Annotated in this window: 108 protein-coding genes (1 of these 108 running past the window's edge); 30 read left to right on the top strand and 78 right to left on the bottom strand. The window is 41.3% G+C overall.

Annotated elements, in window-relative coordinates; genetic code table 11:
• On the bottom strand, positions 1 to 359 hold the 5' end (the start) of the coding sequence (locus tag DVB69_RS14995) for a glycosyltransferase family 2 protein (RefSeq protein WP_116019922.1). 613 nt of this gene lie to the left of the window's left edge; 359 of the gene's 972 nt are visible here — the first part of the coding sequence; it begins with the start codon at positions 357 to 359; its stop codon lies off the left edge, out of view.
• A gap of 259 nt (positions 360 to 618) precedes the next feature.
• Between DVB69_RS14995 and yfkAB the strand changes: the two genes are divergently transcribed.
• On the top strand, positions 619 to 1,731 hold the full coding sequence (gene yfkAB / locus DVB69_RS14990) for a radical SAM/CxCxxxxC motif protein YfkAB (protein WP_116019921.1): 1,113 nt from the start codon (positions 619 to 621) through the stop codon (positions 1,729 to 1,731).
• A gap of 35 nt (positions 1,732 to 1,766) precedes the next feature.
• A complete protein-coding gene (gene guaD / locus DVB69_RS14985) occupies positions 1,767 to 3,128 on the top strand; it encodes a guanine deaminase (protein ID WP_116019920.1) in 1,362 nt (453 codons plus the stop codon).
• 100 nt (positions 3,129 to 3,228) lie between these two features.
• Here guaD and DVB69_RS14980 read toward each other — a convergent pair whose 3' ends face one another.
• Positions 3,229 to 5,181 carry a Na+/H+ antiporter gene (locus tag DVB69_RS14980; RefSeq protein WP_116019919.1) on the bottom strand — a complete coding sequence of 651 codons (1,953 nt, stop codon included), beginning with the start codon at positions 5,179 to 5,181 and terminating at the stop codon, positions 3,229 to 3,231.
• 69 nt (positions 5,182 to 5,250) lie between these two features.
• Positions 5,251 to 5,883: a TetR/AcrR family transcriptional regulator gene (locus DVB69_RS14975; RefSeq protein ID WP_116019918.1), complete on the bottom strand. Its 633-nt coding sequence runs from the start codon at positions 5,881 to 5,883 to the stop codon at positions 5,251 to 5,253.
• 166 nt (positions 5,884 to 6,049) lie between these two features.
• Here DVB69_RS14975 and DVB69_RS14970 point away from each other — a divergent pair, with 166 nt between their 5' ends.
• On the top strand, positions 6,050 to 7,225 hold the full coding sequence (locus DVB69_RS14970) for a YhgE/Pip domain-containing protein (protein WP_116020004.1): 1,176 nt from the start codon (positions 6,050 to 6,052) through the stop codon (positions 7,223 to 7,225).
• Between the two features lie 74 nt (positions 7,226 to 7,299).
• Positions 7,300 to 7,794, top strand: a complete 495-nt coding sequence (locus tag DVB69_RS14965) for a DinB family protein (protein ID WP_116019917.1) — start codon at positions 7,300 to 7,302, stop codon at positions 7,792 to 7,794.
• A 72-nt stretch (positions 7,795 to 7,866) separates the two neighbouring features.
• On the opposite strand, the gene DVB69_RS14960 is transcribed toward DVB69_RS14965, so the two are convergent.
• The 3 genes from DVB69_RS14960 to DVB69_RS14950 are packed head-to-tail and all read right to left on the bottom strand — an operon-like array spanning position 7,867 to position 11,060.
• Positions 7,867 to 8,991 carry a DHHW family protein gene (locus tag DVB69_RS14960; RefSeq protein ID WP_116019916.1) on the bottom strand — a complete coding sequence of 375 codons (1,125 nt, stop codon included), beginning with the start codon at positions 8,989 to 8,991 and terminating at the stop codon, positions 7,867 to 7,869.
• A gap of 39 nt (positions 8,992 to 9,030) precedes the next feature.
• Positions 9,031 to 10,455, bottom strand: a complete 1,425-nt coding sequence (locus DVB69_RS14955) for an MBOAT family O-acyltransferase (RefSeq protein WP_116019915.1) — start codon at positions 10,453 to 10,455, stop codon at positions 9,031 to 9,033.
• Between the two features lie 59 nt (positions 10,456 to 10,514).
• Positions 10,515 to 11,060 carry a DUF4358 domain-containing protein gene (locus tag DVB69_RS14950; protein WP_116019914.1) on the bottom strand — a complete coding sequence of 182 codons (546 nt, stop codon included), beginning with the start codon at positions 11,058 to 11,060 and terminating at the stop codon, positions 10,515 to 10,517.
• Between the two features lie 232 nt (positions 11,061 to 11,292).
• On the opposite strand from DVB69_RS14950, the gene DVB69_RS14945 reads away from it, so the two are divergent.
• Entirely contained in the window at positions 11,293 to 11,823 is a 531-nt protein-coding gene (locus DVB69_RS14945; protein WP_116019913.1) for a cupin domain-containing protein, read from the top strand.
• Between the two features lie 35 nt (positions 11,824 to 11,858).
• On the opposite strand, the gene DVB69_RS14940 is transcribed toward DVB69_RS14945, so the two are convergent.
• From DVB69_RS14940 to DVB69_RS14910, 7 genes are all read right to left on the bottom strand, one after another.
• Complete coding sequence (locus DVB69_RS14940) at positions 11,859 to 12,698, bottom strand: MurR/RpiR family transcriptional regulator (protein WP_116019912.1); 840 nt, start codon at positions 12,696 to 12,698, stop codon at positions 11,859 to 11,861.
• A gap of 20 nt (positions 12,699 to 12,718) precedes the next feature.
• Positions 12,719 to 13,630, bottom strand: a complete 912-nt coding sequence (locus DVB69_RS14935; protein WP_233505424.1) for an ROK family protein — start codon at positions 13,628 to 13,630, stop codon at positions 12,719 to 12,721.
• Positions 13,631 to 13,723: 93 nt separating this feature from the next.
• Entirely contained in the window at positions 13,724 to 15,226 is a 1,503-nt protein-coding gene (locus DVB69_RS14930) for a sodium:solute symporter family protein (protein WP_116019911.1), read from the bottom strand.
• Between the two features lie 81 nt (positions 15,227 to 15,307).
• Entirely contained in the window at positions 15,308 to 16,180 is an 873-nt protein-coding gene (locus tag DVB69_RS14925; RefSeq protein ID WP_116019910.1) for an N-acetylneuraminate lyase, read from the bottom strand.
• 41 nt (positions 16,181 to 16,221) lie between these two features.
• Positions 16,222 to 16,908: an N-acetylmannosamine-6-phosphate 2-epimerase gene (locus DVB69_RS14920; RefSeq protein ID WP_116019909.1), complete on the bottom strand. Its 687-nt coding sequence runs from the start codon at positions 16,906 to 16,908 to the stop codon at positions 16,222 to 16,224.
• 239 nt (positions 16,909 to 17,147) lie between these two features.
• Complete coding sequence (locus tag DVB69_RS14915) at positions 17,148 to 17,510, bottom strand: hypothetical protein (RefSeq protein WP_116019908.1); 363 nt, start codon at positions 17,508 to 17,510, stop codon at positions 17,148 to 17,150.
• Between the two features lie 292 nt (positions 17,511 to 17,802).
• Positions 17,803 to 18,168, bottom strand: a complete 366-nt coding sequence (locus DVB69_RS14910) for a winged helix-turn-helix transcriptional regulator (protein ID WP_116019907.1) — start codon at positions 18,166 to 18,168, stop codon at positions 17,803 to 17,805.
• Between the two features lie 186 nt (positions 18,169 to 18,354).
• Between DVB69_RS14910 and DVB69_RS14905 the strand changes: the two genes are divergently transcribed.
• On the top strand, positions 18,355 to 19,344 hold the full coding sequence (locus tag DVB69_RS14905; RefSeq protein ID WP_116019906.1) for a Gfo/Idh/MocA family protein: 990 nt from the start codon (positions 18,355 to 18,357) through the stop codon (positions 19,342 to 19,344).
• 59 nt (positions 19,345 to 19,403) lie between these two features.
• Here the strand turns inward: DVB69_RS14905 and DVB69_RS14900 are convergent, their stop codons facing one another.
• The 4 genes from DVB69_RS14900 to hxlA all read right to left on the bottom strand — a co-directional run bounded on the left by DVB69_RS14900 (position 19,404) and on the right by hxlA (position 22,217).
• Positions 19,404 to 20,207 (bottom strand): Cof-type HAD-IIB family hydrolase, encoded by an 804-nt coding sequence (locus DVB69_RS14900; RefSeq protein WP_116019905.1) that lies wholly within the window; start codon positions 20,205 to 20,207, stop codon positions 19,404 to 19,406.
• Between the two features lie 46 nt (positions 20,208 to 20,253).
• Entirely contained in the window at positions 20,254 to 20,871 is a 618-nt protein-coding gene (locus DVB69_RS14895) for a cyclase family protein (RefSeq protein ID WP_116020002.1), read from the bottom strand.
• A 148-nt stretch (positions 20,872 to 21,019) separates the two neighbouring features.
• On the bottom strand, positions 21,020 to 21,574 hold the full coding sequence (gene hxlB / locus DVB69_RS14890) for a 6-phospho-3-hexuloisomerase (RefSeq protein ID WP_116019904.1): 555 nt from the start codon (positions 21,572 to 21,574) through the stop codon (positions 21,020 to 21,022).
• Between the two features lies 1 nt (position 21,575).
• Positions 21,576 to 22,217 carry a 3-hexulose-6-phosphate synthase gene (gene hxlA, locus DVB69_RS14885; protein WP_116019903.1) on the bottom strand — a complete coding sequence of 214 codons (642 nt, stop codon included), beginning with the start codon at positions 22,215 to 22,217 and terminating at the stop codon, positions 21,576 to 21,578.
• A gap of 388 nt (positions 22,218 to 22,605) precedes the next feature.
• On the opposite strand from hxlA, the gene zwf reads away from it, so the two are divergent.
• Genes zwf through gndA form a run of 3 tightly spaced genes read left to right on the top strand, consistent with a single transcriptional unit; the run spans position 22,606 to position 26,929 of the window.
• A complete protein-coding gene (gene zwf, locus DVB69_RS14880) occupies positions 22,606 to 24,108 on the top strand; it encodes a glucose-6-phosphate dehydrogenase (protein ID WP_199562878.1) in 1,503 nt (500 codons plus the stop codon).
• 35 nt (positions 24,109 to 24,143) lie between these two features.
• Positions 24,144 to 25,493 (top strand): glucose-6-phosphate isomerase, encoded by a 1,350-nt coding sequence (locus DVB69_RS14875; RefSeq protein WP_116019902.1) that lies wholly within the window; start codon positions 24,144 to 24,146, stop codon positions 25,491 to 25,493.
• A gap of 20 nt (positions 25,494 to 25,513) precedes the next feature.
• Positions 25,514 to 26,929, top strand: coding sequence for an NADP-dependent phosphogluconate dehydrogenase (gene gndA, locus DVB69_RS14870; RefSeq protein ID WP_116019901.1), 1,416 nt, complete (start codon positions 25,514 to 25,516; stop codon positions 26,927 to 26,929).
• Between the two features lie 74 nt (positions 26,930 to 27,003).
• Here gndA and DVB69_RS14865 read toward each other — a convergent pair whose 3' ends face one another.
• From DVB69_RS14865 to DVB69_RS14825, 9 genes are all read right to left on the bottom strand, one after another.
• The gene (locus DVB69_RS14865) at positions 27,004 to 28,365 is read right to left on the bottom strand and encodes a dihydrolipoyl dehydrogenase family protein (RefSeq protein WP_116019900.1); all 1,362 of its coding nucleotides are present in this window, start codon (positions 28,363 to 28,365) and stop codon (positions 27,004 to 27,006) included.
• Positions 28,366 to 28,628: 263 nt separating this feature from the next.
• On the bottom strand, positions 28,629 to 30,017 hold the full coding sequence (locus DVB69_RS14860; protein WP_116020000.1) for a DHA2 family efflux MFS transporter permease subunit: 1,389 nt from the start codon (positions 30,015 to 30,017) through the stop codon (positions 28,629 to 28,631).
• 5 nt (positions 30,018 to 30,022) lie between these two features.
• Positions 30,023 to 30,583 (bottom strand): TetR/AcrR family transcriptional regulator, encoded by a 561-nt coding sequence (locus tag DVB69_RS14855; protein WP_116019899.1) that lies wholly within the window; start codon positions 30,581 to 30,583, stop codon positions 30,023 to 30,025.
• A 389-nt stretch (positions 30,584 to 30,972) separates the two neighbouring features.
• Complete coding sequence (locus DVB69_RS14845; protein ID WP_116019898.1) at positions 30,973 to 31,872, bottom strand: PhzF family phenazine biosynthesis isomerase; 900 nt, start codon at positions 31,870 to 31,872, stop codon at positions 30,973 to 30,975.
• A 41-nt stretch (positions 31,873 to 31,913) separates the two neighbouring features.
• Entirely contained in the window at positions 31,914 to 32,051 is a 138-nt protein-coding gene (locus DVB69_RS17610) for a hypothetical protein (protein WP_158541106.1), read from the bottom strand.
• A gap of 202 nt (positions 32,052 to 32,253) precedes the next feature.
• The gene (locus DVB69_RS14840; protein WP_116019897.1) at positions 32,254 to 33,114 is read right to left on the bottom strand and encodes a hypothetical protein; all 861 of its coding nucleotides are present in this window, start codon (positions 33,112 to 33,114) and stop codon (positions 32,254 to 32,256) included.
• A 133-nt stretch (positions 33,115 to 33,247) separates the two neighbouring features.
• A complete protein-coding gene (locus DVB69_RS14835; RefSeq protein WP_116019896.1) occupies positions 33,248 to 33,988 on the bottom strand; it encodes a class I SAM-dependent methyltransferase in 741 nt (246 codons plus the stop codon).
• Between the two features lie 141 nt (positions 33,989 to 34,129).
• Positions 34,130 to 34,924, bottom strand: coding sequence for a YqhG family protein (locus DVB69_RS14830; RefSeq protein WP_116019895.1), 795 nt, complete (start codon positions 34,922 to 34,924; stop codon positions 34,130 to 34,132).
• A gap of 25 nt (positions 34,925 to 34,949) precedes the next feature.
• Positions 34,950 to 36,470: a DEAD/DEAH box helicase gene (locus DVB69_RS14825; RefSeq protein ID WP_116019894.1), complete on the bottom strand. Its 1,521-nt coding sequence runs from the start codon at positions 36,468 to 36,470 to the stop codon at positions 34,950 to 34,952.
• 196 nt (positions 36,471 to 36,666) lie between these two features.
• Between DVB69_RS14825 and DVB69_RS14820 the strand changes: the two genes are divergently transcribed.
• A complete protein-coding gene (locus tag DVB69_RS14820) occupies positions 36,667 to 38,184 on the top strand; it encodes an MDR family MFS transporter (RefSeq protein ID WP_116019893.1) in 1,518 nt (505 codons plus the stop codon).
• 51 nt (positions 38,185 to 38,235) lie between these two features.
• Here the strand turns inward: DVB69_RS14820 and DVB69_RS14815 are convergent, their stop codons facing one another.
• The 8 genes from DVB69_RS14815 to DVB69_RS14780 all read right to left on the bottom strand — a co-directional run bounded on the left by DVB69_RS14815 (position 38,236) and on the right by DVB69_RS14780 (position 46,181).
• A complete protein-coding gene (locus DVB69_RS14815) occupies positions 38,236 to 39,072 on the bottom strand; it encodes a DUF817 domain-containing protein (protein ID WP_116019892.1) in 837 nt (278 codons plus the stop codon).
• Positions 39,065 to 39,289 (bottom strand): helix-turn-helix domain-containing protein, encoded by a 225-nt coding sequence (locus tag DVB69_RS14810; RefSeq protein WP_116019891.1) that lies wholly within the window; start codon positions 39,287 to 39,289, stop codon positions 39,065 to 39,067. Before DVB69_RS14810 ends, DVB69_RS14815 begins: the two co-directional genes overlap by 8 nt.
• Before the next feature lie 10 nt (positions 39,290 to 39,299).
• The gene (locus tag DVB69_RS14805; protein WP_116019890.1) at positions 39,300 to 39,779 is read right to left on the bottom strand and encodes a DUF2975 domain-containing protein; all 480 of its coding nucleotides are present in this window, start codon (positions 39,777 to 39,779) and stop codon (positions 39,300 to 39,302) included.
• Between the two features lie 226 nt (positions 39,780 to 40,005).
• Positions 40,006 to 41,499 carry a glycerol kinase GlpK gene (gene glpK / locus DVB69_RS14800; RefSeq protein ID WP_116019889.1) on the bottom strand — a complete coding sequence of 498 codons (1,494 nt, stop codon included), beginning with the start codon at positions 41,497 to 41,499 and terminating at the stop codon, positions 40,006 to 40,008.
• 26 nt (positions 41,500 to 41,525) lie between these two features.
• The gene (locus DVB69_RS14795) at positions 41,526 to 42,371 is read right to left on the bottom strand and encodes an MIP/aquaporin family protein (RefSeq protein WP_116019888.1); all 846 of its coding nucleotides are present in this window, start codon (positions 42,369 to 42,371) and stop codon (positions 41,526 to 41,528) included.
• 166 nt (positions 42,372 to 42,537) lie between these two features.
• Complete coding sequence (locus DVB69_RS14790) at positions 42,538 to 43,119, bottom strand: glycerol-3-phosphate responsive antiterminator (RefSeq protein WP_116019887.1); 582 nt, start codon at positions 43,117 to 43,119, stop codon at positions 42,538 to 42,540.
• Between the two features lie 43 nt (positions 43,120 to 43,162).
• Positions 43,163 to 44,806 (bottom strand): glycerol-3-phosphate dehydrogenase/oxidase, encoded by a 1,644-nt coding sequence (locus tag DVB69_RS14785; protein ID WP_116019886.1) that lies wholly within the window; start codon positions 44,804 to 44,806, stop codon positions 43,163 to 43,165.
• A 190-nt stretch (positions 44,807 to 44,996) separates the two neighbouring features.
• Positions 44,997 to 46,181 (bottom strand): MFS transporter, encoded by a 1,185-nt coding sequence (locus DVB69_RS14780; RefSeq protein WP_116019885.1) that lies wholly within the window; start codon positions 46,179 to 46,181, stop codon positions 44,997 to 44,999.
• A 266-nt stretch (positions 46,182 to 46,447) separates the two neighbouring features.
• On the opposite strand from DVB69_RS14780, the gene DVB69_RS14775 reads away from it, so the two are divergent.
• Positions 46,448 to 47,089: a metal-dependent hydrolase gene (locus tag DVB69_RS14775; protein ID WP_116019884.1), complete on the top strand. Its 642-nt coding sequence runs from the start codon at positions 46,448 to 46,450 to the stop codon at positions 47,087 to 47,089.
• A gap of 56 nt (positions 47,090 to 47,145) precedes the next feature.
• Here DVB69_RS14775 and DVB69_RS14770 read toward each other — a convergent pair whose 3' ends face one another.
• The 9 genes from DVB69_RS14770 to DVB69_RS14730 form a co-directional block, all read right to left on the bottom strand.
• Positions 47,146 to 47,643 (bottom strand): hypothetical protein, encoded by a 498-nt coding sequence (locus tag DVB69_RS14770; protein WP_116019883.1) that lies wholly within the window; start codon positions 47,641 to 47,643, stop codon positions 47,146 to 47,148.
• A complete protein-coding gene (locus tag DVB69_RS14765; protein ID WP_116019882.1) occupies positions 47,633 to 47,848 on the bottom strand; it encodes a helix-turn-helix transcriptional regulator in 216 nt (71 codons plus the stop codon). The genes DVB69_RS14770 and DVB69_RS14765 overlap by 11 nt, the downstream gene beginning before the upstream one ends.
• Positions 47,849 to 47,983: 135 nt before the next feature.
• Entirely contained in the window at positions 47,984 to 48,334 is a 351-nt protein-coding gene (locus DVB69_RS14760) for a DoxX family protein (RefSeq protein ID WP_116019881.1), read from the bottom strand.
• A 465-nt stretch (positions 48,335 to 48,799) separates the two neighbouring features.
• Complete coding sequence (locus DVB69_RS14755; protein WP_116019880.1) at positions 48,800 to 49,288, bottom strand: hypothetical protein; 489 nt, start codon at positions 49,286 to 49,288, stop codon at positions 48,800 to 48,802.
• A gap of 37 nt (positions 49,289 to 49,325) precedes the next feature.
• Positions 49,326 to 49,892 carry an aspartyl-tRNA synthetase gene (locus DVB69_RS14750; RefSeq protein ID WP_116019879.1) on the bottom strand — a complete coding sequence of 189 codons (567 nt, stop codon included), beginning with the start codon at positions 49,890 to 49,892 and terminating at the stop codon, positions 49,326 to 49,328.
• 141 nt (positions 49,893 to 50,033) lie between these two features.
• Positions 50,034 to 50,987: a phosphotransferase enzyme family protein gene (locus DVB69_RS14745; protein WP_116019878.1), complete on the bottom strand. Its 954-nt coding sequence runs from the start codon at positions 50,985 to 50,987 to the stop codon at positions 50,034 to 50,036.
• Positions 50,988 to 51,212: 225 nt separating this feature from the next.
• Entirely contained in the window at positions 51,213 to 51,608 is a 396-nt protein-coding gene (locus DVB69_RS14740; RefSeq protein WP_116019877.1) for an SET domain-containing protein, read from the bottom strand.
• Positions 51,609 to 51,708: 100 nt separating this feature from the next.
• Complete coding sequence (locus DVB69_RS14735) at positions 51,709 to 52,344, bottom strand: hypothetical protein (RefSeq protein ID WP_116019876.1); 636 nt, start codon at positions 52,342 to 52,344, stop codon at positions 51,709 to 51,711.
• Between the two features lie 84 nt (positions 52,345 to 52,428).
• A complete protein-coding gene (locus tag DVB69_RS14730) occupies positions 52,429 to 53,157 on the bottom strand; it encodes a DsbA family oxidoreductase (RefSeq protein ID WP_116019875.1) in 729 nt (242 codons plus the stop codon).
• A 207-nt stretch (positions 53,158 to 53,364) separates the two neighbouring features.
• Here DVB69_RS14730 and DVB69_RS14725 point away from each other — a divergent pair, with 207 nt between their 5' ends.
• On the top strand, positions 53,365 to 54,018 hold the full coding sequence (locus DVB69_RS14725; protein ID WP_116019874.1) for an SDR family oxidoreductase: 654 nt from the start codon (positions 53,365 to 53,367) through the stop codon (positions 54,016 to 54,018).
• 137 nt (positions 54,019 to 54,155) lie between these two features.
• Here DVB69_RS14725 and DVB69_RS14720 read toward each other — a convergent pair whose 3' ends face one another.
• Positions 54,156 to 55,208 carry a hypothetical protein gene (locus DVB69_RS14720; RefSeq protein WP_147300781.1) on the bottom strand — a complete coding sequence of 351 codons (1,053 nt, stop codon included), beginning with the start codon at positions 55,206 to 55,208 and terminating at the stop codon, positions 54,156 to 54,158.
• 196 nt (positions 55,209 to 55,404) lie between these two features.
• On the opposite strand from DVB69_RS14720, the gene DVB69_RS14715 reads away from it, so the two are divergent.
• Positions 55,405 to 55,695, top strand: a complete 291-nt coding sequence (locus tag DVB69_RS14715) for a hypothetical protein (RefSeq protein WP_116019872.1) — start codon at positions 55,405 to 55,407, stop codon at positions 55,693 to 55,695.
• A gap of 196 nt (positions 55,696 to 55,891) precedes the next feature.
• Here DVB69_RS14715 and DVB69_RS14710 read toward each other — a convergent pair whose 3' ends face one another.
• The 5 genes from DVB69_RS14710 to DVB69_RS14690 all read right to left on the bottom strand — a co-directional run bounded on the left by DVB69_RS14710 (position 55,892) and on the right by DVB69_RS14690 (position 60,461).
• Entirely contained in the window at positions 55,892 to 56,509 is a 618-nt protein-coding gene (locus DVB69_RS14710; RefSeq protein ID WP_116019871.1) for a nitroreductase family protein, read from the bottom strand.
• Between the two features lie 105 nt (positions 56,510 to 56,614).
• Positions 56,615 to 56,980, bottom strand: coding sequence for a hypothetical protein (locus DVB69_RS14705; RefSeq protein WP_116019870.1), 366 nt, complete (start codon positions 56,978 to 56,980; stop codon positions 56,615 to 56,617).
• Positions 56,981 to 57,266: 286 nt separating this feature from the next.
• The gene (locus tag DVB69_RS14700) at positions 57,267 to 57,629 is read right to left on the bottom strand and encodes a hypothetical protein (RefSeq protein ID WP_116019869.1); all 363 of its coding nucleotides are present in this window, start codon (positions 57,627 to 57,629) and stop codon (positions 57,267 to 57,269) included.
• 247 nt (positions 57,630 to 57,876) lie between these two features.
• Positions 57,877 to 59,631: a GMC family oxidoreductase gene (locus tag DVB69_RS14695; protein ID WP_116019868.1), complete on the bottom strand. Its 1,755-nt coding sequence runs from the start codon at positions 59,629 to 59,631 to the stop codon at positions 57,877 to 57,879.
• Positions 59,632 to 59,657: 26 nt separating this feature from the next.
• A complete protein-coding gene (locus DVB69_RS14690; RefSeq protein ID WP_233505422.1) occupies positions 59,658 to 60,461 on the bottom strand; it encodes a gluconate 2-dehydrogenase subunit 3 family protein in 804 nt (267 codons plus the stop codon).
• A 279-nt stretch (positions 60,462 to 60,740) separates the two neighbouring features.
• Between DVB69_RS14690 and DVB69_RS14685 the strand changes: the two genes are divergently transcribed.
• Together DVB69_RS14685 and DVB69_RS14680 are read left to right on the top strand one after the other, a co-directional pair.
• Positions 60,741 to 61,409 carry a YoaK family protein gene (locus DVB69_RS14685; RefSeq protein ID WP_116019867.1) on the top strand — a complete coding sequence of 223 codons (669 nt, stop codon included), beginning with the start codon at positions 60,741 to 60,743 and terminating at the stop codon, positions 61,407 to 61,409.
• Between the two features lie 166 nt (positions 61,410 to 61,575).
• The gene (locus tag DVB69_RS14680; protein WP_116019866.1) at positions 61,576 to 62,460 is read left to right on the top strand and encodes a fructose bisphosphate aldolase; all 885 of its coding nucleotides are present in this window, start codon (positions 61,576 to 61,578) and stop codon (positions 62,458 to 62,460) included.
• Positions 62,461 to 62,692: 232 nt separating this feature from the next.
• Here DVB69_RS14680 and DVB69_RS14675 read toward each other — a convergent pair whose 3' ends face one another.
• The 4 genes from DVB69_RS14675 to DVB69_RS14655 form a co-directional block, all read right to left on the bottom strand.
• Positions 62,693 to 63,106, bottom strand: a complete 414-nt coding sequence (locus DVB69_RS14675) for a universal stress protein (protein WP_116019865.1) — start codon at positions 63,104 to 63,106, stop codon at positions 62,693 to 62,695.
• A 149-nt stretch (positions 63,107 to 63,255) separates the two neighbouring features.
• Positions 63,256 to 64,236, bottom strand: a complete 981-nt coding sequence (locus DVB69_RS14670) for an NAD-dependent epimerase/dehydratase family protein (RefSeq protein ID WP_116019864.1) — start codon at positions 64,234 to 64,236, stop codon at positions 63,256 to 63,258.
• 539 nt (positions 64,237 to 64,775) lie between these two features.
• A complete protein-coding gene (locus tag DVB69_RS14660; protein WP_116019862.1) occupies positions 64,776 to 65,714 on the bottom strand; it encodes a methyl-accepting chemotaxis protein in 939 nt (312 codons plus the stop codon).
• 156 nt (positions 65,715 to 65,870) lie between these two features.
• Positions 65,871 to 67,025: a Gfo/Idh/MocA family protein gene (locus DVB69_RS14655; RefSeq protein WP_116019861.1), complete on the bottom strand. Its 1,155-nt coding sequence runs from the start codon at positions 67,023 to 67,025 to the stop codon at positions 65,871 to 65,873.
• A gap of 249 nt (positions 67,026 to 67,274) precedes the next feature.
• On the opposite strand from DVB69_RS14655, the gene DVB69_RS14650 reads away from it, so the two are divergent.
• From DVB69_RS14650 to DVB69_RS14625, 5 genes are all read left to right on the top strand, one after another.
• Positions 67,275 to 68,678, top strand: a complete 1,404-nt coding sequence (locus DVB69_RS14650) for a spore germination protein (RefSeq protein ID WP_255415331.1) — start codon at positions 67,275 to 67,277, stop codon at positions 68,676 to 68,678.
• Positions 68,679 to 68,687: 9 nt separating this feature from the next.
• Positions 68,688 to 69,767, top strand: a complete 1,080-nt coding sequence (locus tag DVB69_RS14645; protein WP_370452998.1) for a GerAB/ArcD/ProY family transporter — start codon at positions 68,688 to 68,690, stop codon at positions 69,765 to 69,767.
• Positions 69,764 to 70,870, top strand: a complete 1,107-nt coding sequence (locus DVB69_RS14640) for a Ger(x)C family spore germination protein (protein WP_116019858.1) — start codon at positions 69,764 to 69,766, stop codon at positions 70,868 to 70,870. Before DVB69_RS14645 ends, DVB69_RS14640 begins: the two co-directional genes overlap by 4 nt.
• Before the next feature lie 474 nt (positions 70,871 to 71,344).
• Positions 71,345 to 72,514 carry an MGDG synthase family glycosyltransferase gene (locus DVB69_RS14630; protein WP_158541104.1) on the top strand — a complete coding sequence of 390 codons (1,170 nt, stop codon included), beginning with the start codon at positions 71,345 to 71,347 and terminating at the stop codon, positions 72,512 to 72,514.
• Between the two features lie 32 nt (positions 72,515 to 72,546).
• Positions 72,547 to 73,263: a polysaccharide deacetylase family protein gene (locus DVB69_RS14625; protein WP_233505420.1), complete on the top strand. Its 717-nt coding sequence runs from the start codon at positions 72,547 to 72,549 to the stop codon at positions 73,261 to 73,263.
• Between the two features lie 94 nt (positions 73,264 to 73,357).
• Here the strand turns inward: DVB69_RS14625 and mprF are convergent, their stop codons facing one another.
• Positions 73,358 to 75,877 carry a bifunctional lysylphosphatidylglycerol flippase/synthetase MprF gene (mprF, locus tag DVB69_RS14620; protein WP_233505419.1) on the bottom strand — a complete coding sequence of 840 codons (2,520 nt, stop codon included), beginning with the start codon at positions 75,875 to 75,877 and terminating at the stop codon, positions 73,358 to 73,360.
• A 353-nt stretch (positions 75,878 to 76,230) separates the two neighbouring features.
• The gene (locus DVB69_RS14615; RefSeq protein WP_116019855.1) at positions 76,231 to 77,289 is read right to left on the bottom strand and encodes a hypothetical protein; all 1,059 of its coding nucleotides are present in this window, start codon (positions 77,287 to 77,289) and stop codon (positions 76,231 to 76,233) included.
• Between the two features lie 280 nt (positions 77,290 to 77,569).
• Here DVB69_RS14615 and DVB69_RS14610 point away from each other — a divergent pair, with 280 nt between their 5' ends.
• Complete coding sequence (locus DVB69_RS14610; RefSeq protein WP_116019854.1) at positions 77,570 to 78,985, top strand: MDR family MFS transporter; 1,416 nt, start codon at positions 77,570 to 77,572, stop codon at positions 78,983 to 78,985.
• 53 nt (positions 78,986 to 79,038) lie between these two features.
• On the opposite strand, the gene DVB69_RS14605 is transcribed toward DVB69_RS14610, so the two are convergent.
• The 6 genes from DVB69_RS14605 to DVB69_RS14580 all read right to left on the bottom strand — a co-directional run bounded on the left by DVB69_RS14605 (position 79,039) and on the right by DVB69_RS14580 (position 83,992).
• Positions 79,039 to 79,626, bottom strand: coding sequence for a GNAT family N-acetyltransferase (locus DVB69_RS14605; RefSeq protein WP_116019853.1), 588 nt, complete (start codon positions 79,624 to 79,626; stop codon positions 79,039 to 79,041).
• Between the two features lie 2 nt (positions 79,627 to 79,628).
• Positions 79,629 to 80,528 carry a mechanosensitive ion channel domain-containing protein gene (locus DVB69_RS14600; protein WP_116019852.1) on the bottom strand — a complete coding sequence of 300 codons (900 nt, stop codon included), beginning with the start codon at positions 80,526 to 80,528 and terminating at the stop codon, positions 79,629 to 79,631.
• 222 nt (positions 80,529 to 80,750) lie between these two features.
• On the bottom strand, positions 80,751 to 81,053 hold the full coding sequence (locus tag DVB69_RS14595) for a PTS sugar transporter subunit IIB (RefSeq protein ID WP_116019851.1): 303 nt from the start codon (positions 81,051 to 81,053) through the stop codon (positions 80,751 to 80,753).
• On the bottom strand, positions 81,050 to 81,388 hold the full coding sequence (locus DVB69_RS14590; protein WP_116019850.1) for a PTS lactose/cellobiose transporter subunit IIA: 339 nt from the start codon (positions 81,386 to 81,388) through the stop codon (positions 81,050 to 81,052). The genes DVB69_RS14595 and DVB69_RS14590 overlap by 4 nt, the downstream gene beginning before the upstream one ends.
• Complete coding sequence (locus DVB69_RS14585; protein ID WP_199562877.1) at positions 81,375 to 82,679, bottom strand: PTS sugar transporter subunit IIC; 1,305 nt, start codon at positions 82,677 to 82,679, stop codon at positions 81,375 to 81,377. Before DVB69_RS14585 ends, DVB69_RS14590 begins: the two co-directional genes overlap by 14 nt.
• Positions 82,676 to 83,992 carry a 6-phospho-beta-glucosidase gene (locus DVB69_RS14580; protein ID WP_116019849.1) on the bottom strand — a complete coding sequence of 439 codons (1,317 nt, stop codon included), beginning with the start codon at positions 83,990 to 83,992 and terminating at the stop codon, positions 82,676 to 82,678. The genes DVB69_RS14585 and DVB69_RS14580 overlap by 4 nt, the downstream gene beginning before the upstream one ends.
• 285 nt (positions 83,993 to 84,277) lie before the next feature.
• Between DVB69_RS14580 and DVB69_RS14575 the strand changes: the two genes are divergently transcribed.
• Positions 84,278 to 85,012 (top strand): GntR family transcriptional regulator, encoded by a 735-nt coding sequence (locus DVB69_RS14575; RefSeq protein ID WP_116019848.1) that lies wholly within the window; start codon positions 84,278 to 84,280, stop codon positions 85,010 to 85,012.
• 19 nt (positions 85,013 to 85,031) lie between these two features.
• Positions 85,032 to 85,733, top strand: a complete 702-nt coding sequence (gene chbG / locus DVB69_RS14570; protein WP_116019847.1) for a chitin disaccharide deacetylase — start codon at positions 85,032 to 85,034, stop codon at positions 85,731 to 85,733.
• Positions 85,734 to 86,065: 332 nt separating this feature from the next.
• Here chbG and DVB69_RS14565 read toward each other — a convergent pair whose 3' ends face one another.
• Complete coding sequence (locus tag DVB69_RS14565) at positions 86,066 to 86,929, bottom strand: DMT family transporter (RefSeq protein ID WP_116019846.1); 864 nt, start codon at positions 86,927 to 86,929, stop codon at positions 86,066 to 86,068.
• Positions 86,930 to 87,246: 317 nt separating this feature from the next.
• Here DVB69_RS14565 and DVB69_RS14560 point away from each other — a divergent pair, with 317 nt between their 5' ends.
• A complete protein-coding gene (locus DVB69_RS14560) occupies positions 87,247 to 87,819 on the top strand; it encodes a phospholipase D-like domain-containing protein (RefSeq protein ID WP_116019845.1) in 573 nt (190 codons plus the stop codon).
• A 65-nt stretch (positions 87,820 to 87,884) separates the two neighbouring features.
• Here DVB69_RS14560 and DVB69_RS14555 read toward each other — a convergent pair whose 3' ends face one another.
• The gene (locus DVB69_RS14555) at positions 87,885 to 88,868 is read right to left on the bottom strand and encodes a tRNA dihydrouridine synthase (RefSeq protein WP_116019995.1); all 984 of its coding nucleotides are present in this window, start codon (positions 88,866 to 88,868) and stop codon (positions 87,885 to 87,887) included.
• Positions 88,869 to 89,886: 1,018 nt separating this feature from the next.
• Between DVB69_RS14555 and DVB69_RS17995 the strand changes: the two genes are divergently transcribed.
• Positions 89,887 to 93,630, top strand: coding sequence for a collagen-like protein (locus tag DVB69_RS17995; RefSeq protein ID WP_147300780.1), 3,744 nt, complete (start codon positions 89,887 to 89,889; stop codon positions 93,628 to 93,630).
• Between the two features lie 199 nt (positions 93,631 to 93,829).
• Here DVB69_RS17995 and DVB69_RS14540 read toward each other — a convergent pair whose 3' ends face one another.
• The 14 genes from DVB69_RS14540 to DVB69_RS14475 form a co-directional block, all read right to left on the bottom strand.
• Positions 93,830 to 95,335, bottom strand: a complete 1,506-nt coding sequence (locus DVB69_RS14540; RefSeq protein ID WP_116019843.1) for a glycosyltransferase family 2 protein — start codon at positions 95,333 to 95,335, stop codon at positions 93,830 to 93,832.
• A complete protein-coding gene (locus DVB69_RS14535; protein WP_116019842.1) occupies positions 95,328 to 96,419 on the bottom strand; it encodes a glycosyltransferase family 2 protein in 1,092 nt (363 codons plus the stop codon). Before DVB69_RS14535 ends, DVB69_RS14540 begins: the two co-directional genes overlap by 8 nt.
• A gap of 304 nt (positions 96,420 to 96,723) precedes the next feature.
• The gene (locus DVB69_RS14530) at positions 96,724 to 97,251 is read right to left on the bottom strand and encodes a YceI family protein (protein ID WP_116019841.1); all 528 of its coding nucleotides are present in this window, start codon (positions 97,249 to 97,251) and stop codon (positions 96,724 to 96,726) included.
• A gap of 39 nt (positions 97,252 to 97,290) precedes the next feature.
• The gene (locus DVB69_RS14525; protein ID WP_116019840.1) at positions 97,291 to 97,902 is read right to left on the bottom strand and encodes an alpha/beta hydrolase; all 612 of its coding nucleotides are present in this window, start codon (positions 97,900 to 97,902) and stop codon (positions 97,291 to 97,293) included.
• A gap of 14 nt (positions 97,903 to 97,916) precedes the next feature.
• Positions 97,917 to 98,900, bottom strand: a complete 984-nt coding sequence (locus DVB69_RS14520) for a ring-cleaving dioxygenase (protein ID WP_116019839.1) — start codon at positions 98,898 to 98,900, stop codon at positions 97,917 to 97,919.
• A gap of 464 nt (positions 98,901 to 99,364) precedes the next feature.
• A complete protein-coding gene (locus tag DVB69_RS14515; RefSeq protein WP_158541103.1) occupies positions 99,365 to 100,081 on the bottom strand; it encodes a toast rack family protein in 717 nt (238 codons plus the stop codon).
• Positions 100,082 to 100,370: 289 nt separating this feature from the next.
• Positions 100,371 to 100,940, bottom strand: coding sequence for an SF0329 family protein (locus DVB69_RS14510; RefSeq protein WP_116019837.1), 570 nt, complete (start codon positions 100,938 to 100,940; stop codon positions 100,371 to 100,373).
• A gap of 370 nt (positions 100,941 to 101,310) precedes the next feature.
• Positions 101,311 to 102,231: an iron-hydroxamate ABC transporter substrate-binding protein gene (locus DVB69_RS14505; RefSeq protein WP_116019836.1), complete on the bottom strand. Its 921-nt coding sequence runs from the start codon at positions 102,229 to 102,231 to the stop codon at positions 101,311 to 101,313.
• A gap of 398 nt (positions 102,232 to 102,629) precedes the next feature.
• Positions 102,630 to 103,490 carry an alpha/beta fold hydrolase gene (locus tag DVB69_RS14500; RefSeq protein ID WP_116019835.1) on the bottom strand — a complete coding sequence of 287 codons (861 nt, stop codon included), beginning with the start codon at positions 103,488 to 103,490 and terminating at the stop codon, positions 102,630 to 102,632.
• 178 nt (positions 103,491 to 103,668) lie between these two features.
• A complete protein-coding gene (locus DVB69_RS14495) occupies positions 103,669 to 104,649 on the bottom strand; it encodes a sensor domain-containing diguanylate cyclase (RefSeq protein WP_116019834.1) in 981 nt (326 codons plus the stop codon).
• Positions 104,650 to 104,670: 21 nt separating this feature from the next.
• On the bottom strand, positions 104,671 to 105,468 hold the full coding sequence (locus DVB69_RS14490; protein ID WP_116019833.1) for an alpha/beta fold hydrolase: 798 nt from the start codon (positions 105,466 to 105,468) through the stop codon (positions 104,671 to 104,673).
• A 244-nt stretch (positions 105,469 to 105,712) separates the two neighbouring features.
• Complete coding sequence (locus DVB69_RS14485) at positions 105,713 to 106,570, bottom strand: helix-turn-helix domain-containing protein (protein WP_116019832.1); 858 nt, start codon at positions 106,568 to 106,570, stop codon at positions 105,713 to 105,715.
• Positions 106,571 to 107,017: 447 nt separating this feature from the next.
• Positions 107,018 to 109,402, bottom strand: coding sequence for a S8 family peptidase (locus DVB69_RS14480; protein WP_116019831.1), 2,385 nt, complete (start codon positions 109,400 to 109,402; stop codon positions 107,018 to 107,020).
• A gap of 344 nt (positions 109,403 to 109,746) precedes the next feature.
• Positions 109,747 to 110,592: a pyridoxamine kinase gene (locus tag DVB69_RS14475; protein WP_116019830.1), complete on the bottom strand. Its 846-nt coding sequence runs from the start codon at positions 110,590 to 110,592 to the stop codon at positions 109,747 to 109,749.
• Between the two features lie 202 nt (positions 110,593 to 110,794).
• Between DVB69_RS14475 and DVB69_RS14470 the strand changes: the two genes are divergently transcribed.
• Both DVB69_RS14470 and DVB69_RS14465 read left to right on the top strand, forming a co-directional pair.
• On the top strand, positions 110,795 to 111,346 hold the full coding sequence (locus tag DVB69_RS14470) for an ECF transporter S component (RefSeq protein ID WP_116019829.1): 552 nt from the start codon (positions 110,795 to 110,797) through the stop codon (positions 111,344 to 111,346).
• Positions 111,347 to 111,779: 433 nt separating this feature from the next.
• Complete coding sequence (locus DVB69_RS14465) at positions 111,780 to 112,397, top strand: recombinase family protein (protein WP_116019828.1); 618 nt, start codon at positions 111,780 to 111,782, stop codon at positions 112,395 to 112,397.
• A 129-nt stretch (positions 112,398 to 112,526) separates the two neighbouring features.
• Here the strand turns inward: DVB69_RS14465 and DVB69_RS14460 are convergent, their stop codons facing one another.
• Entirely contained in the window at positions 112,527 to 113,426 is a 900-nt protein-coding gene (locus tag DVB69_RS14460; RefSeq protein WP_116019827.1) for a tyrosine-type recombinase/integrase, read from the bottom strand.
• Positions 113,427 to 113,732: 306 nt separating this feature from the next.
• Between DVB69_RS14460 and DVB69_RS14455 the strand changes: the two genes are divergently transcribed.
• From DVB69_RS14455 to DVB69_RS14445, 3 genes are all read left to right on the top strand, one after another.
• The gene (locus DVB69_RS14455; protein ID WP_116019826.1) at positions 113,733 to 114,137 is read left to right on the top strand and encodes a hypothetical protein; all 405 of its coding nucleotides are present in this window, start codon (positions 113,733 to 113,735) and stop codon (positions 114,135 to 114,137) included.
• A 168-nt stretch (positions 114,138 to 114,305) separates the two neighbouring features.
• Positions 114,306 to 114,569, top strand: a complete 264-nt coding sequence (locus DVB69_RS14450) for a DUF3986 family protein (protein WP_158541102.1) — start codon at positions 114,306 to 114,308, stop codon at positions 114,567 to 114,569.
• Between the two features lie 174 nt (positions 114,570 to 114,743).
• Entirely contained in the window at positions 114,744 to 115,166 is a 423-nt protein-coding gene (locus tag DVB69_RS14445) for a hypothetical protein (RefSeq protein ID WP_116019824.1), read from the top strand.
• Positions 115,167 to 115,343: the final 177 nt, after the last annotated feature.

Genomic DNA, 115,343 nt, shown 5'->3' with positions numbered 1-115,343 from the left:
ATGACCTGGTCATATCCCTCTTCATATCCACGAATTAATTGGGGTATCAATTCTGCAGGATGCTGCAAATCGGCATCCATCAAAATCACGGCATCCCCTTTTGCATACTCAAGACCTGCCAAAATAGCAGCCTCTTTCCCGAAGTTTCGGGTAAAAGACACGTATTCAACTTCTGGATAATCGATAAGTGCCCCACGAATTTCATCCATCGTTTTATCGTTGCTTCCATCATCGACAAATAACACTTCATAAGACAATCCACTGAACGCCATTATGCCATTCAATGCTTTCATCATAGTAAAAATATTGCCTTCTTCGTTATATGAAGGGATGACGAATGAAATGAACACATGTTTCATTCTGTGCACCTGCTTTCTAATTTTGTGCTAACGGCTTTCCTTCTAATACCCGTTTTCTATTGAAATATCACTTTTTCCAATAGAATGTGTGTTCATAATTTTCCAATAGTAAAAAAGATGGATACACCTCATAGAATTTCCTCCTTACCGCCCGCTCCTTGAATTTTCAACAAGTTCTGGCAATTGTCTCCTTTATTGCAACGACTCCACATTCAGCGCATACTTAGTTACGTACATTTAGAAGACAGGAGTTTAACCTATGATTTCAACTAAAAACATGATCTCCCAAGATCCTTGGGAAGCTTATTTAGACGTGGATACCCACGGACATCAAGTACTTTCGAGCATTGAATTCACCACGACTTACTTATGCAATATGCGTTGTGAACACTGTGCAGTCGGCTATATGCTGCAGCCAAAGGATCCTGACGCACTTCCGATAGAGTTGCTTATCCAGCGATTAGAGGAAATTCCTCATTTGCGTACAATCAGCTTAACAGGAGGGGAGCCGATGTTTTCCAAACGGTCGGTTGAACGATACGTCCTGCCCCTCCTTAAATACGCACATGAACGTGGCGTTCGCACACAGATGAATTCCAATTTGACGATGCCTCTCGAGCGTTATAAAATGATCGCACCCTTCCTCGATGTTCTTCACATTTCCCATAACTGGGGTACTGTTGAAGATTTCGCTGAAGGCGGGTTCGCGAATATGGAACGCGTTCCTTCGTTTGAACGACGTGCAGAGCAATTTCAACGGATGATTGAAAACAGCCGTGCACTGGCAGACTTAGGCGTGATGGTCTCTGCAGAAACGATGTTAAATCGCAGAACACTTCCTCACTTACAAAAAATCCATGAACAAGTAGTACATGAAATGAAGTGCGCACGACACGAAATCCATCCGATGTACCCGAGTGATTTTGCTTCAACACTTGAAGTCCTCTCTTTGGATGAAACTCGCACGGCGATAAAAGAGATTCTTCAATTCCGTGATCCTTCCACTTGGATGCTGTTTGGAACGCTGCCTTTCTATTCTTGCAGCCCCTCAATAGATGATCAGGAATTATTGGCTCAACTTCGGTCAAGCTCTAACGTGTCTGTTCGAAACGATCCCGATGGACGATCCCGCTTGAACGTTAATATCTTCACTGGTGATGTCATTGTGACTGATTTCGGCGATGTGCCACCACTTGGAAATATTCAAGATGGCAATCTCCCTGATATGTATGAAGCATGGCAACAGCACCCACTAGCGAAATCCGTTAGCTGCCATTGTCCAGCTGTTCGTTGTCTTGGTCCAAACTTACTCGTGAAGAATGCGTATTATAATGATATCGACTTTACAAATAGGGAAGCCGTCCTGGTATAATTGTCTCTATTAGATAAAAAGGGGATGTAACGTTTATGTATTCAAAAGTTTTCTTAGCTACCGCATTTTCAAGCAAGTCACAAAAAGAGGTAGAAGTTTTGAAAGACTGCCTATTTTGCATTGACGAACATGGCATAATCAGCCGTATTTTACGCCCTGACCATGGCGATTACGACAAAGTACTCAATGAATATGTACATACGCATTCTTTCCAAAAAATTGATGATGGGTCCTATTTACTTCCAGGATTTATCGACTTGCATATACATGCCTCTCAATGGGCACAAGCTGGAACAGCACTGGATATTCCCCTTCATGATTGGTTAAGTACGTATACATTCCCTTCTGAAGCGAAATTTGCAGACCTCGACTATGCGAAATTAGTTTATGAAGATGTAGTGAACACGCTTCTAGCTAACGGCACTACTACTGCCCTTTACTTTGCTACGGTTCACAAAGAAGCCAGTGTCTTACTTGCCGACATTTGTGCAAAGAAAGGACAACGCGGCCTAGTTGGAAAAGTGGTTATGGATTTAGCTGAAGAGTGTCCTGACTTTTATCGAGACGCAGACACTCAGACTGCTTTGCAAGATACTGAGGAATTCATCCTCGAAGTAAAGAAAATTGCCGAAACGGCGAAGCAAGGCGTCTATCCAGTTGTCACACCGAGATTCATCCCGACATGTACAGATAAAGTTCTTGAAGGTCTTGGTGCGCTTGCAGCTAAGTATGATACACATATCCAGTCACATTGCAGTGAAAGTGATTGGGCCCATCAGCATGTGCAGCAACGTTTTGGAAAGAACGATGCACAAGCGCTTAACGACTTCGGATTGTTGCAGGACAAGTCTGTCATGGCCCATAGTAATTTCCTATCAGATGATGATGCAAAGTTGTTCGCTGAAACCGGTAGTGCGATTGCTCACTGCCCAGTATCTAATGCCTACTTTGCGAACAGTGTAATTCCCATTGCAAAATTTGCTAGTATGGGCGTCGATATTGGCCTAGGATCAGATATTTCTGGTGGGTTTTCACCAAGTCTGTATGATAATTCACGTCAAGCAGTTATGTCTTCACGCATGTTAGAAGATGGTGTCAATCCGGACGTGTCTGCAGAAGAACGCGGAGTAAAAGATTCGCGCATAACGATTGCAGAAGCATTCCACTTAGTTACTGCTGGTGGTGGCGCAAGTTTAAGTTTGCCAATTGGGCGGCTGGAAGAAGGGTATACATGGGATGTTCAGCGTATTGACACGACAATTCCAACTGCTAAGCTTCCATTGTTCGATCCTAACGAGCCGTTACTCGATATTTTCCAAAAGATGATGTATTTAGTTCGTCCTGAAAATATTCGTGACGTTTGGGTCCAGGGTGAATTGGTTCATTCTCGTAAGTGAAGGAACTGCCAGTTGTTTGACCCTAGTTAGTTTAATTACAAAAGGGCTGTCCGCAAGTCAGTAAATACTGACTTGCAGGCAGCCCTTTTTTCCTCAATGTTCAGTCCTGTAGTTGAATGCTACTTTCAATCGCTAACAGGTTTTCTCGATAGCGTCTCATCTCACTTCTGGATATATCTCCTTTTTCAAATGCCGTCTGAATGTAACTTCGTTCAGTATGAAGGGCAAAGTCGATCCACTCATGCAAATGATGAGCTGCTTCTCTTGGTAAACCATAGCCACCCATTCTTTCATAATTCAACAGGAAGGCTTCGATTAGCTCTGCTGAGAATTGACCATCTTCAAGTGATTTCAATTTCTCAGTTATGAATTGACCATTGCTTTGCAAAAGAATCATCCGCTGTTCTTTGCGTTGATCTGATGTGAGCGGTGTCAAATGCATTCCTTGAAGATGTCTTTTCAAAAGCCGGCTGTAAAACGCGTTCACTCTGTACTTTTTTTCTTTCGTAATTTTATAAAGTCTTTTGTTCAACCTTCTTAGAACCGGGAATGCAAGTTGGATACGGATACGATCCCGCTTTACTAACTCCCGTGTATTCTCCAGCTGCCAATCCATAATCAGTTGGCGTAGTTTTCGCTCACTATTGTTCATTTCCTTTAAATTACTGAGAGAAAAAATTCGATCGTTGTACATCCTAATCACTTTGCCGATTGCACTCTTGTTCTCGCTAGTTCGATTTTTCCTTAACTCCTTTTTCACCTGGCGAAGCATCACAATTTCCCACTCAGGGTCATGTTGATATAAAGTTCCTTCGACCTTCGGTGCAAAAAAGTGTAACGTGAAGTTAGCCAGCAACAGGGTTAATAATATGACACCCGCAGCGATGAACAGCAACAAATCACGTCCCGCGAACGGGGTACCATCACTTAAAAATAAAGGAAGAGACAACACACTGACTAATGTAATGGTTCCCCTTACTCCAGAAACTGTATAAAGAAAAGTATCCTTAATTCTTCTTTTGCTCACAAGTTCCGACGTTTTCTGGAAGTTATTGAATAGGACAATCCACAAGAACCGCAATCCGAGCAGTACTGTTGTAATGGCCAAAATATAGCCAAGCAGCGTGATAATATTATGTTGTTGGTCATTTAATATCGCTTGCAAGATATTCGGAATCTGTGTCCCGAGTAATACAAAAACAATTCCGTTCAAACTAAATGTGATAACTGACCAAGTGTTCTTGGACAGTAAATTCAGCTGTGCAATTTCGACGTTCAACTTCTTATAGCTGAGTGAGTGGACAATACCACCACTTACCACTGCTAATATCCCATTGACTCCCACTTTTTCTGCAATAACAAAAATTAGAAATGGCAAGAGGACCTCCATGAGAATAAACGATGTGCTATTTTCAATCCCGAGTTCGCGAATTCGTCTCATCAGCGCGATTTTCAAAAAACTCAACACGGCGCCAAGTAAAATCCCGCCTATTGAAATGACTATAAAAGTGGTACTCGCATGGAACAGTGAAAATGTTCCTGTCATGAGAGCAGCTACTGCAAATTGAAAGGATACAAGACCTGATGCATCATTAATCAGAGATTCACCTTCAAGTGTATGCATAATCTTGTGGGGAACTTTCACTTTTTCTGCTAGTGCACTGACTGCAACTGCGTCTGTAGGCGCAAGTGCAGCGGCGAGAGCAAACGCAGCCGCTAATGGGATGGATGGCAGCAACAGATGAATGAATGCGCCTAGCAAACCGACAGTCACAAACACAAGACCTAGAGAGAGAGACAAAATTGATTTACGCTCTCGCCAAATTGCTTTTTTATCTACATTCACACCATCATTGAACAAGATCGGGGCAATGAATAGAAGCAGGAACAGTTCTGGACTTAACTCCAGAGAGTGATTGGTTAACGGAATGGCTAGTACAATCCCTAAAACGATCTGGATGAGCGGAATTGCAATCGTTGGTAAAAACCGATTGAGTATATTGGAAAGGAAAACTGCGCTCAACATGAGCAATATGACTTCAAAGATCACCATTTCTTCACCTTCTTCATGTGTACACTATTTTGGACTTTGTTATCAGACTTATCCCAAATAGCTTGTTACTTATTTTTTCTCTTCGATAATTTCTTTCAATCCTGCTACATAAGCAGGTCCGAAATTTGAGATATTAGACAATAAAAGTGCCATTTCTTGTGGAGTTCTATCCATTCCACGTCCAAGCCATTGTTGTATAACTCCTAGGTGGGCTGAACTGACGTATGAGACCAGATAATCCATAGGAACAAGCATCTTTTCGGGTTGTGTATATCTAAGGAACTTCTCTAGCATCTTTTTTTTAATTACTTCTTTTACACGTACCTGGAACGCGCTATTTCCATTTGGTCCGAGCAATACCCGGATAAACTCATAATTCTCTTCCATGTATTCAAATAGCTGAATGATAAAAGGAAATGGTTCATCCAAATTAACCTGATCATATTGATTGAGTGACAAGTTCCCCCACACTTCATCCGCAATTTTTTCCATGTCTTCAAAAAGTTCATCCTCACTTTTTTCAAGAAGATCATATTTATCCAAATAATGCAGGTAGAACGTTCCTCTATTAATATCCGCCCTTTCCGTCAAATCACGGACTGTCATCGCTTCAAACCCTTTTTCCTCCATCAACTGTGCGAAAGTCTCTTTAATTTTTTGTCGTGTCCGGAGAATTCGCCGATCTATCTTTTTCTCAACCATTTCACTCACTCCTTTTAAAGAAGTTCTTGAACAGTTTCTCTCTTACTGTTCATTAATGAACATACTGTTTAAAGATGACGATTGCATGCTTCCTACAACTGATTATACTATACACAGAGATGAATACACAACACAGTGTTCATTAAAAGGAGGAGTTACCATGAATGTGTTCAAACATAAACTAGTTTTCATTTCCCCAATTATCATCTTAGCGGTGATTACGCTCTTTTCGCTAACGATGATTCCATCTGTCAGTCCATCTCCAAAAGAATTGCCCATCGCACTGGTCAATGAAGACACGGGTGTCTCATTACCCGATCAGTCCCAAGTTAATATGGGGAAACAGATGATAGAAAGGGTCCAATCACAGTCGGTTCCAGGTAAAGTTGCACCTGTCAAATGGATCTCTGTTGACAGTTTAGCCAAGGCTCAGAAAGGGATGAAAGACAAGGATTATTACGCTGCATTTGTCATCCCTAAATCCTTCAGTGAAAACCAGCTATCTTTGCAGACCCCCAAACCCATGTCACCTGAGATACAACTGTACATTAACCAAGGGATGAACTCCCTGGCTGCCAATGCAGCGGGACAAATACTCGATGGCATCGTTGAGGGAGTTAACGAAGGTGTTCGGACTCAACTGTTGAGTTCGCTTAGTGCCGGTGACGCAAAACTAACTGTAGAACAAGCAGCAATGATTGTGGAGCCCATCCATAAAAAAGTGGTCAACGTAAATCAGATTGGAACAAAGAGTGCAAATGGAAACGCTCCAGTTTCATTATTCCAACCCGTGTGGATGGCTAGTATCGGCGGAGCCGTTCTCGTCTTCTTTGCTCTACAAAAGAGTTTCTTAACCGGAAGAAAACAAAAGTCAGCAGGGATCTCTGCCGCGATAGGAATCGGTGCAATTATGGCATTGCTTGCAGGGTTCTGGACCACTTGGTTTGCAAACTCCGTCATTGGACTTGCGATTCCAAATTTCTCAGATACGGCCTTGTTCATCTCACTCGCCTATTTCACGTATTTCCTACTGATTTCTGCAGTACTTTCCTGGCTAGGCATGAAAGGTATTCCGATCTTTGTTCTGACCTTATTTTTTGGTTTGCCGCTACTGGCGATGCCAAAAGAGTTTATGTCTTCTTTCTATCAAGATTGGGTCAATCCTTGGCTTCCTATGCGTCCAATGATTGACGGTCTAAGGGACTTGTTATTTTTCGGCAAAGGATTCGAGTGGAGCCATTCAGTTGAAGCATTAACATTTATCGCAATAGGCAGTCTCCTTGTGCTTTGTGGCTCCATATTAAAAAAAGATCGTCGTCTACCAGAACAACCAATTGGCTGATGTAGTAGTCTGAATGTTTCACACCCACTCTAGAATGGTATAATAAGGTACTGACGTAATTAAGGAGTGAGTCGATGAAAGTCAATGACGAAGCACGCGCTAAATTACTACAAGAAGTGAACTATTTAACTGACGAAGAACTCAATTGGAAGCCTTCAGAGGATAGATGGTCAGTCCGTCAAGTACTTGAACACTTATACTTAATGGAGGGCGGTATCGTCCAAACCATTCAGAACCAACTTACAAAAGGGGAACAACATGAAACAGCTACTAAACCAATTGAACGGGCTGTAGATCGGTCTACAAAAGTAGAAGTGCCTGATTTTGCAAGGCCAGGAAATACATTTTGTACACTTGACGAATTAAAAGAAAAACTCACAGCGTCCCATAAAGTACTCGAACAAATTGAATCTACGGTTCCTAAAGGGCAACTAGAAGCTAAGTCTTATCCCCACCCTGTGTTTGGTGACATGAGCTTAGCACAATACATCCCATTCGTCGGGTACCATGAGCTGCGACATATCGAACAGATTCAAGAAGTAAAAGAATCTATGAAAGCAACAAAATAAGCACCTCGTTGTGAAATAAATGAGAGAAAGGCCGAGACGCTGTTAACGACGTCTCGGCCTTTCTTTGCACTTTTATTGACGTAGCCAAATCAGATTCTGGTCTTCTGCAAAATTAGCGATGTTATAGACAACTAATACGTCCTGAATCCCTTTCTCTTTAACGATCTGCGCCATGCTCCGATGATCATAGCGCAAATCAACCATATAGATTTCTTCAAAATGATTTACTAGAAAAGGAACTAACGCATGAGCATATGAGTCTTTGATGATCATTAGTTTCCGCCCATTTTTCACATTGGAATGGATCGTCACAGCACGATGATTGCCACCTAAAAACAACGAATACTGATCACGCTTTTCAAGAAACTCCCATGCATACAGTGAATCCCTTTCCGATTCACCATCGTCTATATCGACGTCATAGGATACATGGAAATTCGGCTCGAACACGTCGATTTTATCTGCAGCAATTGAGGGGTCATTTGCCTTTGCATCATACGTACCCCTGAAGGTTTCAGATACAGTCCGAATGGTAAACTCATCTGTTGGGAGTGACGTCATCCCCATCTTTTCCATTGTCGCGCGGTAAGCTACATACGCCCCATGTGTCGTCCAGTGATGGTCCGTATGGAAATAGATCGGCTGTTCTTTTGCTGCTTTTAATGCAGCGGTTGCCTCTATCCAGCCGATGTCCCCTTTCACTTGTTCTTCAACGCGTTGAATAGCATCTGTTTCACTAGCTGTTTGAGCGAACTTTGGCAACTTTTCAGGATACATTTCGATAGAGGTCGTGGCGAGTAACCCATACACTGAAACGCCTTTTGTCTTCTCTAGAAACTTTGAGATACTCTCACTATTGGCATCGAGTTGCTCTGAAGGTGAGACAAACTTCTCGAACAAATAGCCATCGTCCCCAAAGTACACGCCATTGTTATCCTTTTTCAACATCGTTTTTTGAGCAGATGCTTTGATGCTCGTCCAAAAACGTTTATGAACAAACTGATCACTCAAGTAAGTTTCTACATCTTTTGTAAACGCTCCTGTTCTGATCCTGTCCAGAGACACTTTTGGAAATTGCATGAGTGGGCGGTTTTCTGCCTGTGAAAACGATTGGTCTTCTGTAAGCAGGTTCATACAGGCAATGGAACTAATAAAAATGATGAATACGACAATCATTATGGTATTCAATCGTTTCAAAGTTCTTCCCCTCCTGTCTTGCTCAAATTTCAGACTGTCTTAAAAACGGAAGTAAAGAAATGGATTAAACGAATCGTCGACTAAGTAGGCGGTCGATAGCGTTAGAATCGACATGAAAAAGATCACTTGTAAAGCTGTTTGGATCCATTCATTTTGAATGATTTCACTGCGTTTAACACACCGCTTCCACAGTAGAGTAAACAGCGGTGTTGATAAAAGTCCTGCACCCAGCAACAAAATACCATTCGTATAAAGATCATATAGAAATGCTGTATTGTAGAGTGGGCGTCCTCCCAAGCCTAGCATCACTTGGGCATAGCGAAATCCTTCTTTTATATCTTCAAAGACGAATAACACCCAACTGAACAAGATGGCGATGAGTAAATAAGCATGCTGGACAAAACGCGGGAGTTTTTCCAGCCAATTGAGCAGACCTGCGCGTTCGAGTCCGATCAATACTCCAAAATACAATCCCCACAACACATAATTCCAACTAGCACCATGCCATAATCCCGTCAATCCCCAGACAATGAACAAATTACGATAGAGGACAAACTGCCCTTTCCGACTTCCACCAAGTGGAATGTAGACGTAATCTCTGAACCAGGAACCGAGAGTAATATGCCAACGCCGCCAAAACTCAGAAGCATTCTTTGCGATGTATGGGTAATTGAAATTTCTAGGGAAGTTGAAGCCAAACATTTTCCCTAGACCGATCGCCATGTCCGAATAGCCACTGAAGTCAAAGTAGATTTGGAATGCAAACGCAATAATTCCAAGCCATGCAGCGAATACGGTAAGGTCTGCAACACCCTGACTTTCCACACTCGTCCACAGTTGACCTATCGTATTGGCGACCAATACCTTCTTACCGAGTCCGATGATGAATATCCGAACCCCATCTGCAAATTGACTGAGCTGGAATGACCTATTCATCAATTCTTTCTCGATTATTTCATAACGTACAATAGGTCCTGCAATCAGTTGCGGGAATAAGGAGACATAGAGTGCAAATGTAACGAACCTTTTTTGTGGCCGTACTTTCCCTCGATACACATCAATTGCGTAAGACATTGTTTGAAATGTATAAAACGAAATACCGATGGGGAGTGGTAAATCCAGTGGTTCAATGCCTGTTCCAATGATGGAGTTAATACTTCCAATTAGAAAGTCAGCATACTTAAAAAATGATAAAACAGCTAGATTCATAACGAGTGAGGACACGAGTCCCAGTTTTGCATAAAGCGGCCGCTGTTCTCTAAACCGTCCGATAATGCGTCCATGTATGTAATCTGTTAGTGCAGAAAAAATCATTAATGCTATGTAAATAGGTTCTCCCCATGCGTAAAAAAAGAGACTGACGCCAAGCAGTGTGAAGTTTTTGATGGACCGGGGACTGATGTAATAGAGTATGAGTGCTAAAGGCAAAAAGAAAAAAAGAAATGTTAAGCTGCTAAAAACCATGCGCGGTCCCCCTCACCCGTCCAATTAGAAAAAGGCACACACTGTGCCTTTTACGTTTGTCAGAAGCTATCGTTGAATGCTTTCTCGATTGTTTCTGGATTTGTATACGTCACATACAATAGGTACTTCCCTTTTGTGACAATTTTATTGTTCTTCACTTTTTCATATTGCTCGGGTAAGTATTGCTTCCATGTTTGAACTTGTCCAGCCAGTTCATTTTCAAGTGAAGTCTTCAATTCATCGACCTGGTCTTCATCTTTCGCTTCCAGTAAGATGATCTCATCTGCATTGACGCTCATAAGTGCAGCTATGACTGTCCCATGTGCGAGTAAATTTGGATTCAGTTTCATTTTTTCAATCCAAATATCCGCCACCGAGTTTTCATCTTCTGTATCTTTCAAATCCGCTTCTTGAAGGGTTTGACTCAAATCATCGACACCTTCCGCTTTCAACTCTGCCGAAACTTGGTCCTTAATGTTCGAAATGATTTCTGTGAAAGTCACTTCAGATACCTCGTCCTGATTCGGTTCGTCCGAAGACTGATTGCCGCAAGCCGCCATCACGACTGCCATGAACACTACTAAAATTCCTGCTAATTTTTTCATAAAATCCCCTCAATCCACTCAATAATTGTTTCTATTAGGAGTAGTCGGATGACCTTCTTAAAAGTTCCATTATTATTTCTAAAAAATGAACGTTGCGAAAAAGTCGCTCCCCTAAACTTTTCGTATGAAGGATCCCATCAGATTCCTAGGGAACGTTCAATAAGCAGGACGCATACCCTATATTGAGCCTATGGACTTAGGTAGTCATCTTTAGATGGAAAGGGTGGAATGAATGGCTTTAGAGAATAAAAATAATGGTGCTGGCGTTCACTATTTTGCAGACGTGAACAACAACCCGTTTTTTGTGAAAGACAATAAGAATTACATTAACATCGTAAGCAGCAAGCAATTGAATTCACTTCAAGACGTCTCAGTGTTAGATATATTCCTAAGTAAAGACAGTATCATCGAACCTCACTATCACCCGAATGGATCTGAACTTACGTACTGTATATCCGGCTCCGCTACCATTTCCATGATGAACATTGACACAAAGGAATTCCAACATTATCGTACGACCCCAGGACAGGTGGTCAATGTTCCACAAGGTTGGTGGCACTATATACTGGCAAACGAAGATAATACCCACTTCCAGGGAATATTCAACGTTGGAGTGCCCGAAGTAGTTTTTGGATCAGATTTGTTAACTCGAACGCCAGCCGATGTATTCCCGTACGCTTACGGCATAGACCAAAACCTCTGGAAATCCGTCATATCCAATGTTGTGCCAACGACCGTAATAGGTCCTTCTTCAAAGAAATAATGTAGTGTGTCAGAGTAAACCTCTTCAACTAGTTATCAATAAAGCTTTGTCGAGATATTTGTGGAAATTTCGGTCTGAATCTCTTCCGCTTTCTCTACATCCTTCACAGCTAATCCTGTACAAAGTACATCGATCAAAAACAACTGTGCGATTTTCGATACTAATGACCCGCTATCCAGCGGGTTTTCTTTCGCTGATCCGAGTAGAATATGATCTGCATATTGGCTTAGTGGAGATTTCAAGTAGTTCGTCAATACGATAATCGTGGCACCTTTCTCTTTTGCAATTTTAACAGAATCGACAATATCCTTTGTACCACCAGATATACTAATTGCGATGACCACACTATTTTCGTTCAAAGAAGAAGCGAGCATCACTTGAAAATGCGGATCTATGACAGCTGTTGCTTGACGACCAATTCGCATTAACCGGCTTTGCATATCGAGTCCTGCAATTCCTGAAGACCCCACTCCAAAGATGACAATATTGTCTTTTTGTTTCATCACTTCGATAGTCCGTTGCAGTTCCTTTTCATCCACAAGTGCTGCGGAATCTTCAACAGTTTTCACCATATTACTGCGGATTTTATCCAAATAGGTACCGTGCTCTGGCACCGTAGCATCAGCCGCTAACTCTTGTGCATAAGAATACTTGAAATCTTGGAACCCTTTATATCCTAACTTTCTGAAAAAACGAAGTACTGTCGCTTCTGCTACACCGCTCGCCTCACACAATTCTGTGAGGGATAAGTAGATTACCTGCGTCACATTTGCTGTTAAATACGTATAGATCTTATGCTCTGATTTGGTAAACTGTGGCTTATACTGCTCCATGATCACCGAAGGTTTCATCCCTTTTAGTGCTCCTGTTTGCATACAAATCGCCCTCCCATCTCTTAGTCATTGTGAACAGGATTGTTGTTCAAGAAATGTCGTACCGCCCCTAACAGATTTGCGTCATTTCCTTTTTCCGCTAGAGTTAAGACTAAACTCTCTTTGTGATGGGGCATGAGTTTTGCCACTAGAGATGTCTGAATCGCTTCTTGCAAAAATGAACCTTGTTCAGAAATACCCCCACCAATCACGATCGCAGATGGATTCAAAATTTGTACAAGCGATCCAAGTCCAGTCGTCAAATCATCAATCCAGATAGTGAAAATTGAATTCGCTACCTGATCTCCTTCACGCACTAAATCAAAAAAGGCGGGTAGTTCTAGTTCCCCAAACTTATCACTTACTAGCAACGCTAATGCCGCACTAGACGCATATCGTTCATAGCAACCCGCTTGTGAACACGTACATACCTTTCCCCCAGGGTATAAAATCATATGACCGATTTCACCCCCGGAAAAAGTAGCTCCTCTATATAAACTTCCATTCATGAACAACGCACCACCGATGCCAGTTCCAAGGGCCACCGTCAAAAAGTCTGACATATGACGGGCAGCTCCTAGCCACTGTTCTCCCAATGCCGTACAGTTCACATCATTTTCTATTGAAGCAGGTAGTTTCAGTCGTTCCGTCACTTGTTCACACACATTCATCCCTGTGTAGCCAGGAATTGTATCGGTAGCATAGACAATTGTCCCCTTGACAGCATCTACATGTCCTGCTGAACTAATTGCTATTCCTTGTAAATTCTCTACTGCTTGCATCTCCTGACAAATCATTAAGATTTTGTTCATAAGATGCAAGCCGCCTTTCAATGCTTCTGTCGGATACGACTTTCGATTCGACAGCGTTCCATATTCATCTGAAATTGCTGTTTTTATCGATGTACCGCCAATATCGATTGCTCCCATATACATAGCGATTCCCCTTCCTATCTGTTCCATTTACTATATCATTTCAAAAGGAAGAGGACAGCACCTAACATACGGCGCTGTCCTCTCTTTGCTTCCTTATAGACCTTTTGGCTGGTCGTAATACGTAAGTTGTGCTGAAGAATCCTCCGCCTTACTCTTTCCTTTGAACAGCAAGCTGAACAAATACCCGAATACGAGAGAAGAAACAAGGTTAATGAGTGAATACGCCCAAAGTGTCGTATCTGTGAAATACGAAACGTAGATAGCGATAAGGGACGTTACGATGAAACCTGCAATTGCGCCCTTTGTATTCGCACGTTTCGTCAACACGCCAAGTGTGAATGTACCACCGATAATACCGAGTACAAGACCCATCAGACCGTTAAACCATTCATATGCAGAAGTTACGTTAGAGTATGCGAGAACGATTGCAAAGATGATGGATAATACACCTACGATGATGCTTACGAACTTCGCGATTTTCGTTCCTTTTTCATCGGTCATATCCGGACGTAGAACCTTTTGGATATCCAACGTCCAACTGGTCGCAACACTGTTCAATCCTGTAGAGAGTGTCGATTGACCTGCGGCAAAGAGTCCAGCGATGAGTAATCCCGAGATTCCTGCCGGTAATTCAGTAACGATGAAATTCGCAAAGATGAGATCTTTTGCCCCGTCAGGCATGTCACCGCCAGCTTGCTTATAAAACACATACAGCGACGTTCCTATAAAGAAGAACAACGTTGCGGTACCAAAAGAGAGGACACCGTTCATGATAGTCATTTTGTTCATCTGCTTCAAATCCGTCGTAGTCAAATAGCGCTGCACCATGTCTTGACTCGAAATGTATGAGAACAATGTAGATAATCCAGCACCAAGGAAGATGATGAACAAACTATCATTGAAGATATTCGGGTCAAAGATTACTGCTTCACTAAAGAATTTGTTGTCTTGGACACCAACCTTAATAATCTCAGGGAAGCCGCCTTTAACAGAAACGATAAGTACGATGAGAGCGAAAACCCCGCCCCCTATTAAGACAATCCCTTGGATGAAATCTGTCCACAGTACGGATTTTATTCCACCAATTGATGAGTAGATGGTTGCAATGACACCCATGAATAGAATGATCACTACAGTATGTATCCCTGTAACTGCTGATAACGCGAGCGCTGGCAAATACATGATGATCGACATACGTCCGACTTGGTAAATGATGAAAAGAGAACTTCCCATAATCCGTAAGCCTTTGCCAAATCGCATTTCTAAATATTCATATGCTGTATCGATGTTGAGATTCCGATATACCGGCAAGAAGAAGTGAATGGCCACCGGAACGGCAATGAACAAACCAATTTGACCTGCCCAAAGCTGCCAGTTTCCAAGATACGAATTCCCCGCTAGTGACAAGAAAGATATCGGAGAGAGTAACGTTGCGAAAAGACTAACAGATGTAACCCACCACGGGATGCTACCGTCACCTTTAAAGAACTCTTTCCCCTTCATTTCCTTCTTGGCTACGGCTATTCCGATATAAAGAATTAAGAGCAGGTACGCAACCAATATCACATAGTCTATTACAGCAAACTTTCCATCCATCCCTTTTCCCCCTAACAACTCTTTGTCTATAGGTAAGCGCTTACTTATTCAATAGAAGACTTTCGAAAAAGTCTTCTTTCATCAGTTGCTCAAAAACGTGTGTGCGAGTTCTTGCGCTACTTTCACTTTGTCTGCTGAAAGCTGTTTCATCGGTTTGCGACAAACTCCAGCTTCCACGCCTTGTGTTTTCAACATTTCCTTGATTGTCTGATAAAGACCGTTTGCTAGAATGCCTGAAATGAGATCGTTCGTCACTTTTTGGATTTCACGCGCTTCGGTAATTTTGCCCTCTTGAGCGAGTTCAAAAATAGAACGTGCACGTGCACCGTTGACGTTAAACGTACTGCCAATTGCACCATCGACATTTAACACCGCTGCAGATAACAACATTTCGTCAAATCCTGAATAGATGAGTTTCTCAGGGTACGCATGTCGTAAACGCTCCAGTAAATAGAAGTCGGGCGCTGTGAATTTAACACCGATAATCTTCTCGTTTTCGAACAACTCACCAAATTGCTCCAGACTCATGTTGACACCTGTTAGAGCAGGGATCGAATAGATGATCATCGTATTGTCGACACTGTTAATAATCGTATTGTAGTAGTCTTTAATCTCTTCGAAATCAAATTTATAGTAGAACGGTGTGACGGCAGATAAAGAATCGTAGCCAAGATCTGTTGCGAACTTAGCAAGCTCAACAGCTTCATCAATGTTAAGGGCACCGACTTGTGCAATCAGCTTCACTTGGTCTCCAGCTTCGTCTTTAACAATTTCAAAGATCCGCTTTTTGTTTTCAGTAGAAATTAGGAAATTCTCCCCTGTGCTTCCGTTGACGTATAATCCGTCTACTTTAGAGACATCGATGTTATGACGTACTAACTGGCGTAACCCTTTTTCGTGAATGTTTCCCTGCTCGTCAAATGCACACATTAGTGCTGTAAAAATACCTTTCATGCTAATCCGCTCCTCTTTTTGTGATGATTTTTGTAAGTCTCTTATTTTCTATGAATCGCTGTTGCAAATTTTTCTGTGATATTCATAGGTCGTGTAATGGCGCTTCCTACGACAACTGCATGTGCACCTAGTTCAATTGCTAACTTTGCTTTTTCAGGAGTATCAAAATTTCCTTCCGCAATGACTGGCACGTTCACTTTCTCAACCAGTTGCTTCACCAGCTCTAACGGTTTCACATCTTTTGAATAAGGTGTGTACCCAGCTAATGTCGGGGCAACAATGTCCGCCCCTGCTTCTACAGCAAGCAACCCTTCTTCTAGCGTCGACACATCCGCCATAAAGAGTTGTTCAGGAAACGCCTCTTTTGCTTGACTGAGAAGTTCTTCAAATGTTCGGTTTCCCGGTCTCATTCGATTTGTCCCGTCCAGTGCGATAATTTCAACACCTTCTACTGCCAGCGCAGATATTTCTGCGAATGTCGGGGTAATGAAAACCGCCTCGTCTGGATAGTCCTTCTTAATGATCCCGATAATAGGGAGATTTACTTCTTGTTTAATCGCCTGGATATCTACTACTGAATTTGCACGGATGCCAACCGCTCCGCCCATTTTTGCGGCGAGCGCCATTTTACTCATGATGAAGGAGCTGTGTAGCGGCTCATCCTCCAATGCCTGGCAAGAGACAATGAGGGAATGTTGTAAGGTGTTTAGTAAATCTTGTCTGTTCATGAATAGTCTCCTTACTGTTTGACGTTGAACGAGAATTTGACTACTATCTTTTTTCATCGCTAAATAGAAAGCGTTTTCAATATAGTGGCACTATATCATTTATGAAAGTTAACTGTCAAATATTCTTATTTTGTGATTAATAATCCGTCATTTCGATAGAGTTGTGATTGTTAGACAGTTATTCTTGAACAAAAAAAAGCAATGACTCGACATGGAGTCATTGCAAGGATTATTTTCTATTATTTCTTACATGAAATAAGAATACCAATTATTCCAGTAACGATCACACCAAAAGTAGCTAACTTCCGATAATTGGTTGCTGATTTGAATTTGACGTGATCCGGTGTGATTTCATACACACCAACAGGTTTGATAGAGAAAAATCCTCCACCACCTTCTCCTCCGCCAGTTTCTCCTCCACCACCAATTGCATACTTCAACTTAGCGACTGGAATTACTTTGGTCAAACCGACTTCAACTGGTTCACCATAAATAAGCGAGACATCTTTTTGATTACCAAACTTTTTGAAAACCGCTTTTATCGCCGTTTCTTCAAAAGGCATCCCCAATTCATCATGGCTGTCCTTTTCGTGATCATTCATCTGAACTCCCCCACATTTCTATGCAGAATTTTAGTACTTACAGTACATCTTACTATCTGTTACGAATGAACATGCCCTTTTGTTTCATTACATCTTTGTTTTAACACGTATTCTTTCACTACAAATTGAACTCCTCGTTTTCAATATGTAATTTCTCTTATTTGTACATAAAAAGGTCCTCACTTGCAGTTTGTCTGCAGAGTGAGGGGGAGTGAACAGGGGAATTCATGAAAACGCACGGAATGGGCTTGGTTGTGCCGGATCTAGCGACACTCAGATAAGATCCCCAAAATTAGTTTCCGTTCTGTTCTTCTTCGTCATGGTTTTGTAAATTAGTTGCAACATAGGTTTTACCCCATTCATACATCGCATCTAAAATCGGCATGAGCGTTCTTCCTTGTTCAGTTAGGGAGTACTCCACTTTTGGCGGAACGACTGGATAGACTTCACGATGGACGATTAAATGGTCTTCAAGTTCGCGTAATTGGTTAACGAGCATCCGTTGCGTAATTCCAGGCATTAAGTTCTTCAATTCACCAAAACGTTTTGTTCCTTCTTTTCCTAAATGCCAGAGAGCTAGCATCTTCCACTTTCCACCAATAATCGATAGCGTTAGTTCCTTTTCACAATTAAAATCTTTCTCACCTAATTTCGGCATATTACCCCTCCTGAACCTAATGATCATCAATGGTATACTTTAAGGCACTATGTATACATTAATGTCGTAGTTTGATTTTATACTTGTACCTATTATAATGGAACTATTCCTATTCGCAACTGTAACAGTTCATCAAAGGAACCGTTATAATTACGAAGTTTTATTATTATATACAGAGGTGAAATGATGATTAGAATCGGTTTAGTCGGAACAAATTGGATTACGGAAAGATTATTAGACGGTGCAGCTCATGTCGAGGCACTCGAAGTTGCCGCGGTTTACTCAAGAACAAGTGAACGCGCAGAAGAGTTTGCAAGTAAACATGGGATTCCCCTTCAGTTTACGGATCTCAAGGAAATGGCGAGTAGCGATAAAATTGACGCGGTGTACATTGCTACACCAAACTCCTTTCACGCAGAACAAGCAATCCTTTTCTTGCAACATGGAAAGCATGTATTATGTGAAAAACCGGTCGCGGCTAATGCGAAAGAAGTTCACCGCATGATTGAAACTGCGAAGCAGCACAATGTCCTCCTAATGGAAGCTATGAAATCTACTCTCCTTCCGAATTTCAAGGTGATACAAGAGAATCTCCATAAACTAGGGACGATAAGGAAGTATTTCGCAAGCTTTTGCCAATATTCATCTCGCTACGATCAATATAAAGAAGGTATTGTCCTGAATGCTTTTAAGCCTGAGTTTGCGAATGGTGCACTGATGGATCTCGGCGTCTATTGCTTGTATCCGTTGATTTCCCTATTTGGGGAACCTCTCGAAGTAAAAGCAACGGGTTCACTACTTGAATCCGGCGTGGATAGTTCGGGTAGTGTTACGTTGAAATACGAAGGAAAAGATGCAGTTTTGATGTATTCTAAAGTCTCTAACTCTGGACTACCATGGGAAATCCAAGGTGAGAATGGTGTCATGTTAATCACAAAAGTTTCTGCACCGGAACACGTGGAAATTCATTACAATGATGGAACGGTTGAATCGCTTACCGTCGAGATGCCTTACCCATCGATGTATTATGAAATGCAAGAGTTTGTAGACCTAATTGAACAAGGTAAAACCGAATCAGACGTCAATACGTATTTCAATTCATATACGACCATGAAAGTGGCGGACGCTATCCGAAAAGATATCGGATTGGAATTCCCAAATGATCATTTGCGCTAACTAAAGGATAAGGCTCGGACGATAGAAACACTTCGTCCGAGCCTTATTTTGTCTAACAGTCATGTTAGGGGATCGAGTATAAACTTGTTGAGTACATGGAGCACACCTTCATCATTATTCGTTTCAGTAATATAATCCGCAATGCTCTTTAACGCATCTACGCCATTTCCCATCACTACACCTAATCCTGCCGACGTGATGAGTTCTACATCATTATGATTATCACCGATTCCAATGATTTCAGACTGCTGGATTCCAAATTGTTCCGCCAAATATAGCAAAGCAGTCCCTTTATTGGCTTCAGGGTTTGTGACCTCCAAGTAGTGAGGCTTCGATTTGGCAATATGTGCATCTGAACCGAACTCCCCATGCAACTCGATTTGCAAGCGATCTAAATACTTCGGCTCGCCAATGAATAACACTTTTGTGAATCCCTTGTCCGCAAGGCCGCTCAAATCGTCGACAACGGTATAGGGGACGTTACTTTCTCTAGCATACCCCTGAATCTTGTCATTGTCTTCAGCTACGTAAACGACATCGTCTTGATACACCTGAACATGTACATGGTGCTCCTGGGCAAACTCAATAAGTCGTTTCGAGATCACATGAGAGACTGATCGTTCAAACCAAATCTTCTTCTCTTCTACATCTTTGATGACTGCCCCTTGGTACGTAATAAGCGGGACATTCAAGCGCAGTTGTTCGGCGAACTTTTTTGCTGATGGAAACATGCGACCCGTTGCAAGTGTTACGATGACCCCACTCTCAATCACCTGTTGGATGGCAGTGATTGTATCAGGAGTAATCTCCAACTCATCCGTCAATAGTGTCCCGTCAAGGTCGATTGCTACCAATTTATACATGAACTTTCTCCTTTATCGTTAACGAATCGCTCGTATTCCTTGGGTTTTATTGAAGTCCTTCAAACAATAATACCCTTGCTGGGGATGCATCCGTTCCGACTAACTTCAGTGGAGCGGCAACCATGAAGTAGTCGCCTTGCTCCACTTCTTTCAAACGAAGTCCTTCGATAATAATAATGTCATTCGCAAATAACGTTTTGTGCGTTGGGTGTCCTTCTTGGCTTCTTTCCACACCAAGTGCATCTATGCCTATTCCCCGAATACCGATTTGAGCTAGGTACTCTGCACCGTCTGCAGCAAGAAAAACGAAGTCAAAGTCAAACTCTTTTTCAAAGGAATTTTTAGTCTTCAATAAAACAAAGTCGTTCTTCTGAAGGTTGAATCCTTCTAAGTCTGTTTTAGAAACTCCAGACTCAACAGTTGTTACATCGATTACTTTACATTGTCCGACAAGGTTCGTAAGTGGAAGTGTTTCAAAGGTATCACCTTCTACAACCATATGAAGAGGAGCGTCAATGTGTGTGCCTGTGTGTACATCTAATTCCAAGCGCGTTTCAGTTACATAGCCATTTGTCACCCGTTTCAATTCAGGCTGCTTTTCTGGCTTGTTTTTATAGACTGTCATTCCTTCATAGATCGAACTCGTTACATCATACATTTTCATCATTCATGACCACCATTCTGTATTAGGTTCTATCGCAACTATACCGTCATCCTTGCACATTCGCCATTACCCTGTCTACAGGCAGGACCTTTTCGGATAAAAACAGCCTGAGTCACCATAATAATTGGGCTCAGGCTGTTCAACAATTCTATTCTAAATTTGCATGACGTCCGTACATGATATTTGAGTGTGAGCCACTTTTCTCCATCACACTCAAAATGAGAGCATCGTAAAACAAGAGTAGCGCCTGTTCAAACAAGGAGCCCATAGGTTGAATGGATTTCCCACTTGCACTATCTGCCTTCGCTTGAGCAGGGATTACGATTGTATGATCTGCCAACTTCCCGATTGTTGAGGTCGGATTCGTTGTAACAGCTGCAATTGTCGCACCGATGCTTTTCGCTTTCTCTGTCATCGCAACTAAACTCCCTGTTTCACCTGATCCAGAACCTACAAGGAAGAGATCCTCCTCCTCCAAGTTAGGCGTCACGGTTTCACCTACAACGTATGCGTCAAGGCCGATATGCATCATACGCATCACGAATGCCTTAGCCATAAAACCAGAGCGTCCTCCACCAGCTACGAATATCTTTTTCGCACGAAGAATGGCGTCCACTAATTTTTCAGAGTCCTCAACATTCACAAGTGAAAGCGTGCGTTTCAGTTCTTCCAGTATTTCCTGTGTGTAGGCAGTTGCGTTCATATTACACTAACGCGCCTTGCTGGATCATCTGTTTGATTTGTTGAGCTGCTGCTTTTTTATCTTCTTTGCTAGTGATTCCGCCACCTACAATGATAAGATCCGGTTGAGCTTTGATCACTTCCGGAAGTGTTTCGATCTTAATACCACCAGCAATTGCTGTTTTTGCATTTTTAACAACGCTCTTAATCGTACGGAGGTCTGCGAATGAATCTTTTCCTTCAGCTTGGAGATCATATCCTGTGTGCACACAAATGTAATCCGCACCTAGCTGATCAAGCTCGGCAGCACGCGTTTTAATATCTTTTACAGCAATCATGTCCACTAAGATCTTCTTGCCAAGCTTTTTAGCTTCTTCGACAGCGCCACGAATGGATGAGTCTTCTGCTTGAGCAAGAATAGTAACGATATCTGCTCCTCCAGCAGACGCGTTCCCTACTTCATATCCTGCAGCATCCATAATCTTTACATCTGCGAGAACTTCCAACTTAGGAAATGCCGCTTTTACTTCTCTTACAGCAGCGAGTCCTTCTTTGTTAATGACTGGAGTTCCAATTTCGACGATGTCGATAAATTCTTCTACTTCTTTCACCACTTCAATTGCTCCCGGGATGTCGACTAGATCTAATGCTAATTGTAATTTCATATAGGTACTCTCCTTTTATATGTTTTTCTGTGCACACTCAGTGTAAATCCAGAGTTGTCTTTTGAGAAGTACGCACTTTAAAATCACATACTGACAAGGAGTATACCGTCAGATTGTTTTTTCCAAATGGATTACTGTTGGAGTGTATGTAATAACCAAGTTTCTACGCACTTTACGCAAATAGCACAATGCTATCTCATAATTGACGTCATCAACTTTGAAACGCTTTCATTTTTTAAGTTAGTTCGCCAATTGTTTAAAGTATACTTTTTTTCACTATATGTTTTAAAACTGCGTACTTACATTTCTCTCTCGGTACTCTTATACTAGGTACTGTTGGAGTTTTAAATAACAGGAATCATTATTCAGCCCATTGGAGGGGAAACCTATGCAATTCAATAATTTCTCTTCACAAACAGAGGAGCACAGCAAACGAAATGCGCAAGGAATGACTGTTGTTTTGTTTGGTGCTACAGGTGATTTGGCCAAACGAAAGTTATTCCCTGCATTATATAACTTGTATGTAGAGAACAAAATGCCAGAAGCTTTTTCAGTTATTGGACTCGGTCGTACCCCTTATACCAATGATGTATTTCAAAAAAAGGTGGAGCAATCCCTTCGGACATATTCTAGAGGCAACGTGCAAGATGAAGGACTACAACAGTTTTTATCCTCCTTCCGTTATTGCACATTTGACGCTACAGAAATAGGGTCATATGAAAAGTTGAACGAACTCATTGAACAACGTGAACGCGAATTGACTATCCCTGAAAATCGCCTATTCTACTTGTCCGTTGCTCCTAGTCTCATCGATGTTATTACGTCTAATCTTAATACCAGTGGGGTCAGTCAAACATCTGGATGGAAGCGACTTATTGTAGAAAAACCTTTCGGAAGTGATTTGGCATCTGCCCGCGAGTTGAACGAAAAGTTACGAATAGCGTTTAATGAAGATGAAATTTATAGAATCGATCACTACCTCGGTAAGCCAATGGTTCAAAATCTGGAAACGCTGATTCTCGTGAATCCTGTATTGGATTCGTTATTCAATCACAAACTAATTGCTAATGTACAAATTACTGCTAGCGAAACGGTTGGTGTTGAAACTCGTGCTGCCTATTATGACAAGGCGGGTGCAATTCGAGATATGGTGCAAAATCATATGTTGCAACTCGTTATGATGACAGCACTTCATCTACCTAAAAAAGCACATCCTGAAGAAATTCGTTCAAAAAAAGCGCAAATCATCGAGGCATTACGTCCGATTCAAGATGAAAGCTTACAAACCGATTTGATACGTGCTCAATATGCTGAAGGAGATATTTTTGGTATCGACGTGCCTGCCTATCGAGAAGAACCGGGTGTGCCTCATTCGTCCATGAATGACACGTATATCGCAGCCCGTTTATTTATCGACAACGAATTTTGGGAAGGGATTCCATTCTACATTCGAACCGGTAAACGCTTGGATAAAAAGTCGACTCGTATTGTCTTTGAATTCAAGGAACGGCCGTCAGAATTGGAAAACTACCGTCCTGAAGGACTTGCCCCGAATCTGTTAATTCTTGAAATCAGTCCAAATGAAAGTATTTCGTTACAGGTGAATATGAAGGATCCTTCTACAAATAAATATAAACCTTCTACGATAACATTCACCACCAACTCAACCAACCAACCAGAGGCTTATGAACTTTTGCTACATGACGCAGTGCTCGGCAATGCTACGTTCTTTGCCAATTGGAAAGAAGTCGAATTGTCTTGGCAATGGATTCAGCCTCTACTCGAAGCATTCGAAGACAATCGTTTGCCATTAGTCACGTACGCCGCTGGTTCAACGGGGCCAAAAGAAGCTAAACAGTTACTTGCAAAAGATCACTTTACTTGGTGGTAAACAGACCATCTTCCACACAAAAGGAGATACAATACATGTCAGTTACATTTGATTATACAAACGCAATGTCCTTCATGAAAAGCACGGAGATGGATAATTTCAGTGAATTTGTAAAGCAAGCGCATAACCAAATCCACGGCCAACGTGGTCCTGGATCGGATTATCTTGGCTGGGTGAATTGGCCTGTAGAGTACGACAAGGAAGAGTTCGAACGTGTGAAATCTGCGGCTTCTCGGATTCAACAACAATCGGGTGCATTAATTGTTATTGGAATCGGTGGATCGTATCTCGGCTCCAAAGCTGCAATTGAAGCGCTCTCTCATACATTCCATAACCAAATGGACGACAATACAGAAGTATACTTTGCTGGACAGAATATTAGTTCCATTTATATCGAACACCTTCTTCAAGTGTTGGAAGGTAAAGATATTTCAATAAACGTTATTTCAAAATCAGGTACAACAACTGAGCCTGCGTTAGCTTTCCGGATTTTCCGTGAATTCATGGAGAAAAAGTACGGAGAGGACGAAGCACGTAAGCGCATTTACGTGACAACGGACAAAACTGAAGGCGCACTTCGAAAGCTTGCGACTGAAGAAGGATACGAAACGTTCGTGATACCTGAAGATATTGGAGGCCGTTATTCTGTTCTCACACCGGTTGGACTTCTCCCTATCGCTGTCGCTGGGCTTAATATTGACCAAATGATGGCTGGCGCTGAATCGGCTTATCATAAGTATAATAATCCTGATATCGCGACAAATGGCAGCTACCAATACGCAGCGGTTCGAAATATTTTCAATAGCAAAGGGAAATCCATCGAGCTATTAGTGACGTATGAACCTGGTCTACATTACGTTTCAGAATGGTGGAAACAACTTTTCGGAGAAAGTGAAGGTAAAGATGTTAAAGGTCTCTTCCCCGCTGCGGTCAACTTCACAACTGACTTGCACTCAATGGGACAATACGTTCAAGAAGGTCGCCGTTTGTTCATCGAAACCGCGCTGCAAATTAAGAAATCACCAGTTGAGCGGACAATTCAAGCAGACGCAAACAACATTGACGGACTGAATTTCTTAACTGGAAAAACGATGGACGAAGTAAACAAAATGGCTGCCCTCGGTACAACCCTTGCCCATATCGATGGAGACGTTCCAAACTTGTTGATCGAGTTGGATGAGTTAACTGAATACACGTTTGGTGAACTCGTCTATTTCTTCGAAAAAGCGTGCGCGATCAGCGGGACACTCCTAGGTGTAAATCCATTTGACCAACCTGGAGTTGAAGCATATAAGAAGAATATGTTCGCGCTCCTTGGTAAAGATGGGTACGAGGAAGAACGAAAACAGTTAGAAGAGCGGTTAGCGGAGATTACGAACTACTGAAACCAGAACGGAGGATGACTATGAGCAATCAGCAAATCGGTGTTATCGGACTTGGTGTTATGGGGTTAAACTTAGCCTTGAACATGGAGAGTAAGGGATTCCCTGTTGCGGTCTATGATTATTGGACAGATCGAACAGACGAATTTATCGCAAATGAAGCTAAGGGAAAAAATATCATAGGAGCTTCAACACTTGAAAAGTTTGTTGCGTCCATTGCAACACCCCGCAAGATTTTAATGATGGTTAAAGCCGGTGAGACAACGGATTCGGTCATCCAATCTCTTCTTCCACACCTTGACACTGGCGATATTTTAATCGATGGAGGCAACACATTCTTTGAAGATACAAATCGTCGGACGGCTGAGTTAAAAGAATCGGGCATCCATTTCATTGGTACTGGTGTCTCTGGCGGAGAAGAAGGCGCACGGTTCGGCCCTTCCCTCATGCCAGGAGGACCGAAGGAAGCGTATGAACAGGTGAAACCAATCCTCGATGCCATTTCAGCCAAAGTGGACGGCACCCCATGTAGTGCCCATATGGGTCCTGAAGGGGCTGGACATTATGTGAAAATGGTTCATAACGGAATTGAATATGGCGACATGCAGCTTATTTCAGAAGCGTATTTCATTATGAAACATGCACTTGGAATGACGCCGACAGAGTTACATGACACATTTGCAGAGTGGAACACAGGTGAACTGAATAGTTATCTGATTGAGATTACTTCTGAAATTTTCGCGAAGATGGATGAAGAGACGGGTAATCCGTTACTCGATCAAATTTTAGATAAAGCCGGTCAAAAAGGAACGGGTAAGTGGACAAGTCAAAATGCTTTGGACCTAGGAATCTCGCTACCAATCGTTACTGAGTCCGTCTTCGCCCGATTCATTTCTTCCATCAAAGAAGAGCGTGTTACTGCGAGTCAATTGCTGACAGGACCTGAAGTTACGCCGTATTCAGGCGATAGAAAAGCGATGATCGAAGCGATTCGAAAAGCGTTGTATATGAGTAAAATTTGTTCATATGCACAAGGATTCGCTCAAATGCGTGCTGCTTCCGAACAATATGGATGGAACATTCCATATGGCGAGGTTGCAATGATCTTCCGTGGGGGCTGTATCATCCGTGCACAGTTCTTACAAAACATCAAAGACGCATTCGATCAAAATCCAGAGTTGCCGAATTTGTTGGTAGATCCTTATTTCACGGAAATCGTTGGTAATTATCAGTCAGCACTTCGTGAGGTGTTGGGCCTTGCAATTCAACAGGGCGTCCCAACTCCTGCATTCTCTAGCGCTCTTGCTTATTATGATAGTTATCGGACTGCGACGCTGCCGGCTAACCTAATCCAAGCACAACGCGATTATTTTGGTGCACATACGTATGAGCGAGTAGATAAAGTCGGGTCGTTCCATACGGATTGGTCGAAAAAATAATCTAAATACGTTTTAAAGCCCCGCTAATCCTTTTAATAGGTTAGCGGGGCTTTCTATTTTTATCTCAAGTTGCACTACTTGACTTCATTCAGCATGGAGCCAATATCTGATGCTGCTGTAGGATAAGCGAAAATCGTCTTCTTCATTTCTTCAAAGGTTAACTCTAGACGGATCGCAGTCGAGAAATGATTGATGAGATCATCTGCATTGTCGCCTAAAATATGCGCACCCAGAACGGTTCCTTTGTTAGCATCCGTAATGAGTTTGAACGCAGCAGCTTGCTCGTTCGTCCGTTTAAACGTAAACCAATCTGTTATTTCCTGATAGGTTACTTTGGTTTTTTGATCAGACTTTTTAGCTGCCTCTTCTGTTAACCCAACGGAACCGATTTTAGGGACGGTGAACGCAACAGACGGCACAACTGGATAGACAATTGGCGTGTGGTTGCCATGTAGTAAGTTTTGGATGACTGCATCGGAATCTCTTGAAGAAATTGGAGTAAGCGGCGGTGCTGATGTTTCGGCAGCATCTCCTGCAGCATATACATTTGGGTTGCTGACGCTTTGTAAGTATTCATTGACTTGAACGCCACCCTTTTCTCCAAGGGTCACGTCTCCTTTTTCAGGATTAACGTCTAATGCTGGAGCACGCCCTAATCCATGGACAACTAAATCGCCTGTAAAGGTCAGCTTAGTATCGTCTTTTTTACCAGTTACGGTAAACGTACTCCCGTTCTCCTCGACTGACTCGACACGTGTATTTAGATGTATTTTAATACCTATCTGTTCAGAGCGTTTGACGAGTAAATCGACTAAGTCAGGATCGAATTGTTCAAGAGGACGGTCCCCGCCATGAATAACTTCCACTTCTGCACCAGCACGCGCTGCAAGATGCGCAAATTCCATTGAAATGTAGCCCCCACCCGCAAAGATGATTTTCTTAGGTAACTCTTCAAGAACGAGGAAATCATCGCTGTGAATCATTAAGTTTTCGCCCTTGAGACCTAACTTCACAGGTTCTGCTCCCGTTGCGATAAGGATTTTCTTCCCTGTAATCACATCATCGCCTACTCGGATTTGCGTATCAGATTCGAACTTTGCCTCTCCATGATAACCATCAATCCCGAGCTCCTTAAATTTCTTTTCGGTGTTTTCAGGAATCGGCTCCGTAAACGTTTTCTTAAACGCCGACAAGTCTTTCCAATCGATATGTGCATCTCCAGAGAGTCCTTTTCCTGCCATTCTCTCCTTCCAATCCATCCATTCCGCTGCACCTACCAACACTTTTTTCGGGTCACATCCCCGTTGAGGACATGTACCGCCATATGTACGTCTATCTATAATGGCCACAGTCCAACCTGCTTTTTTACAGGCTTGAGCAGTACTAGATCCTGCTGTTCCTGTCCCGATTACAATCAAATCATAGTTTTTCTTCATACTGGGTTTCCTCCTTTTCCTTGCATTCGTAAACAGTGGCTGTTTAGGTTGCACAGCCCTCAAAATTTTAAGGCTTGTATCCACCTTCAACCAAAAAGTTAACGTTATACAAGTCATTCATACTACTTATTTTACCCTCGTTTAACTGTTCTAATCTTATTTAACTATCTGCCTATTACAGATGTTTGACGCAAAAAAGCTGATTCCGCTAAATTAGCAGAACCAGCTTTTATCAACCATCCTCATCGAATTTCTTACAAGTATTATTGTGTCTTCTTCAAGAAGAGAGAGAGCACAACATTAACAACAGCCAATACTAAACTAAAAATAAATACCATAGAAGTACCCGCCGCTGTTGCTGCCATTATTGTTGCGCCTTCTGCTAAAGCTACTCCTTGTTTAGCAGTTAGAATTGAAATCATAATGGCAATTCCGACAGCTCCTGAAACTTGCTGTGATGATTGGGTAACCGCAATGCCATCTGGATAGAGCCGTTTCGGCAATGCATTCAGCGTATTCGTCTGAACGGCTCCTATCGTCAACCCCACCCCAAGCATCATCACTATATGTGTAACAACCATCATCCACAAAGCAGTTTCTGTTCCATACTGTGAATAGAGGGCATATCCTACCACAACAAAAAGCGTTCCTGGTGTAATGATTGCACGCGGACCAAACCGATCAAATAAGCGTCCAATCGGAGGAGCAAGAATACAGTTCAGCAGGCTGCCTGGAAGTAAGACAAGTCCGGTTGCAAAGGCTGAAACGATGAGTGCCACTTGCATGTACATCGGCAAAACAACGAGCATGGAAAGCATGCTAAAGAACGTAATGCTATTCATTGTGAATCCCAACACAAATTGTGGATGTTTGAAAACAGTTAAGTTAAGCATTGGTGACTCGAGCTTCGACTGGCGGACAACGAATAAGAAGAGCGCAACGAGCCCGAGGACGATTGTTCCGATAACCTGCATACTTCCCCAACCGTAATGACCGCTACTACTGAATCCATACACAATTCCCCCGAAACCAAGTGTAGACAATATGACCGAAAGACTGTCGATTCTGGTGTTCCGTACTTCATTTAAATTTGGGATGAAGATGTATCCGAATAGTAAAGAGAACAACAAGACTGGTAATGTGACCCCGAAAATCCAATGCCAAGAGAGAGTGTCCAGAATCAGCCCTGCAACGGTCGGCCCGAGGGTGGGGCCGGCAAGAATTACAAGGCCCATGATTCCCATGGCGCCCCCACGTTCGTTCGGTGCATAAATCGTAAAAATCACATTTTGCGTTAACGGTAACACGATTGCAAGTCCCGCTGCCTGAATGACACGTGCAATGATTAGCACACCGAAGACAGGCGCCATTACAGCAGTAATCGTTCCGATAATTGACAAAGTCAGCGATGCGATGAACAGCTGACGTGTCGTAAACTTTTGCATCAAATTCCCTGTAATCGGTACGAGAATTCCGAGCGTTAAGAAATAGCCGGTAGCAAGCCATTGTATTGCGGTTGTACTTACTTGAAAAATGTGGCTAAGTTCTCCTAGCGCAATGTTCAAGGCAGTCTCACTGAACAACCCGACAAACCCCGCTGTGAACAAAGCCAACATGATAAACCCACGTTTAATTTCTCGTTCCTTCACCATACGCATTAAAACTCCTTCATCAATTCAGGTATGACGTTCGATATCGTTTTTAAAGGGATTGAAGAGTTTTGCGCTCGACATAAGAGCAGCCCGCCTTCTATGGATGCGGTCAAAAACAAAGATACTGATGACGCCTGATTATTTGAAAAGCCGTCTTCCAACAATTTCGCATGGAATATAGATTGGATTTTTTCATAAAGTGCTCTGCAAGCATCACGGGCGGGTTCACTTAGAAGAGACATCTCACTAACGATGCTACTGAACGTATAGCCCGCAATCGTCCCGTCCCTATCCAAATCCTTTATCATCTCCCCAATGACAGCACGAACTGCAGCTTCTGTAGAAGATTCACAGTTGAAAAGCAATTCGATATCTCTCGTAAGAGTCTCGTTAAGCGAGTGCAGACATGCAATGAGCAACTCTTCCTTACCTCCCGGGAAATGGTGATAAAGGGCACCCTTCGTAGTTTCACATGCTCTCAGCAATTCGTTAAGCCCGACAGCTTTATATCCTCTCTGCTGAAAAAGTTTTGTCGCAGTTTCAATCATCCGTGTTTTTGTGTCCACAATCCTCTTCCTTTCTTCTGCATACCAACCGGTCTGTTTTTACTATAGCAGAACGTTCACTAATGATGTAAGGGTTTTTTCACATAGATGAATACGTAAAAAGCTCTGGCAATATGCTCAGAGCTTACCTACACTTTTTCTAATTTCGAATCTGCTGAATTTATCTAAGTGTTTTTAACGAGTCGCTCCAAGCAATAATTTGGTGAAGCATCAAATTCACATTATCCAAATGTAGATCTTGTGGCTTCAATACGGATCAGTTTTCAAAGTCAGTAAAGAGAGAGCGAGCGTCGTTATTATGAAAATCACCTTTCCCAGTTTAAAGGTCGGCCGATCTTTAACAACCGACAACTGTACCCGATAATTTTAGATCACTACATCACAAACTTTTAATTCTCTAGTAAAACATCAAATTCTTTAACATAGACTGCATTTCCAGTAATCTCTATATCGTAATTATCTTTACTCTTAGAAACTTGTACCATGACTCGCCCATCTTTATCAATTTCATGACCTTGCTCAACTACTAGATTTAACGGTTCTTTAAAATTGTTAGTTATGTACTTAGCATAGTATGCGCCCATTACCCCTGAAGCTGTCCCAGTTACCACATCTTCAATCGTGCCTGAATATGGTGAAGAAAAGTGTCTTGCGTGCATGTTAGCACTAGAATCATAGGTTTCCATACAAAATGGATGAACTGATGCTTTTGGCATTTCTTTCAATACAGTTGGGAACTTTTTATTATCTGGTTTCATTTTTTCAAACGTTTCAAGTTCTTTAATTGGGACTAATAGTGTCCAGACACCCGTACTACCGAATAGGACTGGTAAATCATCATCAAGATCTTCTTGTTTTAATCCAATTGAGTTGGCTAAGTCTTTCTTCGAGCCTTTAAACTCTTCAAACAGTGGTGTAGCCTGTTTCATTGTAATGAAAATTTCATTATCAACGGTTGTATTTATTTTTATTGGCAAAATCCCCGCCCTTGTTTCAATTATAATATCTGTTTTGTCACCCAATAATCCTTTCGTTTTTAACGCAAAGAGAGTTGCCATGGTTGCGTGACCACATAAATTCATTTCATGACATGGAGTAAAGAAACGTATTTTCAAGTCTGCTACTTCTGATTTTACTGGAAAAGAAGTCTCGTTAAATCCAACTTTGAAAGCAATCTCTTCCATTTCTGCATCTGTCAATTCATCCCCATTTAAAACCACTCCAGCAGGATTTCCCTTATTCGGTATTTTACTAAAAGCATCATAATGATAGACCTTGATCGATTTCATAACCCATTCCTCCATTAGTCAATTTACTACTTCGTACTATTTTACCGTTCTTTACGAAGTTCTTCCCCAACAAAAAGGGCCTTTTGTTGAAAGAGAGCAAATCCCTGTTTAAGGATTGCCACCCCTACCTGGTCTTCATTTGATTTGAATTTACTTTCTACCCGGATTATTCTTTTCACTTCCAGCCTCCAGTCCTAGCTTTATCTAATCTAAAACCTTATTATTTGTTGAACTAATAAACTGGGCGAATTGCTGATCTTAGGAACTGAGCACATCAATTAAATTCTATCTAGATTTTCCTTCAATTTATGAAAATCCATTCAATATGTTCAATACATGCTGAGAGTTATGAAACCTCAATTCAAATCCACGTCAGAATAATTATTTGTTAAAAAACTCATTAAATGGATCTGGATTCAAGTTCTCCATTTGCAGCTCCAGCTCATACCACTTCGTCGTTGCCTCATCCATTTGGCCAACTGACAATGGAATGTTTTCTTTTTCAATTTGTTCCTTCACTCTCTGGGACTGTTCCAAATTATATGTAGATAGATCTGTTCGTTTAAAAGAAATTCGATCCCCATTGGTTTGCTTAAATTCAAACATCCAAGCAAATACCGGTTCCTTAGAATATTTGTTAGCGACTCTTTTCAGGACATATGGAGTAATCTCTACACTTTCCACCGACGACCAATCCACTGTCTGTTGTTTCCCCCACCAGGTGGACACAACAATTCCCTCTTCCTCATGGATCGCCTGATAATCATTCCAAGTGATAAATAGAAATGCAGCAGTGAGAACAAACAGGCTTAGGATGAGTCCAGTCAACTGCTTCCCTCCGTGGGTCCAACCAAACAGGATTTTAGGCATAATGGAAAGAACCAATGCTATTAGTAAAAGAGTTCCTATTAAACCAATTGTGGGAGAAGAGGTTGGCTGAAACCATAGGAATCCCTCCCGTGCAAAGGTTTCGTTTTTCAGCTTGGCGTAGTTATTGAACACTAGGAAAATCGAAGGTATCAAAAGTGTGACTTGCACAAAAATTGAAGTGAATTTCACCAAACTCTGTTTACGTAAGGTTTGCCCGATTCGAAGCCATTGTCCCGCCATGAATAATGGAAAAGCAAGCAAGAATAACAAGAAAAAATAGAAAATCCCTTCCGTAAAAAGAAGTCCTGTACAGGTAACACCAAATATAATTCCGCCAGCTATGAGCAGAATCCCTATCCCTTTTTTCAACAATCTCCTCACCCCTTTTCTTACGTTCCTTACTTCTCTTACGAATCGTCTCTTTTGAAAGTTTCAAAGTCGTACTGACGATTCATTCTTTATCCAACAAAAAAGAGTGCCTTCACGGCACCCTTTTGACATAAATTTATTCTATTTTCTTCACCTTCACGCGATACGACAAACATTCATGTAATGGCACACACTCTTGATACCGCCATTCTTCAAAATCCATCGCGCCTCCCGGAAAAATACCGACGATTGTCAAACCCGCCTGTTCACACAGACCACTGATTTCCTCTAGTGAATAACAGCGAAGGGACTGTGTGACTTTCTCCTCAGGATGATCCGCCTTCCACCAACTATCCAGCATACGATGTCCTTGTTCATCATAATGATACACACGATGTGCTGCGTCTACCGTCATCTCCCGGCCGGCCACCTGTTGCCAGTACCGTGGCTGATAGATATCGATCAATGCACAGCCATCCTCTTTCATCCATTTATAAATCCGGTGCAACAGAAGAAGCTGATCCTCGTCTGTGCCAATTCCAAAACCATCAAAGTAACTCACTACGTCAAATGTGTCCGGCAGTTCAAACGTATAGAAATCTCCGCAATGACTTGTCACTAATCCGTTGGAACGTTCTTTAGCGAATTCGACTAGCTCTGGGACAAGCTCCAGTGTTGTCATTTTCACTCCGGATTCCGCCAAAGACTTTGCCAAATCGCCTCTTCCCGCGCCAATATCCAGCATCTCGCTAAAAGGCTTTCCAACTTGTTCTTTCACTTCAAGCGCTAACTTGTTATAAGCATCTTTCATATCTAAACTCTGATTCATCCACTCAAATTGTTTCCGATAAAAGGGTTCTACCCATGATTGTGTCATTTAGATTCCTCCTGTAGTTTTTTCATTTACAGTGAAGAATTCAAGTACAATAGCGTCATGGTCAACCCTCCCTTTACTAGTTAAGGACGATTATACAGTATTTTCTGATTAAACACTATGTCAAATCGTAATCTAAGAAAATTACAGTAACGATGTCTTCAAATAAAACAATCCACCATTAATGATTTCAATCCGAATTGTCGTTTCATATTGTTCCTCAATCGCTTTTTTCTCAATAGCATAACTTTCCGGCACATCTTCCACTCCTGTGTAGAAATAATCCAGTACTCGTAAATCTCTAACTTGTCGTTGTTTCGCTTCTTCTACCCATGTGTGATCATCCTGATTCACTACGTTTCCCATCACATCTTCTAGTCGATCCAAAGCCCTCAATGGAGGTATATTATATGGTAAATAGTACGTATTCGCTGCTACGGATGGTCCCAATTCTAGTTTACGGACAGACTCTTGAAACCCATCAATCACTGCTCCATTCATTAAATTCATTCCTAACGAATACAGCATTTCTTTTGTCCGATCACTAGAATAGGTAATTTTATAATTCACTCCGAGCCATGGCGTTAATGTGACCTGGGTCGCCTGACCGAGCCCAGGCTTCTCATACATTTGAACAAAGGCTCCTTGTTCTTTCGTCACTTGAAACAGTTGATGAAGTCTTGGTGAGCCAAAGTGAATTCGCTCTCCTGCCATAGATGTTGAAAACTGGCTAGGATTCGTAATCAATGTCAGCTTCGCTGGATTCGGTTCTACACCGCCACTCTCTACGTAACTCCAGTAATACGGACGATTCATAATACGTTTATCCATGTCGATTGTTAGCTGAACCGTCAAATGATCGTAGCTTGAGTCAAGTACCCCACAATTGTTTTCATGGAAAAACCGCTGGATGTACTGATGAATTTCTTGCTGGCGCATAGACACCTTCCTTTCACTGAACTACTCAAGAGATCGATCGTTTACCATCCGTTAAGATATGGTCTAATTCCCCGACTACTTTTTCAAATACACCAATCTTTCGTTCCAACAATTCCACCATTTTGTCTTCCACAGTCTGCTGGATCGCTAAATTATAAATATGCACGTCTTCGGTCTGTCCAAGTCTATGAACACGACCAATCCGTTGTTCTAGTTTCATCGGATTCCACGGTAAGTCATAATTGATGACGTGGTGGCAAAATTGAAGATTAATCCCTTCACTCCCTGATTCAGTTGCAATCAGCACTTGGGCATTCCCTTGGAATAACTGTTTCATCCACTCTCTCTTATTTTTGCTAAACTTCCCGTTGAACAGGACACTTGTAATGCCTTTCGCATGTAAAACCGCTTGTAAATAGGCTTGTGTTGCACGATATTCTGTAAAAATGATCACTTTGTCATCAGCATTTTGGATGAGCTCCAAAGCTTTTTTGGCCTTAGTATGGATACCCAACTCCGTCAGCTTCAACAAAATCTCTTCTATCTGGAATCGAACTTCTGGTTGGACGGATGTTTGATGTAATTTCTCTAACGTCAACACAGCCGATAGTTGACTGCTACACATTTCTCGCTGGAGGGTGAGCAACGTAAACGAATCTGAAACTGGTAACTTCGAAATCATCGAATAGACAGCTCGTTCTTGTTCTGTAAACTCGAGCGGAATAATTTGTACAAGACGATTTGTCCACTCTATCCCTGTCTCATGTCTGATGTTTCGTACCATCACTTGTTGAATCAATTCCTTCAAAAACTCATCTTCTTCTACATGGTGTTTACTCGCAGAAAACACACTTTGAAAGGTTTCTAAATTCCCTAAATGGCCAGGCTTCAGAAGAGAGATCAGGTTAAACAGTTCGAACACATCATTCTGAATTGGGGTTGCCGTTAGCAGCAAGCAGAATTTTTTCTTCAATTGCTGAACGAACTCATAGTTTTTCGTTTTAGGATTCTTGAGTTTATGGGCTTCATCGATAATGACCAAATCGTATTCTTGTTGAACAATCATTTCTTTATGGGGGCTTCGCTTCGCCATATCGATACTCGTCACGACAATCGGACAGTGATCGAGATTGTATTTTTTATTGTAAGCAATGGCAGGAATATGAAACTTCTGATTCAATTCTGCAATCCATTGGTTGGTTAACGAGGCTGGCGCTAGTATGAGCGCTTTTTTCACGAGTCCTCGAATTAGATATTCTTTTAACACAAGTCCTGCTTCAATCGTTTTTCCAAGTCCCACTTCATCTGCTAAAATGGCTTTCCCATTCATCCGCTCTATAACCGTCTCCGCTGCCTCTAATTGGTGTGCATACGGTGTAAGGTTTGGTAAGTGTTTTGGGGATTGGAGACCGTGGAATTCGGGAATCACTTTCGCTCTTTCCATGTCATAACACATCTGATAGAGCGTCCAATTATCAAATTCTTTACGGTTTTCGAGACGTTCTATAAATCCTTCTTTCCATTCCGATGACCGCTCAACTCGCATATCTATCCCCTCATTCAACTATGTCTTTTAAATTATCATGCCCAAAGAATAGTGTTTTTATGTGTATACTCTTTATAGTAACTCCTCTTCAGATTTCTTTATTTACAATTCTAGATGCCAAGGCTTGAGAATAATGCTATTATAGGAAAGTTCATAAGCAGAAATGCTTGGGGGTACATGGGAAATAGGAGGAATAATGATGGAAGAAAAAAATACATTAAAGCTTGTACTCGCCGGAATCCTGCTTGGTATTTTAATGTCGGCAATGGATAACACGATTGTCGCGACAGCATTAGGTTCGATTTTGGGTGATTTAGGCGGCGTCGACAGTTATGTATGGATCACTTCAGCTTACGCGGTCGCTGTTCTTGCGGGGATGCCAATTTTCGGTAAGCTCTCCGATATGTTCGGACGCAAACGCTTTTTCATATTTGGTATTATCGTTTTCATGATTGGATCCGCCCTCTGTGGAGTGGCACAATCCGTTCCACAATTAGCGGTCTTCCGTGCCATTCAAGGAATTGGTGGCGGTGCGCTGTTGCCAATCGCATTTACAATCGTATTTGATGTGTTCCCTCCTGAAAAACGTGGGAAAATGACTGGCTTATTAGGCGCAGTTTTTGGGGCATCTAGTGTCATCGGACCGTTACTCGGTGCTTGGATTACAGAGACGTTTAGCTGGCACTGGGTATTTTACGTCAATATTCCAATCGGGTTGGTATCGTTATTACTCATTGCACGTTTTTACAAAGAAGGTACAAAACCTGTTAAGCAAGCAATTGACTGGCTCGGGGCGATATCTCTTGTCACTGCGGTGGTCAGCCTCATGTTTGGCCTTGAATTCGGTGGGAAACAATTCGCTTGGTCTTCTTGGCAAAGCATTTCCTTATTCAGCATCTTTGTAATCTTTTTCGTTGTCTTCATCTGGGCGGAAACTCGAGCAAAAGAGCCGATCATTTCGTTCTGGATGTTCAAAAATCGTCTGTTTGCATCTTCACAAGTACTCGCCTTTCTCTATGGCGCAACATTCATCTGTTTGACGATTTTCATCCCTATTTTTGTCCAGGCGGTATACGGTGGCTCTGCAACAAACGCAGGAATTGTATTAATGCCGATGCTAATTGGAACTGTTGTAGGAAGTGCACTTGGTGGAATTCTTCAAACCAAAACGTCTTATCGTAGAATCATGGTCATTTCAGTGATTGCCTATTCAATCGGTATGATCCTAATGAGCACAATCACTCCGGATACAGCACGTACACTCTTATCGGTTTACATGATATTTGTCGGATTCGGTGTCGGTTTTTCCTTTTCTTTATTGCCTGCAGCTTCTGTTCACAAAATGGATTTCAGACACCGCGGTTCTGCCAACTCGACGAACTCCTTTTTCCGTTCGTTCGGCCTGGCCCTCGGAATTACGATTTTCGGTGCAATTCAAACGAAGTTATTAGCAAGTGGACTCACTTCAGGTTTTGCGAAAATGCCTGGTGACAGTGCAGGTGGAGTCGAATCGTTAGGAAACATCCAAAACGTATTCCTACCTGAAACGCGTAAAATGATTCCAACTAATATTCTCGAGGTAATCACAAACGCCATGTCTGCGTCTATCTCAACGACATTTTTATGGGCGCTTATTCCAGTAGCGATTTCAATTATCGCTGTATTCTATATGGGCCCTGAGCGACTGATTCCTAAAAAAGAGACGGAGAAATAAATAGCAAAGAGGCACCGACGAGTTAAACGTCGATGCCTCTTTTTAATGGCTTCACTCAGTCTTAGAGACAGGAAGTTTTCTTTTAACTTGTTTCAGTGTTGCGACAATCAGAAAACTAACGATTACAAGCAATAACCACGAACTTACTTTTCCTAGATGGACCAGACTCCACGTATCCGTTTGGTTTGGATATTGCCAAGCTCCGAAAAAGGTGGCGATATTTTCTGCAACCCATATGAAAAACCCAATGAGTGTAAAGGAGAGTGCAATCGGCATTCGGTATCGGCTCCCATTCACTTCGTAGGTCACCCATGAACGCCAAAAGACAATTAGTACAAGTCCGGATAGCCACCAGCGAATGTCGATCCAGAAATGATGGACAAAGAAATTCAAATAAATTGCAGCTGCAAGAGAAACGACCAATAGGAATGGCGGCCATTTTTCTAACTGCACATCAAGTCGTCTCCATGCCTGGCACAGATAACTTGCAACACTCGCATACATGAATCCACTATAAAGAGGCACTCCAAGAATTTTCATATACCCTTCTTCAGGGTACGACCAGGATCCCATATTCACCTTAAAAATCTCAAGGGCCAGTCCAATGAGATGAAACAAAGTAATCACTTTGAGTTCATCTTTCGTTTCAAGCCCAGATCTCACCATCCACCATTGCATCAGCAAGAATAGGAGGAGCAACCAATCATACCTCGGCAGCCATGGAAGAGGTATGACTTGTGTCAATGCTAATGATCCAAAAATGACGACCGGAAACAAACAAGACAACGCTTGCTCCCAACCAAAATATATTAGTTGCGTGATGAATCTTTTTAATCGACCAAAATGCAAGGCTTCAGGAGACGTGACCTCTTTCCATTCATTAGCCATCTTGCTGAACCTGCTCACTTTGGTATTCCAAAATGTCTCCTGGCTGACAGTCAAGTGCCTTACAAATCCCTTCCAATGTTGAAAACCGAACCGCTTTAGCCTTACCCGTTTTTAAAATGGACAAGTTTGCCATTGTGATTCCCACTTTCTCTGACAACTCCGTGACGCTCATCTTTCTTTTTGCGAGCATAACATCGATATGAATAATAATTGTCATAGCATTCACCTCACACCGTTAACTCATTTTCAGATTTAATTTCGATTGCGTTCTGTAACAACTTCTGGAGGACAGCCGCAAAAACAGCGATGACTACGCATCCAAAGATAATACCTAAGTCGATAACGATGATTCCCGGCGCATCATCTGCCTGCGCCATCCTTATCAACAATGGCATGGATACCACATAGAAAAGACCAATTAAGATTGCGCAACGTTTGATCCATTTCAGTACGGTAACGGAAGCCTCTGAAAACGCTGTGTTATTGTCTATATACGTTAACAGTTTCATCGTTTGATAGAGGGCCATGAAGTAAATAAGTGCCGTTGCATACAGTCCTATTAAGAACGGATAGTGCAAAAATGACCATTCCGGAACTAGCTCTACAAAGAATTCCGCAATTCGTGGCCCTATAAAGATACAAAGCGCTAGAATAGGAATTGCCATAATCACTAGCGTGATCTTTAAAAACATCGTTTCACGTTTCAAACAAAACACCTCATTTGTCTAGTATTGGTAGAATAACACAGTACTTTTATTGTTTATCAATAAATAAATATCGTTTATTAATATACAATTACATTTAATGACGACGTGGATTCAAAAAGGCTCCCCACTCTCGAGAAATTAAGCGTGCTAGAAATCGAAAGTATTTAATGAATATATAGATCCACAAAAAAACAGCCGGAGAATTTCCTCCAACTGTTTGCCCCACTTATTTAAACACAGTTGCCGCTTTAACAGCTTTCTGCCATCCGCTATACAAGTGGTCTCGTTCTTCTTTTTCCATTTCAGGCTCAAATGGACGATCTAAAGACCAATGAGCAGCGATTTCAGAGCAGTCTTTCCAGAAACCTACCGCGAGTCCTGCTAGATACGCAGCGCCAAGTGCTGTCGTTTCGTTAATGGAAGGACGCTCAACTGGTACATTCAAAAGATCTGCCTGGAACTGCATAAGAAGATTATTCTCGACCGCTCCACCATCTACTCGTAATGTTTTCAACGAAATCCCCGAGTCAATTTCCATAACATCCAAGACGTCTTTTGTTTGATAAGCAAGTGACTCTAATGTTGCGCGAACAAAATGCTCTTTCGTTGTGCCGCGTGTTAAACCAAATACAGCACCTCTAACATCGCTGTCCCAATAGGGGGTTCCTAGCCCTACAAACGCGGGTACAACATATACACCGTCTGCCGATTCTACCCTTGAAGCGTACTGTTCACTGTCTGAAGAGTGGCGGAACATGCGCAGTCCATCACGCAACCATTGGATCGCAGAACCTGCAACGAAGATACTTCCTTCCAAGGCATATTGAACTTTTCCATCGATGCCCCAAGCAATTGTCGTCAACAGTCCGTGGTCTGATTTCACCGCTTTGTCCCCTGTATTCATTAGCATGAAACAGCCAGTACCATATGTGTTTTTTACCATCCCGGTTTCAAAACAGGCTTGTCCGAACAAAGCAGCCTGCTGATCCCCAGCGATTCCTGCAATTGGGACAGCATGTCCGAAAAATTGTTCAGGATCTGCATGCGTATAGATTTCTGATGATGGGCGGACATCAGGTAGCATTGAAGCCGGGACACCTAGAATTTCTAAAAGCTCTTCATCCCATTTCAATTCGTGAATATTGTACATTAACGTTCTGGACGCATTCGAATAATCCGTTACGTGTGTCGTCCCTCCAGACAGTTTCCAAACAATCCACGTATCAATTGTTCCGAATAACAGGTCCCCATTTTCAGCTTTTTCTCTGGCTCCTTCTACATTGTCTAAAATCCATTTCACTTTTGTTCCAGAAAAATAGGCATCAATGAGCAATCCTGTCTTTTCTCTGAATAGATCGTTGTAACCGCTTTCTTTCAACTCTTCACATATTTCTGCCGTTTGACGTGATTGCCAGACGATCGCATTGTAAATTGGATTTCCCGTATGCTTGTCCCATACTACTGTCGTTTCCCGCTGGTTCGTAATGCCGATCCCTTCAATTTGTTCTGCTGAAATATTCTTTTCTGATAGAACACCAGCGATTACGGAAAGAATAGAGCTCCAAATTCCGTCTGCATTGTGTTCAACCCAGCCCGATTTCGGAAAGTGCTGTGTGAATTCCTGTTGTGCCGAGTGGAAGATCTTACCCTTTTTATCAAACAATATCGCTCGTGAACTCGTAGTCCCCTGGTCTAACGCCATAATATATTTTTCAGTCATTGTCTCTTCCTCCTATACTTAACTCTTCAAAACTTGTTGCTCGTCGCATGACTAGTTGTCGTTTCAACACGCTCTGAACTTGTCTCTTTTCGAATCGAGTACTGTGCAGCTACTAATAATGCTAGCACAACAGCACCAACTATCCAGAATGCGATACTATTTTCACCAATAAAGAATTGTTTATAAAAAAGGGCTCCCATTGTTCCGCCTAAAATTGGGCCAACTACTGGAACCCATGCATAACGCCATCCTGACGACCCTTTTCCAGGGATTGGTAAGAAAAAGTGTGCAATCCGGGGACCAAGATCACGTGCTGGGTTAATGGCATATCCTGTCGTACCGCCAAGGGACAGCCCAATTGCGATAATTAGCGCTCCGACAATAAGGGGGTTAAGTCCTTCGGTAAATTCGTTGGCACCGATTGATAATAAACCAAGTAACAATATGAACGTTCCGATAACTTCACTCGTCAGGTTGGATAGCGGATGCCGAATCGCTGGAGTTGTTGCAAACACATCTCGTTTTGCGATTGGATCTTCTGTTTCTTTCCAATGCGGCAGATATTGAAAATAAACCAATACAGCTCCAAGTATCGCACCGATCATTTGAGCAAGGATATACGTTGGCACATCTGCCCACGGGAAATCCCCTATCGCCGCAAATCCAATTGTTACAGCTGGATTTAAGTGTGCTCCACTCGCTTGGCCGACTGCATAAACGCCAAGTGCAACCGCTAATCCCCAGCCTACTGTAATGACAATCCATCCAGAACCTTCTGCTTTCGATTTCTTCAGAGCGACACCTCCGACTACACCGCCGCCGAACAAGATTAAAATCATCGTCCCAATCAACTCTCCTGCAAATGGAGTCATACCATTCTCCCCCTACTTAAATTTAATGACATGGATCATTGAGACAAGCGCACAAAAAAAGTCCACAATTAAAATCTTGCCAGACGCAAGAAATTAACTGTGGACTCCTCAACTCAACCACGTTTTATGAACTTGTCCCCAAGTATAAAGCGGTTTCATGGGTCTGTCAACAATGGATTCTGAAAGTTCTCTTTTCCTCAAATGACTTCCATAGTTCACGATCAGAGGTTGTCACTGCAACAGCACCTGCTGCAAGTGCATCTTCAATATGCTTCTCAGTACGAATGAGGCCGCCGTTAATAATTGGAATTCCTGTGCGTTCATAGACTTCTTCTATCAGTTCAGGTATTACACCTGGTAACATTTCAATGAAATCTGGCTGGGTCTGATCAATTAGAGAATAACTTTTTTCCAACGCAATCGTATCGAGTAAAAACATGCGTTGAATGGCAAGAATGTTTTTGGCTTTTGCCTTCATTATCATATTGGAACGCGTGGAAATAATACCTGCAGGTCGAATATCATTACACAAAAAGTCTGCAGCATAGTTATCTGTTTTCAGCCCTTGAATAAGATCCGCGTGAATGATTAGTTTTTTGCATCTCTTATCTGCTTCACGCTTCACTGTTTTCAAATTACTAATATGCACTTCTAATAAGACTACATATTCGAATGGACTGTCTAACATCTGCTCAAACTGTTTTAACGTGCGGGCAGCTGGTAAAATCTTTTGATTGTGAAAAGGCACTTGTTAAACCCCCGTCTATCAGTATAGTATTATACTATCTCAATTAGACAACTGAAGTCGCTTTTATCATCTCGTTATCCAATTCTTTTTCATATGTTTGCCGTTCCATAGCCATCCAATTGAAAACACGTGCCATCTCGTTTAGTACATCCTTCTTTGCATCCTCAACATTTTTTATATTGAAATAAAGATCACCTGTCCGACGAATGAAGAAATCCGTTGGTTTTACGCTCATTTCCTTTTCAATGGCATAGCGCAGTTTCACATACAGAATCCGCGGCATCGCTTGGTTTTCATCGTATGGAATCATAAAGACTTCATCGACATTCGTGCCATATAACGCAGCTAAGTGTCTGCTTTCTCTTTCTGTAAATCCAAGCAGCTGTCCTCGCTTCACTGCTTGGTCCATATATCGATTATGATTCGCAGATCCACCGAAATCACCGCCAGAGATGGAAATCTTTTTCGTACTGCACCGTCTGAACGTCGATCCTTTTTCTTGTTGAAGGAGCTGTGCAATCTTGTTGACTACGGTCTCCGCCATTTTACGATAACCCGTCAGTTTCCCGCCTGCTATAGTAATTAACCCTCGTTCCGACTCCCAAATTTCATCTTTACGCGAAATCTCAGAAGGATTCTTTCCATCTTCATGGATAAGTGGACGTACCCCTGCCCAGCTCGATTCTACGTCTTTTTCAGACACTGCGACTTCGGGGAACATGTAATGGATCGCATCTAAAATGTACGTACGATCTTCTTCAGTAATTTGCATTTCTTTTGGGTCACCATCAAAAAACGTATCTGTGGTCCCGACATAAGCTTTTCCATCACGGGGGACCGCGAAAATCATACGCTTATCAGGTGTGTCAAAGTAAATTGCCTGATGCAGTGGAAATACACTTTGGTCGAACACTAAGTGGATACCTTTTGAAAGAATAAGTTGTTTTCCATTGGAATGTCCGTCAATTTCCTTCACTTCATCTACCCATGGACCTGCAGCATTGATCACTTTCGAAGCATGAATGGTTGTCATGCCTCCAGTCAGCATATCTCGCACTTGTACACCCTCAATTTTGTTGGAAGCGTCATATAGGAATGACTCGGCTTTTGCATAGTTAACAAGTGTCGCACCTTTTGAAGCTGCTGCTTTTGCCACTTCAATTGTAAGGCGTGCATCATCCGTACGGTACTCAACGTAATATCCGCTTCCTTGTAGTCCTTGTCTTTTAATGAGCGGGGCTTTTTGAATTGTCTGGTCCAGGTTCAGCATTTTTCTTCGCTCTGAGCGCTTAACACCTGCTAAAAAGTCATACACTTTTAGTCCAAGAGCTGTGGAATAAGGACCGAATGTGCCTCCTTTGTGGAAAGGCAGCAACATCCATTCAGGAGTTGTTACATGAGGGCCATTCTCATAGACAATTGCCCGCTCTTTTCCAAGCTCCGCCACTTCTTTGATTTCAAATTGTTTTAAATATCGCAGTCCACCGTGTACTAGTTTTGTGGAACGGCTCGATGTACCTGATGCAAAGTCTTGCATTTCAACAAGCGCTGTTTTCATCCCCCGCGCTGCTGCATCTAATGCAATTCCAGCCCCTGTAATCCCCCCGCCGATTACCACCACGTCAAACTGATCTGTATTTAATTGGCTGAATAGTTCGTTTCGATTCAATGCTGAAAATGTTATCATCTGTCTCGTCTCCTCTTTGTATACGAGTTTAAACAACAAAAAAGAGACCCCAAGAAAATAATCGCATTAACTGCAATTATTTCTTGAGGTCTCTCAGTAGCTCAAACCCGATATATTAACTTGTTGACTAGTATAGCACAGTCAAAAGAAAAGACAAAACATCTAATTTGAATGTTCTTGATACGATAGTTCAATTTTTCTTTTTCAAACTAAGCAGTCGAATTAGTACTATGGCGAGCATAAGGAAGATAGTGATTAGGCCGATAACACCCAGCCAGCCGAAGTGAGACCAGAAAAAACCGCCTGCTGTTCCACCAACGCTTGACCCGAAATAATAGAAAAATAAATATAAAGAAGACGCTTGGGCTTTGTCATGTTTCGCACGATGGCTCACCCATCCGCTCGCAATCGAATGACTTCCGAAGAAACCAAATGTGAAGATCACAATCCCTACAATCTTTAAAATCAGACTAACGTTCAGTGTAATAAGTGCCCCAGTCAACATTAGGACTGTACCAATCAGCAGGATATTCCGGCGGCCATACGTATTCGCCAACTTCCCAAACCACGTTGAGCTTACAGTCCCCACCAAATAGACGATGAAAATCCAACCGACTACTGTTGTACTTAGAGAATAAGGCGGTGCCAGCAATTTAAAACCAATATAGTTGTACAGCATGACAAAACTGGCCATGAGAAAGAATCCAATTCCATACAAGTTCATCATGGCAGGGTCCTTCAAGTGAGACACCAATGACTTCCAAAGATTTCCGAGTTGAAGTTCCCGTGCAACGAAGTGTTTCGAACTTGGCAATGCCACCACAAAATAGGCACTAATCATCAAACTCAACACACCGATAACAATCATTCCGATTTGCCAGCTGTAAAGGTCTGTCAACGTCCCCATCATGATCCGGCCTGCTAATCCCCCGACGGAATTCCCGCTAATATAGAGTCCCATCGCAACACCCAGATCTTTCGGATGCATCTCTTCTCCTAAATATGCCATCGCAATAGCAGGCAGACCTGCAAAAGTGATTCCCTGCGCAATACGCAAGATCAGTAACACTTCAAATGTAGGTGAAAACGCTAAGGCTAGCGTTAAAATAGACGATGCAAAAATTGAAATCGTCATTAACCGTTTTCGTCCCCAGGCTTCTGATAACGAACTCACAATCACCAGACTGACGGCTAATGCGAATGTCGTGACAGACAACGACAAACTCGCAAATGCCGGAGATATATGAAATTCCTCCGAGAATTCTGGCAGAAGCGGTTGTGTTATATAAAGGTTCGCAAAGGTAATGAAGCCTGCTGCGAATAATGCCCAGTTCGTATGCTTATATTCTTTTGTCCCTCTTTGTATAAATTCCATTTCGTATTTCCTCAACTCCTAACGTACCATTCGCCTTGCAACTTCTCTTTAAAGTATAGACCTAATTATCCTATTCGATAAAAATGGTGCTTACTCTTTGGAAATGAAGATCCATCAAGTTACCCCAGATTACCCTATACCTATAAGTTTCAGTAATTCCTCCTGGATTCTTTTTAATAATCGTTTATACTAGAAAAGTATCTTCACAGAATATACGTTCTACTATTTTCATGAAGTATCAAACTAACAGCTAAAGAGGGTTTCAGATGAAAGGCAGTTCACACTTAAGTATCGGGATTGCGGTTGGCGCAATCGCCGGATACAGTACACAACCAGACCTAACAACACTTTTAATTTGCGCAGGCATCGGTGGGATATCTGGAGTCGCACCTGATTTAGACACAAATGGGCTTGCCAGTAACTCCATTACTTTATCGAAAAAAGTAAGTAAAGTATTGATGGAAACTGCAGGCATCGTGATTTTACTTACGCTCATTTACCAAGTGATGAGAGAGGGAATGGGTCAAGACATATACATATACGGTGCGATTGGTCTCGCCCTTCTGATCGTGTCCCGTCTCATCACACAACGGCGAATGCTCACGATTACGGGTATCCTTGTCCTGTTGCTTGGCTTCGTATTGGATGAATCCATCGGAATCCTGCTCGCAGGAAGTTACATCGTATTCGCGTCCTTTCTGCCCCATCGTTCCTACACCCATTCACTGCTAGGCGTCGCATTTTATGCATTGATTTTGAAGTACTTGCAGGTAGAATGGCCAATCGAAGGGATGATGGTTGCCGGATTGGCTGGTTACATTAGCCATTTAGTGGCGGACATGAAAATACTGCCTGTCAACCGACGTGGTGTGAAATGGTTTGCACCATTGTGGAAAAAAGAATTTTAATTGATCAAAAAAACGAGTATCCCCAAAAAAGGAATACTCGTTTTTCATCATTACTTTCAATCCACTGATGACATGAATTTCTTGATAGTCCAATAGAAAATCCAATACTGGCCTGCTGCAAGAAGTAAAATCCCTGCAATCATCCATGTTTTACTAATCGGTAACAACATATAGACAGCTGCCATAATTGGTAACGCCCAGGCAAAATACGTGTACACTTTTTTCGTCGCTTGTTTTGTTAGGTCTTGAAAGAGCTCGTCATCTTCTAAATACTCTTGCGGCTTAAACGTGTTCATCGTTATTTTGTGTTTTGGCATTCTCTTATTATGTTTCGCGATGTTAAAAACAAATAGAATCAGGTAAAGAAAGACGGCTGCTAACATCACAAGTATGAAGATACTTGAATAACTACTAAGGCTAATCTCAAATTCGAATCCACCTTGTGGAAATGTCTTCACTGTTCCAGCATATCCGACTAATAGAACGAATCCCAAAATAATTAAAATCCCAGCCATTTGCCAAAGCGGATACGTCAATCGCATATCATTCCTCATTATCTATCTCCCCTTCCAACCAAAAGATTTCATTAATATCACAGTCAAGCGCCTTTGCCAGTTTCAGTGACAGTGTAACTGATGGTGAAAACTCCCCTTTTTCGATAAATCCAATCGTCTGTCTAGTAACTCCAACTTGTTTTGCCAATTCTATTTGCGTGAAGCTGTAACGTGCCCGCAGCTCCTTTAATCGATTCTTTAACATTGCGACACCTCTCCACTTCAATGTACACTATTCTTAACATAATGTATAGTATTCTTAACATACATATTTTATAACATGCAAAAAACACTCAAATTGGCAGGGCCTTTGAGTGTTTTGATGTGAAATGTTAGTTAATTATTTTCGAACCTTCAGAACCCACCAAATTAGCACAATTTGCAATGGCAGACGAACCCATAATGCAGCTGGAGACAAATCGAAATTCTCTGGTGTCAGTGCCATATAAATGTTGACAGGGAACACAAGCACTAAAAAGATGGCGATTAACATACCTGCTCGTTCACGTGTTTGCTTTAGAAATAACCCGAGTGCCAGCAAGATTTCCATGATCCCTGAAATGTATACAATCGCCGGACGGAATGGCACCCATTCGGGCATGGCCATAATGAAAAATGAATCCAATAAGAAGTGGCCAACTCCCGCCGCTGCAAAAAAGAGACAAAAAGCATATAATGCGATTTTCTTCATTGAAAAGACTCCTATCTTTGACGCAAATGAATTTGTTTGGTGACGCCTGGCTATTACACGCAGCTCGAAACCCTTTTTTGCTCATAAATCCCTGTTTCCGCTCATAAACTCTGATTTGTGCTCATAAATCCTGATTCCCGCTCATAAACTTGTGATTATGCTCATAAATCCCAATTCCCGCTCATAACTTCGTGATTGTGCTCATAAATCTCAATTCCCGCTCATAACCATCTGATTATGCTCATAAATCCCATTTTCCGCTCATAACCTCGTGATTGTGCTCATAACTTCGTGGTTGTGCTCATAAATCTCAATTCCCGCTCATAACCTCGTGATTGTCACCACTAACTCTTCCCCGTTGCACGCGGAACAGCTACCTATGTCCGATGTGAAAATCCCCCAAGCATGACCACCTTACACATTCCCAGTTCCGGTTCCAGCGCTCTAACAAATACCCCACTACTTTTACATCCCTACCCTAAACAGTTCCCTATCCATGTTTTCTGGAAACGTGTTCGTCACGGTAACAGTGAAAACCGGTCCACTGATAAACGTCACATACACATTTTCCAATTTCACAACGATTGACGTCAAAAATTCCTGTTTTTCATCTTTATAACCATACCCGATTACACGTTGAACACGTGCTCTTTCCAGATGAATCGAAGAACTAACGATTACAGGCTCTCGAAATCCTTCAACGCGTTCGAATCGGGAGAGTGTGTCAGCGTCATGTGTCTCGTCAATTAGCAATTGATCATCGCCTTCTGCTGTTTCAGTCCAAGATAGAATCCAATACACCGGCCGCTCTGAACTCCCCTGAAATTGGAAGGGTAGTACGGGACTTCCGCAAAGATATTTCCACCCTTCACCACTTTGATAGGCATGAAGTTGTTCAACTAGAATACTTTTCAAATCCATCCCAATTATTGATTTCACACTTGCTTCATCCACACCAGCACTCTCCTTCCTTTTATAAAACAGTTAGAACTTATGCTTCTATATCTATTTCGTCTAGCACTTCATCAGTCTCTTCATCTATGAGCTGTAACACCTTCATTTGATCATCCATTTCATCCAATTCCACATACCAAATGTACAGACCATTCACATCATATTGTTCAACAATTTCTTCACCCATCATATTTAGATCCAAGGTAACGACTCGTTCGTTATCCATTTGTAACACTTGCCCGTCTTTTAATTTAATGAAGCCATATTTCAAATTACCTTGTCCCTGATACCCACCGAAGAGCGTATGGTCTTGGTTGATACCACTCGATCCCCATGTATGGAACCCTGCCTTCCAGCCTAGGACTCCCTCTCTCGCATAGATCGCCCCGAGCAACGCTCCTGTTTTTTTGATAAAGAAGAATAAAGAATCCTTATTCAACTGGTAACCAGGAATAAGAAGCAAATCCGGATTCACAGCCAAAACTGCTTCCTGCGGAGTCTCATAGGACTCTTCGCTTTCAATAAAGTACCAAATTGCAAGTGCTCCTGTGAAGAGTACGATCAGTATGGGGATACTCCATCTTCGTGATACTTGTCGTTGCATGCCCTCATCCCCTTTCTTTTATTAAACACATCTTTATATTTGAAGTATATATTCTTCAATGCCTGAAGATAGGTCTGTATAAAAGACACACAAGTAGTCATTCTCCATAAACAACCTCCTCGTATATTTATAGAACTCGTGCTAGATCGATACTTCTTTCAAAATCGTTAGCGTTTCTTGCAAGAACCCTTCTCGCATCTGTACATTGACTAAAGATACTCCAGCTTCCACTCGATCATAGCGAAATGCCCGAATTACTGATTTCAGGATCCCCATAAGCATGCGTTCCCTCTCCGTGAATGGTCGTTGAGCAGTATATGATTCTATAAAAAATTTAAACCGCTCTTGTTCGGTCAGGTTTCCGGTATAAGGCGCATGCCACGCATGGTACACTCCTACTGCAACGGACTCATTCAAAAACACTTCATTCCCCGCTATATTAAAATCGTAAATCCCTAGGGTTCCGTTCTCTTCTCTCACCATATTGTAATAACAAAAGTCCCCTTGAACAGCTCCTTGCGGTAGTTGTGTCCAAGCTTCTTGGAGGATTTTCCGATACTCAAAGTAAAGAGTTTCGATAGTGGTGAATAGAGGATGACCTTGGTAATAATTTTTGAAATCTAAGAAACTTAATTCGTTTTCATCATAGTCCCCAAGGTTTTCAGTCGCATTGCCGCCAAACATACTCCAGGAAGTCACTGTAGTGAAAGGAGATTTGAGTTGCATCGAAATTTGATGTTGTACGCCTAACAAACGACCAATTTCATAGAACAACTCATCTGTCATACAGGTTAGTTCATGGCCAGCTAGCTCATGTTCTAGAGTGAAAACCAATCCATCCACTTCTTGTACATACGAACCATTTCTATCCTTCAAATACCTTGAGACATTCATATCGTTTTCATGAAGAAGGGAAGCAAATTGACAGCAAGCATCCCAATAGAATGGCTCCGCACGTTCCCCTTTCAACAGGTAGATAGAATTCGAATCCAATTTCACTTTAGCCAGCACTTTTTTACCTGAACGCAAACTCTCTATTTCTTCGGGTCGTATATTATAGTTTCTGCAGATCATTGACATTTTTTCAGTCTCCATGTTAACCTCCTGATGAATCATTCCTCATTACCTATTCCTGTTCAATATCTCTCATTGTCAACATAGGTAGGTCACTTGAAATGTAACCCAATTCAGTCAATTATCTTTATGAACATCCTACACTATATGGAAATCTCCAGGAAACTTTTTTTCGAATTGAAGACACACAAAAAGCCACCTACACGTCACATGTAAATGGCTTTTATGCGTCAATTCTTTCAGTGCTTAATCTTCCGTCGGTGCATAGTCCTTATTGAACCAAAGCTGCTCCTGATCGTCCACTTCACCATTGTAGTTAATGAAAATTTCTTCTCCAGCCTTAATTGCTTTATAGGCAAAGAAGTCGAACGTCTGGTTATCGAAATTAATGTCATACCAAGCATTCGGCTCATAAGAATGGTTGAACAGCATACCGTATCCTAAAAGAATCGCAGAATGATTCACTCCGTATTCGAAAGCATAATCTCCGAGAATCGTTTTCTCAATATGCTCGTGTTGCTCGTTCGGATAAGAAATGACCGGTGCCGCATGTAACAACTGACCTTTTTCGATATCACATGTGGCAAATACGCCTCTATTGAATTCTCCATCACTTATTTCAGAAGTTTTTACTTCAATCATTTATTCGCCTTCTAACTTTTGTATTTACTGCCCCACTATAGCATAAATGAACCATCGAATGCTCTCTAGAACTCTATCTTAAATGGTTTGCCGTCTACGATTAGATGCCTTCCCCGTAGTAATCGAAAACATCGGCCAAGTCGGCGTAAATTTGATAACCGTTTCCCCAGTATTCTTTTATCCATGCGAGCATCTCAATCATCTGTTCACCGTGCTGTGCCACTTTTTCTTCCAATCCTTTTGCTTCTATCAGCTTCGCGAGACACCAGGATGGATCCGGAAGAGTATCAAACCATTGCTTCTCGCCATCATCCATCGGATCTCCATAATACACTTCCCACTCTGCCGGCAACATCTTAGGCCATTCCGTGCCCAGTCCGACGTTTTCTATGACTTGACGGAAATCCAGCATGAGTGAAAACATAAAGCCCTCTTCATCTGCATCCGGTAATTCTGGAAAGGATAGTTTATAGGACTTTGGAGCAGGTTTTGCTTTTACTAACTTTTGAAGAAATGTAGGCTCCGGGGTACGATCCTCCCATTTGTAATTTCGAATCGCGTAGAGGATGACTTCGCTGTGAACTTGCATCTGTTCAAATCCGGGCAGCTCATCATTTTTAACAGTTACGAGTTCTTCAAGTTCCATTTGTTCTGAAAGCGACAATTTACTTCGAAGTTCTTTTATCCGTAACTCATGTAATCCAATTGCACTACGGTGCCCCTGTTCAATATTCATACACATATTCCCCCCATCCCATTTTACATCCCCTTATTAAAAATATACCGCCATCCAACAGTAAAAGTGACGGTATCCTATCAATTACTTTTTTTCTTCAGGAACCGCACAACTACCATCTGTACACGTTGCATCTACCCCATTGTCTGGTGACAAGTTTTGAAATGCGGATACTGGCTTTTCTTCTTCCAGGATTTTCTCCATTGCTTGTAGAAATGCTTCTGGAGGCTGCGCACCTGAGATTGCATACTTCCGATTGAACACGAAGAATGGAACGCCTGTGACACCTAGCTGTTTTGCTTCTTCGATGTCTGCCCGAACTTCATCTGCATAAGCTTCCGGGTTACTGGCAACAGCAAGTGCTTCTTCTTTGGATAAACCTGCTTCAACCGCAAGTTCAACAAGAATCACTTCGTTGCCTACGTCTTTAGATTGTGTGAAATTAGCATAGAGCAATTTCTCCGCTAATACAGCGTCTTTTCCATGCACTTTCGCAAACTTCGTCATTCGATGTGCATCAAACGTATTTGTCGGTTTCATCGTATCAAAATTGAATTCGAGTCCAACTTCTTTAGCTTGTTCGACAATCGAACCCATCATCTGTTTCGCTTTCTCAGCGCCGCCAAACTTAGCTCCCATACTTTCATAGAAATCTTGCCCATTATATTTCGGAGAGTCCGGATCCAATTGGAAACTTTTAAACTCGATGTCTATGCGGTCTTTCCCTTTGATTTCATCCAGCGCCAGTTCCAACTTACGTTTTCCGATGTAGCAAAATGGACATACATAGTCCGACCAGATTTCAATTTTCATTTAATACACTCCCTATTTGTAGTCTGTTCATTGTGACAACTATACCACTCAATAATCTGGAAACGAATTAGTACGCTTTTGTAGTTCAATACTACAAATGTTAGGAATAAACCAAACCGGGTATAGATTATATAGATATAATTTCTTCCCAGCTTCAAGTTACCTGCGGAAGATCTTAAAACGTGAACGATAGAAAGGTTGGATATTATGAAAGTACTAGTTATTGGAGCGAATGGACAAATCGGTAAAGAACTTGTTTCGCTAATTCAGAAGAGTGATTCGTTAACAGCCAAAGCGATGATACGGAAACAAGAACAGGCTTCTTATTTCGAAGACTTAGGAGCTGAAACGGTCTTAGTGGATTTAGAAGATGACACGAAGAAAATTGCTGAAGCTGCTGAAGGCGCAGATGCGATTGTATTTGCAGCCGGGTCCGGCCCGAAAACGGGTCCAGACAAAACAATGTTAATTGACTTGGATGGCGCAGTGAAGTCAATCGAAGCTGCAAAACAAGCGAACGTAAAGCGTTTTGTATTGATCAGTTCCTATGACACAACTCGTGAAGCAATCCAAGAAGCGGATTCATCATTCGCCCCTTATGTAGCAGCGAAACATTATGCAGATGATTGGCTCCGCAGAACGGATTTAGACTATACAATTGTTCATCCAGGTATGTTAACGAACGACGACGCAACTGGTAAGATCGAAGCTGCTGAGAAAGTCGATGCGAACAAAGTTCCAAGAGATGACATCGCTCAAGTGCTTCTTGCTTGTTTAGAAGACAACTCAACCATCGGTAAGGAATTCCAAGTAATTGCAGGTGACACACCTGTAAAAAAAGCAATTGCTTCATTAAAATAAATCTATTAAAACCGTATTCCAATTTCAACTTTGGAATACGGTTTTTTGCATCCTCATTCTACCCCTTCTTCTTCTCAATGCACCTACACATCGACTTGAATCACACTTCCTGTAGGATAACTTCAGTAGTATTGGTTTCATTTTTTCTCTGCTGGGCCTTTACTATCCAATTGCCTTTTATTCTCTAATACGAGTTTTTCGAAATAGGAAAGCTCTTTTGGTTTGTCTTCTGTCTCTTCGGTAACAGGGATCGGGTTTTCTGTGTGACTAGGAGGTATGGCTTCACGGACAATTTCATCTGTTGAAGAAGGTATTGACGGCCCCATCACCTGTTGGTCGTTAGATTGATAGGATGTATCCATCTTACCAAGCACCTTTGCTCCGTTGTCTTGAGGTCTTCTAATTGAGTTAATATCAACTTTCGGAACAGTATTAGGTTTCTTGATGGTACTCTTTTCAGCGTCTTGGAATGGCTGATTATTGATTATGTTCGTTAAATTGGTGTTCAAAAGCTCCAACACATTAAATAGTTCTGCATATTCAGGACTATTTGTTGCAACGTCCATATGTTTGTCTTTGATGAAGTTGACTTGATAAAAAGGATTTCCAACGTCCCGAAATTGCATAACTAACGCTAACGTATGTACTTTGTTGGATTTAATATCCTTTGGCAGTTTGCTCATGATTTCTTGTTTAATATACTCTAGCAATGGAATATTTGTGGAAGCATACGACATATTGATAACTTCCGAGTTCTCTACCATCGCAACTGCTTCCAATTCAGAGAATCCAAAATTATCAAGTGTGTAAGTCATGTTAGCTCTTGGTTGAGCCACCGGTTTTCTACTATCCTCAATTGCTCGCCAACAAAATATCTGACGTGTTTCTTCATGAATCGTAATTCTAGTCAACGCATCAATTGAAACACGCGTTATCGTACTTTCTGGATTACCCGCTGGTGGTTGGAGAGAGCTTAACCTTTCTCTTTGCTTAGCCAATCTGCGTTCTTCTAAAGTATTTGCTTTGGCGAATAACGGAATCGCTAAAACTAGAAACACAAATCCACTTAGGCCTCCTATCCATCCAGCCCCTTTAAATAGTGCAAGAGCTAAGAAAACAAAACCTATAAGGGGTAAGAGACAACCAAGACACCCTAATAGATTGGATAATTTTGTAGAAATAGGTTTCATCCTCCTTTGATGATTGGTATACTTATTGTAGATGAATAATTCTTATACGATTTCAACAATCGTTTAGTTTCACTAGTTGTAAAGGTTCATTTTGTGTATTAGTGGCTACTCGTAAAAATTTATTTGCAACAATTTCACAACGTTCTAAGAGAAAAAGTCTTTTGGCTGTATACAACTAATGAGGAGGAGAAAAACAATGCCCATCTTATTGACGATTGGTGCGTTTCTTTTGATGTTGTTTGGTTTCAATAAACTCATGGGGTATCGCAAAGGGAATATTACTTTAGATTTGGATGAACGTTACACGAGTTCCACAGAGCAGGCAATTGCAGTAACGGAAGAGTTGCAAAAACAAGGTAAAACTGCGGAGTACAAAGGAAAAGGTCATTTCTTGGTTGACGGGTTACCTTATATCGTTCACAAACGAAATGTTTCAATGAGGGGAATCCCTTTGGAGCGCACAGTGCTCGTACCTGAAAACAAGTGAAAATAGTCTACACTGAGTGTTGCCTGAACGAGTGAATTTGACATTCATTCGTATACAGGCATTTTTTCTTGCAGTTAAAATTCAACTTACTTTACACACCACTTCACCACCACAATAAGTCTGTTAGTCACGCTTCCCCTCAAAAAAGCACCAGATTCTCACTGACTTCGTGAATACCTGGCACTCATCAAAACTATTAGATGAACTTTACTTTATCTTCAATTGCAATCCTCGTTGTTGAATACGCAGGGGCATTTTCTTTCCCTATCGTTATTAACACAATCGGAACATAACGTTCTTCTACGTTGAACCGCTCTGCGAACTTCACTTTGTCAAACCCGCCCATTGGTCCTGTTGCATAGCCACGCTCTTTCGCGATAAGCATGAATTGCATTGCAGCGAGCCCAGAATCGAACGTTGCCATATTGATACGGGATTGTTCAGGTGCATGTGGATACGCTTTGTGAGCATTCCCCACGAGCACTGCTTTGCTGGCATCATCCACAAAACCAGCTTCAGACATGCTGTCATAAACAGGATCTATATTCCGATAAAATTCTTTGTCTCCCAATACGGCGATGACCGCAGAGGCAGTTTCAATCTGCTCTTGGTTGTACGCAATCTTTCTTAAGTCTTGTCGTGCTTCCGCATCTAGAAAGACTAGGAACTGCCATGGTTGTAGATTGCTAGTCGAAGGCGCGAGTGTCGCTTGCTCTAGCATCTCCAGGATTTCTTCTTTCTCGATGGTGAAGTTAGGATCGTATTTTCTCACCGAACGACGTTCTTTAATTAAGGTAGAAACCAAATCTGACAATTGAACCCCTCCTATTGGTGGAACAAATCTGTACTTTGCTCCACAGTAGCATACTTTTAGTAAGTTAAACTGTCAAGCGTTCTATGGATTGTAGTGTTTTTCATTTTATTCTTCAATTGGACTGACGATATGCATGCTCTCTAACAGAGCCCTCGCATCCTGATTTAAATAGGTAAGTGTATCTTCCCTGCTTACTAAGCCCGCATGCTCTTTGACCATCAATTTAAAAGAACGAATGTTAAAGTGGACAGCATAATCATTAATGGCATGAAGTACTTTAATTTCTGACTGAGTCAATCTTCTTCCATCTGAGTTCAAGACAAACTCAAATAGATCTTGTGCATTCCGCTGGAGACGATGCTTGTGTGTTTTTACCAGTTCAATATTATCCTCCATATACTTTCTGGCAGTTATAAAGTCCAACTCATCCACACATTGATTGATCATTTTAAACAATTCATTAGAATTCATACGACCACCCCTTTACTTTACCAACCCTTACCAATATACCATTTCATAGTTCTTTTTCCACTTGAATTTCAAATTTTTGTACTTACATATCCCGCAGTCTTCTCTTAAAGAGGGAACGTTGGATTCGTTATACAGTGTCCTATATCTTCTGCGTATAACTTTTCACAAAGAAAAACACTTTCGATTGGAGATACGTTACATGTATCTCCAATCGGAAGTGTTTCTAGAATTCAAGTTAAGTTATACATACCTCTGCGATCTGCTTCTTTTCACATCTTGCACGTACTCAAGCAATGAGAGCGTTCATGCTTCCCAATAACGCTTTCGCATCTTCATTCAAGTAATCGAGCGTCTCTTTTTTACTGAGTAATGCCCCTCCTTCTTTTATCAACAGCTTAAATCCTCGAATATTAAAATCAGTGGCATATTTGTTGATCGCCTGAATAATATTCATCTCTTTTCTATTCAACATCTCACTTCGTCGATCTCGGTCTGAAACAAAGTCGAACAGCTCCTGCGCGTTGTGGTGAAGCCGATGTTTATGTCCGTTGAGAAATTCAATATTTTCTTCCATATATTTTCTCGCGGAAACAAAATCCAATTCGTCAACACATGCATTAATGGTCATAAATAACTCTTTTTCACTCATAGCAACCACTCCCTTTTAACTAATACCACTGTACCACTTCAAGGACTAAAGTTTTATTAGAGAACAATTAGAAATTGATTAGAGTTTGCATTTCTGAGGCTATTCAGGATACTCCCTGACTAGATCACGTTCTAATTCGGGTGGATATACCGGTTTTTCTTCTATTGTTCACTATATACAAAAGGAGAAGCCTATGCATTCAGGCTTCTCCTTTTGTATATAGTGCCCGAGTAAGTTACTAAGGCTATTATGCATTTTTCTTAAGATTTGCTAGTGTGAGTAAGCCGCCTGTTTTCAGATACTTATTCATCCCCTCGGCTGAAAGATAGGCAACAGCTCCAATCGTTCCAGTCGGGTTGTAGTTACTATTGTGGGGGAACGCAGAACCTCCCAATACGAATAAGTTTTCCATATCCCACATTTGTGAATAGGCGTTAACCGCTGAATTCTCAGGACTGTTCCCCATAATTGCTCCGCCAAAGAAGTGATCGGTATAAAATTTATGGTCAAATTCTATGTCGTCCTTCACCTCATCAACGTTCATCGTATCTGCGCCCATTTTTTTCATAATTTCCGCACAACGTGCAACTCCTGCTTTTGCTCGTTCACGGTCTTGTTGCGCATAAGTAACTGTCACACGCAAAAGAGGATTTCCCAATGCATCTTTATAGGTTGGATCTAAGTCCATATATGTTTCTTTGTTCGGCAAGAATCCACTTTGAGAAGTGATGAACAAATTGCGATTTGCATATTTCAACGTTTGTTTTTTGAAGTCCTTCCCCCAGGCAGGCGTCCCTTCTGGCACTTGGTTATTCGCAATAGGCCGTGTTCCTAACTGACCATAGTGGACCTCATATCCATGTAGAAACTTAAGATTAGTATGATCTTCGTTGTCTCCACTAAAATCGTCAATCGTTGCGCCTAATGATCCTGTCCCCATGAAGTTGTTGAATTTCTTATCTTCAAAGAAGCCGCGTGCCCCAATGTAAGTCGATAGGTTATTGAAGTGACCTGTGAAGTTTTTACCGATGATGCCTTGTCCTGTTTTCGGATTATAAGGGGTTCCGATTTTAGAGACTAGCAATAGTTTCGTATTTGTAAATACAAATCCTGCAAGAACAACAATATCGGCTGGTTGTTCAAATTCCTCTCCTGTGGTCGTATCTGTATAAACTAATCCCCTTGCGCGCTTCCCGTCATGAGTTACTTGCGTTACGTTTGAATTATTTCTAAGTTCCAAGTTTCCTGTTTTTCTGGCAGTTGCAAGAACGGTTCCAATCGGATCGGCTTTCGCTCCAAAGTCACATCCATACTCTTCACAAAATGCGCAATACACACACCCATTTAACTTTTCCCCATCTGGGTTTTCATACGCTTGGGAGAGATTTGCAGAAGGCATATGGTATGGATGATAACCCAAATCAGTAGTGGCTTTCTTAAACAACTTAATTGTTGGTGTATCTTTCATCGGCGGATTGGGGTACTTATCCGATCGAGGAGGGCCGAGTGGATTTTCTTCCCCTGATATACCCGCAGTTTTTTCAAATTTATCATAGTATGGCTCTAACTGATCATACGTAATGCCCCAGTCCTGCATGGTAGACTCCGTCGGAATTTTGTCTTCCCCATAGCGTTCAACCGTTTTACTGTAGATTTCAAAATCGTATGGTAGCCAGCGGAATGTCATGCCGTTCCAGTGAACCCCAGCACCGCCCGTATTGTTTCCTAGTCTGGCTTTTGAATTATTTCTAACTGGAAGTGCCGTCTTGTCCACGGAATTTCTAGAAGTGATGGTTTCCTTATTAAGATTTTGCATCAGATCATATCGCTTTGAATAACGAAGCTCATCTTTTGTCCCTATGAAATCTTCGTGTTTTTTGTCATGACCCCGCTCGAGTATGACTACCTTATGTCCCGCTTTCGTTAGTTCTGCTGCAGCGATCCCTCCAGCCCAACCTGATCCTACAATAACCGCATCTACTTTAGGTAATTTTTTTACCATTGTAGTTCCTCCTCTCAATTTTTAGCTTAATGTCCTTGATAGTCCCGTAAACTAACAGGCTCCATTTTCTGAAACTCATCACTTTCGATTACGCCAGCGTAAGAAGCTTGTGAACCAGGGAACTCTTTCATTTTCCAACCTTCCATATTTTTGTTACCGCCATAAACTGGATCGGAGTAAGCTCCTTCCAATGTGGATTGGATCAGTAACGCCATAAATTCAGATGCGACGAGTCCGGTCATTTTCACTTTATCGTTTTCAAAGTCCTGCAGAATTGCAATTTGCTGATCCGACTCAGCTTTATCAAATGTAGTCTTAAATCGTTTCTGACTTTCATCATCCATCTTTCTAATTCCTTGAAGGAAGATGTCGCCACGGTCTAAAATGGATTGTTCTCCTGCTGGTCCTGCAGGTTTATCACTTGGATCTAAAACAGCTGTATATGGACCATGCCTATAATCTCTTCCATTGATCCCCCAACGTCCAGCCAATTGTTTGTCGATATAGTAGGGAACATCTAATTTAATAGCACCCGGTCCGTGGTCGTCCTCCGGATAGATTTGTTCGGTTGCAGCCATCAGTACCATAAAGTCCTGATGTCGAGTAAAGAATTGTAATGCTTCATGTACATCAGTTGCTTCAACCTTAGGCTTCTCAACCTTTTGAATCTTTTTGGAATCGAAACCATTTGTTATAAAGCCTCCAAGTAATGATCCACCAACCAGTCCACCTGCTACCAAACCTGAATTTTTCAGGAACTTCCGGCGACTCATGTCTTGTTGCATTTGTTGTTTTGTATTCGCGTCATCTTTTGGATATTTATCCGCCATAATAAGTACTACCTCCCCAGTTTCATTGTTTTTCATACTTTCCAAAATTCACACTCTGACCTATTTTTAAAAATATGAACACAGACACGTATTGCCCCATAAAAATAGAGTGAATGATGTTTTCAATTTGAGTATTGACGAGTTCTTACAAATCTAGTCATTCATTTTCAGTAGTACATCACACTCTTCTTTAAACTTCATGGATATCTCTCACTGATTAAGGGTAAATCAGAGATATACATAGTTCTAAAGGATTCATACAGCAGGAAGGGGAGCTAAATGGATAGAGATCAGTTACACACCAAAAGGATTACAAGCCTATTAACAATCTGTGCTGCTTTTTTGATGGGATTTATAGATGCGTATACATTCATGGAATTAGACCATGTTTTCGTGAGTGCCCAAACTGGCAACATGGTAACCTTTGGGGTCAAGTTATTTACAGGTCATCCATATGAGGCGTTGGCGAATATGATTGCTTTTGTAGGATTCATGTGTGGCGCATTTATAGGAGAAGTTCTTTTAGCTCGCTTGAGGCTGCCAGGGTTACGAAGATATCGGCTATTCTTATATGTACAGGCATTTCTTTTAGTAGCGTTGGCCCTATTTCAGTCAAAAATCGAATTGTCTGTGATGGTATTTGTATTGGGGCTACTTTCCGGTTATGCACTGACAACATTCCGAAAAATTGGAACTACACCTGTCAATAATGGAATAATGACAGGGAATGCAAGGAATATGATGAATAGCCTATATTTGATTCTATTTGAAAAAGATGAACAGGCAAAAAAGGATATGCTACATCTCTCCATTGGGATTGTTACATTCGTAGCCGGGGTGGGCGCGAGCGCGGCAGTCAGCGTTTGGAATCCTATGGCGATATTATGGATTGCCTTCGGAGTTGTCTGTTTTTCAATCATTGCGTTGTTTTTCTATAAGTGGACATAAGGTGTGTATGCATTCAATTACTGCCCAGCGTTCTATATAACTCAGTTGCTTCATTAGCGTAACTAGATAAAAACGTGATAGAGTAATAGATATGACGACTGGCTTTGTCAGTCCATCTTTAAAATCTTTTCAGGAAGCTACACACTTTAGAATAGGAGTGGTCGGAATGAATGAAAAACAATTTGACAAGGTGAAAAACGGTAAAGGGTTCATTGCAGCGCTTGACCAAAGTGGCGGCAGTACCCCTAAGGCACTTGCAGCATACGGCGTGAATGAAGATGCGTATGCAACAGAAGATGAGATGTTCACTTTAGTACATGATATGAGGACGAGAATCATCACCTCTCCTGCCTTTGACGCGCAGCATATCCTAGGTGCAATCCTTTTTGAACAAACGATGGACAGTAAAATTGAAGGCATGTACACAGCTGACTATTTAGCTGAAAAGAAAGGGATTGCTCCTTTCCTTAAAATTGATAAAGGGCTTGCGGATGAAGCAAATGGAGTCCAGCTCATGAAGCCTATCACCGATTTAGATGAAACGTTGAAACGAGCTAACGAGCGTCATATTTTCGGAACAAAAATGCGTTCTGTTATCAAAGAACCCAATGAAGAAGGCATCAGAGCGGTTGTCGATCAGCAATTTGAGGTCGGAAAGCAAATTATCGCTGCAGGTCTTGTTCCGATTATTGAACCGGAAGTGGACATTAACAGTGCCAACAAACCAGCTTGTGAGACATTATTAAAAACAGAACTTATTAACCACTTGGATCAGTTGACTGATGATGAAAATGTCATGTTAAAAGTGACAATTCCCACCAATGTCAACTTGTACAAAGAGCTTATTCAACACCCTAGAGTGGTACGAGTTGTCGCACTATCGGGCGGGTATTCAGCAGATGTGGCCAATGAAAAGCTGAAAGAGAATGCAGGATTGATTGCCAGCTTCTCTAGAGCTCTAAGCCAAGACTTGAACGCTAACCAAACAGATAGTGAGTTTAACGAAACTCTTGGACAAGCGGTTAAATCGATTTACGAAGCATCTATTTAAGCGAAATGCCTGTGACGAGACCAATTTTATTGGTTCTGACACAGGCTTTTGTATTGTTCGACCACTATCTACATTTAGTTAGACCTTATAACAGACTTCTAAAATGTAGGAGAAAATGAAAATAATGCTCAATGGAATAATTTGCAACAGCAAAAAGACCCGCATCTGCTGAGTTCGGCAAACTACGAGTCTTTAAGGTGGATATACTGAGTAAACCACTTTGTACTACTTTCTATTTCACAAGCGTCACAGGACAACTCATACGCTTTACTACTTTCTCACTGACACTCCCAAATATAAGTCCTTTAAAAGCATTCAATCCTCGACTACCTATTATTAGCTGGTCAACTTCACTTGAATTCACGTATTTAATAATCGTAGGACCCGTATGCCCCTTCAACAACGTGACTTTTGGTTCCACACCAACCTCACGCGCCAACTTCACTACAGGCTGGACATTTTTCTTTTGATACGCAGCTAGATTTTTAGGACTTTGCGTCAAAAGCCGTTCGTCTTCCACCTTATTAAAATCTGTCACAAAAATAATCTCTAACTGCGTTTCCGGCAAGTGCTGAACCAACATCAGCGCGTGTCGCGTCGCACGTAATGCACTCTCTGAACCATCTACAGCCACCGCAATATTCATAACCGACCTCCTTAGATTTGCTCGCTAGTCAAAGAGTCATATAAGTAATACAACCGATTCTACCAGACATTGAACAGAATTCAATGAAAGCGCAACAAGATTTTATTAGTGAACGTAAAATATTTTACGAGTGGGTGAAAGATGAAAAGTCACTCTACTTCTTCTGCACAAACTGCCAACGTCCTTTTAATCTCGTCACGGACATCGTCTTCCTCATACTTTAAGGTTTGCATCGTTACCTTCGGATCAATAAAGGCATCTCGATTCTGCATTTCAATTTGTTTCCCCATATGGATTGCATGCTCTTTTCCGTTCGCTGCGACCGTTTCATCCATTTTTTCAGCAGAAGGTTTCAATTGGTCCAAGGAAGCTATTTCAATGATTGTGTCAGTTTGCCCAAGACTCTCAGCGATCATCTTGTAGAACTCCTCATATTTCATATTGATGCCTGAGATGGCATAAGTCGCTCTGTGCTTACCATGCTCCAATGCACCGACAGCTGCTTCTGCCACTTGCTTCGTTGTAACCATTGCAGTCCCGCCAGCAGGAACCTTTACAACGTCTAGTCCTTGAACCCGAGGGAAAAAGCTTTTCCATAACGGGGTGCGATGCGGCATTGTTCCAAATATGTATGGTAGACGAAGCGACATGACATCCATGCCTCCTTCCCCTTCCATGAAAGCCATTTCTTCCTGCAACAACCTTGTTTTCACATAGGGTTGCTCCTGCAAGTTTAAATCGGTCCACATGTCCGCAGTTTCAGTATGGTACGAACCAAAAATCACAAACTTCTTTATGCCCGATTTCCTTGCCAAGCGTGCGAGCCGTTGTGTCGGCAGAACATTGTTTTCATAGTAGAATCTCATGGCAGGTGCTTTTGGGAGTGTTCGTTCATCTAAACCTGCGGCGTAGACAAACGCATCTTTTCCTTGCAACATATCCAACACTTGCTCATCTGTCATCTTGTTAATATCCCCGATATTTCGATCCTTCACTTGTTCAGGTATTACCTCAGCCATCACCTTTTCGTTACGGGCAATTGTAGAAACTTCGTACCCCTTGTCGAGTAACTCGTTAATATTCTCAAGCCCAAGTAAACCAGTTCCACCCAATACAAATACTTTATCCATTTTGCAAAACTCCCCTTCACATAGTGTTCAAGTATTCTACCCTTCTGTTGAAAGGGGTAATCCATTTGCGGAATAGTGTGGAAAGCTAAAAATTGACGCAGGAAGTATTTCCCGTTGCGCCATAAATAATTTCAACAACGAAAAAAGACACGTCCCGTTTATAGGAGGCCACTGAAAAAGTCCTTTAATATTTGTTGTGTATAGGAGACTGTTGATTTCCGCTTCAGGCGGACGCTTTCTGAGGGGCTCGATTTCAGTCTCCTCGTCGCTTCGCTCCTGCGGGGTCTTCAATCTTCGCTGATCCCTCCAGAGTCGCCGCCTTCTTCTCCAATCAACGAGGATTATTCATTCGTCAGTAGATAGTCAAAATCTTCATATTGACAAATGGAAAGATAATGAAAGAGGCACCATTTCGTTCAAGTTTGAACGAAATAGTGCCTCTTTTTTAACTATACAACTTGTTAGCATGAAAAAAGTAAGTTTTTCAGTGTCCTCTGTTTATAGGTTCGTGTCATTAAATCATTTTCTTAACATAACGATTACTTGACAGTCAATTGACGAATTCCATTTTCAAGTCGCTTGTCAACTTCCTTGGCGTCTTCAATATGCTCAATAATGAGTCCGTGTGCTTGTGAGAAAAGTGTTTTTGCATCAAGAAGTTCACTTTTTACTTCCGCAGATAATTGTTTTTGCTCTTCAATCATTTTCTGGATCGAACCAATATCACCCTGGCTCTTTTCGATTGTAGTTAAAATACGTTCGATTTTCTCAGTTGTAGCGAGGCTAACTTGCACACCTTTATCCACAAGTTCAGCACTTGTTCTTGTAGAATCCAGCGCTTCTTTAATTTCACTACGTAGTGACGAAGTCAGAGTTTGTATGCTCGCAGTACTTTTTGCAGTACTTTCCGCTAAATTGCGGACTTCTTGTGCAACAACTGCAAAGCCTTTTCCAGATTCCCCAGCTCTAGCTGCCTCGATGGATGCATTCAATGCTAGTAGATTCGTTTGTGTAGCAATGCCATCGATGACTCCAACAATCGATTGAATCTCATCCGAGCGCGCACTTAAGTTGGTCATGTTTTTCTCGGATGCTTGGATTTGTTCCCCGAGAGTTTTAATTACTTCTGCTGTAGCATTTACTTCCTGTGTTCCTTCAGTAGCTTCGGTAACCATCACATTCGATTGATCTTCCAAAGAACGGCCTTTTTCATATAGTTCATCAGACTTTTGAGTCGTTTGTTCACTCAGCTGGTCAATATTTTCAAATCGTTCTTCAATTTGACCAACCGCGTCACCTAGAACATCATGCTGTCCATTAACTTTCTCGTGTTGCATCACAGCCGCCGCTAACTCGTCTCTTAACTCCAGCAAACGGACCTGATCTTGCTCTTCTTTTACAGCTTGGCTTTCTTTTAAAGCCGTTAACTCTTCTTGGAAATTATCTATTTCTACTAGTTTACTTTTACTTTTGAACATATGAACTCCCCCAAGTTATCTTTATGTTCATAATTATAGCATAGAATGACCTATTCTCTTTAAGTATTTTAGGGTAAGAAGTCATGTCTTGGACTTTTTGTGACCAATGACACCAGTAAATAGGTCCATTCTCTCAAAGGGTAACTTGAATACGAGTTATGAGAGTCTGGTTATACTTGAATCTTTAGACACGTGAACAACACCGCCGCCCGAACGAATCGATTCTGTTGCTGCACACCCAACCGCTACACTCATTCGTCCGGCAAACGGCGACGTAAGTGGTTGTTTATCACGAAGGATAAGCTCAATGAAGTCTTGTGCAATTTTGGGATCTGCACCGCCATGACTTCCGACTTCTGGCTTCAACTCATACGTCACATTACTAAACTCATTCCATGTATTGGTTTTGCGTGTCTTCAAATACACTTTGCCATTCACTTCATCGTTTTCAATTCTTCCTTTTGTCCCGATAAACGTATAGTTCCGCTCATAGTCTGGTGTAAAATGACATTGTAGGTACGACGCTTTTATACCGCCTTCTAACTCCATGATCAGCATATTGTTGTCCTCGACATCAACTTCTTTGCGGAACGCACATTCCGTAAATGTATGCGGTACATACTCAGGGCAAGTATCTTTCAACGAACATTCTGGGCACGTCAAATCATTCGGCATCTCGCCACCGTAATAGTCCAATCCTCCGAACGCAGAAACTTTCGTTGTATATTTACCTGAAATCCAGTGAATGACATCCAAGTCATGAGATCCTTTTTGAAGCAGGAGTGACGTCGTTTTATCACTTCTTGCATGCCAATCATGGTAGTAATAATAACCACCCAATCCGACAAAATGGCGAACCCATACTGTTTTCAACTCTCCAATAGCCCCTGAGTCAATTAACCCCTTCATCGTCTGATACATGCTCATATATCTCATATTAAAGCCAACCATCAAATGCTTACCTGATTTCTCCCAAGCCTCGATGATCCGGTCGCAGCCTTCCACTGTAATTGCCAGCGGCTTTTCAGAATACACATGCTTGCCCGCCTCTAAGCACGTTATCACATGTTCTTCGTGGAGATAGTCTGGTGACAGCACAGCGATTGCATCGATATCATCCCGTACCAATAACTCTTTATAATCTTTCGTTAGAAAAATTGGTGTTCCTACCTCTTCTTGAAACTTCTGTTGACGCTCTTCCGATAAATCCGCCAATGCTACAATCTCAGATTCACCTTCTGGCTGATGCCAATATAGCGCTAAATTCCTTCTTAATCCTGCTCCAATGACTCCAATTCTTACTTTTTTCATATGTACACCTCTTTTAATTATAGCTAGGTTATCACTTGTAAATTTTCGATAGATCCTAATAATCAAGCGATTTTTAAACCTTGAAATAACTATAGCATACAGTAATCGATGAAATTCCCTAGTTGGTAGTATTAGTATCCTTGTACTAATAGAGTCTGATTGTTTATAGATACTTTGTAAATCATCTCCAATTTGAATAAACCATCACGCTTAAGGAAATATTAACCTTATTACTACCTTAATCTGAAAGTGGGGATTCCAATCGAAGCACTAAAATCCAAATTGGCGGGTATTGAGGATGCCGTATTCAAACAGATTGAAACTACTGAAGACGAAGTGACACTAATCTATTTCAGTTCTCTTGTCGACAAACTCACATTACATCAGATGGTTATCCGTCCCCTTTCTGAAGGAATTCTAGAAAACTCGTCTGAAGTAATTGTGCAACCTAACATTTCCGAACTAATTTCAGCTATCACGGAAGGAAGTACGGTTGTCTATTTTCCAAAACAAAATGTTTATTTGAAAGTAAATACTTTCAGTGCACCTAGCGCTTCGATTACAGTTACCGATACAGAATCTACTGTCATAGGCCCCACTAACGCATTTACCGAATCACTAGAAACCAATCTATCCCTTATTAAACGAAGAATTCAAAATCTGAACCTAAAAAGCAACAACTTTGTAATTGGGACAGAAACCCACACGCAAGTTACTGTTCTATATATGGACAACATTGCTAATAAAGAAAACCTAGACATAGTGATTGATAAAATCCAGAATGTAAATCACCCTGGATTTAATGATAGTTCAATTCTACAAAAGTTAATGGACAATCACCCTTTTTCACCTTTCCCCCAATATCACGAAACAGATCGTCCAGATAACGCTGTGTCTGCCCTATTGGATGGACGCATTGTCATCCTGATGAATAACAGTAATGGGGTAATCATTTGTCCTATTTCGTTTTTCGAATTGTTCATATCTCCCGAGGACTACTATAACCGCTGGATGACAGCGTCGCTTTTACGTTCAATACGTTTCTTTGGTTTTTTCTTAACGATTATCATGACACCTACTTACATATCGGTGTTAACCTATCATCCTGAAATGTTACCGTTTGATGTTTTACTAAACCTTCAAGAATCAAGAGAGAAGGTACCTTTTTCTCCCCTCATAGAGGTCCTGTTCATGGAACTCGTTATAGAAATATTAAGAGAAGCCGGATCACGAATGCCCACGAAGATTGGACAAACAATTGGTATTGTCGGAGGTATTGTAATAGGAACAGCTGCGGTTGAAGCACACCTTGTAAGTAATACATTGATTGTCCTAGTGGCAATATCAGCCCTATTATCCTTTTTACCTCCGAACTTCATCATGAGTAATACCAGTCGCTTTATGAGGTACATCTTTATTTTCGCAGCTGGTATGTTTGGGCTGTTTGGTCAAATGATTGCATTTGCTTGGTTGTTTCATCATTTATTAACGTTAACTTCACTGAACACGGCCTACATGACCCCCATTATCCCTAGAAAGTCATCGGATCTACTAGATTCATTTGTTCGTATGCCAGCAAAGTTCCTTAAACACACTTCTGGTATTGCTAAAGCACAAAGTAAGAAGTCACCTCCCGTTGAAAAGGAGGAATGAGCAGTGGATATGAATAAAGTAAAAACCTTAAACCGTTATCATGTAATCTTCCTTATTCAGAATGTAATTGTTGGGACATCAGTGCTTTCTTTGCCAAACAGATTAAGCTCCATGGGCTACAGCCAATGGTGGATGCCTTTGTTATTTGGGATTGTCGCGAACTTACTTCTAATTCCGATCATCTGGTTAGGGTTGCAGTATAAAAACGATACACTATTCGTCATTCACGAAAAGCTATTTGGTAAATGGATTGGAAAGCTTATTAATATAATGCTTCTTTTATATTTTATCGTTATCATAGCGGCTGTCTGTTCAAGTTATATTGAATTAGTTCAAGTTGTCGCCCTTATCAACCGTAAAATCACTATTCCGTTACTAATCTTTCTATGTATGGTTGTCTATATTGTAAGTGGTGGTATTAAATCTATCGCTAGGTTTTGTATGATTAGCTTTCTTTTAACATTATGGTTTTTATACTTTTTGAAATGGGGGGTAATGGATGGCAACATTAGTCATACGTTGCCTCTCTTTAACTTCACAAAGGAAGAGTTTTTCACAGCATCCAAAAAAGGATTAATGGCGATTGGTGGTTTCGAACTTATCTCATTTTATTTCCCACACATCATCAATCAGAAAAAAGCTTTCAAACATGCTTCGATTGGATTATGGATTAGCATAGGATTTACATTCTGTTTTTCCCTCGTAAGTGTCATGTTTTTCTCACAATGGCAGCTTAAAAATGTACTTTATCCTGTTCTGAACTTGTTCAAAGAAGTTGAGTTATCCTTCCTGGAGCGAATCGATGTACTCGGTATCACAATGTGGGTTTTCCTTATTCTATCTACTGTTGCTGCTTATTTATGGGTCGCGAAAAAGGGATTGGATTCAATTCGTTCAACTCCTAAAAAGATTCATCTTTATATAATAGCGGCAGTAGTTTTCGTACTCGTTGAATTCCCCTACATGGAGGAGTTTCAACAACTGATGTTTGAACGTGTGTTTTATTTGATGTATGCGATGTTTCTGTGGCCCATTTTACTTTGTTTCATCCATATCCTTAAACCAAAGAAGAGCGAGGGTGGCGAATGAGGAAAGTTATAATCCTATTTTTTCTCGTTAGTGTAATCTTGACAACTGGATGCAGTGATCGTGAACAAACACAACCGTCATTAGAGGATTTGGCTTTAGCAAGCAGCATGGGATTTGACCTCGGCGACCATGGTGAAATGAAGATGACTATAGGAATTCCACTGCCGCCCAACGATTCCCCTGTCCCAACACAAGTATTTTCTATTCATACAAATATGATTCAAGAAGGTCTTGTTAAATTATCTTCGGAGTCGGACAAGATGATTGTTTTAAATCAGCTGCGAACGCTATTATTTAGCGAGGAATTTGCCAGAAGCGGAAAAGTAACCGAAGTTGTACAACATCTATACCGTGATTCAACACTCGGAAATAATGTCCGCTTGGTTATTGTGAAAGATGATGTAGAAGATGTTTTGAGCGGGAATTACTCAGAAAATGAACATATGGACGCTTATTTAAATGATTTGTTTCAACCAAACTTGCATAATTCATTCAGCCCTTTTACATCGATCCATGATTATATGAACACACAAACGAGTCCTGTATACCACACGATGATTCCCTATTTAGAAAAAAAAGAAGATGTACTGAAAATAACAAAAATCGCTTTGTTCGATAACAAAAAAATGATTGATACAATTTCCACTGAAAAGTCTTTGTTAATCCAAGCATTAAGTGGTGTGAACAAGCTCTCCCCAATTTCAGTAACATTTCACGGCAATGAAATAGATAAAGAAGCTTTTTTAGAACAAATCGATAGTAAAGTGAAGATATCCAGTAATAAAAGTACTGAAACCCCTAAGGTTGCTATTGAGCTTAAAATAAAGGCAGTACTAATTGAATATAAGGGAGATCGTGATTTAACTAATAGTAAGCAATACAAAAAGCTAGAAAAGGAAATTAACGCACATCTAAAAGAAGAAGTTGAAGATACCCTTCAATATCTTCAGGAAATGGAACTAGATCCAGTTGGAATTAGTGAATACTTTAGAATGTATTACAAAGGGAAATGGACAGAGGAACTTACAAGAAAGGTTACTTCTGACTTAGACTACAATGTTACTGTCAATTTAAAAATTAGAAACACGGGAACGTTACGGTAAAATATATGGTTTCTTTGCAGGTAACAATCGAACGTATTTTTTAATACGCCTGATCAATTGTAGTGTATCTTTTTTCATGACTCTGTAGTATTGGAATCCTGTTGGCTAGCAATATTTCCAATCCCCTGCCTAATATTAGAAAGACTGCATCTCTGCAAATCATAGTACTGATTCTTCGTTCAATAAAGTTACTTTCCAGTGCATGAAACAATTCGGATTGTTTCATGCACTGGCTTCTTTATGTTCACAGAGAACCTTACCAATCATTGTACATCCAGTAATGCTCATAGAAAGTAACATCTTGGGAAAGCTAATAATTAGTCTGATGAGTAATTTAAGATTTCTATCTCCCCTCTCAATTTTAGGCATACTAATTCTTTGAACTATCTCTAATTCTCCACTGACAGATCTCCTCCTATAGAGGCTTGTTCAGCAAATCTTCTTATAGAAAATTGAATGATGAGGTGCAAATCCATGCATGCAACAAAAGACTATAACTTATTACTTCTATGCGGAAATTTGGGTGATGGACACAAGCAAGCTGCCCACGCAATTGCTGGATCCGCACGGGAAAACAGATCTGATATAGTAACGACCGTGATCGACTTCGCGGAATGGACACACCCACACATACATGTCATCGGCAGTTATTTTTATACAATGTGGCTCGAGAAACTGCCTTCGTTATATGGTTACTTGTTCCAAAAAACAAGACTAGATAATTCAATTTCTTCGGTACTTTTAAAGAAAATCCAGATTTACACATTAGGACGATTGATTACTTTGTTGAATGAAGTTCGACCTTCTGTGGTCGTTAGCACATTCCCTTCCGCAGCCGCCGCTATGTCTATGTTAAAAGCGAGTGGATTAGTAACGATACCCACGGTTACGGTTATCACAGACCATACTGATCATAGTTATTGGATACATCCACATACTGACCATTATTTGGTCGGTTCGGAGTATGCTCGTTACGGTCTGTTACGTCAAGGTGTGTCAAATCACAAAATTACTGTAACGGGAATCCCCATTCATTCACAGTTCAGCCTGACCTACGATCGTCAACTATTGCGTGAGAAGCATTACTTGCAGCAAACAATTACAACCGTATTAATTATGGGCGGTGGTTTAGGGATGATTAGTAAGTCGTTCATTCATATGTTACAAAAAGACACTCGCTTGGACTCGATTCAATTCATCGTTATTTGTGGGCGTAATAAAAAATTAAAAGATAAACTTTCTGAGCAATTGAAAAACCAAAAACATCGTTTTATTGTGAAAGGTTATATTGATTACATCCATGAACTGATGGCACTCTCCGATATGATCATTACGAAACCAGGCGGGTTAACAACGTCAGAAGCGGTGGCTCTTGAATTACCGATGATCTTATACAAACCGCTCCCTGGCCAAGAACAAGATAATGCCTCTTTCTTACTGCACGCGGAAGTCGCACTTCAAGCGAAGGATGAAAAAGGTCTATTGCAACAACTGGTAAATATCTTACATGATCCACAAGTGTTGTCCACACTTAAAATGAACGCAAAAAAAGTTCGCACTAAAAAAGCCGCTTATCACGCCTTAACCAGGATAATGGATACACATAGAATGTTTTACTCGAATACTGACAAAAATACTCGCTGAGTAACTAGTTTTCACAGAAAGGGCGATGAAGCGTGAGAAAAAGCTTGCAATGGATTGGAATAAGTTTTATCGCCATTTACGTGTTTCTTCCTTGGATTCTGACTAGAATTTTTGGTCTTGGGATTTTTAGAAAAGGCGGGAATGATGGGCAGATTGCATTTACGTTCGATGACGGTCCTGATCCTTTGTATACGCCACATTTGTTGGCTCTCCTAAACAAGCACGAAGTGAAAGCAACTTTTTTTGTCCTGGGGCATAAAGCAAATCAGCATCCAGACATCATACGCAGAATTCACGAAGAAGGTCATCAAATTGGAATACACAATTATACACACCGCCCGAACTGGTTCATGATGCCATGGACCACTACTCATCAACACATCAAGAAGACATCTGATATTATCGAATTCATAACAGGCATAAAACCATTATATTACCGTCCTCCTTGGGGAATTATTAATGCATACGATCTTTTCTTCAGAAAAAAGTATGACATTGTGCTTTGGTCCATGATGCCTGGTGATTGGAAACGGGATGTTAGCCAAAATAAATTAAAAGGCTTGTTACTGCGTAATATCAGGAAAGGATCTGTCATCTTGCTTCATGATAGCGGGGAGACAATTGGTTCGGATCAGGATGCCCCGAAGTATATGATGGTTGCTTTGGATGATGTTTTAATGGATGTAAAACAAAGAGGTCTACATTGCGTGCGCATTGATGAAATGATTAAAAAAGCAGACGTTGAATAGTATTTCCCACCATGATGAATCATTGACGAAATACTAAAGAATCATCCGTTATACGAAAAAAAGCACTTCATAACGACAGTGCTTTTACTGCTTACTATTTACCTTTACGTCCAATCAGCAATGTTATTTGAGCAATTGTAAATGGCAGCGATGATTTCTTTCGATAGGCTACATATTTCGCTTCCCAAGAATCTGCATATTTCTGTTTAAAGTTTTTTAATCCTTGGAAATGATAAAAGTATTGTCCGTGTAAAAAGATTTGCGCCGCAATCTTTTCACTCAAAAAGGAATATCTCGATTTCCCTACATTCGACAAAGGGGACATGCCAATATTGAATACATGATAGCCCTCTTCCTTTGCCCATTCAAATAACGATAGAAAAATAAAGTCCATCGTTCCTGACGGTGCATCAGGATTATATCGCATAAGGTCAATCGAAATTCGTTCACCGTTATCATACATCGGCATTAAACTGGCGAAACCTATAATTCCATCCTCATTTCTTAAAACAGCGACTTGTGCCGTGTTCAAATAATCCTCGTCAAAAAAGCCTAAAGAAAATCCTTTTTCCCTTCTTCCTTGTAACCACCTGGTCGAGACATCTTCTAATTCCTTCAACAACTCTGAAGAAAATGGCGGACTGAGAATTTCAACCACATGGTTTTCTCTCTCGAACTTATTTTTAACTGCTCGAAACCCTTTCATTTTTTTTCCGGATAACGTAAATGTCCCTAAATCTACAAATGCTTCTTCTCCCAGCTTAAAAAATCCATACCCTTGATCATGTAAAAGAGCTAACACCCTTGTACTTACTTCATAGAATACTGGCGTATACCCATATAAATCCGCTGTTTTCAAGAAATCTTCGATAGCTGAAGAATAATCTGATTCTATGCCAACCATATCACCAAGGACAACAATCTTATCTGCGTAAACTTGATAAGAAAATAATACAGTCTCTTCTTTATTCCAATATATATATTTATCATGCAGAAAGATTAAATGAGAAAACTCAGTACCCGCATACTTTATTAGATGATTTTCCACATTTTCTGCCTGGTCAACTGAAGATAGCATTTCCATTTGTTTTGGTTTACGAATGAGCGAACCTATAAATAGAATGACTCCGGCTATCACGAGCCCAATAACGGCACTGTAAAATAAGTCCCGGGAATCAGTAATGATATAGTCACGCAATTCAATTGGAATATGAATTTTCGAAGTCGGTAAGTTCAAATAGCCAATGAAAACATACATCGAGGTGATGAATGCAACCACAGCCACGTCAATTAGAATAATTCCCCATGTTAATACATAACTCTCACGGTAAAACTGACTTTTGGAGACAATTAGCAGTCCCATTACTATCATTAAAAAGATAGCCTCTTCATAATCAAATCCTTTTATTATTGAAAATAAGGCAGCACTGCATAAGACGATAATTGTAAGTTGATATGTCCTTTTTACCCTATATTGGATGCCCCTACATAACCCTAAAAGGATAAAACCAGCAGCTACAGTCAAATGATGGGACAAATTCATAATCGGAAGGGATAGGAATTCCTGCATAACCTTTAGACGACTTAAAACTCCCGGCACCGAGGCAGACAGTAAAAGAACAATACCCGAGACGAATACCAATATCGTTAATAATGTGTGACTCATCTTTTGAGCGATGACGTTTGGAACGTCATCCCAAGAATGGTTCCATCGTCTCCAGTATTCCTTCACGAACAGTAAAGCCGAAAATAGAAACGGAAGGACAAAGTAGCCAACTCGATATAATATCAGTAAAAATAATATTTTTTCATCCGCTATTCCTATACTTTGAGTTCCCCACAAGAAAACGAGGTCAAATGAACCTACACCCCCTGGAATCATACTTACAATTCCCGCACTAGAAGCAATCAAGAAAATAGGAATCAACGCAGATAACTCGATAGGAATATTCAAGACAACCGTTAAAAAGAGTATTACTAAAAAAACCGATATCCATTCAGCTACCGAGGTTATGATGAGCTGAACAGCCGCTTTTGCACTAATTGAATACGCATTTACTTTTCGATAGCGCATGATAAAAATTCCTATAAAGATTGGGAAATACAAGCTCAATAGGATCACGGCAATCAGGAGCCATTTTGTTTCTTTTAATAGGGGGAAGTTCCAGTAAAACAAAGGAACAATCCACATTAGTAAGGAGATCCCTGTTAAATAAAAGAGGGTCACAGAAGCGATATTTTTCAAAATCCCTTCCTTTTCCTCCTTGTACTTAGAATAGAAATAACTGCGTAGCATTACCCCAACGAGACCACCGAATCCGATAAGATTCGAGAACGTGTTGGTGATGAACGAATGTTGCAACAAACTCCTCGTTCTCACTGTAATTTTCAGTACTTTAGCCAATATCACATCATAAAAGAGCATAGGAATGATTGCACTAAAAGAAACAATTATGACAAGCACAAGTTCCCATGGATGTATTTGACCCAGTTCATACCGAAACGAATTGATGTCAATCCCACTCACTGTTTTTTGTATTTCAAAAATCGCGAATGCCAGGAGCAATATGGGAAACGATATCTTTAATACTGTAAGTAGTTGATCTTTATTCACTTTAAAAATCATCTCCACCTGCTCTCTTCAACCATTTCGTATGAAACCGACAATGCTACATTTCCAGCTTGGCCTTCAAAATCTTTCCGATATAGAGCTAAATTCCTTCTTAATCCTATTTCAATAACTCCAAATATTACTTTTCTTATCTGTGTACACCATTTACATGTCCCTTGTACATTGACGAAAGTCCTTTATCAAGACCCCGCAACAATAGCATACTATAATTGTCCTTCTGTGTTGATCATATTTTGCAGACGCCACTAAAGTAATATAGGAAGTAGTTGAGTTTCAAACCACAAGCATGGGTGTAAAGTATAGAAATTTCCTGATCCTCAATCTCCTTGCAATAGTCACCTTACTTGAAAACGTATATCGCGAACGGTCTTAACATCGTCAATTGGTGAAATGAATACCTCAGACGCTCTATAATCCTGCTCCACACCTGCTTTGGCAATTACAAGTACAGGAAACAAACTTACCCGATCAATGGGTAAGTCGATTTTCTGAAGTCGATGAATAACTAATAAGAGCCCATCCAAGTCCTCTTTTTCATTCGTATGAAAAACCGAACCGTCTTCCTGTTCCGTTGTATCGATAACGACTTCATAGTGTTTGCACGATTCAAAGTCTTTTAATTCGTAGCAGGACAGGTTCGCGTCTGCAAGTCTCAATCTTAGAATTGTCTCTTCTAAATCTTCCAGGCCATCCTGTAAAACAAGCAAGTCATCATTATAGAAATTCGGGTAGAATATCTCAGGACTTTCACGGGCAAACTCCTGACCTATAGAGTTTACATTCCCATAACTCTTAGTGAGGTCAAGCCACTTATCATTTACAGAAAGCACTTCCAAAGGATATCCGGTATCCGCCGTTATTTTTTCATTCAGTTGATGGATAATGGGTAAAGAATCATATAGTATTTCAAATGCAGCTGGGTCAAACAACTGAATATCTTCAGGAAGATTTATCGCCAAGTCCTCTTCATACACCTCATTTCCGATAGTGATCGATGAAAATCCAATTGCTTGGAGTGCTTTTATTTCTTCGCTCTCCTTATATCGATTGTTTACGTCGTCACGAGTTATGAGTTCTTGATAATTATCGTTCGCGACCTCTCCCTTTTTGTTAATACGAATAAGAAACTTAAATCCTTGCCGATCCAGCGTTTTCACATGCACTACAGCCTTATAGCGATCATCATCCTCTCCTAATTTCCAATCTACAATATCAATTGTTCGTCCAAACTTATCTTGTGCATATTCGGATAACTCATCTTCCATATAATTGGATCCCCGTGCCATGTTAGAATAGACCAGAAAAACATAAACCGAATATCCCACGAAAACTACTGCAGCACTAAACAGCAGAAAACTTATAAATATACTTGAAATTACTAGTTTCTTTTTCATTTTTTTCCTCATTTAATCAGTTTTTTAATTATTCTTTCATATCGTATCGTCCTGCGCTATCACTTTCCAGGCAAAGGAAGTTTGACTTAGCCGTAATTAGGTATGGTTAGGTATGACTTACGAGCTGTAGGGCAATCCTAACTATTAAGAATAGGATTCATCAAACAGCAAAATTGAGGTCTAGGTCAATAACCTCTATTATATAAAGAATGTCAGGTCCGGATTTCATTTTAACAGGTGTTTTAGGATTTGCTAATCCAATATGAGGTGATGAGTGTTAATGGTCAATTCACAAACACTGGGTGATTCCCAGACGTTCGATTTAAAAAAGCATATCCCACTACTTGCAGTGTTATTGTCTGGTGCGTTCATTACAATCTTAAACCAGACGCTTCTAGCGACTGCGCTCCCCCCGATTATGAAAGATCTCAACATCAATGAAAGTACTGTTCAGTGGTTGCAGTCGATTTTCATGCTCGTCAACGGGATCATGATTCCGATTACAGCTTTCTTAATAGGAAAATTCACTACTCGAAGTTTGTTCCTGACGGCCATGGGGACATTTGCGGTAGGTACGCTTATCGGTGCCTTCTCTCCTAACTTTTCCTTCTTGTTAGTGGCACGCGTGTTACAAGGCGCTGGCGCAGGTATTATGATGCCGCTTTTGCAGACGATCATGTTCCTCATCTTCCCAGTTTCACAACGCGGGAAAGCGATGGGAATGTTTGGTCTCGTCATTGCATTCGCACCAGCCATCGGACCAAGTTTGTCGGGTTACCTCGTTGATAATTTCCCATGGCGCAGCGTATTTTACGTAGTCCTACCAATCGCTCTTGTGATCATCATTGCGGCGTACTTCTTGCTGCAAAACGTCACCAAGCAAACAAATCCAACAGTGGATTACCTGTCAATTGTTCTATCCACATTAGGATTTGGCGGTCTTCTCTATGGCTTCAGTGTTGCAGGTAACTTAGGCTGGCTAAGCCCTAACACACTTATCTCACTCGTAGTCGGTGCAGTTGCCCTCTTCTTGTTCATCAACAGACAGTTGAAACTTGAAGAACCAATCCTTGAATTCCGTGTATTCAAATACAGCATCTTCTCCATTGCAACTGGACTTGGAATGATTGTCTTCGCTTCGATGATTGCAACAACTGTCATTCTTCCAATCTTCATGCAGAACCTACTTGGGTTCAACGCATTGCATTCAGGGCTTATGCTATTGCCAGGCGCAATTGTCATGGGAATCATGAATCCATTGACAGGGACGCTGTTCGATAAATACGGGGCAAAGTGGCTGCTGCGTATCGGATTTACGATTTTAACCGTGACAACATTCTTCTTTGCAAACTTGTCGCAAGATACAACATTTACGTATTTAGCAGTCTTAAACGCAATTCGAATGGTTGGGATTGCAATGGTCATGATGCCATCTACAACGCTTGGTTTGAATCAGCTACCGAATCACCTGATTTCTCATGGTACGGCGATGAATAACACCTTCCGCCAGATCTCAGGAGCCGTTGGAACCGCAGTGCTCGTTACGATTACCATCACTGCAGCAAGCGGAAATTCGGTAGCCGGAGAAATAGACGGCGTCAATTTCGCATTCGTGGTTGCGGGATGCATCGCAGCATTTGGACTGTTGCTCTCATTTGCAATACGTGATCCGAAAAAACCCTCAGTAGATGCTTAAATGTATACAAAAAACTCTCCAGACACTGTATAAGTGTCGGAGAGTTTTTGTTTTCACAGAAAAAGTGCCATAGATAAGCTGTCATAATACCGTTCTCCGTCAAACGAATCTTGGTGGAATACCCCTTCTTGCTTAAATCCAAGTTTTTCATAAAGTCCAATTGCCACTTCATTATCTGCCCGAGTGACGAGCATGATTTTTTCAGTTTGTCCATTATCTTTGGACCAGTTGATCAATGCATTCATTAGCAAGAGGCCAAGGCCTTTTCCCGCATGCGACTGGCGTATGACAATCCCTAATGTCCCCACGTGAAGGAATCTACGTTTCGTACTGGAATCAATCGTACCCATTCCAACGATTCTTTCCCCTTCCATTAAAAGAAGCATACAGTTTCCTTTTTCTTCTTCCATATTTTTTATGGACGCAGCCACTGCATCCGCAGATTGGGGATATTCATCACCACCAAAAGATAGGTAATCTGTTTCACCGCCGACTACATTGTAAAACTTAACTATGCTCTCCGCGTCCTCTGGCTGTGCATTCCTGATCGTTATCTCTTCAATAGGTTTCGTTATATCTGTCATAAGGACTTCCTTCTTTCCTTCATCTAATTGAGGTGCTTCTGTTGCACCATATACCATGGTTATCCCCGGAACACCTTTACTTCCACAACTGCAAACTCGATGTTTGGATGATCAATGAGTTGTGGCAAGATTGTCCTTTGCAACTTGGTTTTCGCACTCGTTCCTTGTTTATAGTCCACTAAATAACGTAAAACCAAAACAACTCCTGCATCATTCGTATCTATTGAAAACACAGGTCGCATTTCCTCTTGCTCATTCACCAAGCGAGAATTCGTTTGTTTGAGTTGTGGCAAAACAGTCTCGTTGAAATAGGACTCTCCTGCTTCGCACATCATCCGTTCAGCTAATTGCCAATCACTATCAAACGATAGGACGTACTTAATTTCATGCCAGACAAACGTGTTAGCGACACCGACCATTTCAATAGACTCATTGAAGATAATGCTATTCGGAAGTTTAATAATGCGTCCTGTATTCGAATCGGATGATAGCCCATTTCGGACTTCTAACAATTTGAAACTGGTTGTATTGATTTCAATAACATCCCCGATAATTCCATTAATTTCTACACGGTGTCCAATTTCGAAATACTTTCGATACTTAATGACAAAATAACCGATAATGTTGTTCGTCAATCCTCTGACCATGAACACCGCAATGACGCCCACTAATAATGCAATCAAAATCAGAACATTAATCGCTTGAACCCATATGAATAAAACTGTAACGATTGTCAGTGTCACCACGGTTTGCTTCGCTGCATTATGTAACTGAATCTTCTTTGTGAAATTTTTGCCACTGCGTGCAGTTATTTTTTTGAGTAGAACATACAAGAACAGTCCTAGTACAAGTATCACCGCTGTCAATGCCACTTTGTTCAAGTATGCATCCGGCGTTTTCAAGGTGGATTGCAAACTATCAACAAGTCCTAGGAAATACTCTTTTACAAAGTCGGGCATATGTTCACACTCCTTTTTACGACTTTCCACTAGTATACCTTAAAAGTAACGAAACCTAGACTGAAGGAATGTATGTAACGAGTACGTCTACCGACATCATAATTCCCAACAAAAAAGGCGAACCCTTAGTTATGAAGGTTCACCTAGACTTTACCTATTCAGAAAAGACGAAGCAGCCAGATGATTCGGCTGCTTGGACTAGGTTGTGCAAGATCTTTTACATTACCCTATTAACTCGATTGCCTGGTCCAATACTTGGTCACCTTTCATCATTCCGTAAGCTAATTGATTGATGATATCTACCTTTATACCTTGAGGTTCCAATTGTTGTTTAATTTTCTTTTCCAAGTATCTGACTTGTGGTCCAATCAAGACTACGTCTAGATTTTCCAAGTTATTTTTCAATTGGGATTCAGCAACTGCACTAATCTCTGCATCTAGGTTTCTTGCTTCTGCAGAGTCTTTCATTTTTTTCACTAACATTGATGTCGACATTCCTGCAGAACAAACTAAAATGATTTTCATTTTTTATCCTCCTCAATGGCTTGCATCTTTTCGTACATATCAATCATCTCATTCGCTAACTCTTTTACTGTCATCGCGGTCATGAGGTGATCCTGAGCATGGACTAAGATAACAGTTACAGGATTCGTTTCTCCATTGGCTTCTGCTGTTAATAAATTTGTCTGATGGTGATGAGCGGCCGTGAATTCTTCATTTGCTTCCTCTATCTTTTGACGAGCTTCGTCGAACTTATAAGATTTCGCTAATGCAATCGCTTCCATTGAACTGGACCTAGCGTTGCCCGCGTGTAAAATTATTGTGAATGATAGCATTTGAACTTCTTCAATTGTGTGCATCCTTAATCTCTCCCATCTGTTGTTTTAACGCTCTGACGCCTACCATAACAAATGGAATGTACATCATCGTAGCAATTGCGAAGTTGAAAATCTGTAATGCAATTCCTCTCCAGCTTCCGCCGGTTACTAAGTAACCACTTAAAATTGGTGGTGTCGTCCATGGAATTATCGCAACTGTTTTCGGTACTAACCCTGTAGCGAGAGCGAAATAAGACGTAATTGTTAAGATAACTGGAATCATGATGAATGGAATTAGCATCGCTGGATTGAGTACAATCGGTAATCCAAAGATCACTGGCTCGTTAATGTTGAATAGTGAAGCCGGCGCCGAGAGTTTACCCACTTCCCGATACGGGTGGTTTTTCTGTTTCCGTATGACGATGAATATCGCAGCAATTAATGCGATGGTCGTACCTGATCCACCCATGAACACATATGCATCTAGGAATGGTTTCGTTACTGTATAGGGAACATCGAATGCTGAAACCCCACTATTGAACAACTCTAAGTTTTCCTGAATCAATGGAAGGTACAGCGGCTCCATAACAGCCCCTATAATGTTCGTACCATGTAACCCAAAGAACCAAAGTAAGTGATTCAAGAATGCAATTAAAATAGCAGCTGGCAGCGTATTTCCGAGCCCTTGTAGCGGCTCCTGAATCGCTTGGAATATCACTTCAAATATACTAATTTCAGCAAACACACTCATTAAAGCTTGGAAACAACCTACTAAAATCAAAATAAGCGTCGCAGGAATCAATGCCTTAAACGATCGTGCAACACCTTCAGGGACGCCTTCTGGCATTTTGATCGTCCATTTAGAGTTTACTAATACTCGGAATAGCTCAGTCAGTACAAGTGCAAGGATGATGGCGACAAATAGTCCTTGGGCCCCTAGCCAAGCGAAATTCAATCCCCAATCTTCGGTCACTGGAACAAGCATGATGTATGCTGCCGCTGAGATCAAACCTGCGGACAACCCATCGACTTCATAAGACTTGGCAAGATTATAGGCGATTGAAAAGGCGACTAGCAATCCTAAGACCGCGAAGGTACCGTTCCATATACTGCCTCCAACCGCTTGCCAGTTTCCTTCTCCTAATATACCATTCATCCATTCAACAAAACTGAAAGAACCTAAAGGTGGAAAGTTATTGATGAGAATAGCGAAAGATCCCACAATGATCAGCGGCATGATCGCTACAAATCCATCACGGATTGCTACGAGATGACGCTGTGCCCCAATTCGTCCAGCAATTTCAATAAACTTCTCCATGAACCTACCTTTCATTCCAATTCCCCCTTGAATTGTGGTAGGTACTCTTTGTGAGCTGCTAGCAACTCATCAAGTACCATTTTACTTCCCTTTTCGTCTCGCATAAGTGGATTCATGAGCATTGCAACGTATGCATCATGATAATTACCAGATAGCCCTGCTTGAATAACAAGTTCCTCAAATGCTTTCATCTCGCAAACGATCCCTTTGATAGTGAGTGGTAGCGGCCCAACAGAAATTGGCTCTGGTCCATTTCCCGTAATCACACTGTTCACTTCAATTACTGCATCATTTGGTAAATCAGGAATCGCACCATTATTAAAGGTATTTACCGTTTGAATGTCTTTTCTATTATTATAAATGGAATCCATAAGGCTACAGGCGACTTCACTATAAAAAGCGCCCCCACGCTCTTCTAGCTCTTTCGGTTTGTCTTCCAGTTCAGGGCTCTTATAGAGTTCAAATAACGATTTCTCTAACTCCTGAACTTTTTCGGCACGCGTGCCATGTTCGTTAAACGCTTGAATATCCTTCTTCAGAACATCTTTCATCTGGAAGTAATATTGATGATACGGATTGGGCAACAGTTTCATGGAGTCTATGAAGGTTTGAGACCATCCTAGATTCACAATATTAGCTGGCGAATAATCGAGCCCTGACTTTAGTTTGCTCAATACATCCTCTGTCCGATCGACGCCGTTGACGGTCACTTTTCTTCCAAAAACAAAATGATTCATGCCGATGAATTCAATATCCACATCACTTGGTGAAGCATCTAAGATTTCAGCGGTTGAATGTCGCATATTGAATGGAATGTTACAGACTCCAATCACTTTCTTATGCGCGGAATACTTCAACAACGCTTCTGTAATCATTCCTGCGGGGTTCGTAAAGTTGATCATCCATGCGTCTGGACAGATTTCATGGATATCTTGCGCCATTTCCATCATGACAGGAATCGTCCGAAACGCTTTGAAGATTCCTCCTGCTCCATTCGTTTCCTGGCCGATGAAACCATGACTTAAAGGGATTCGCTCATCTTTCGCTCTTGCTTCTAAACCACCAACACGTATTTGTGTTGATACAAAATTTGCGCCTACAAGGGCTTCTTTTCTATCCAATGTCCAAGATATGTTTATACACTTACCAGATTTCAAAATCATTCTCTTTGAAAGCTCACCAACAATCCTTAATTTCTCCTTCCCCTCTTCAATGTCTACTAATACCATGTCTGTTACTGGAAACGAATCATGACGACGAATGATTCCTTCAATGATTTCAGGTGTATAGCTAGATCCTCCACCGATGATAACGATTTTTAAACTCATGCTAAAAACTCCTTTATTGTCAATGTGAAAGCGGTTTCAAAATTTAAGTAGTAATAAATTAATAGACTTGTATTTGGACATCCTTGGTGCAAGCTGATTATCTACACAATCGAAGTAATTTAACTTGTCACACTTTTGGAATTCCTAAATCAAATGTATCATACATTTAAATAGTTGTATATAACAATAATACATATTATTCAAAGGTAGCTACATATATGCGTAATTTGTTATTGTATCTGAAATCTTGTACACTTTAAACATCACCAATGAAGGAGCATTGCAATGGAAAAAAACCAAGCACTTCATGCGTACATTAAAGAAGACTTGTTGAATCGCATAAAATCAGGGACTTATAAGGTTGGGGATAGAATTCCAACTGAACTAGAATTGTGTAAAGACTTTAACGTTAGTAGAACCACAGTTCGAACGGCACTTAAGCAACTAACGATAGAAGGATATCTCGTTAGAAAACAAGGCAATGGTACCTTTGTTGCGGAACAAAAAGTGAAACAGACGCTTTCACATACCGTGAAGCGCTATAGCGATCAAATCGCAGTCCAAGGTAAAAAAGCAGAAATTTCACTCGTTAGTCTGCAAGTGATTCCTGCGACTGAGTTTCTCGTGCAAGTACTGAATGTTTCAGTCAACGATCCCATTCAACGGATTGAACGCATAAGAAAAGCAAATGGTGAACCAACACAATTTGAAATTGCTTACGTTCCCTGGAAGCTAGCACCTGGTATTACGAAAGAGCACGCGGAGACGTCTCTGTATGAAACCCTTCAAAGAAACTATCATCTGCAGATTGCCAAAACTACAGAGCATGTTGAAATTGCCTTTCCTGATGAACGGGTAGCTCACCTTTTGGAATACAAAGAAGGCCTGCCGTGTTTCTATATTGAAACAGTTGCTGAAGCTGCAGACGGAATGGTTATTGAATACTCACGTTCTTATTTCAGAGGAGACAAAACAAACTTCGTCATTAGTCGGAATTACTTGGAAGAAGAAGGATTGTAACCAACTAGGAGGGATGAGGATGAAAGTACTTTTTAACGCGGATGATTTCGGGTTAACCAAAGGGGTAACAGATGGGATTATTCAATCTCATATACACGGTCTCGTTCAATCTACGACGTTAATGATGAATGGACTTGCGACGGAATATGCAATTGAAAAAGCAAAAACAATGCCTTCCTTACATATAGGCATCCACCTCGTTCTCACGTATGGCAAGCCCTTAAGTATAGGTGTACCAACACTTGTTAATGAACAGGGTGTATTTCGGTATACGAATGCATTTGAAGTAATGGATCCGCCCAATATAGAAGAGGTAGAGAAAGAATGGCGAGCCCAACTCGATGCGTTTCTTGCGACAGGTTTGCCGCTGCATCATATTGACAGCCATCATCACGTTCATGGATGGGGTATTTTAAAGGAACTGATCATCAAGTTAGCCATCGACTACCAAGTTCCGGTTCGTTATACAGATTCCTTAAAACATCAACCGGATATCTTGTTAACCGATGCTCTTTGGTTAAATTTCTACGAAGATGGTGCCAATGAAGACCTTTTTTCACATTTACAAGGTCTTGGATGTACGTCTGTTGAAATCATGACCCATCCTGCCATCGTCGATTTGGATTTAAAAAAGGCTAGCTCCTATCTAGATAAACGCGAAGAAGAGCTCCGCTTATTATGTACTATGGAAGTTCCTGATTGGGTTGAGATGATGGGTTAGGGAATGGAACTCATCAGGCGCGACAAACGCACCTACTTTTTTTAGGAATCATTTCTTCCAAATTAATTCAAAAAAAGCATCCTCTGATTTGAAGAAGCTACTTTATTCCCCTATTTTGATGATCCTCGCTACAAAGTGAAAGACTGTTGTAACGAGGATTCCATTAGTAATTAATAGAAAAGGTGATTCGCGAAGAGAACTGCTTTTAAAACTTCAACATTCAATATCATTGGTCTTGAACTTTTCATGCATAATTTCACTTTAAACGACATTACTTTGAGGGAGCAATTAGATAAGTATCTTTTAAACTTCCTGTTTCTTCATTAAAAGAATTACGTTTTCACTTTTGCTGTCCAATTGACTAAAAAGATTCCCCCAAAGATACACAAACCGCCAACAATGACTGTGGGTCCAATCGTTTCGTGCAGCAGCAGCCATCCTGTGAGAACGCCAAAAAACGGAGCCAGAAATAGAAATGAACTGACTTTGGCAGGATTTCCTTGTTGGAGTACGAAGAACCACATCGTAAATTGGACGACGGAAGCCATGATCGCTAGCCACAGAATGACAAATACCGAAGTCGGATTAAGTACTAATTGCACCTTTTCAAAGAGTAAACTGCAAAGTAACAAAACCAATCCGCCAAACAACATTTGATAGGCAGATAACACCCACGTATTCAGACTCTTCCCCCAACGATTCACGAGCAGCGTCGCTATGGCCCACGATATAGCGCCACCAAACCCTAAAATGGTCCCAAACTGAAAATCAAATTGACCGCCCAGCGTAATCATTACTCCGACAAATCCCAGGATCACGCCGCCCCATTGAACGAGGTGATATTTCATTCCTAATATAAGTGATCCAAAAATAACAACGAGCAGCGGATTCATGAACGTTAGAATTGCCGATTGTCCAGCTGTGATCGTTCGTAAGCTTATAAAAATCGCGGCGAACACACCCGCAGTTTGAAATAAGCCAATCAGAAAAACTTTCATCCACGTACTAAAGTCCTTGGGCAATGGCTTTCTAGTAATCCTTACATATATGACCATTAGAATACCTGCCATAACAAACCGCACCCCTACCATTAATAGAGGCGAAATATATTGCAAACCAATCTTCCCAACCGAAAAAGAAGATCCCATGAGAGCTGTCGATACGAGGACAAACGTAATTAGCACAAATTTGTTCATAGGTCAGCTCCTTATTGTTTGTGTACAGTACCTTGCACAAATATACTTATCTGGACTTCCTATTCTCTCATCTTATCCAAGTATTACGTGTCGATGCAATTGTAAAAAGTAACTATACTTGGTCTATCTCCCTGCTAACTCATTTGTCTGCACAGCACATTCGCTAACAAATTGGTTCATTTCTACATATCCGTGGTAGATACTAATTATACAATTAAACATTTCAGTTGCTGTAAACTACCATTCAAAGAAATGCTTATTCGATTTAATTTACTTCTGGCCTTCAGTGCAGTTGAAATTATAAAGGAGGAAACGATTTGTCAAACCTCAATATACTACTTATCGTAGTGCTGATTGCATCAATACTCTTAAATGTTGTATTGTTCACCAAATCTTGTTCAAACGAAAATTCATCTCAGCCGTTGGGGGACGGAGAAATCGATTATGCATTCAGTCATCTCGCCAATGACCCAAAGACACTTCTACTAGATACAATTAGCGCTGCAACTAAAACAATCGATATCGCCATCTACAATTTCGAAGACCCCGAAATCGCACAAACCCTCTTTGAAGCGATTGATCGTGGCGTTAAAGTAAGGGTACTTACAGATTCTGAGAAAGCGCAGAAAAAGAGCCGTGCCAAGTTATTAGATCGCCTAACAGCAAAACAAATCGACGTGAAAATTGTCACATCAAAGAAGATGCACTTAAAAATGACATTGGTTGATGGTCGACTTGTCGCAATGGGCTCTTACAATTTCACGGAGGATTCTGCTACTGAAAATATGGAACAGCTAATAGTGATCACAGATAAAGAACTAGCGAAGAAATGGACCGACGTATTTAATAAGGTATGGGGGCAAAGTGATACAGAAGAATGGTCGAAGTGAAATGAAAAGGCGCACTAGCGATGTGAGGTAACATCGCTAGTGCGCTTCTCTGTTTTTTAAAGTTTTTACTCACTTAACTCTTCAGCATTCTGTGACTCAAATTCATCCAGCAATGCTCGCACTGCATCTGTTGTTTCTGTGTACATCAGCTGATTTCTCAATTCACCTGCTCCTCGGATTCCTTTGACATAGATCTTAAAGAATCTACGGAGCGGCTTGAAAGGAAGCTCTTCAATTTCTTTTGAATATTTATCATGGAGATCCAGATGAAGTCGTAAGAGGTCCATTAGCTCTTTACTACTGTGCTCTCTTGGCTCTTTTTCAAAGGCAAAGGGATTTTTAAAGATTCCGCGTCCTATCATCACGCCATCCACACCATACTTCTCGACGAGTTCCAAGCCCATTTGACGATCCAGGATATCCCCGTTAATGGTTAACATTGTATCTGGTGCAATTTCATCACGAAGTTTCTTGATCTCTGGGATGAGTTCCCAATGCGCTTCGAAATTACTCATTTCTTTTCTTGTACGCAAGTGTATCGATAAATTAGCGATGTCTTGTTCCAATACATGCTTCAGCCAGCCGCGCCATTCTTCTATATCTGTATAGCCCAGTCTCGTCTTTACACTGACAGGCAATCCTCCTGCTTTTGCAGCTTGGATAATATCCGCTGCGTTATCGGGATAGTTGATTAGCCCGCTGCCTCTTCCTTTCGAAGCTACGTTAGGGACAGGGCAGCCCATGTTAATATCGATACCTTTAAATCCTTGTTCGGTCATTCCGATACTCATTTCTCTGAAGTGTTCAGGCTTGTTCCCCCAAATATGAGCCACCATAGGCTGTTCGTCTTCTGTGAATGTCAAACGTCCGCGCACACTGAAGATTCCCTCCGGATGACAATAACTTTCTGTATTCGTAAACTCTGTGAAAAACACATCGGGTCTTGCAGCTTCCGCCACTACATGGCGAAACACAACATTCGTGACATCCTCCATAGGTGCTAATATAAAAAATGGTCGTGGTAATTCACGCCAGAAATTCTCTTTCATATTCAATTTCAATTCCTCTCATTATGGATGCCAGGTCATCCCTTCATCTAATAAGTGTCGTAATACTGGAAATCGAATTAGACAGGTTTCATTTCCCATCTATCGATTATTTCTTAACGTTAACTATTTTACATGACTAACGGGTTGGTGGGAAGAGACGGACTATAATAAGCACGTATACATAAAGGAACCGATTTAGGTTGAAGGTAGTTTTCCATGAAAACTGGTTCATTAAAAGTGAAACTTGTAATAAAACGGTTTCAGCTCTTCCCTTTTATGAGCTAAGTATTTTCGGGAGCCTGCGTGCAAGTGTTTCGTGTTTGTATCTTGCTCATACGCCGCTAATTCCATTATACAAAAAGCCCGTCGGGACATTCCACTATCTTTGGAATTCTCGACGGGCTTTTATCGTGTAGGTAACCGCGATGATTGTTTCATTTTAAAATAGAGTTTACAAAGCAGCTGAAACTGGAATTGTTTGATCGACAGGGAGCATCTTCTATATCAAATCACTAGCATAGGTGACTTGGTTGCGCCCGCCGGTTTTATCGGTCCTCAGCAAAACCTATGCAAATTCGTCGCCTCCATATATGGCCGCGATATCTTCCTTTTTAGTCTCCTCTTCCAGTTCTCCTGCCATACCCGGTCCCCGTCATATGACCAAACGTATCATTAATGTCCTTGAAGCAATCGATAATAATCAACAACTAAGAGATTGGTTGCAATTGTCCATCATGTGAATTGAGGTTCGATGTCATACTTCCCTGTAAGTAGCGTCAATTCTTGAGATCCATTAACTCGTCCGTTTCGTCTAGCTTTTCATTCAGTTCCAGCCCTTCTATTTGCTTTTTTCATTTGGTTACGGTGTGCTAGACATTTTCACAGCGTTTAAACAGTCGCCTAGGTTTTTGACACATGTATCCGTCTTTATAATTGAATACGTTCTAATACAACCAGCTGCTAGCCCGTCCGCTCAACTATTGCTTGAATAGACTGTTACGGAAGGGAGGTGAAAAAAATGAATTATCATAAATACAGTTATCGTAACTCGAATAGATCTAATAAATGCAATGAGTGTAAGGGATGTAATAACTGTTGCGAATACGATTACGACCCGTGCAGGTGTAGACGAGGTCATACTGGCGCTACTGGGGCTACTGGGGCTACTGGCGCAACAGGTCCATCTGGTGGTGCTACTGGATCTACTGGAGTTACTGGATCTACTGGGGCTATTGGAGCTACCGGTTCAACTGGCGACACTGGAGCAACTGGGGCTACTGGAGCTACTGGCGACACTGGCGCGACCGGATCTACTGGGCCTGCTGGCGACACTGGCGCGACCGGATCTACTGGGCCTGCTGGCGACACTGGCGCGACCGGATCTACTGGGCCTGCTGGCGACACTGGGGCAACCGGATCTACTGGAGCTACCGGCGATACTGGGGCAACCGGATCTACTGGAGCTACTGGCGACACTGGCGCGACCGGATCTACTGGAGCTACTGGCGATACCGGGGCTACCGGATCTATCGGAGCTACTGGTGATACTGGGGCTACCGGTTCAACTGGCGACACTGGCGTGACTGGAGCTACCGGTTCTATCGGAGCTACTGGTGATATTGGAGCTACCGGTTCTACTGGCGACACTGGCTCGACTGGCGCTACTGGCGATATTGGTGCTACCGGTTCTACTGGCGACACTGGCTCGACTGGCGCTACCGGATCTATCGGAGCTACTGGTGCTACTGGCGATATCGGGGCTACCGGTTCTACTGGAGCTACTGGCGATATCGGGGCTACCGGTTCTATCGGAGCTACTGGCGATACCGGGGCTACTGGTTCTACTGGAGCTACTGGTGAAATTGGTGCTACCGGATTAACTGGAGCTACTGGAGCTACTGGCGATATTGGAGCTACTGGTTCAACTGGCGACACTGGCGCGACTGGGGCTACCGGATCTATCGGAGCTACTGGTGATACTGGGGCTACCGGTTCTACTGGCGACACTGGCGCGACTGGGGCTACCGGATCTATCGGAGCTACTGGTGATACTGGAGCTACTGGCGATATCGGGGCTACCGGTTCTATCGGAGCTACTGGCGATACCGGGGCTACCGGTTCTATTGGAGCTACTGGTGAAATTGGTGCTACCGGATTAACTGGAGCTACTGGAGCTACTGGTTCAACTGGCGACACTGGCTCGACTGGGGCTACCGGATCTATCGGAGCTACTGGTGATACTGGAGCTACCGGTTCTACTGGCGACACTGGCGTGACTGGAGCTACCGGTTCTATCGGAGCTACTGGCGATACCGGGGCTACCGGTTCTACTGGAGCTACTGGCGATATTGGAGCTACCGGCTCGACTGGCGCTACTGGCGATATTGGGGCTACCGGTTCTACTGGCGACACTGGCTCGACTGGCGATACCGGGGCTACCGGTTCTACTGGAGCCACTGGCGACACTGGCTCGACTGGGGCTACCGGATCTATCGGAGCTACTGGTGATACTGGGGCTACCGGTTCTACTGGCGACACTGGCGTGACTGGCGCTACTGGTTCAACTGGCGACACTGGCTCGACTGGCGCTACTGGTTCAACTGGCGACACTGGCTCGACTGGCGCTACTGGTTCAACTGGCGACACTGGCTCGACTGGAGCTACCGGTTCTACTGGCGACACTGGCTCGACTGGAGCTACCGGATCTATCGGAGCTACTGGCGATATCGGGGCTACCGGTTCTACTGGCGACACTGGCGCAACTGGAGCTACCGGATCTATCGGAGCTACTGGTGATACTGGTGCTACCGGTTCTACTGGAGCTACTGGCGATATCGGGGCTACCGGATCTATCGGAGCTACTGGTGATACCGGGGCTACCGGTTCTACTGGAGCTACTGGTGATACCGGGGCTACCGGTTCAGCTGGAGCTACTGGCGATATCGGGGCTACCGGGGCTACCGGTTCAACTGGCGACACTGGCGCAACTGGAGCTACCGGATCTATCGGAGCTACTGGTGATACTGGTGCTACCGGTTCGACTGGCGACACCGGCTCGACTGGCGCTACCGGATTAACTGGAGCTACTGGTGATACTGGTGCTACCGGTTCTACTGGCGACACTGGCGTGACTGGAGCTACCGGATCTATCGGAGCTACTGGCGATACCGGGGCTACCGGATCTACTGGAGCTACTGGAGCTACTGGCGATATTGGGGCTACCGGTTCTACTGGCGACACTGGCTCGACTGGCGCTACCGGTTCTACTGGCGACACTGGCTCGACTGGCTCGACTGGCTCGACTGGCGATACCGGGGCTACCGGATCTACTGGAGCTACTGGCGATATTGGAGCTACTGGTTCTACTGGCGACACTGGCGCGACTGGGGCTACCGGATCTATCGGAGCTACTGGTGATACTGGGGCTACCGGTTCTACTGGCAACACTGGCGTGACTGGCGCTACTGGTTCAACTGGCGACACTGGCTCGACTGGCGCTACTGGTTCAACTGGCGACACTGGCTCGACTGGCGCTACTGGTTCAACTGGCGACACTGGCGCGACTGGGGCTACCGGATCTATCGGAGCTACTGGAGCTACTGGAGCTACTGGTTCTACCGGAACTACAGGCAACACTGGTCCTACGGGTGCTACTGGTACAACTGGTACTACAGGATTAGCTGGTGCAACCGGATCTACCGGCGCTACGGGTACAACTGGTACTGCTGGATTAACCGGTGCTACCGGATCTACCGGCGCTACCGGTACAACTGGTACTGCTGGATTAACCGGTGCAACTGGATCTACCGGCGCTACCGGTACAACTGGTACTGCTGGATTAACCGGTGCAACTGGGGTTACCGGCGAAAGAGGTGTAACGGGTGCTACTGGATTAACCGGTGCAACCGGATCTACCGGCGCTACCGGTACAACTGGTACTGCTGGATTAACCGGTGCAACTGGGGTTACCGGCGAAAGAGGTGTAACGGGTGCTACTGGCGCCACTGGAACAACCGGGGCTACTGGCGTAACCGGTGCAACCGGATCTACCGGCGCTACGGGTACAACTGGTACTGCTGGATTAACCGGTGCAACCGGATCTACTGGCGCTACGGGTACAACTGGTACTGCTGGATTAACCGGTGCAACTGGGGTTACCGGCGAAAGAGGTGTAACGGGTGCTACTGGCGCCACTGGAACAACCGGGGCTACTGGCGTAACCGGTGCAACAGGTGTAGCTGGATCAGGTGCTATCATTCCATTTTCATCTGGTCTTCCTTCCACACTTACCACTGTACTAGGCGGTTTAGTTGGTACAACTAGCCTTGTAGGATTTGGAAGTTCAGTCAGCAGCGTTAGTCTTGCTGGAGGAACTATTGACCTTACAGGTGCATCGGGCACTCTTCTGAACTTTGCCTTCTCAGTTCCACGTGCTGGAACAATTACGTCAATTTCTGCATACTTCAGCGTAACTGCGGCACTCTCTCTTGTAGGATCATCTGTAACGATTACAGCTCAATTGTATAAATCATCCACTCCAAATAACATTTTCAGTCCAATACCTGGAGCCGTTGTAACCTTAGCTCCACCTCTCACAGGTGCTATTTCACTTGGTTCGATTAGTAGAGGTCTTACGAATGGTTTATCCATTGCAGTTGCACCTCAAGAACGTTTATTACTGGTGTTTTCAGCCAGTGCTACTGGTTTGTCGTTAGTAAACACAGTAGTAGGTTACGCAAGCGCAGGTATTGCAATTAACTGATGCAAGATATAGTGCACTTTAACACAAGGTAAATTCACCTTACTTGAAATTTAGACTCCGGGTCATTCAAGAATTGTAAAAACATCTTGAACTAAGCATGTCACTTTTAAACACAAATGAAGAGCAGGTCAACCATAGCAACCCGGTTGACTTGCTCTTATTTTCATGTGCATTCTGCTACAAAAATATTTGCTGTATCCTATTCCGTCCATCGAATGAGATTTGGAGAAGGATCTAGTATGGATTGATATTGGGCCTTATCCCCATAAATCCCATCTGGATCTAACTGTTGATAACGATTGAATTTATCCAAGCGATCCTCTTCCTTTGCCCACCCTAAATGCTTTAAACGCAAGTTAGATAGTTCGTGCTTCAGTTCAAATATATTAGCTGGGAACCGTCCGCAATGCTGGGGTGTTTCCTTCCACGTATACTCAAAGTCTTTTCGATATCGAATAAGAAATGGACGATAAACGGTATGAGCTTGCCATAATGGATCCTCTCTATAATGAGCATCATCCCAAAAATCGAATAACCGAAAACAATATACATCTATGTCCTTACGAGAAATCAAGTGAGAAATTTCTTGGACAAATTTAGTTTCAAAAACCTCATCTGCGTCTAAATTTAGTATCCATTCCGGATTCGTTTTTAGTGTCTCAGACCATTGCTGTTTCCTTAGTTCAATTTCATTGGAGAACTTGGATGTTTCATTTCGAACTAGATTCAGCGGAATTCCATCTAGTAATTCGATACAAAGTTCTGCAGTATTGTCCGTACTGCCATCATCGATAATAGTAGCTTCATGGATATACTTCCTAAGTTCAGTTAATGTCTGCCTTAAATAACGGTCACTTTCATTTTTGACAATCATCGAAAGTGTTAACTTTGGGACAGTTGCTGTTTTTCCGAGAAACTCCTCAGCCCCTTCAAGGTCACTTGCACGATAAATATGATATGCAGGGAAATAAGTATCTACATATAAAGGAAATCCTAACGCAGCAGCACGAACGCAAAAATGCCGATCCTCTCCCCAAAACGATAAGTTCCGGATCTCTTTAAAGTTTACTCCAGCTTTCAACGCTTTTTTGCTTATTAACGTACATGCGCCTAAACCGCCTACTTGGTGTATTCCAGGTGTCCTCATTTTCTGTAAAAACTCTTGGTAACGTGTGTTTTTTTCTTCATCAGATAAGTGTTCACCTCTTACTTGTTCCCACTGTGTATATACATCACTAATCCATACCTGAGGCTGTTCATGAGCTTCTGTCTGCCATTTAGTCCAAAATATTTCAGAGATTATATCTTTTTCAGAAGAAATCAGGTGCTCAATGGTTTGTGGATACAGAAGAATATCCGAATCAACAAAAAACAAATAATCATAGTCTTCCTCTAATGCATGTTGAATAATTTGATCTTTCATATTTGCGACTTTCCAAACAAGATGTTCATTCCAATAATGGGTATTTTCATCCGATAAATAGTCGTCGTTATAATTAGAAGATCGTACGGTAACATTTTGGTTCTCGTTTGCGAATTGCGTGAGTAATTGTTTAGATAGCTCATCTTGGTTATCATCGAAGAATAGAAAGGTTAGCTCAATTTTTGGTTGATGTAACCGCTGAAGGGATGTTAGAAATTCTTTTAAAATAGCTGGCTTCTGATGGACAGGACACCCCACAAGGACACGCGATATCTCATTCATTTTGCTCAAGCCCTTCTATAAGAACAGACTCTAAATACTCTTTGTTTTGAAGAATTCTTGAATCATCCGGTCTATACTGTCTCGCCTTTTCGTTATGTTCATAAGCGATTTTATGTTGACCTAACTGATCGAAACAAACACAGAGTTGTAAGTGAGGGAGCCAGGTCGAAAATTGAGGAGACTGCAAACCAAGATTTTGGCTAGATAGCGTAATTTCGGTTGCCAGCGTGTACCAGAAAATTGCTGCGTGTAATTCCTTCTTTTTTAAGAAATAGAAACCTAACCGGCAACAAAACTCGGGGCGTGGATGATCATATTGAAAAGATCTTAAATTAGACTCTAATTCTTTCTTATAGTCCCCTAGCTCCAAAAAACAATCCGCTAGTCTTCCACATGCCGAAATATTATCTTCTATCCACCCTTTCTCTGTTAAAAGGAACCTTTCATAAAACTCAATTGCTCGTAAATACATTTGATGGTCTTTCAATTCATTGGCAAAGTAAAATAAATCTCGTGGCGAGAACTCCACACGGTTGGCTAATTGCTTTTCATAAATAAGCAAATTCCGATTCGTATCATGACGTACACTATGATGTGTAACGGCAACATCGCTGTGAACAATAGCCCCATATACTTCTAAATATTCATGAACAGCCCCAATCCATTGAAACTGATTTGTACGTTTCACTAAACGATTTCGTTTCAATCGCGTTAGGACATTCCCGTGCTGATCGGTTGAAAGGTTATAGTCCATCGTCACCGAATCAGTTGTTAAATCGAGACTCCCTTTTAATTCTTTCAGCTTTTTTTGATCCTCCGGCAAAAACACATCGTCCGCATCCAACCATAAAATGTAATCTTTTGTTGCTTGTTGAAAAGCATAATTTCTCGCCTTTGCAAAATCATGGACCCATTCAAAATCATAAATACGATTGGTATATTTTTTTAACACTTCTTTTGTTTGATCGGTTGACCCTGTATCTATGATATTGATTTCATCCACAATATCCTTAATAGACTCTAAGCAACGGACAATCGTATCTTCTTCATTCTTAACAATCATACATAAACTGATTGAAATCACTTCATACCTCCTCTTCGTCCCTCTATTTGTATGTTTCAATGACTCGTCCGTTGAATCATCTATCGGTTCTATCTTGATCCCCTATCCCCTATCTCTTCGTTCTCTTTTACTACACCAATGTAAATTCTCGATATTCCAATATATGTGCCTATGTCTCAAACGTTCATTGCACAAAAAATCCCCCCTGCCAATTCCATTATCGTTGGATTTGGCAGGAGGGATTTTGTTGTAGTTGCGTAAACACCCTAATCTTCTAGCTAGAAAATCATAGTTAGTTTACAAAAATTATAGCTTCGCTACTGAATTAAGACGCTGGGTTTACTTGCATTTCGATATTGATTTTGATGTCTTTGCCAACAAGTACACCGCCTGTTTCAAGAGCAGTATTCCAAGTCAGACCAAACTCTTCTCGGTTGATCTTCGCTTCCGCTTCGAAACCATATACTTCTACACCCCATGGATTCGTCCCCTTGCCGCCAAATTCCACGTCAAAAGTTACCGGTTTTGTGATGCCTTTAATCGTTAAGTCACCCGTTACTTTGTAATCGTCACCTTTTTTCACAATGGAAGTAGATTGGAATGTGATGTTCGAAAAGTTCTCTGCGTCAAAGAAATCTGCTGACTTCAAGTGATTATCCCGATCTGCTGAATGTGTATTAATGCTTGTAACGTCGAAATCGAAAGCAATTGAAGCAGTTGTAAGATCCGTTAAGTCGGCCGCCTCAACTGTAGCAGTGTACCCGTCAAACTGGCCTTTCACTTTAGATACCATCATGTGTTTCACTTCAAAACCTACTGTTGAGTGCGATTGATCTACTGTCCATTTTGTCATTTGAATTTCCTCCAATTTATAGTTGATTCTCTTGAATCTTTACCGAAAAATTTGTTCATACCTAGATTTTGCGACTTTCACTTCCGCCGTTGTCAGCTGATGTCCTGCATGCTCCCAATGGATTCCAACCGATGCACCTGCTTCTTCCAACAAGTCTTTCAACTCAACCGATTCTTCCTGGGTACAAATCGGGTCGTTTGCTCCCGCTCCAATCCATACATGAATCCCTGTTAGATCTGGCATAGGGACATTGCGAATTGGCACCATCGGATGATGTAGAATAGCTCCCTTTACTGCATCGGCATAGTGGAATAGTAGACTAGCTGCAATATTAGCGCCATTTGAATACCCAATAGCAACGATATTTGACGGATCGAATTGATGGTCAATTGCCGCCTGTGTTAAGAACTCTTTCAGTTCTTTCGTTCGGAAGACCAAATCTTGTTCGTCAAAAACACCTTCTGCTAACCGTTTAAAGAAACGAGGCAACCCATTCTCTAATACATTCCCACGCACACTGAGCACGGAAGCTTCAGAGTCAACTAGTTCCGCTAACGACAACAAGTCATGCTCCGTACCACCTGTGCCGTGCAGCAACAATAACACCGGCTTTTTGGCACTAGTTCCTCTTCTAAATACATGCTGCATAATGGGCCCCCTTTTCTTTACAAATACTCTTTTTCGATCTGGATTGTGCTACGTACGGTGTTGATCGGCCGGACAATCGCCTCGATTTGTTCTCGTTTTCCTTCCAAAAATGGTGGCAGCGACAAAATCTCACCAACGGTTTCATAAGGTTCATCCCCCATGAATCCAGGCCCATCTGTTGCCCATTCAAAAAGAATTCCAGGAGCTACACGAGCGTATAGGGATTCAAAGAAAAATCGATCTACATATCCGGAATTGTTTAAACCAAATGATTGCAACCGATCTATCCACTCGTTCAACACCTTTGTATCTTCCACTCGGAAAGCGGTATGGTGTACCGTTCCGTATCCTTGGCGGCCATCCGGAAGTGACGTGTTGTGCTCCACAATCACTTGCGCTCCATTCCCGCCTTCCCCCACTTCAAACAAATGCAGAGATCCTTCTGCTGCCACTTCTTTAAACAACATGACCTTTTCAAGCACTTCTTTAAAATAGTCAAACTGTGAAATCCGAATGTGGATCGGCCCTAATCCCGTAATTGCAAATTCAAGAGGCACAGGACCGTGCTGCCAAGGAGTACCTGATGCGATACCAGTGTTGTGCTCATCAGATATCAACATATAGTGTTGATCGTCAAAATCGGTGAATGAAATAGTTTTTTTACCAAAAACTTCTTGGATTGCCGTATGGGCCACGTCGTATTTTTCAAAGCGCTTTACCCAGTATTCCAATGCTGCATTTGTCGGGACACGAAAAGCAGTTTTGTAAATCTCATTCGTGCCATGAGTCCCTTTTTGAATGCCAGGGAAATCGAAAAATGTCATATCTGTACCGGCTGATCCTGTATCGTCCGCAAAGAACAGATGATACGTCCGAATGTCATCCTGATTCACCGTTTTCTTTACTAACCGCATGCCTAAAGTGTATGTGAAAAACTCATAATTTTTTTCCGCACTGCTCGTAATAGCCGTCACGTGGTGAATGCCTTTCAAACCGTTCATGCTATTCTCCTCCTTCTAACCTTATAAAATTATCTTGAATTAAGGATATATAAGCAAAAAATAAATAGCTTGAACTTCCAAGCTAATTTCGCTGATACCTGATACTTTCTTATGCAAGTTACTCTTGAGTGTTATATGCAAGAAGTTCATCCTTCGTAATTTCTCCGTCTGTTGATCGTGAAGAATTAATTACTTTGAATTCAAGGTAATAATAGCACGTCAATTTTTGGTAGTCAATAAGTTTGTTTAAACATTCATGATTGTTTGTTGCACCTTGCAATAACCACATCCTTCTAAGAAACCACTGTTTTCCACAAATTTATTACTCTCCTTGCTAGCTTTCACAAAGCCGGTCGCGTAGACTTATTTCTGATTAGTGCCTGTATATGTAGCCCAACTAAAAATAAAAAAACCCTCTTCTTAATTAAAGAAAGAGAGGTGAAGAGCTTTCATCATTTTCCTATTCAATCTACAAGTTTAATCTTCAAATCGCCTATTCCAACATCAATCTTCATCTCAATCACTACATCACTATTTCCATAAGAATCATTCACATAGATGCCTTTCCCCTCAGAAGTGAAGCCTTTGGCATCAAGGCCTGCGATTCCTTTTGAAACAATCAGTTTGACCCCGGTGTTTGCTGGTAAAAGGATCGTCGCATCACCGAGTCCAAGATCGATGTCGGCGTTGAAGCTATCTTTCCAGTCACCGCTTAAATCGATGGTTGCATCGCTTAAACCTGCTTCGATCGATAACTTGCTGAGTTGGATGCCTGACAGGTTTAGTGTCGAGTCAGAGACACCCATCTCAATATTCAAGTTGACTGGTATCTCATTTGTCAGCTCGAGGTCCCAATCGTTCCGGATGTTCCCTAACCCGGTAAATAATTTTCCTTTTTGCTTGATGACAGCGCTGCCGACAGTACCTTTCTTCTTATAAGAAACTGTGGGTCTCAATTTTTTCTTGTTCGTGTCAACTGTACCTTTGACCCAGGCATCCTTACCATCCGTAATAGATACATTCGCAAAGCCAATCTGTATATTAGCGTTCAGTGATTTTACGTCATCCTTTTCGATTAAAATGTCACTGACCTGTTTCCCCGAAAAGAACCAATTATATCCCCAAATCCCGATAGCACCTAGTATCCCCACTACGATTACTGCCACTATAAGCTTCCGCATATAGAACACCCCTTTCCCTTTGACTTTATCATATCCGATTTCCTGCACAAATTTGCCAGCCGTTTGCATGAAATTCAAATCAGTCTTAAGTCTGAGCATAGATAGATTGTGTCTTAGATGGAATGTAGTTCTTGCGTAGACTAGTCATTCGTAGCAGTAGTGCTTCTATCGTAAAATGGGTAACGCTTAGCTCCGTAGCACTTAAACCATTGGGGGACTGGAAATTAGAACTGTGAGTACCTATTCTCGAAACTATTGTGCTTGTTAGTCCTAAGGGTACCCTTTATTATCACAACGTATTAAGCCGTAATTCATAAAAGTACTGAACAATTGGATGCTTTAACTTAATTTTCTCCTTCATGTTTAAAATTCGTTTTTTCCCCACCCTCCTGTCCACCAATGCTAGAATATTTAATAGGATGTCATTGCTCTCTACACTCTCCTCTATAGGAGTAGATAAGAACTTATTCGCTACAACGATAAAGTTTGATTTACTTAAGGATGACTGCGCTGACAAAAGCTCCTTTGCATGATCTGATAATTTTCTCCCCCTCGCAATTACTTGTAGACGATCCTCCGGGACCATTCCCTTGGTCTCGTTTCTTACCGCTTCGATTTCATCATTGCTAATAGGAATTTGGATAGCTGAATCATTCTTAATTTCTAGCTCCGTTTGATACCATGTGATTGAGGAACTTATATCATTCATATTGAGTACATTCTTTTTATCTACCGCAATATAACAAATCCCTGCTTTATCCGGTAAATAACGATAGCTGCTTGCGCGGTATTCAACTCTTCCATTTAGTGCAGGACAGAGAAAACCTTCCAAATTTTTCTTTAATTTGCTCCAAGTCATGAAATTCTCCTTCATTTAAATATTTTAAATAGTGATTGTGGCAGTCGTTCTATTATCCATAATACAATAACTTGTCCATCTCCATGGTACCGCATTGCTGCCCAGCGAATGAAAAAGAGTTCAAAACTAACCACTTATTCTATTCAATCATCATACTCTTTTAACTATAGACTGTTTGGTATCCAGAACATGCTTTGACATAATTTCAACGAAAAAGAACACAGAATGCTAAAGTATCACATTCTGCGTTCTCTGTTTTATTTTATTCTAAGGCTCTTCCGTAAAGTTTATTGCTTTGAAATTAATAATAGATCGGTCCTTCGACACCGCGTTTTCCATATTATTTATAGCAGCGATCTCTTAACGCAGCCTATTTTAAAAATTGTTCTTCAAAATGTTTCAGTTGGTAATCTAAAGTTATAGAATCGTTAAACATAAAGGCATTTCCATCCACTTCAATTACATGGTCATTCTTCACTGCTGGCATTTCTTTATATAATTCTGTCTCTTGATAAGAGTTATCTTGGTCATTGTATTTACTTACAACCAAGTAGTCCCCAACATAGTCAGGTAATACTTCTGAGGAAATCATGTAGTATCCTTCTTTACTTGTCATTTCTTTTACTTTTTCAGGCATTTTCATACCCATTGCTTGATAGAGAACCTCCGTGCCTCTTCCCCAGCTGTTCCCAAGAATACCTATATCTTTATCGTAACTTTCCATTACAGTCACCGTTGCATTTTCGCCAACTTTTGCTTTAATTTCATTCCCTACAGTAGTTGCACGTTTTTTGAAGTCATCAATCCAGTCTTGAGCTTCTTTTTCTTTGTTTACCAATTTACCAATTTCTAAATGCTGTGTTAAATAATCAACTTTATTATACGTATAGGTAACTGTTGGGGCAATTTTCTTCATTCTATCTAGGTTATTATTATCACTATCTCCAATAATTAAATCTGGTTTTAATTCAATAATTTTCTCTAGATCCTCATCTGAAACAGTTGTAACATCTTTTAATTGATCTTTAAATAATGGACTTGCCTTAGACCATTCGTCCACCCCTACGATATTAATGCCAAATGAGATTAGGTCACCTGCATTACCAGTCAAAACTACGACTCTTTTCGGATGAGCGGGCACTTCTATAGGTCCGTTTTCAGATTGATATGTAATTGTTTCACTTTCATCCTTTTTATTTGCATCCCCTGCTGCCTGATCCTTTGTGCTATTGCCACAGGCACTAATAATTAGTACGCACATGATAATGAAAGGTAGTAATAATTTTCTCAATTTATGATTCTCCCTTGTACTTGTTATCAACTCTATCGTTATTCAAATGATAATGATAATCATTCCCACTAAATAATAGGTTAGTTTTAATTTCTTGTCAATAGCTACCTAAGATATATTTTCTATTTCTATCGAACTTCTTCTCACAATCTCCAGATAAAGAACATTAAGGAGGAATATCAATCGTTCTATTCGTTTGAAGATGAGAAATTGGTGTATAGATTCATTGCCGTCGAAAAATACGCTTCGGATATCCAAGAGCCATGGGATGCTAAACAATTTGGAGGGTTTAAATAGATACTTAATGAAATACAAAAAGAGCCTTGTTAAATAAATTAACAAGGCTCTTTTAACTATCTTTTTTTATAACTGTAATTTAGGAGAAAAGGAAGACGTTGTTAATAAACTTCGTGATTGCTTTCTTGTTTCCACAACAGAATTTCATTAGCAACTTTTTCAGGATCGTCCCAATGAAGGTGGTGTTGAGTGTTTTCTATTCCTACTACCTTTACTACTTGAATGCCTTTTTTAATTTCCTGTACTCCGTTTTTCCGGGCTGAATCAGTCGCTTCAATTGTTGCATGCAGTAATAAAACAGGGCACTGAATACTATCAAAAGTAGTCGAACAAGGCTCTTTATAGAATGCCTTAATAATTGCTTGAATACTGAAAACATCAGACTTAAATACATAGTTATCGTTAACCTTTTTAAAGCTAGATGCTATCAATGAATCAAGATTTGTATCCCATTGCTTTGTTGTGTAACTTTGGTATTCTTTGACCACTTCGTCCCAAGAACCATAGTTACTGGACTCAACATATTCCTTCCAATCTACTAAGGCTTTTTCCTCTGTCAGTCCATCAACATGTTCAGGAAACGCATATCCTCCATCTAATAAAATAACGCCTTTTACCTGAGTCGGAAAGATTTTTGCTACGCTTAGGCACAGGTCTGCTCCCCAAGAATGTCCCAACATGTAAAAAGGTTTATTCGTAATCTTTTGTATTACTTGATACATACTCTTTGCTAAGGAGGAAAACATATAATCCTCCTCCAGTTTTAAGGATTCAGTTTCGCCATGTCCTGCGTTATCTATAAGAATGAGATGAAAATCATTTTTCAGGTATTCAATAAGCCCATAAAAACTATTTAAATCCCCAGTCATTCCGTGAAGACAAACAAGTGAAGGAAGGCTGTTATCCCCATATTCACATCCGTGAAAAGTAGTGCCATCTACAGCTATTTGAAACTTCTTCAATTCTATTCCACCCTCTCTATTTCACCTGTTTTTGTTATACTCTTCAATTTGTTTATCTCCAGCTAATTGTCCCGTTTTTTGTAGCGGTATCTAAATGATGGTACTGCATTTATCCATTTAGGTGCTGATGCTAGTTCAATGAACCCTGTGGATGAAAGTTGTTTCACATTAGAAGTCTTTACCTTATCTCGTGATAATGAATTGAGCAATTGCGGCCATTTCCTTTAGCCCTGTAAAGCGCCTGATCCACACAATTTAAAATGGTGACTTCGGTGTCGCTCTCTGAAAATGTAGATGCTCCAATACTAACGGTTAATCGATGGATAATTTCCCAGTTTGCATTTTCTACTGCCTTATTAAGCTTAACAGCAAGTTGAAGTGACTCTTCAGCATTCGTTCCTGGCAGAATGATGACGAACTCTTCACCGCCTAAACGCGCTACCCGATTCGCAAGACCAATTTCTTGCGTCAGTAGTCCCGCTAGTTGAACTAGAACGCTATCACCAGCAAGATGCCCATATGTGTCATTGACATTCTTGAAGTGATCAATGTCCACCATCAATAACGAGAACACAATTCCTTCTTCAGTATATAGATCAATATGACGTTCTAACTCTTTTTGGAAAAAGCGTCTGTTCGAGATATTCGTCAGCTTATCTGTATTGGATAATTTCAAGAGTTCATTATTCATTTCCAAAATCTCGCCTTGCTTCCTTGCGATTTCTACATACACTTTTTCTAATTGAGCAAACGCTTCTTCCCTATCAAGATACGCCTTTTCAGTCGTTTTCTGAAGAGAACGCAGTTCCAGTTCATAATCGATTCGCTGCTTCATCTGGATGAACAAACAGTCAATGACAGGTACACCCTCATGCACATATCGTCTCGCATTTAAAAGAACAGGTATGGATTCACCAGCTGCATTTGTTAGATTGATATAAAATTCCTCCACAGAGTTATGCAGCTGTATCGTTGGAAAAAAGTACGTATGGAAGAACATACGATTGACTTTTGTTAACAAAGTCTCCATGTGCTTTCCGACCATTTCTTCTTCCTGATAGCCCATCCATGTTAGAAAGCGAGTATTCACTTCATTGATACAGCCGCTTTGATCAATACTAATAAAACCGCATGGCGCTTCTTTTAACCGTTCCTCCACTACAAATCATCCTCTTCAGCATTAGTTAGCAATAAACTCTTCTATCAGTTTTTTCGTTTCTGTCGGGTTGCTCATATGTGGATAATGACCTTTAACCTGCATAATGTGCAGCGTGCTTGCTGGCAAATGGGCATGCAAGTATTCGCCTACTTCTATAGGCACAATACTGTCATCCGAGCATTGAATTATAAGTGTCGGCACAGTCATCGATACTAAACTTTCGCGATGATCGGACATAAACGTCATTTCGGCAAATTCCCGTGCAATTTGAGGATTTACCGAGACGAAACTCTGCTCCAAACTCTTTGTCAGCTGAGGATCTTTCGCCGGATCCGTTACGACAGGCGCTAAATAGTTCGCCCATCCGGTAAAATTCATTTCCATCATCGTCAGCAAGTCCGCAATGTCACTCGCTTCGAATCCGCCCGTATACCCTGGCTCATTGATATAGCACGGAGAAGGTCCAATCATGACGAACTTCTTAAAGCATTCCGGTCTCTCAATTGCAGCGAGCATGCCAATCATCGAACTTACTGAATGTCCTACAAAGTGGATGTCCTTCAATTCCAACTCGTCAATGATGTCTAAAATATCTTGCTTATAGCCATGAGCCGAACTGTATTTTTCGGAGTGATAAGCTGTAATATCTGAATCGCCTGCGCCCACATAATCGAACAGCACGACTCGGTATTGCTCCGCCAAAGCTGGTGCTATGTACTGCCACATACTCTGATCGCACCCGAATCCATGAGCCAATAGGATGGTTTGCTCACCTTGCCCTATTATCTTCACGTGATTGCGCTGCTGAATGGTTTTCATAGTAATCCGCTCCTTTACTAATCTCTACTCGTATTATAGATTTAAATGCGGATAGTTGATAGAGATAGGTTTATTGAAACAACTCAACGACTGCATATACTTTGTCTATCGGTACCTTTGCTTGTATTTCATCTGCAATTTAGGTAGTTTTTGTGATTGTAGTATTGAGGATCTGTGCACGAAACTATTGTGTTTGTTCAAACAATCATGGACAATTAAACATTCTTGTTTGCTGATTACACTATCACTCTTGTTCTCTAATTCTTTCATAAATAGTACGAAAGATAATTTCCATTTTAGGTGCATCAGCAAATTTCATCGCTAGTAGTGCTTCATTAGCTTGTTCTTCCCCTTGCTCAATTTCTCCATTTTTTATCAAGAACAATCCAATTGCGAATTTGAATATTACCTTTTCCAGAAAAAACGTTTCATCTATAGCAAGATTTTTTAGTGTCACTATAAAATCTTCTGCAGCTTCCATTTTATCTTGTTCAATGCAAACCAGCGTTATATTTACTAGAGTATTAATAAGAGTTTCAAAGCTTTGTCGATCACTATGAAACTCTTCTGTCTTTTTAATGAGTTCTTTGGATAAAACAATGGACGTTTCAATAGGAAGATACGAAATAGAATTTCCGAATAACACCAAATCAAATTGGGTCCAAAGTTCGCACTGAAACAAGTAATCCGTTAAATGGTTAATATACCTTTCGTTTATTTCTTTCTCCCTACCATCAAGGCTCTTGTAATGAGCGTCTAATACAATAGCGGACAGCTTAGAGTAATTGCTACCGGTTTCTTTAAACCGATTCCATTCTTCACTAGCTAATTTCTGTAAGCTTTCAGGATCACTTTCCATTACAGCTTTAGGCAACAGTTCTAACGAAGGGATGGTGCCATGTGCTCTCTTTGTAAGAAATTCAAATTCCCGCATCGAAATCTTCATTTTATCCAACATGTGAACTAGTTTCTCTACCGTCAGATCCGCTTCATCCCTCTCAAACCTGGAAATTGTAGATTTAGATACATAATCATCAGCCAAGTGTTGAAGGGTAATCCCTCTTGCCAATCGTATCTCTTTAAATACTTTTCCTACTATCAATTCCTCTCCACCTTTCCCTTATAAGGGAATATTTCCTTAGTATTAGTTTACTTATGCGATGATGACAATACAACAATTCGAATGGAGGTTAATTATGCGAAAACATTTAACGTCGCTGATCAGATACATCTTTTCTAGGGTTGAGATCATCAATCCGACTAATGCCACCAGGGGTGAAATGCTTAAAGAAATAGGAAGAGAGTTACAGGAAGAGTTAGCGGAGATTAAGCAATTGAAGAAGCCTTGATTTGTTTCTCGTATGCGTCTAATCTCATAGTGTTTACTCTTTAGGAATTAGAGAGAACTATAAAGAACATCAATAATCATTTACTTCAATCTGATTTCTAACAAAAACGCCAACTCCCGAATAGGAGTTGACGTTTTTCAATTGGAACGGACTATCTATCACCTGTCATCCAGTTCCCCTGAACTTACAATCGCTAGTACTTAAGACAACAATTTTTCAGTCGTATTTCCAGCCTCATCTGTAATGACAATAGTAACGAAATTCTTTTCAGCCTGATAGGAGTCCAGTTTGACTGAATAGCTACCGTCTTGGTTCAATAGGAAAGGTACTTGTCTACCTGTTTTCTTTTCAATGGTGACACTATAAAAGGCGTGTAGTTTATCATTCAAGTCAAATCCATTCCCGTGTTCTATTAAAGTATTATTGAAGTCGATATATTGGTCGGTTATTTGTCCTGAAAGATGTAAACCGTCAATTGATCCTTCTATGATAGGGTTCATAGATTTGATAAAAACAGGTCCTATGCTATTTGTAAGAAGTGTGGATTTTGCCGCTCCTGTAAAATCGACAGAATAGATACCGTCCTGAAGCGTCGTGTCTTGCATTGTCCAAGAGGAGGTGTAGTTACGGTTAACCGGGAATTTACGTGTACCTAAACTCATCCCATTATCATAAAACAAACTATCAATCGGCTCTTTTGAAATATAGTCAATAATTTCAAGAGACGGGTAAGATAAATCACTAGTAATCGATAATGTGACATGAACTGTATCTTCTACTTCAACGTTGCTAAAAGAGATATCCTTCTTGGTTATACTAAATTCCTCAATAGCGGGCGTGACGGTAGCTCCATCGCTAAAGTCTGCAGCGAACGGCAGAGACACTTCAACGGTTTGATCCTGTTTTACAATATGAATGTAACCTAAAATTTCATCACGATATTTTGGGTGTTCATTTTCACAAGCCGTTAACGTTACCTGAAGCAAACACTCACCGTCTAATATGAACGATGACTGATCGACTGTTACCTTTGCGCCTTGAAAAGGGTATGTAGTATGGACTTGTACGTCGTAAATTCCGCCATCTCCTTTACTATCTTTCACAACAATTGTTTTTGTAATTGAAACGTTCTCGGTTAATGGAACAGCTCCGAAAGTTACTGTCCCCTTTTTGTTTTCAACTATTTTTCCTGCGCCGTTTACATCCACTTCTTCAGTTGTGTATGCCAGAATAGCAGGATGAACAGCTGCATATGGCTGAACACGTCCAGCGCCTTGGTCAAATACAGTATAGGTTTTTGTATTAAGTACTTTAGCGGTATTTGAGAGAGCCACTTTAATATCATAGGGTGTCCATTTTGGATGGGCTTGCTTAATAAGTGCAGCAACGCCGGCGATATAAGGAGCTGACTGGGATGTTCCTGTTTCCTGTTTGTATGCACCCTCATATTCCAAAGAGCCCTCTACACCGTATCGTGGCATAGTGGATAAGATTTCTGTACCCGGCGCTACAATGTCCGGTTTAATATCAAAGTTTGGTCTTGAAGGTCCACGGGAGCTCGAACTGTCCACTTCATCTGATAAAGTCGAATTCCCTACGGAAATACCTAATCTAGATGTTCCCGGAGCCCGAACCGTCCCTCGAACCGATCCGGTGTTACCAGCAGTGCTGATCGCAACCACTCCAGCTAGGACTGCGTTGTTAATAGCAATGGACAATGCATGACTTTCCAAGTCACTGTCATCGCTAATTGAAAGATTAATGATGTCCATCTTTTGGAGAACCGCTTCTTCAATGCCTTTGATGATCGTCGATATATCTCCACCTGTATAAGCGCCAAGTACACGGTAGGCGTAGAGGTCAACTTTCGGCGCCACGCCTTTAACACCATTTCTATTGTTACCAGCAAGAATTCCTGCAACATGCGTTCCATGATGGGTTGCAAAAGGAGCGCCTGTGGATGGATACTTTTCAGGCGCCTGGATTGGACGTTCATCTGGAGACGTTTCGGAAGGATCGTCATCAGCTCTTAGACAACTATATTTTTCAGGATCGGATTGATCAACAAAGTTTCTCCCTCCCTTATACGCAGCTTTTAAATCCGGATGATTTTTATCAATCCCTGAATCCAGCACCGCCACCTTAACGCCTTGCCCTTCAAGTCCCTCGTTCCAGAGTGCCTTTATCTCCGAATAGACAGGATCGCCTTCCGTTCCCATTACAGTATCACTAGGTGCTGAAGCCAATCCCATTGCTTTGGCTTCCACGTTCAGTTCAATGTGGAGTACACCTTTTATAGAAAGAAGTTGGTCTTTATCCTTTGAGTCAATGGTTGTGGAAATAGCATTCAGCACTGTTTTATATGTATGTATGTTTTTATATCGGATATTTCCTGTATTCATTTCCTGAATGACTTGCTGTTGTTGTACATTCACTGCTGCTTCTGCCTTTTTTGTGTCCTCCACAGTGAAAAAGATTCCACTCAGCTCCGCCATCCGTTTTTGTAAGACAACCGGCTCTTCAGATAAATGAATAATGACATCCATTTCTTCTTTAATCGATGTTCGCTGATCTACATTCTGCATAACACGTTCTCCTTTTTCATCTGAAATTTTTTCTTACTGGAAAGGTCCATAGTTTTATTCTAACCTCTGAATAGGTACTAAATTTAAAAATCAAACACAACCAAAACTTTCAACAGAAACTGGCAGGGTTCTGTCGAGAGTTAGTTGGGTTAGAGTACGGAACAACATCAACGAAATTCAGAATCGTATCATGCAATGATTTTAAAAGATAAAAAATTGATGAATAATTCTGTAATTAATCACGATTATATCATACAATTATTTGGCCAAATAGGACGTGACAGCATTTTAATAGTTTGAAGTGCCTGTACAACAATGAATTCAATGTTGCACACACACTCTTGTTACAACAGCATCCGCAAATACGATTCAAAGTTTACGCCGGCCACTGTGGGAATACGCTCTTCAGATGTCGACTGGATTGCGGCAGTTAAAAACTTCTCTGCAAGCTCCATGGTCTCTAAGGTATCCTGACCGCGCATCAAACCGCCCATCATGACAGAGGCAAACAGATCACCCGTTCCGGAATAACTCTTGCCGTTATATTCTTGAAGTCTCATATAAGAGCTGGCGCCATCGATGTACATATTGCCGACGCTTCTTGTTCCTGAAAGGGCTGGCGGATTCAAACCGGTAATGATGACCTTGGCGTTAGTATCTGACTGCAGTTGCCAGCCAGCCTCCTCAATCGCCGCTACATAATCCTTATTCGTCCGGTACGTTTGCAGCTTGTCATACGACAGACCTGTCAGTAAACAGCATTCTGTCACGTTCGGTGTAATGACATCTGCACGCTTCACCAGTTCCTTCATATAGCCAATCAACTTGCTAGTAAACACATCATACATTTGTCCCCTGTCACCCATTACCGGATCCACAAGAAGCGTCGTCTCTTCCTTGTGGAACATATGTAAAAAAGAAAAAATATTTTCAATCTGCTCTTTTCCTGTCACAAAACCCGTATGAATACCATCAAACGCAGCACCCATCTTGTGCCACTCGTCTGTGAAATGAGTCATCTTCGCCGTTAAATCTTCGCAAAAATAGCTGGGATACTCTGTCTGTGACGTTAAAATGGCAGTAGGCAGAGGAACTGCCTGTACCCCCATGACAGATAATACCGGAATGGCCGCTGTCAGCGAGCATTTTCCAAAAGAAGACATGTCCTGGATAATCGCAACCTTTTTCAATAGATGCCCTCCTAACTCTTCGGTACTTTCACTTTTTCCATCGTACCATAAGAAAGGGAAACCAAGAATACAGAAAATCTCAATTTCTTCCTCTCATCACTGACCCCTAACATTTTAATCAAACTGACACTTTCATGATGGTCAGCCATTCAGTAAAATAAGAATTATCAACTTTCCATAACACGAGGAGATGGATCCCCCCATGCAAAAGATAGAACGCCAAACATCAACCCAAATACGCACAAACACGATGGATTTAGTGCTGACAGCCATCCTGTCGACCATTGTATTACTGTCCACTGTCTTCATTAACATCAAGCTTCCAATAGGACAAGGCGGCCTCATCCATTTAGGGACAGCAGCGCTTTTCACCGTTTCCATTCTATTCGGCCCTAAAAAGGGAGCGCTTGCTGGAGCGATCGGGATGGGCTTGTTCGATATTTTCGGCGGCTGGATGATCTGGGCGCCCACGACCATCATCGCTCGTGCGTTGCAAGGCTACATCGTCGGTAAAATCGCATGGTCAAATGGTTATCGGGGAGAAAATACACTGCTCAATATCCTGGCAGCCGTTGCGTCCACGCCTGTTATGCTCGCCGTGTACTACATCGGGCAAGCCATCATGTACAACAATTGGGCGGCACCCCTCGCATCCATCCCAGGGGACCTCATTCAATGCGGGGTCGGGTTGCTGATTGCCATCCCGCTGTCCATCTCTTTGAAAAAAACTCCCTTCTTTCGAAATAAATTTTAATTAAAAAAGCAGCGAAGGCAAGCCATTGGCTCTCTTTGCTGCTTTTTTACATGCTTTGTGTGTTAACTTTTTGTGTTTGTTTCTGATGCAGGCATCCCTAACTCTAAAGGCAGGACACCATCTTTCCATATGAGGAAACGGTTAGTCTTATGTATAATTATCTTGTTTTGCTGCTTGTGCATGGTACAAGTCGGACACTATTTGGAGTTGTGTCTTACACAGCATCTCTTATTTGAACAAATGATAATGCAGGTGAAATATCAGCGTTCGTAAAATCACACTTTTATGAACGCTTTAAAAAGGATTCAAAAACAGCGAAAAGAACGTCCATAAATGTATCGAAACACTTTACGAACGTTCATTAATTTGCACATACTTTCACGGACGCTTTTCAGGTATAATGAGGGAAAAGAATCTTTTTTCGAGGTGAATTATGGAACAACGCAAATTTGGTTACATACGAGTCAGCAGTAAAGATCAAAATGAAGGTCGGCAATTGGATGCTATGAAAAAGTTAGATATTAATGAACGCGATATTTATTTGGATAAGCAAAGCGGAAAGAACTTTGAACGTGTAAACTATCAATTGCTTAAACGGATTATCCGAAAAGGTGACGTATTGTATATCCATTCGCTGGATCGATTTGGTCGGAACAAAGAAGAAATCCTGCAGGAATGGAATGACCTGACGAAGAACATCGAAGCCGATATTGTTGTCATGGATATGCCTTTACTCGATACGACGCAATATAAAGACAGCATGGGAACCTTTATCGCGGATTTAGTTTTGCAGATCCTTTCCTGGATGGCTGAAGAGGAACGAGAACGCATTCGAAAACGGCAGCGTGAAGGAATTGATTTGGCGTTGCAAAATGGGGTTAAGTTTGGAAGACCTAAAGTTCTGCTTTCAGAAGAGTTTAAAGAGGTTTATAGGAAATGGAAAGCTAAAGAATTAACAGCCGTGCAAGCAATGCAGGAAGCTGGGGTTAAGAAAACTAGTTTTTATAAATTAGTGAAAGCACTCGAAGATGAAACATCGAGCACATTATAATAGAAGAAACTCTTAAAACCTCCTTTACCGAGAATGGCAAAAGAGGTTTTTTTATATACTTACAACGATTGCTTTAAAGTTTCGGAATTTAACAGTTTTATAATAACCAAGTTTATATCTCGTATATACCTATAAATATTTGTCCAAAGTTGTCTCAGATATCGTTAGATAATGCTGAACTAAAGTTTCAAGTGATTTATGTCCCGTTTGTTGCGCGATAGTTGGTAAATCTGCACCTGCTGTGTGCATCGCTACCACCTGGCTTTTTCTGAAATTGTATCCGGTAAGTCCCCCAGTCCACCGCTTCAAAGCCTTACAATAGCCTATTTCACTAATAACTGCGCTCTCATAGCGTTCATTCTTATATACTCTTCCTACAAAGTAATCGTCTGAATTAAGATTGTATTCATGTATATATTCTTCAATTGCAATAATAACTTCTGGTGTGAGCCGTTTAGTATGCCACCTTTTTTGTTTCTTCAAATAAACATGAACGGATCTGTTTTTTAAATCAAAGTCTGATATTTTTAAACGAACCATTTCATTAGGTCGGTTAGCAGTTACAAGATTAACTAAACAAATTGCTTTTGCTCTTATTGGTAGCTTATTAAGAGTATCCATCAATTCTCTCTTATCAATGGCTGATTTTCCTCGAACCTGAATTAAATGAGCATATTCATCTTCACGATACATTTTCCGCATCGCTGAAAGCTCGTATGCAACTCTAGCCTCTCCTTTAAATTCTATACTATGCATTACACTTAAGTATTTTCTAATAGCTGCCAGTCTACGTTCCCATGTCGTTTTTTTTATTCTTTGTATGGTCAACGATATATATAAATAATCAAGCAGCGCCTCTGTTCCAATTTGTTGGCTAGTATTGGTGCAATATTCTTTGAACCTACGAATATCCCCCTCATATTGTCTTGGGATCTCCCCCATCTTATTTTCAATATCAACTTTTCTGTCGTAATGACGTTTTTGGGTCTCAAATGTATCTTGGTGCTTTGCAAATTTAAAATCTGACATCCCTTTTCCTCCCCAATTCTTTTAAAATCAATCTTGACCAACATTTTGACAGATTGATTATGAAAATAATTATGAGGCAATACAAAGGAGGCAGAGAAGTAAAATAGATAATACCAGTGAGTGACAATACATTTACCGCTCCTATCATACGGATAATAAATGTACTTTTCAGAAATGGAAATGTTATACTTGTTATACAAACTCGGCTATTTGTAATAAAGCCGGTATACCGTTAACGGGCCATTATAAGGTGAAAAGTTTAGCTGATAGGAAAGTAAGTGTAACGAAAAAAGGTCGAAGGGTGAAATGATGAAAACTTACAAAGATCGATTCTATCTACTGTTGTTGGTGGTGGTGTTGTGTCTGGTTGGCTGTTCGCCTTCCAGTGACAAGACTGATGGTTATAAAAAAGCAGGAATAAATGAAGAGTTTCCAGTTCCGGCTACTGCAAAGTCAAGCGACGTACAATTCGACAATTCTACTATTGAAAAGGGCAAAAAATATCGGTTGAAGAACATCGGAGGAGAACAAGGACTCTATCCACCCAGTGAGTATTTTGAAGAGATTAATTTGTGGGGGTGGGAACTATTGAAAGAAGAACAAATGGGACATGCTAACTTCTTTAAAAAAGGAACTACTGTAATCTCGGTTGTTATTCATGAGGATGACTTTGAATTGTATGAAATGAAGGAAGGATTTCCGTTAAATTAAGTGGATTGTCCTTTTTCCTCCGTTACCGTGGAGCTGGGATTCCAAAGGAGGGGTCTGGTTTGGTTCAACAAGAGGGCCACTTTGTTTATTGTATAGGACTATAATCCATTTAAGTTTATGTGTGGACTAAGAGTTATAAAGATGTGAAATGTATTGGGGGTTTGGTCAGTGGGGGAAGGGCATTGGCACGTTGGTTATTACGAAGGGAAATATTGTATAGAAGCTATTGGATTTGAAAATGAGGAAGGTACTTGGGATGTCTTTTTTAATCACATAGATGATGAAGATGTACAAAAGCTGCTGGGTTCAGAATATGAAATAGATAATGATTTCGGTGTACTGATTTTTAAGACAAATGATTATGAAGAGGCTCAAACTAAATTTCATATATGGGTAGAAACTATACTTCTTCCCTTTCTAGACAATAAGTGAATTTGTTCCAAGTCGGATATTGGGAACAGTAGATAGGATACACAGTGGTTAAACTTAGGGCAAAAGTTGCCGATTAAGATTACGCCTATATAGCAATCGGGCCAATATCTGAATTCGGAAGTCCTTCGAAACATATCTTATTAGAAAGTATGTTCGAAAAGGTGATGGGGGATATTGGATAGTCAACTTATTTCATTTATTTATGGTTTGCAAACGGAAAACCCTAAACAAGCAGTAGAATTATGGATATTGGGCGTGAAGAATCGAAGTGGTGCCGTACAATATGCCGTGCTTTCGCCGTCTCTTCAGAAACGTACACAGAAAGAGTTTGAAGAAAAGGGTTGGGTGACTGGACAATCAAGTCCGTGGGTTGGCAATGTTCATTTTGTAAAAGTAAATAAGATTAGCGATTCAAAAGTAAGATATACAATTGCATATGATCTATTAACTTCATATGCAAACTTTGGAAGAGGATATAAGGTTATTACTGTTGAAAAGAATCCAGATCCTAATAGAACAAATTGGTTTATTACTAAAATAAAAACAACGTATTTTCCAAATGAAGCTATTACTCCTGCTGAAACAGTGGCTAAATAAAGACCAATTTATATCAATTACTTGAAATAGAAAAAATATCTTCTTCAAGTAACGGGGGCGCGCGACAAGTTCTGTGATAAATGCCTTCGGCATGAAAACACAGGGAATTTATAATACAAATTTCAACTTTACAACAGAAGATAGGAATGAGGAAACCATGTATTCCGAAACTATCTC

Origin of the sequence: Sporosarcina sp. BI001-red (assembly GCF_003384035.1) — a bacterium.
Classification (GTDB): Bacteria; Bacillota; Bacilli; order Bacillales_A; family Planococcaceae; genus Sporosarcina.
This window is presented reverse-complemented; position numbering and strand designations above follow the sequence as displayed.

Excerpts from the sequence above, each read along its gene's own strand:
- DVB69_RS14515 (WP_158541103.1), bottom strand. The coding sequence starts at position 100,081 with ATGCGGAAGCTTATAGTGGCAGTAATCGTAGTGGGGATACTAGGTGCT.
- DVB69_RS14765 (WP_116019882.1), bottom strand. The coding sequence starts at position 47,848 with ATGTTAAAGAATCGATTAAAGGAGCTGCGGGCACGTTACAGCTTCACG.
- DVB69_RS14615 (WP_116019855.1), bottom strand. The coding sequence starts at position 77,289 with ATGAAAAAGAAACTAGTAATTTCAAGTATATTTATAAGTTTTCTGCTG.
- DVB69_RS14695 (WP_116019868.1), bottom strand. The coding sequence starts at position 59,631 with ATGGTAAAAAAATTACCTAAAGTAGATGCGGTTATTGTAGGATCAGGT.
- DVB69_RS14510 (WP_116019837.1), bottom strand. The coding sequence starts at position 100,940 with ATGACTTGGAGCAAATTAAAGAAAAATTTGGAAGGTTTTCTCTGTCCT.
- DVB69_RS14780 (WP_116019885.1), bottom strand. The coding sequence starts at position 46,181 with ATGGAATTTATACAAAGAGGGACAAAAGAATATAAGCATACGAACTGG.
- DVB69_RS14465 (WP_116019828.1), top strand. The coding sequence starts at position 111,780 with ATGGAACAACGCAAATTTGGTTACATACGAGTCAGCAGTAAAGATCAA.
- DVB69_RS14810 (WP_116019891.1), bottom strand. The coding sequence starts at position 39,289 with ATGACAATTATTATTCATATCGATGTTATGCTCGCAAAAAGAAAGATG.
- DVB69_RS14795 (WP_116019888.1), bottom strand. The coding sequence starts at position 42,371 with ATGACTCCATTTGCAGGAGAGTTGATTGGGACGATGATTTTAATCTTG.
- DVB69_RS14730 (WP_116019875.1), bottom strand. The coding sequence starts at position 53,157 with ATGAAAATTGAAATCTGGTCGGACTATGTATGTCCATTTTGCTACATC.
- DVB69_RS14555 (WP_116019995.1), bottom strand. The coding sequence starts at position 88,868 with ATGAAAGAGAATTTCTGGCGTGAATTACCACGACCATTTTTTATATTA.
- DVB69_RS14575 (WP_116019848.1), top strand. The coding sequence starts at position 84,278 with ATGGAAAAAAACCAAGCACTTCATGCGTACATTAAAGAAGACTTGTTG.
- DVB69_RS14680 (WP_116019866.1), top strand. The coding sequence starts at position 61,576 with ATGAATGAAAAACAATTTGACAAGGTGAAAAACGGTAAAGGGTTCATT.
- DVB69_RS14610 (WP_116019854.1), top strand. The coding sequence starts at position 77,570 with ATGGTCAATTCACAAACACTGGGTGATTCCCAGACGTTCGATTTAAAA.
- DVB69_RS14945 (WP_116019913.1), top strand. The coding sequence starts at position 11,293 with ATGGCTTTAGAGAATAAAAATAATGGTGCTGGCGTTCACTATTTTGCA.
- DVB69_RS17995 (WP_147300780.1), top strand. The coding sequence starts at position 89,887 with ATGAATTATCATAAATACAGTTATCGTAACTCGAATAGATCTAATAAA.
- DVB69_RS14655 (WP_116019861.1), bottom strand. The coding sequence starts at position 67,025 with ATGAAAAAAGTAAGAATTGGAGTCATTGGAGCAGGATTAAGAAGGAAT.
- DVB69_RS14825 (WP_116019894.1), bottom strand. The coding sequence starts at position 36,470 with ATGCGAGTTGAGCGGTCATCGGAATGGAAAGAAGGATTTATAGAACGT.
- DVB69_RS14670 (WP_116019864.1), bottom strand. The coding sequence starts at position 64,236 with ATGGATAAAGTATTTGTATTGGGTGGAACTGGTTTACTTGGGCTTGAG.
- DVB69_RS14600 (WP_116019852.1), bottom strand. The coding sequence starts at position 80,528 with ATGCCCGACTTTGTAAAAGAGTATTTCCTAGGACTTGTTGATAGTTTG.
- DVB69_RS14940 (WP_116019912.1), bottom strand. The coding sequence starts at position 12,698 with ATGCAAACAGGAGCACTAAAAGGGATGAAACCTTCGGTGATCATGGAG.
- DVB69_RS14900 (WP_116019905.1), bottom strand. The coding sequence starts at position 20,207 with ATGTATAAATTGGTAGCAATCGACCTTGACGGGACACTATTGACGGAT.
- DVB69_RS14460 (WP_116019827.1), bottom strand. The coding sequence starts at position 113,426 with ATGTCAGATTTTAAATTTGCAAAGCACCAAGATACATTTGAGACCCAA.
- DVB69_RS14700 (WP_116019869.1), bottom strand. The coding sequence starts at position 57,629 with ATGAGTGAAAAAGAGTTATTTATGACCATTAATGCATGTGTTGACGAA.
- DVB69_RS14770 (WP_116019883.1), bottom strand. The coding sequence starts at position 47,643 with ATGAGGAATGATATGCGATTGACGTATCCGCTTTGGCAAATGGCTGGG.
- hxlA (WP_116019903.1), bottom strand. The coding sequence starts at position 22,217 with ATGAAATTACAATTAGCATTAGATCTAGTCGACATCCCGGGAGCAATT.
- DVB69_RS14565 (WP_116019846.1), bottom strand. The coding sequence starts at position 86,929 with ATGAACAAATTTGTGCTAATTACGTTTGTCCTCGTATCGACAGCTCTC.
- DVB69_RS14925 (WP_116019910.1), bottom strand. The coding sequence starts at position 16,180 with ATGAAAGGTATTTTTACAGCACTAATGTGTGCATTTGACGAGCAGGGA.
- DVB69_RS14490 (WP_116019833.1), bottom strand. The coding sequence starts at position 105,468 with ATGAAAACCATTCAGCAGCGCAATCACGTGAAGATAATAGGGCAAGGT.
- DVB69_RS14955 (WP_116019915.1), bottom strand. The coding sequence starts at position 10,455 with ATGGTTTTTAGCAGCTTAACATTTCTTTTTTTCTTTTTGCCTTTAGCA.
- guaD (WP_116019920.1), top strand. The coding sequence starts at position 1,767 with ATGTATTCAAAAGTTTTCTTAGCTACCGCATTTTCAAGCAAGTCACAA.
- hxlB (WP_116019904.1), bottom strand. The coding sequence starts at position 21,574 with ATGAACGCAACTGCCTACACACAGGAAATACTGGAAGAACTGAAACGC.
- DVB69_RS14820 (WP_116019893.1), top strand. The coding sequence starts at position 36,667 with ATGATGGAAGAAAAAAATACATTAAAGCTTGTACTCGCCGGAATCCTG.
- DVB69_RS14595 (WP_116019851.1), bottom strand. The coding sequence starts at position 81,053 with ATGAAAATCATTTTAGTTTGTTCTGCAGGAATGTCGACATCAATGTTA.
- DVB69_RS14520 (WP_116019839.1), bottom strand. The coding sequence starts at position 98,900 with ATGAACGGTTTGAAAGGCATTCACCACGTGACGGCTATTACGAGCAGT.
- glpK (WP_116019889.1), bottom strand. The coding sequence starts at position 41,499 with ATGACTGAAAAATATATTATGGCGTTAGACCAGGGGACTACGAGTTCA.
- DVB69_RS14725 (WP_116019874.1), top strand. The coding sequence starts at position 53,365 with ATGAAAGTACTAGTTATTGGAGCGAATGGACAAATCGGTAAAGAACTT.
- DVB69_RS14745 (WP_116019878.1), bottom strand. The coding sequence starts at position 50,987 with ATGGAGACTGAAAAAATGTCAATGATCTGCAGAAACTATAATATACGA.
- DVB69_RS14875 (WP_116019902.1), top strand. The coding sequence starts at position 24,144 with ATGTCAGTTACATTTGATTATACAAACGCAATGTCCTTCATGAAAAGC.
- DVB69_RS14590 (WP_116019850.1), bottom strand. The coding sequence starts at position 81,388 with ATGCACACAATTGAAGAAGTTCAAATGCTATCATTCACAATAATTTTA.
- yfkAB (WP_116019921.1), top strand. The coding sequence starts at position 619 with ATGATTTCAACTAAAAACATGATCTCCCAAGATCCTTGGGAAGCTTAT.
- DVB69_RS14950 (WP_116019914.1), bottom strand. The coding sequence starts at position 11,060 with ATGAAAAAATTAGCAGGAATTTTAGTAGTGTTCATGGCAGTCGTGATG.
- chbG (WP_116019847.1), top strand. The coding sequence starts at position 85,032 with ATGAAAGTACTTTTTAACGCGGATGATTTCGGGTTAACCAAAGGGGTA.
- DVB69_RS14585 (WP_199562877.1), bottom strand. The coding sequence starts at position 82,679 with ATGAAAGGTAGGTTCATGGAGAAGTTTATTGAAATTGCTGGACGAATT.
- DVB69_RS14580 (WP_116019849.1), bottom strand. The coding sequence starts at position 83,992 with ATGAGTTTAAAAATCGTTATCATCGGTGGAGGATCTAGCTATACACCT.
- DVB69_RS14815 (WP_116019892.1), bottom strand. The coding sequence starts at position 39,072 with ATGGCTAATGAATGGAAAGAGGTCACGTCTCCTGAAGCCTTGCATTTT.
- DVB69_RS14640 (WP_116019858.1), top strand. The coding sequence starts at position 69,764 with ATGAGGAAAGTTATAATCCTATTTTTTCTCGTTAGTGTAATCTTGACA.
- DVB69_RS14935 (WP_233505424.1), bottom strand. The coding sequence starts at position 13,630 with ATGTATATGGGAGCAATCGATATTGGCGGTACATCGATAAAAACAGCA.
- zwf (WP_199562878.1), top strand. The coding sequence starts at position 22,606 with ATGCAATTCAATAATTTCTCTTCACAAACAGAGGAGCACAGCAAACGA.
- DVB69_RS14740 (WP_116019877.1), bottom strand. The coding sequence starts at position 51,608 with ATGATTGAAGTAAAAACTTCTGAAATAAGTGATGGAGAATTCAATAGA.
- DVB69_RS14835 (WP_116019896.1), bottom strand. The coding sequence starts at position 33,988 with ATGACACAATCATGGGTAGAACCCTTTTATCGGAAACAATTTGAGTGG.
- DVB69_RS14910 (WP_116019907.1), bottom strand. The coding sequence starts at position 18,168 with ATGCCGAAATTAGGTGAGAAAGATTTTAATTGTGAAAAGGAACTAACG.
- DVB69_RS14685 (WP_116019867.1), top strand. The coding sequence starts at position 60,741 with ATGGATAGAGATCAGTTACACACCAAAAGGATTACAAGCCTATTAACA.
- DVB69_RS14470 (WP_116019829.1), top strand. The coding sequence starts at position 110,795 with ATGCAAAAGATAGAACGCCAAACATCAACCCAAATACGCACAAACACG.
- DVB69_RS14645 (WP_370452998.1), top strand. The coding sequence starts at position 68,688 with ATGAATAAAGTAAAAACCTTAAACCGTTATCATGTAATCTTCCTTATT.
- DVB69_RS14915 (WP_116019908.1), bottom strand. The coding sequence starts at position 17,510 with ATGAATGATCACGAAAAGGACAGCCATGATGAATTGGGGATGCCTTTT.
- DVB69_RS14905 (WP_116019906.1), top strand. The coding sequence starts at position 18,355 with ATGATTAGAATCGGTTTAGTCGGAACAAATTGGATTACGGAAAGATTA.
- DVB69_RS14690 (WP_233505422.1), bottom strand. The coding sequence starts at position 60,461 with ATGGCGGATAAATATCCAAAAGATGACGCGAATACAAAACAACAAATG.
- DVB69_RS14660 (WP_116019862.1), bottom strand. The coding sequence starts at position 65,714 with ATGTTCAAAAGTAAAAGTAAACTAGTAGAAATAGATAATTTCCAAGAA.
- DVB69_RS14830 (WP_116019895.1), bottom strand. The coding sequence starts at position 34,924 with ATGCGCCAGCAAGAAATTCATCAGTACATCCAGCGGTTTTTCCATGAA.
- DVB69_RS14785 (WP_116019886.1), bottom strand. The coding sequence starts at position 44,806 with ATGATAACATTTTCAGCATTGAATCGAAACGAACTATTCAGCCAATTA.
- DVB69_RS14605 (WP_116019853.1), bottom strand. The coding sequence starts at position 79,626 with ATGGTATATGGTGCAACAGAAGCACCTCAATTAGATGAAGGAAAGAAG.
- DVB69_RS14760 (WP_116019881.1), bottom strand. The coding sequence starts at position 48,334 with ATGAAGAAAATCGCATTATATGCTTTTTGTCTCTTTTTTGCAGCGGCG.
- DVB69_RS14865 (WP_116019900.1), bottom strand. The coding sequence starts at position 28,365 with ATGAAGAAAAACTATGATTTGATTGTAATCGGGACAGGAACAGCAGGA.
- DVB69_RS14895 (WP_116020002.1), bottom strand. The coding sequence starts at position 20,871 with ATGAAAATGTATGATGTAACGAGTTCGATCTATGAAGGAATGACAGTC.
- DVB69_RS14540 (WP_116019843.1), bottom strand. The coding sequence starts at position 95,335 with ATGAATGAGATATCGCGTGTCCTTGTGGGGTGTCCTGTCCATCAGAAG.
- DVB69_RS14705 (WP_116019870.1), bottom strand. The coding sequence starts at position 56,980 with ATGAATTCTAATGAATTGTTTAAAATGATCAATCAATGTGTGGATGAG.
- DVB69_RS14980 (WP_116019919.1), bottom strand. The coding sequence starts at position 5,181 with ATGGTGATCTTTGAAGTCATATTGCTCATGTTGAGCGCAGTTTTCCTT.
- DVB69_RS14630 (WP_158541104.1), top strand. The coding sequence starts at position 71,345 with ATGCATGCAACAAAAGACTATAACTTATTACTTCTATGCGGAAATTTG.
- DVB69_RS14735 (WP_116019876.1), bottom strand. The coding sequence starts at position 52,344 with ATGAATATTGAACAGGGGCACCGTAGTGCAATTGGATTACATGAGTTA.
- DVB69_RS14455 (WP_116019826.1), top strand. The coding sequence starts at position 113,733 with ATGATGAAAACTTACAAAGATCGATTCTATCTACTGTTGTTGGTGGTG.
- DVB69_RS14480 (WP_116019831.1), bottom strand. The coding sequence starts at position 109,402 with ATGCAGAATGTAGATCAGCGAACATCGATTAAAGAAGAAATGGATGTC.
- DVB69_RS14675 (WP_116019865.1), bottom strand. The coding sequence starts at position 63,106 with ATGAATATTGCGGTGGCTGTAGATGGTTCAGAGAGTGCATTACGTGCG.
- DVB69_RS14930 (WP_116019911.1), bottom strand. The coding sequence starts at position 15,226 with ATGGATGGAAAGTTTGCTGTAATAGACTATGTGATATTGGTTGCGTAC.
- DVB69_RS14920 (WP_116019909.1), bottom strand. The coding sequence starts at position 16,908 with ATGAACAGACAAGATTTACTAAACACCTTACAACATTCCCTCATTGTC.
- DVB69_RS14860 (WP_116020000.1), bottom strand. The coding sequence starts at position 30,017 with ATGGTGAAGGAACGAGAAATTAAACGTGGGTTTATCATGTTGGCTTTG.
- DVB69_RS14720 (WP_147300781.1), bottom strand. The coding sequence starts at position 55,208 with ATGAAACCTATTTCTACAAAATTATCCAATCTATTAGGGTGTCTTGGT.
- gndA (WP_116019901.1), top strand. The coding sequence starts at position 25,514 with ATGAGCAATCAGCAAATCGGTGTTATCGGACTTGGTGTTATGGGGTTA.
- DVB69_RS14845 (WP_116019898.1), bottom strand. The coding sequence starts at position 31,872 with ATGAAATCGATCAAGGTCTATCATTATGATGCTTTTAGTAAAATACCG.
- DVB69_RS14975 (WP_116019918.1), bottom strand. The coding sequence starts at position 5,883 with ATGGTTGAGAAAAAGATAGATCGGCGAATTCTCCGGACACGACAAAAA.
- DVB69_RS14715 (WP_116019872.1), top strand. The coding sequence starts at position 55,405 with ATGCCCATCTTATTGACGATTGGTGCGTTTCTTTTGATGTTGTTTGGT.
- DVB69_RS14750 (WP_116019879.1), bottom strand. The coding sequence starts at position 49,892 with ATGCAACGACAAGTATCACGAAGATGGAGTATCCCCATACTGATCGTA.
- DVB69_RS14965 (WP_116019917.1), top strand. The coding sequence starts at position 7,300 with ATGAAAGTCAATGACGAAGCACGCGCTAAATTACTACAAGAAGTGAAC.
- DVB69_RS14775 (WP_116019884.1), top strand. The coding sequence starts at position 46,448 with ATGAAAGGCAGTTCACACTTAAGTATCGGGATTGCGGTTGGCGCAATC.
- DVB69_RS14530 (WP_116019841.1), bottom strand. The coding sequence starts at position 97,251 with ATGACAAAATGGACAGTAGATCAATCGCACTCAACAGTAGGTTTTGAA.